Here is a 96,554-nt window from a genome sequence, read left to right as displayed (position 1 = left end):
GGCCTGGACGCGGGGCCTGGACGCGGGGCCTGGACGCGGGGCCTGGACGCGGGGCCTGGACGCGGGGCCTGGACGCGGGGCCTGGACGCGGGGCCTGGACGCGGGGCCTCGCCCCGTCCCCGCCGGCGGAGTCAGGTGTCGGCCAGTGGAGGGACGGCACGTCGCGGCGGCCAGCAGAAGAAAATTCCCTTCGAGTCCGCCGCTCAACTCTGACGGAAGCCTAGGGCGGGCGAACCGGGCACGGCGAGACAACACATATATTTGAATACAAGATCTTTACGGGAATTTGTATTAGGCTATAACGGATTTTGCAGGATCACAATCGTCGCGCAGCGTCGCCTCTGGTTGCGGTGAGATCGGGGAGGTCTCGGATGGACCACGCGGACGACGTCGTATCCGAGGCGGCGCTCGTCGCGGCGCTCGAAGCCTCGGGCGGCGTCGGCTTCTGGATGTGGGACATCCTCCGGGACGAGGCGCGGGCCGATCCGGTGAGCGCCCTGCTGTTCAACATCAGCCCGGCCCGGTCGCGGGTCGGGGTCAGCCTCGCGGAGCTCCTGAAGGCCGTCCATCCGGACGATCAGCCCCACATCTCGCAGGTCATTCTGGACTGCGTCCGGACCGGCGGCTCCTACACGGCGGAGTACCGCGTCTGCTCGCCGGAGGGGCGGCTGCGCTGGCTGTTCACCCGCGGGCACTTCTACCTGGACCAGGACGGGCGACCGACCACCGGACGGGGCGTGATCGTCGAGATCTCGGACAGCAAGGCGGCCGGCGCGGCTTTCGCGGAGCGCGACGGGGACACGATCGACGACGCCCTCAGCCGCACCGCCGACCTCTGCCTGTCGCTGCACAACACGGTCTCGGTGGTCGGCGACACCGCCCTCGTGGCGCTGACCGAGACGCTGCTCCTCGAGATCGGCAAGCGCCTCGCGGAGCGCCAGCGCGCCGAGCGCAGCGGCGGCCTGCACTGAGCGGGGCAGCTGCCGGAGGTCGCGGATCGTCCGCTCGATGCGCGCCGCCCCGGCTTCGTCGACCGGCACCGGCTGTCCGGTCTCGTCCGGCCCGTCCGGCCCGTCCGGGACCGGCGCCCCCCCGCCTGCGACCTTCCGACCGGAACTTGGCCGTGCGGCACCCGTGTTTGCCGGTTGAATGAGCCCCGCGCTCGCAACTGCTGAGAGGTGAACGCCATGACCATGGACGCCCGCGAGATCTACGTCACGGCCCTGAAGAACACCCATGCTGTGGAGATGCAGGCGCTGCAGATCATGGAGCGGCAGGTCGAGCGCCTGGAGCGCTATCCCGAGATGGAGCAGGCCCTGCGCCGCCACATCGAGGAGACGCACGGGCAGCGCCACCGGCTGGAAGAGGCGCTCCAGAGCCTGGGCGACAGCCCCTCGACCCTCAAGGAGGGCTTCCTGGGCTTCGTCGGCAACATGATGGCGCTGGGTCACACGCCGGCCCAGGACGAGATCCTGAAGAACACCTACGCCAACCACGCCTTCGAGAATTTCGAGATCGCCGCCTACGAGTCGCTGCTCACCATCGGCGACGCCGCCGGCCAGCAGGGCCACCGGACGGCGTTCGAGCAGTCCCTCAAGGAGGAGCAGGCCATGGCGGAGGCGGTGCGCAAGCTGATCCGCCCGACCACCGAGCGCTACCTCTCCCTGACGGTATCCGGCGCCAAGGCCGACCGCTGAGGTCCCGTCGTCCCCGCCCCGAGACCGGGCGGGGACGGCCTCCCGTACCACCTTCGCCCGCTACCCGAGCCACGCTGACCCGGTCTGATCGCGCGCCCATGGACATCGGAAGCCGCCCATCGACGGACAGTCCCCGGCCGGAGCCGGAAACCGCCGGCGGGGCCCTGGGGAGGGGGTGCGTCCACCTCTGCGTGGACATGCAGCGCATGTTCGCCGAGCCCACCGACTGGCAGACCCCGTGGATGAACCGCGTCCTGCCCCATGTCTGCCGCCTCGCGGCGGCGCATCCGGAGCGGACCGTCTTCACCCGCTTCATCCCGGCCGCCCGGCCGGGCGAGGGCCGCGGGACCTGGGCGACCTACTCGCGGCGCTGGGCCGGCATGACCCGGGAGCGCCTCGACCCGGGCCTGATCGACCTCGTCCCGGACCTCGCCCGACTGGCTCCGCCCGCCGAGATCGTCGACAAGACCGTCTACTCGCCCTGGCTGGAGACGGGCCTCGACGCGCGCCTGCGCGCGCGGGGGGTCGACACGCTGATCGTCACAGGCGCCGAGACCGACGTCTGCGTGCTGGCCGCCGTGCTCGGCGGGGTCGATCTCGGCTACCGGATCGTGCTGGCCACCGACGGCCTGTGCAGTTCCTGCGACGAGGCGCACGACGCCCTCCTGCTGATGTACCGGATGCGCTACGGCCACCAGGTCGAGACGATGACGACCGCCGAGATCCTCGACCGCTGGCACTGAGCCGGCCGCGCGCCCTCCCGCCGCGCCCGAGCATCCGATCTGTAATGGCCAAGCTCAAGGCGAGTTCTCGGCCCGGCTCCGCCGGCCACCCCGGCTCACGAACACTCGATCCGTGCGGCCGCGCACGCGAAAAACAGTCGCGGCGCATGAACCGGTGGCCGGTGAGACCGTTATGTTCCTGAACAGGGTTCCGGAGGAAAGGTTATGGCCAAGCACGAGATCCTCGGCTACTTCGAGCACCGCCGCGACGGGGCCTGGGTCTGCGTCCGTCCCTTCACCCTGACCACGCGGGACGCGAGCGTCGACATCCGCCAGGGCATGCGCTTCGACTACGGCAAGCGCGTCGGGGGCGTCGATCTGGCCGAGTACCTCGAGCGCCTGGGTTCGCAGTTCGGCTCCTGAGGCGCGGTCACGCGCGAGCCGCAGATCGCAGACCCTTCGACGCGGCGCCGGGCGTGACCCCTGCGCCGCGCTTCGTCGTTCCGGGCGCCGCTCAGGCGCCGCCCCACTGCATCGTCAGGCCGCCATCGACCACCAGGGTGTGGCCGGTGACGTAGGCGGCGTCCTCCGAGGCGAGGTAGAGGATCGCCCGGGCGATCTCCTCGGGCTGGCCGGCCCGGTGCCACGGGATCCGCTCCAGGGACGCGTCGAGAACCTCCGGCTTCTCGAACCGGTCGGCGGTCATCGGCGTCTCGATCAGGCCCGGGGCGACGTTGTTGACGTTGATCCGATCCTCCGCGAGTTCGCGCGACAGGGACCGGCAGAGGGAGCCGAGCCCGGCCTTCGACATGCCGTAGGGGGCGCTCTCCGGCGTGGGCAGGTGCTGGGCCACGGAGGAGACGAACACGATCTTCCCGTTGCCGCCCTGGGCCCGGCGCATCCGGATGAAGGGGCGGGCGCAGAACAGCGGCCCCATGAGGTTCACCCGCAGGATCCGCTCCAGCACCGCGTCGTCCATCTCGGCGACCGGCATCCCGCTCATGGCCTGCCCGGCATTGGCCACGAGGATGTCGAGGGTGCCGAACTCGCTGCCGATGCGGTCGAAGGCCGCCGTGACCGCCGCCGGGTCGCCGACGTCGAGCTGGAGCACCAGCGCCCGCCGGCCCGCGGCCTCCACCCGCGCGGCGGTCTCGCGGATGCCCTCCGCGTCGCTGTGATAGGTGATGGCCACGTCGGCGCCCGCGCGGGCGAGCAGTTCCGCGGTCGCCTGCCCGATGCCGGAATCGGCCCCGGTGACCAGGGCGCGGGTGTCGGTGAAGCGCATCGCGGATCTCTCGCTGACGCCGCCGTCGCGGCGGGATGCCTGGGCAATGGGCGCCGCCCGGGCCGGTTCCGGGCGCGCGCAGCCGCCGCAGGGGAACCCGATCCGGGTTCGCGTCTTTGACGCCCCGCCGCCGCATGGCCTAGTGAGGTCGCATGTCCCTCGAAGATACGACCCGCTCGCTCGCGGAGGAGTGCGCGCCCGACACGCGGAGCCGCATCCTCGCGACGGCGGGCACGTATTTCCGCGAGATCGGCTACCAGAAGACGACCGTGGCCGACATCGCCCGGACGCTGAAGATGAGCCCGGCCAACGTCTACCGCTTCTTCGAGTCGAAGAAGGCGATCAACGAGGCGGTGCTGGAGCGGCTGATCGGCGAGAGCGAGGCGGTGATCCTCGGCATCGCCGACCGGCCGGGCCTCGACGCCACCGCGCGCCTCGCGGCGGCGATCGAGGCCCTGCATCGCGACTCCACCCGGCGCTGCGAGACGTTTCCCCGCCTGCACGAGATGATCGAGGCGGCGATGGCGGAGAGCTGGGACGTCTGCCGCCACCACGTCGCCCGGATCACCGCCGGGTTCGAGCGGATCATCCGCGACGGGGTGGCGCGGGGCGAGTTCGAGGCGGCCGATCCCGCCGAGGCGGCCGCCTGCGTCCACGTCGCCATCGCCCGCTACACCCACCCGCTGCTGGTGGGCTGCTCCACCCTCCAGCCGGTGCCGCCCATGGCGGCGATGACGGCGTTCCTGCTGCGGAGCCTCGCGCCGCGCGGGTCGCTCCCGTAGCGCGCCGCCTACTCGGAGGCCGGTCCCGCCTCCGGCGCCGGCTCGGAGGCGCTGGGCTGCGGCCCGTCATAGCCCTCGATCACCAGGATCTCGGCCTCGACGCCGCCGCGCTGCTTGGCCTTGGCGGCCTGGTAGAGGTCGGAGTTCCAGCAGGCGAGGGCGTCGGCGTAGCTCGGGAACTCGATCACCACGTTGCGGGACCGGGCCGGGCCCATCACCGCCTCGTGGGCGCCGCCGCGCACGAGGAACCGGCCGCCGAACTTGGCGAAGGCCGCGCCGTTGGCCGCCACGTAGTCCTTGTAGGCCTCCGCGTCGCGGACATCGACCCGCGCGATCCAGTAGCCCTTGGTCATGCTGCGTCTCCTGCCCTGCGGAGCGAAGTGGGACCGCTCCGCCCGAAGGCAATCCCGCTCGGATCAGGCGAGGTCCGCCACGATCGCCCGCGCCACCGCGCGGGGGTCGGCGGCGCCGGTGATCGGGCGGCCGACCACCACGTGGTCGATCCCGGCCCGGCGGGCGTCGCCCGGCGTCATGACCCGCTTCTGGTCGCCGGCCGCGGCGCCCGCCGGGCGGATGCCCGGGGTGACGATCAGCCGGTCCGGACCGACGACGCGCCGGACCGCGCCCGCCTCGGCGGCCGAGCAGACGAGGCCGTCGATGCCGATCTCGGCCGCCTGCGCGGCGCGCTTGGCGACGAGCTCCGCCACCGGCAGGCCGTAGCCGGCCTCCGCGGCGTCGGCGTCGTCGTAGGAGGTGAGCACCGTCACGGCGAGGATCCTGAGTCCCGCGCCCCGGCCGCGGACCGCCGCCCGCATGGTCTGCGGGTAGGCGTGGACGGTGAGGAAGGTGGCGCCGGAGCCCGAGGCCGAGCGCACGCCCTCCTCGACGGTGTTGCCGATGTCGTGGAGCTTCAGGTCGAGGAAGACCTTGAGCCCGCGGGCCGCCAGCCGCTCGGCCAGGGCGAGGCCGCCCGCGTATCCGAGCTGGTAGCCGATCTTGTAGAAGGTCGCGGCGTCGCCGATCCGGTCGATCAGCGCCTCGGCGGCCTGCACGCTCGGCAGGTCGAGGGCCACGATCAGGCGGTCGCGGGGGTCGGCAATCTCGGTCATCGGCGCGTCCTTCGGGGGTCGCGGCACGGATCACGCGCCGGCGATGCCTGTCAATGCGGGCGGGTCCGGGCGACGCCGTCCCCGACCCGCCGTGCGCGCCCCGCCTCGCGCGCCGTCCTTGCGAGCGCAGCGAAGCAATCCAGGGCGGCGCGCCGGTCTCGGATTTGATGTGTCGCTGGATTGCTTCGCTGCGCTCGCAAAGACGGGCGCGACCCTTCAGTCCCGAGGGATATGGGATGCGCATGTCGTCGCTGCCTGGACGAGGCCCCTCATCCTGCCATCACCCCGCCATCACCCGCGCCACCTCGGCGCGCAGCACCGGCAGCAGCTCTGCCTCGAACCAGGGCTCGCGCTTCAGCCAGCCGTTGTTGCGCCAGGACGGGTGGGGCAGGGGCAGGACCCGGGGGCGGCGCGGCTCGGCCAGGATCTCCCGCCAGCGCCGCACCGTCCCGGTGAGGCCGCCCTCCATCCGTCCGAGGTGCCAGCCCTGCGCGTACTGGCCGATCACCAGGATCAGCTCCAGGTCCGGCAGGCCGGAGAAGAGTTCCGCCCGCCAGCGCTCGGCGCATTCCCGGCGGGGCGGCCGATCGCCGCCCTTGGCGTCGAGGCCGGGGAAGCACGACCCCATCGGCACGATGGCCACCCGGGCGGGATCGTAGAACCGCGCCGCGTCGAGGCCGAGCCAGGCGCGCAGCCGCACGCCCGACGGGTCGGTGAAGGGCTGCCCGGTGCGGTGGGCGCGGGTGCCGGGGGCTTGGCTGGCGATGCAGAGGCGGGCCGTGGCCGAGCCCTGGACGATCGGCCGGGGCTCCTGGGGCAGGGGCGGCCCGTAGCGCGGCGTGTCGCGGCAGAGGCGGCAGGCGCGCAGGCGCGCGGCGGTGTCGTCGAAGGCGGGCATGGCCCGGAGATGGCGTCGCGGCGCCTGAAAAAGAAACGGCGCGGTGTCGCGCCGCGCCGTCGTCAGTCGGGTCTCTTGCCTTGGGGGGAAGGCCCACCCTTCCTACGCCGATCCGGGCCGGCGGAACGTGCGTTTCCTCACGCGCCCTTCACGCCGGAGAGGTCAAGCGGCAGCGAGCGCAGGCGCCGGCCGGTCGCGGCGAAGACCGCGTTGGCGATCGACGGCCCGAGTACGGGCACGCCCGGCTCACCGATCCCGGTGGGCGCCGCCTGGCTCGGCACGATGTGCACCTCCACCTTCGGCATCTCGCTCATCCGGGTCGGCTCGTAGGCGTCGAAATTGTGCTCCTGCACCTGCCCGTCCTTGAGGGTGATGCGGTTGCGCAGCACCGCCGACAGGGCGAAGCCGACCGCGCCCTCGACCTGCGCGCGGATCACGTCCGGGTTGACCGGAACGCCGACATCCACCGCCGCCACGATCCGGTTGACGCGGATCGCGGCGTCGTGCGCCGTGACGTCGGCCACCATGGCGACGTAGGAGCCGAAGGATTCGTGGACCGCCACTCCGAGGCCGCGGCCCTGGTCCTGCGGCTTGGCGCTCCAGCCGGCCTTCTCGGCGGCGAGCTTGAGCACGCCGGACAGCCGCGGCGCCTGGGTGAGGAGGGAGAGCCGGTAGGCGACCGGATCGACGTTGGCGGCGTGGGCCAGCTCGTCGATCATCACCTCCATCACGTGGGCCGTGTGGGTGTGGCCGACCGAGCGCCACCACAGGACCGGCACGCCCTCGCGGCCGTTATGGACGCCGAACCGGTAGGCCGGCAGCGCGTAGGCGGTGTCGGAGGCGCCCTCTACGGTGGTGGCGTCGATGCCGTTCTTGACGATCATCGCCTCGAAGGGCGAGCCGATCATGATCGACTTGCCGACCATCACGTGGTCCCAGCCGACCACCGTGCCCTTGCCGTCGATACCGGCCCGGACCCTGTGCAGCACGGTCGGGCGGTAATAGCCGCCGGCCATGTCGTCCTCGCGGGTCCAGACGAGGTGGAGCGGGGCCTTCTCGCCGGACGCCTTGAAGACGGTGGCGGCTTCCGCGAGGTAGTCGGCGGTGGGCGTCGCCCGGCGCCCGAACGAGCCGCCGGCCCAGTTGCTGTGCAGCCGGACCCGGTCGGCCGTCACGCCGAGGATCGCCGCCATGGTGGCCTGCTCGACGGTCTGGAACTGGAAGCCCGCGTAGACGTCGTAGCCGCCGTCGGACCCCTTCTCGATCGTGGCGTTCAGGGGCTCCATCGCCGCGTGGGCGAGGTAGGGGAAGGTGAACTCGGCCTCGACGACCTTGGCGGCGCCCTTGAGCGCCGCCTGCGGGTCGCCGCGCTCGGAGGCCGTCAGGCCGGGACCCTTGGCGCGCTCGCGGTACTCGGCCAGGATCGCGTCGGACGAGCGGGTCTCGGCGGTGCTGTCGTCCCAGGCGACGGTCAGCGCCTCGCGGCCCTTCATGGCCGACCACGTGTCGCGGGCGATCACCGCCACGCCGGTCGGCACCTGCACCACGTCGAGGACGCCCGCGACCTTCCGGGCGGCCGCGGCGTCGAAGCTCTTCACGGTGGCGCCGAAGCGCGGGGCCCGGGCGACGAGGGCCGTGACCTGGTTCGGGCGGCGGATGTCGAGGGAGTAGACCGCCGTGCCGTTCGTCTTGGCGACGGAATCGAGGCGCGGCACCGTCTGGCCGATCAGCGTCCACTCGCTCGGGTCCTTGAGCCGCGGCTCGGAGGGCACCGGCAGCGAGGCGGCCGAGGCCGCGAGCTCCCCGAACCGGGCCTGCCGGCCGGACGGGGCGTGGCGCACGAGACTGTCGGCGACCGTGATCTCGGAGACCGGCACCTTCCAGCGGAAGGCGGCCTCGGCCATCAGCATCTCGCGGGCGGCCGCGCCCGCCTTGCGCAGCTGGAACCAGGAATTGGCCACCGCGGTCGAGCCGCCGGTGCCCTGGATCGGGCCCATCAGGGTGTTGTTGTAGAGCGCCGCGTCCGCGGGCGCGAACTCGGTGCGGACGTGTCGCCAGTCGGCGCCGAGCTCGTCGGCCAGGATCGTGGCGAGCCCGGTCGTGTTCCCCTGGCCCATGTCGAGGTGCTTGATCACCACCGTGACGGTGTCGTCCGCGCCGATCCGCACGAAGGCGTTGGGCTGCGCCTTCACGTCGGCGAGGTTCGGGCCGGGCGCGGCGCGGGCGGGTTTCGGGTCGAGCCGGAACGCGACCACGAGGGCGCCGGCGCCCGCGAGCAGGCCGCGGCGGCTCGGACGGACGGGGAGGGGGTTCGGTCGACGGGCGTTCAGCATGGCGGCGAGGCTCCGGTCGGGACCGCGGGGGAGGGCGGGAAGGTGGGCGCCGGGACGGATCAGGCGAGGCTGCGCGCGGCTTCGTGAATCGCCGCGCGGATGCGCTGATAGGTGCCGCAGCGGCAGATGTTGCCGTCCATGGCGCCGTCGATGTCGGCGTCGGTGGGCTTGGCGTTGCCCGAGAGCAGGCCGATCGCCGACATGATCTGGCCGGACTGGCAGTAGCCGCACTGGACCACGTCGAGCTTGCGCCAGGCCGCCTGGACGGCCTCGGCCACCCGGCCCGACACGCCCTCGATGGTCGTCACCTGCGCCGCGCCGACATCGCCCAGCCGCGTCTGGCAGGCCCGGACCGGCTGGCCGTCGAGGTGGACCGTGCAGGCGCCGCACTGCGCGATGCCGCAGCCGTACTTGGTGCCGGTGGCGTCGAGCCGGTCGCGCAGCACCCAGAGCAGGGGCATGTCGGGATCGGCGTCGATCGCGTGCGCGACGCCGTTGACGGTGAGATTCGGCATGGTCGGCGACCCTCTCTCGACGCGCGTGTCCGGGCGCCCCGGATCGCGGCGTGCGACCGCGCTCGGGCCGGCGGGCCTCCACCCGAGACTAGCGGGCGCGGGCCCCGACACGATGTGCGGCACCGCACGTCGATCCGGCGGCACGACAGTCTCGATACAGCCCGCGATGCTTAAGATTGCAGGGATGTCGGCAGCCGCTTCTTAACATATCCGCCCCATCCTCACGGAGTGCTTCCCCGCCACCGCCGCCCGTCCGCGCATTCGAGCCGAGTTTGAAGACGCGCATGTCCGATCTCACCGTCGAGATGGTCCAGCGCGGTCGCGGCCCCTCGACGGAGGAGGCGGCGCGCCGCCGCGGGGTCGCCCGGGAAATCCGTTCGGCCCGGGAGAAGCTGACCTCGCGGACCGGCCTCGAACGGGCCTTCGACTACGAGCTGCTGCGCCACTACGCCCAGTACCGGGTCGGCGCGGGCATCCCGCTGGTGGGGTTCGCGGCGGTGCTGGCCGCGGCGTCGACCTTCTGGATCGCGCCGCCGGTGGCGGCGATCTGGGCGCTCGGCGTGGTCCTGATGATCTCGCTCAACACGACGTTGAGCCGGCGCTTCCTCCGCGCCGACCCGGCGACGATCCCGCTCGCCCGCTGGCGCCGCCGCTTCCTGGTCGGCGAGGTGCTGCAGAGCCTGTCGTGGGCCGCGATGATCGGGCTCGGAACCACCGGCGGCTGGACCTTCGCGCTGTTCGGCCTCGTCATCGCCTCCGCGGTCACCACCATGCTGGCCGCGACGGTGCCGCTCGCCGCCGTCGCCGCCCTGGTGCCGCTGGCCCTCGCCACCGCCTCGCTCGCGGCCTTCTCCCGCGGGATGGACCTGCTGATGCTGGTGGTCATGGCCGGCGGCGCGCAGGTCTTCTTCCTCGGCCTGTCCCGCCGCCTCTACACCTCGACGGTGGGCGCCCTGCGCTCCCGCGCCGAGAAGGACGCGGTGTTCGGCGAGCTGGAGCAGGCCAAGGCCAATTCGGACGAGGCCCGCCGCCGGGCCGAGGAGGCCAACCTCGCCAAGTCGCGCTTCCTCGCCACGATGAGCCACGAGCTGCGCACGCCGCTCAACGCCATCCTGGGCTTCTCGGAGGTGATGAAGAACGAGGTGTTCGGCACCCATACGGCGCCGTCCTACCGCGAGTACTCGCACGACATCCACGACAGCGGGATGCACCTCCTGAACCTGATCAACGAGATCCTCGACCTGTCGCGGATCGAGGCGGGGCGCTACGAGCTGAACGAGGAGCCGGTGCAGCTCGCCCACGTGGTCGAGGAGTGCCGCCACATGATGGGCCTGCGGGCCAAGGCGAAGAACCAGACCTTCCACGACCTCGTCGACGGCTCGCTGCCGCGGCTCTGGGCCGACGAGCGGGCTCTGCGCCAGATCGTCCTGAACCTCCTGTCGAACGCCGTGAAGTTCACGCCCCCGGGCGGCGAGATCTGGCTGAAGGTCGGCTGGACCGCCTCGGGCGGGCAGTACGTCTCGGTGAAGGACAGCGGCCCGGGCATCCCCGAGGACGAGCTCGGCACGGTCCTGTCCTCGTTCGGGCGCGGCTCGCTCGCGATCAAGACCGCCGAGCAGGGCTCCGGCCTCGGCCTTCCGATCGTGAAGGGCCTCGTGGAGCTGCACGGCGGGCAGTTCCAGCTGTCCTCCAAGCCCCGCGAGGGCACCGAGGTGGTGGTGACCCTGCCGGCCGCCCGGGTCATGGACACGCTGCCGCCGGTCGAGGTCGAGCCGGACTTCGTGGGCCCCGTGCGCGGCCCCCTCAACCGCGCCGCCTGAGCGGCCCGTCGGGCCGCGCGCCCCGGCTCAGCCGAGCCCGCCGAGGGCGCAGACCCGCGCCCACTCGGCCTCGGTCACCGGCTGCACCGACAGCCGGGAATTGTTGACCAGCACCATGTCGGCGAGCGCCGCGTCGGCCTTGATCGCCTCGAGCGTGACCGGGCTCGGCAGCGCCCGCACGGCCCTGACGTCGACCATGCCGAAGCGGCCGGTCTCGTCGGTGTGGTCGGGATAGTAGGCGCGGATCACCGCCACGATGCCCACCACCGCCTTGCCCTCGTTCGAGTGGTAGAAGAAGCCCTCCTCGCCGACCTGCATGGCCATCAGCTGCTTCTTGGCGAGGTGGTTGCGCACGCCGTTCCAGTGCGTGCCGGCCTCCCCGGCCGCGACCTGCTGATCCCACGACCAGGTCGCGGGCTCGGATTTGAACAGCCAGTACGCCATCGCTGAAGTCCCAGTAGACCGCCCGGCCGGGCGGCGCGCCCCGCCATAGCCCAGCTTCGCCTACCGGGAACAGGCCGGTCCGGCCCCGGCCGCGCGCGGGACCGGCGGTCAAGCAGAACCCGCGTAGAACGCCGCAGCTCTGCTAGCGCAAGCCTTGGGCAAATATTAAATTCTGCATGCAAATAGCCGTATAGCGCGTCACGCACCAATCGCCGGTTGCATACATGATCTCAGTCATCGGTTGCTTTATCGGTGAACACAACCTGTGGCTGGTAGGCCTCGCGGCCCTGGTCTGCGCGCTGGCGAGCGGCACCGCGATCGAGCTCCTCACCCATGCCGGCCGGACCGGCGGCCGCGGCCGCTACGTCTGGGTCGCGGTGGCCGCCGCCGCCGGGGGATCGGGGATCTGGGCGACGCATTTCCTGGCGATGCTCGCCTTCGAGCCCGGGCTGCCGTCGGGCTACGGCGTCGGGCTGACGCTCCTCTCCTACGTGGACGCCGTCGCGATCACCGGGCTCGGCTTCGCCCTGGCCGTCTCCGGCCGGGCGGTCCAGGCGGGCCTCGGCGGCGCCGTGGTCGGCGGCGGCATCGCGACGATGCACTACACCGGCATGGCCGCCTATCAGGTGGCGGGGCACCTCGCCTGGACCCCCGCGCTGGTCGTGGTCTCGGTCGGCCTCGGGGCGGGGCTCGGCGCCGCCGCCCTGGTGGTCGGCCTGTCGGCCACCACGTTCCGGGGCCGGTACGGCGGCGCCGCGCTGCTGATCCTGGCGATCTGCGGCCACCACTTCGCCGGCATGGGCGCGGTGACCCTCCATCCCGACCCCACCGTGGCGATCCCCTCGGGCGCGCTCCGGAGCGGGTGGCTCGCCGCGGCCGTGGCGGTGGCGAGCTGCCTGATCCTGCTGCTCGCCGGCGCCGCCCTCGTGGTCGACCTGCGCGAGCGCCGCCGCGCCGATCTCGAGCGCGAGCGCCTGCGCAGCCTGGCCAACGCGGCCGTGGAGGGCCTCGTCGTCTGCCGCGGCGGCGAGATCGTCAGCGCCAACGAGGCCTTCGCCCGGCTCGCGGGCCTGGAGGCGGCCCTCCTGACGGGCCGGAGCCTCAGCGCCTACCTGCCGGACCTCGTGCCCGGCTCAGGGACGGCCGACCAGCCCCTGGAGACCGAACTCGTCCCGGCGGCGGGCGCCCCCATTCCCGTCGAGGTGATCATGCGCCCGGTCGCCGAGTACGGGCGCCTGCCGCACCACGCCGTGGCGGTGCGCGACCTGCGCGCGCGGCGCCGGGCCGAGAGCGAGATCCACTACCTCGCCCACCACGACGCGCTCACCGGCCTCGCCAACCGCACGAGCTTCCACGCCCGGCTCGAGCGCGCGATGCGCGCCGCGGACGCCCAGGGCGGCCGGCTCGCGGTGCTGTGCCTGGACCTCGACCGCTTCAAGGAGGTCAACGACCTGTTCGGGCACGCCGCCGGCGACGCGATGCTGCGCGACCTCGCGCTGCGGGTCGGCGGTCTCCTCGATGCCGAGCAGCTGATGGCGCGGCTCGGCGGTGACGAGTTCGCCATCCTGACGCCGCAGGCGGAGGGACAGGCGGAGGGACAGGCGGAGCGGCTGGCCGAGCGGATCCTCGCCACCCTGGCGGCGGTACCGGCCGCCTCCGGCCCGGTGATCGCCACCAGCATCGGCATCGCGGTCTATCCCGACGACGCCGCGGACCTGCGCGCGCTCCTGAGCCACGCCGACGCCGCCCTCTACCGGGCCAAGAGCGAGGGGCGCGGCACCTGCCGGCGCTACGACGCCAGCATGGGCGCCGAGATCCGCGACAGGCGCCAGCTCGAGCACGACCTCCGCCACGCGGTGGCGCGGGGCGAGCTGGAGCTCGTCTACCAGCCGCAGAGCCAGATCGAGTCCGGCACGGTCACGGGCTTCGAGGCGCTGCTGCGCTGGCACCATCCGGCCAGGGGCGGCATCTCGCCGGCCGTGTTCATCCCGATCGCCGAGGAGACCGGGGCGATCCTCGAGATCGGCGCCTGGGTGCTGCGGGAGGCCTGCCGGGCGGCGGCCGGCTGGCCGAACCCGCTGGCGATCGCCGTCAACGTCTCGGCGGTGCAGCTCCACAACCCGCACTTCGTCCCGTTCGTCCACGGGACCCTGTACGAATCCGGATTGCGGGCGGAGCGCCTGGAGATCGAGATCACCGAGACCGCGCTGATCCGGGATCCGGCCCGGGCGCTCCTCACCCTGCGCCAGCTCAAGGCCCTCGGCGTGCGGATCGCCATGGACGATTTCGGCACCGGCTACTCGTCGCTGTCGAACCTGCGCGCCTTCCCGTTCGACCGGATCAAGATCGACGGCTCGTTCATCAGGGCGGTCCACAGCAACCCGCAGGGGGCCGCGATCGTGCGCTCCGTCCTGGGGCTGGGGCGCGGCCTCGGGCTCGCCGTGGTGGCGGAGGGCGTGGAGACCGCCGAGGAGCTGTCCTTCCTGGCCGGCGAGCAGTGCCACCTCGCCCAGGGCTACCTGCTGGGTCGGCCGGCGCCGATCGCGCGCTTCGCGGCCCACACCCACGGCCACGGACAAGGACAAGGCCACGCTGTGCCGGCGGCCTCGGTGGCGTGACGCGGGTTGCGGGCCGGGGCCGGCGCTCAGTCGGTCTCCCCGCGCAGCGGACGGGCCAGCAGGCCGGCGATCACGTCGTCGACGCTGGCGGTGCCCGCCACGATGGCGGCGACGGCCGCCGCCACCGGCATCTCGATGCCCCTGGCGGCGGCCAGCCCGGCCAGCGCCGCGGCCGTGGACGCCCCCTCGGCGAGCTTGCCGCCCGCGGCCTCGGCCGGGCTCGCCCCGGCGCCGAGGCGCTGGCCGAAGGCGAAGTTGCGCGATTGCGGCGAGGAGGCGGTGAGCACGAGGTCGCCGAGGCCGGAGAGCCCCATCAGCGTCTCGGGCCGGCCCCCGAAGGTGCGGGCGAAGCGCATCAGCTCGGCGAAGGCCCGGGCGATCAGCGCCGCCCGGGCGCTCTCGCCGAGCCCGCGCCCGGCCACGATCCCGCAGGCGATGGCGAGCACGTTCTTGCCGGCGCCGCCGATCTCGACGCCGCGCACGTCGTCGGTGTGGTAGAGGCGGAAGCTCGGTCCCGACAGCAGCGCGCTCAGGGCGGCGGCGCGGCCGGCATCGGCCGCCGCCAGGGTCACGGCCGTGGGCAGGCCGCGGGCGACGTCGATCGCGAAGCTCGGGCCGGACAGGACCGCCACGGGCGTTCCCGGCGGCAGGACCTGCTCGGCCACCGCGCTGAGGAAGCTGTCGCTGCCGCGCTCGATCCCCTTGGCGCAGAGGATGACCGGCCCGGCCGTCGCCAGGGGTCCGCGCAGGGATTCCAGCACGCCGCGCACGGTCTGGGCGGGCACGACCAGGAGCGTCGCCCGGGCACGGGCGAGGTCGGCGGCCTCGCCCGTCGCCCGGATCGCCGGGTGGAGCGGCACGCCCGGCAGGTAGCGCGGGTTCTCCCGCTGGGCCTGCAGGGCGGCGGCGGCCCCCGCGTCGCGCAGCCAGAGGGTGACGGGATGGCCGGCCCCGGCGGCGGCGTTGGCCAGCGCCGTGCCCCAGGCCCCGCCGCCGACGACGTTGATCGGGGTCTCGGCGCTCATGCCGCTTCCTCCCTGTCGGCGCAGTCCAGCCGGTAGAGCACGTGGTCGCGCAGCGGCCCCTCCGGCACCGCCGGATGCGGGAATGTCCCCGCCACGCGCATGCCGAGACGCTCCATCACGGCGCGGGAGCGGCCGTTGCCGGCCGCCGTGAAGGCCACGACGCTGCGGATCCCGCAGCGCTCCGCGAGGTCGGCGCGGGCGAGCCGCGCGGCGCGCGTGGCGAGGCCGCGGCCCCAGGAGTCGCGCGCGAGGCGCCAGGCCAGCTCGACCGTCGAACCGGGCCGGTCGCCACCCGGGAAGGGCAGGGGCCGCAGGATCCGCATCGCGCCGGCGAAGCCGACGAACCGGCCCGCGTGTTCCAGGGCCCAGGGGCCGAACCCGTCCGCCACGAAGCGGCGGTCGAGGAGGCCGGCCTCGGCCTCGCTCTCCGTCGCGGTCCGGGTCCGGGGACAGTGGGCCATCACCGCCGGATCGGCGTTGAGCGCCGCGAACGGCGCCGCGTCCTCCGGGCGCCAGCGGCGCAGGGTCAGGTCGCCGTCGCGGAGAGCCGCGGGCACCGGCGCGAGGGCGATCTTGCCGCGCCACGCGAGCGAGCGGCGGTTGAGGAGGGCGAGATCCGCGCGACCCGCGAGCACCGCCTCGCCGAGCGCGATCGCCAGCTCCAGCTGCGCGAGGGGCATGGTGGCGTGGGCGGGCGGGCGGACATGGTCGCGCCAGGCGCCGCCGCAGGCGTGGTCCAGGAGGATGCGGGCGAAGCAATGGTCGAGCCGCACCGGCCAGCCCGGCCGGGCGGCCCCGGGCAGGCGGCGCTCCACCAGGTCCCGCCAGTGGGCGCGCCGGTCCGCCGCGCTCATCCGGCCGGGACCGCCGCGCGGGCCGGGGCGGCCGCCAGCGGCCAGCGGGGCCGCGCCGGGGCGGTGAGGTCGTCCACCAGCCCGAGGCGCAGGCGCTCCAGCCCGGCCCAGGCGATCATCGCGCCGTTGTCGCCGCAGAGGGGCAGGGGCGGGGCCACGAAGCTCAGGCCCGCCTCGCCCGCGAGGGACGCCAGCGCCCGCCGGACGGCGCCGTTGGCCGCCACGCCCCCCGCCGCCACCAGGGCGGTCGGGCGTCCGGCGACGTCCGAGAAGGCGCGCAGGGCGACCCGGGCGCGGTCCACCACCACGTCGACCACGGCGGCCTGGAAGCTCGCGCAGAGATCGGCGACGTCGCGCTCGGCCAGCGGGGCGATCCGCTCGGCCTCGATCCGCACGGCGGTCTTGAGGCCCGAGAGGGAGAAGTCGGCCTCGCGGCGGCCGAGCATCGGCCGGGGCAGGGCGAAGCGCTCGGGATCGCCGGCCTCGGCCACGCGCTCGACCTCGGGGCCGCCGGGATAGCCGAGGCCCAGGAGCTTGGCGACCTTGTCGAAGGCCTCGCCGATGGCGTCGTCGACGGTGGAGCCGAGGCGCACGTAGTCGCCGACGCCGCGCACGGCGACGAGCTGGGTGTGGCCGCCCGAGACCAGGAGCAGCAGGTAGGGGAAGGCGATGCCGTCGGTGAGCCGCGCCGTGAGGGCGTGGGCCTCCAGGTGGTTGACGGCGAGCAGGGGCTTGCGGGTCACGAGCGCCAGGGTCTTGGCGGTGACGAGGCCGACCAGCACGCCGCCGATCAGCCCGGGCCCGGCCGCCACCGCGATGCCGTCGAGGTCCCGGAAGCCGGTCCCGGCCCGGTCGAGGGCGCGGGCGATCAGCCGGTCGAGCACCTCGACATGGGCGCGGGCGGCGATCTCCGGCACGACGCCGCCGTAGGCCGCGTGCTCGGCGATCTGACTGAGCACCTCGTTGGCGCGGATCTGAGCGCCACCCTCCTCGTCGACCGACACCACCGCGGCGGCGGTCTCATCGCAGGTGGTCTCGATGCCGAGCACGGTCTTCTGCACGCGCGGAACTCCTTGGTCCGGGCTCATCCTATCCGGCGGCGGCGGCGGCGCGAAGGCGGCCGGCCCCCGCCCGGGCCCGGAGCGTGGTGAATGCGCGCCGCCCTTCGTCCAGGAGGGCGGCGCGCGAGCCGTCGTCAGTCGACGGCGACCATGACGTCGGAGGCCTTGATCACCGCGTAGGCGGGACCGCCGGCGACGAGCTTGAGGGCCTCGACGGCCTCGTTGGTGATCGAGGCGGTGACCACCTGGCCGGGGCTGATCTCGATCCTCACGTGGGAGGTGGTCGCCCCCTTCTCCACCGAGACGACCGTACCCTTGAGAACGTTGCGCGCGCTGATCTTCATGGTCTGCTGCCAATCTCCATGAGCGGCACCGGAACGGGCCGCGGGGCGGCCCCGGGCCGGTCTCCTACAGCATGGCGGAGCCCGGCGCGACCGCCTCAGCGCGGATCGGCCCCGGGCGCGCCGGGCTCGTCCTCGGGGACCGGCGCGGCGCCCCAGGCGGCGAGCGCGGCGTTGAGGTCTTCGAGGACGAAGTGCCGGGCGCTGTCCCGGTCGTAGCCTTCCGCGAGGAGTTCGTCGTAATCCGTGAAGACGTGGCGCGCGTAGGCCACGAGGGCGAGGCGGGCCGCCGTCTCGGGGGCGGCCCGGCGCAGGCCGGGGCTCGCCAGCGCCCGGTCGAGGGCGGCCTCCGCCTCGAAGTCCGGCAGGCGCGGCGCGAGGCGGGCCAGGGCCGCGGCGACGGCCTCCCGGCGGTTCAGGGGCGGACCGGCGCTCACCGGGGACCTGCCGTCGGCATGATTTTAAAGGTGTGATCGGGTAGGATCGCCGCCAGATGAGGCGGGGCCGGCACAGGATCCTCCGCCGGGGAGATCACGTCCATGGCAATTCTTCGTCCCGCGCTGCTTCTCGGCCTCCTGCTCGGGGCGCCGCCGGCGCTGGCCCAGAGCCCGGCTCCGGGCGCGGGCCCAGGCCCCGCCGCCCCGGCCGGCCCCATCGTGGGCGGCCGCCGGGTGACCCCCATGAGCCAGACCAAGCCGACAGGCAACGCCGCGGCCACCGGACTGCCGCAGCCCGTGAGCCAGGCCGAGATGATCAAGGCTCAGAAGGCCGCCGAGGCCCGCTCGAAGGCCTGGGACAGCAAGATGCGGCACACGATGGGCTCGATCTGCCACGGCTGCTGAGGCCCGCGCCCCGTCCCGGGTGCCGGAGGCCGGCCTTCGGGACTGAGGTATCGAAACGCGAAGGGGCCGCCCGAACGGGCAGCCCCTCCATCGGTCGCCGGGGCGACAGGATCAGCGGGAGTAGAACTCGATGACGAGGTTCGGCTCCATCTGCACCGGGTAGGGCACCTCGGACAGGCTGGGGATGCGGGTGACGCGGGCGGTCATCTTGGCGTGGTCGGCCTCGATGTAGTCCGGCACGTCGCGCTCGGAGAGCTGGGTCGCCACGATGACGATCTCGAGCTGGCGGGACGACTCCTTGACCTCGATGAGGTCGCCGGCCTTCACCTGATAGCTCGGGATGTTGACGCGGACGCCGTTGACCTTGACGTGGCCGTGGTTGACGAACTGGCGCGCGGCGAACGGGGTCGCGACGAACTTCGCCCGGTAGACCACGGCGTCGAGGCGGCGCTCGAGCAGGCCGACGAGGTTCTCGCCGGAATCGCCGCGCAGGCGGATCGCCTCGGCGTAGTAGCGGCGGAACTGCTTCTCGGTGATGTTGCCGTAGTAGCCCTTGAGCTTCTGCTTGGCGCGCAGCTGCGTGCCGAAGTCGCTCATCTTGCCCTTGCGGCGCTGGCCGTGCTGGCCGGGGCCGTACTCGCGGCGGTTGACGGGGCTCTTCGGGCGGCCCCAGATGTTCTGGCCCATGCGGCGGTCGAGCTTGTGCTTCGCCTGAATCCGCTTCGACATATCTTCCGCGTCCTCTCGTGACGAGAATGAGGAACGCGCCCTCCTTTTCCCGGCCCTTCGCGGTCCGGGACGACAGGGCGGGAGGATCCCGCCCACGGGTGCGCGTGAAAACGCGACGGGGCCCCGTGCGGAGCCCCATCGACGGGCGGGTCTTTAGGGGACGGACGCGCCGCGGTCAACCGTGAGAGGTCAGATGAACGAGTCAGTCGCGCTCCGGCGCGGTGCGCCCGCGGACGCGGACGCGATCCGGGCGCTGGTGGAGGCGGCCTACACGAAGTGGATCCCGGTGATCGGCCGCCTGCCGATCCCCATGCGGGCGGACTACGCGCAGGCTCTGCGGGACCACCGCTTCGACCTGCTGGTGGCCGGCCCGGATCTCGCCGGCCTGATCGAGACGCGGACCGAGGCCGATCACCTTCTGGTCGTCAACGTCGCGGTGCATCCGGCCTTCCAGGGCCGGGGCTTCGGCAGCCGGCTGATGGGACGCGCCGACGCGGTCGCGGGCGAGGCCGGGCTGACGCGACTGCGCCTCTACACCAACAAGAAGTACACGGCGAACCTGCGCCTCTACGGGGCACTCGGCTACCGGGTGGAGCGGGAGGAGCTCTACGACGGACCGGGCCGGACCCGCGACGACGACGTCACCGTGCACATGGTGAAGGACCTGGTTTGAGGAATCGGCGCCGGCCCTGCCGCCATCGCGCGCGCAGCGAAGCGACCCGGAGTCGCGCGCCGCCGTCGAGCGTGGCGCCTCTGGGTCGCTTCGCTCCCCGCGCAGAGACGGGACGTCTCCCGGCTCCCCTCAGGTCACCACGCTCGGCTCAGGCCTTCCGGTGCGCGGCGCGATCTCGGCGATCGCGCGGGCTGCGGCGGCCACCGGGGCCAGCACCTCGGCCACGGCCAAGTCGAGCCGGTCCGGCGCGTTCTCGTAGCGCTCCAGGTAGACCCGCAGCGTCGCCCCGGCGGTTCCGGTGCCCGAGAGCCGGAACACCGCCCGCGCGTCCTCGGCGAAGCCGATCCGGATGCCCTGGCGCTCGGTGAGCGAGCCGTCGACCGGGTCGCGGTAGGCGAACTCGTCGGCCGTCGACACCGTGAGGTCGCCGATCCGCGTGCCCGGCAGCCCGGCGAGCTTCTCGCGGAGCGCGTCCATCAGGCCGTTGGCGGCGTCGGAATCGACCTCCTCGTAATCGTGGCGGGCGTAGTAGTCGCGCCCGTAGGCGCGCCAATGCGCCCGCACCAGCGCGTCGGCGCGCTCGCCGGTGGCGGCCAGGATGTTGAGCCAGAGCAGCACCGCCCAGAGCCCGTCCTTCTCGCGCACGTGATTCGAGCCGGTGCCGGCGCTCTCCTCGCCGCACAGGGTGATGAGGCCCGCATCCAGCAGGTTTCCGAAGAATTTCCAGCCGGTGGGTGTCTCGTAGGCCTCGATGCCGAGGGCGGCGGCGACCCGGTCGGCGGCGCGGCTGGTGGGCATGGACCGCGCGACACCGGCGAGCCCGCCGGCGTAGCCCGGCGCCCGGTGGGCGTGGGCGGCGAGCAGGGCGAGGCTGTCGCTCGGCGTCACGAACAGGCCCGGCGCCACGATCATGTTGCGGTCGCCGTCGCCGTCCGAGGCCGCGCCGAAATCCGGCGCGGCCGGGCCCTGCATCAGGTCGAACAGGTCGTGGCAGTGGACCGGGTTCGGGTCCGGATGGTGGCCGCCGAAATCCTCCTTCGGCACGGCGTTGACCACCGTGCCGGCGGGGGCGCCGAGCATCCCTTCGAGGATCGCCGTCGCGTACGGCCCCGTCACCGCGCTCATGGCGTCGAAGCGCATGCGGAAGCCGGAGGCGAACAGCCGCGACACCGCGTCGAAGTCGATCAGCGTGCGCATCAGCTCGGCGTAGTCGGCCACCGGGTCGATCACCGTGACCGTCATGGCGCCGAGGCGGGTGTCGCCGAGCGTGTCGAGGTCGAGGTCCGGGGCCTCGACGACGCGGTACTCGGTCAGCGCCTTGGCCCGCGCGAAGATCGCGTCGGTGACGGTTTCCGGCGCCGGGCCGCCGTTGGCGGCGTTGAACTTGATGCCGAAATCGCCCTCCGGGCCGCCCGGGTTGTGGCTCGCCGAGAGGACGATGCCGCCGAGCGCCTTGGCCTTCCGGATCACGCAGGAGGCGGCCGGCGTCGAGAGAAGGCCGCCCTGCCCGACCAGGACCCGGCCGAAGCCGTTTCCGGCGGCCAGCCGCAGCGTCTTCTGCACCACCTCGCGGTTGAGGAACCGGCCGTCCCCGCCGAGCACCAGGGTGGCGCCCGCCCTGTCGGGCAGGGTGTCGAAGATCGCCTGGACGAAGTTCTCGACGTAGTTCGGCTGCCGGAACACCGGCACCTTCTTGCGCAGGCCGGAGGTGCCCGGCTTCTGGTCGGGGAAGGGCGTAGTGGCGACGGTGGTCGGAGTCGTCATAAGCGGGCGTCTCCCGGGATCCTGCGCCTCAATGCCCGCCCGGAGGCGCGGCGTCACCAGCCCCGGCGACAGGGGCGGGCTTTTATCACGCGGTTTCGCCGGATCGGGCGACGGAACCCGCCGCCTGTCCGCCGCCGGCCGCCCCGGAGCGTTGCGCCCGCCGGCACCCGCCGGTTCAATCGCCCGAGCCGCCGGACAAGGCGGACCAGAGGAAACCATGGCGGACAGACCGATGCGGACAGATCCGAACGGGGCACGACCGGGCCGGGGCCTGGCCCGGCGCGAGCTGGTCGGGGCGCTCGCCGCCGGGGCGGCGGTCGCGGCCGCGGCGGCCCCTGCCGTCGCGGCTCCCGCGGCCCGGCTGGCCACGGAAGAGTTCCGCCTGCCCTGGAGCGAGCCGGGCGTCGACATCTACGTGCGCAACAAGCGCCCGGCCGGCACCGACACGTTCCCGGGCGACCGGATCCTGCTCTACGTGCACGGCTCGACCTACCCGTCCTCTACGGCCTTCGACCTGCCGCTCGGCGGGATGTCGGCCATGGACTACCTCGCGGGCCTCGGCTTCGACGTCTACTGCGTGGACCTGCCGGGCTACGGCCTGTCGGGGCGCCCGGCCGCCATGGACGCGCCGCCGGACGACAACCCGCCGCTGATGCGCACGCCCGACGCCGCCAAGGTGGTGGGGCAGGTCGTCGACTTCATCAAGAAGCGGCGCGGCGTCGAGAAGATCGACCTGATGGGCTGGTCCTGGGGGACCTCCACCATGGGGCTCTACACCAGCACCCACAACGACAGCGTCAACCGCCTCGTCCTCTACGCGCCGCAATGGCTCGCGCGCACGCCGGGCCTGATCGGCGGCGGCGGCAAGGTGGGGGCCTACCGCACCGTCAGCCGGGACAGCGCCCGGGCCCGCTGGCTGACCGGGGTGCCCGAGGACAAGAAGGCCGACCTGATCCCGGCGGGCTGGTTCGACCAGTGGGCCGACGCGACCTTCGCGACCGACGCGGCCGGCGCGAAGCGGTCGCCGCCGGTCCTGCGCGCGCCGAACGGCACGGTCGCCGACAAGGACGCCTACTGGGCGGCCGGCAAGCCGCTCTACGACCCGGGCGAGATCCGCGTGCCGGTGCTGATCATCCACGCCGAGTGGGACGCGGACCTGCCGAGCTACCAGGCGCAGGAATACTTCACCAAGCTCACCCACGCCCCGTACAAGCGCTTCGTCGAGCTGGGGGAGGGCACCCACACGGTGATGATGGAGAAGAACCGCATGCAGTTCCTCCACGCCGTCGGGGCGTTCCTCACGGAGGCGGACCCGCAGGCGCTGAACTGAGGCGCCTCGGCATTGAGGTCCGCGGCGGCCAGCCCGGCCGCCGCGGGAGGCTCGCCCTACTCCGCCGCCTGCCGGGCCGCGTAGCCCAGCCGCTCGTTCAGCGCGCGGATCAGCTTGGCGGCCGCCTCGGCGATCACCGTGCCGGGCGGGAAGATCGCCGCCGCGCCCGCCGCCGTCAGCGCCTCGTAGTCGCCCGGCGGGATGACGCCGCCGATGGCGATCATCACGTCGTCGCGGCCCTGCTCGGTGAGCGCCGCCTTCAGCTCCGGCACCAGCGTCAGGTGGCCGGCCGCCAGCGACGAGACGCCGACGATGTGGACGTCGTTCTCCACCGCCTGCCGGGCGGCCTCCGCCGGCGTGGCGAAGAGCGGCCCGATATCCACGTCGAAGCCGAGATCCGCGAAGGCCGAGGCGATCACCTTCTGGCCGCGGTCGTGCCCGTCCTGGCCCATCTTGGCGACCAGGATGCGCGGCCGGCGGCCGTCGTTCTCCTCGAACGCCTCGACCAGCGCCCGGACTTCCTCGACCACAGGCGACATGCCCCCCACCTCGCGCTTGTAGACGCCGGAGATCGAGCGGATCTCGGCGCGGTGCCGGCCCCAGGCCTTCTCCAGGGCCTCGGAAATCTCGCCCACCGTCGCCTTGGCGCGGGCCGCGTCGACGGCGAGTTCGAGCAGGTTGCCGGTGCCGTCGGCGGCCTTCGTGAGCGCGTCGAGCCGGTCCGCGACCGTCGCCTCGTCGCGCTCGGCGCGCAGGCGCTTGAGCTTGTCGATCTGGAGCCGGCGGACGTTGCCGTTGTCCACCCGCAGCAGCTCGATCGCCATCTCGTCGTCGGCCCGGAACTTGTTCACGCCCACGATGGTCTGGCGGCCGGAATCGATCCGGGCCTGGGCCCGGGCCGCGGCCTCCTCGATGCGCAGCTTCGGGATGCCGGCCTCGATCGCCTTGGCCATGCCGCCGAGCCCGTCGACCTCGCGGATGTGCTCCCACGCCCGGGCGACCATGTCGGCGGTGAGCTTCTCCACGTAGTAGGAGCCGCCCCAGGGATCGACGATCCGGGTGGTGCCGCTCTCCTGCTGGAGGAACAGCTGGGTGTTGCGGGCGATCCGGGCCGAGAAGTCGGTGGGGAGCGCCAGCGCCTCGTCCAGCGCGTTGGTGTGGAGCGACTGCGTGCCGCCCTGCGTCGCCGCCATCGCCTCGATGTTGGTGCGGGTGACGTTGTTGAACACGTCCTGTGCGGTGAGCGACCAGCCCGACGTCTGCGAGTGGGTGCGCAGGGCGAGCGACTTCTCCGACTTCGGATCGAACCCCTTCACGAGCTTCGCCCAGATCAGGCGCGCGGCCCGCATCTTGGCGACCTCCATGAAGAAGTTGGTCGAGATCGCCCAGAAGAACGACAGGCGCGGGGCGAACTGGTCGATGGTCAGCCCGGCCGCCAGCCCCGCCTTGATGTACTCGACGCCGTCGGCGAGCGTGTAGGCGAGCTCCAGGTCGTTCGTGGCGCCGGCCTCCTGCATGTGGTAGCCGGAGATCGAGATCGAGTTGAATTTCGGCATGTTCTTCGACGTGTAGGCGAAGATATCGGAGATGATCCGCATCGATCCCTTGGGGGGATAGATGTAGGTGTTGCGGACCATGAACTCCTTGAGGATGTCGTTCTGGATCGTGCCCGCGAGCTTCTGCGGCGGCACGCCCTGCTCCTCGGCGGCGACGATGTAGAGGGCGAGGATCGGCAGCACGGCGCCGTTCATCGTCATCGACACGGTCATCTCGTCCAGCGGGATGCCGGAGAACAGCGTGCGCATGTCGTAGATCGAGTCGATCGCCACGCCCGCCATGCCGACATCGCCCGAGACACGGGGATGGTCGGAATCGTAGCCGCGGTGGGTGGCGAGGTCGAAGGCCACCGACAGGCCCTTCTGCCCGGCCGCGAGGTTGCGGCGGTAGAAGGCGTTCGAATCCTCGGCCGTGGAGAAGCCGGCATACTGCCGGATCGTCCAGGGCTGGGTGACGTACATGGTCGGGTAGGGGCCGCGCAGGAACGGTGCGATCCCCGGATAGGTGTCGAGGAACTCGATGCCCTCCCGGTCCTCCGGCCCGTAGCGGCCCTTCACCGGGATGCCCTCCGGCGTCATCCAGGGCTCGCCGAGCGCCGGGGCCGACACCGCGAGCGATTCGCCTGAGAACGGGACTTCGGCGAAGTTCGGGATGCGGGAGGTCATGGCGTTGACTCGTTGTGGCGTTTGTCACGCCATTATAGGGACCCGCTCGGAGCGGGCTACTCCCCTATCGGTCAAGCCTCGCGCAGAGGCCGCGCGGCGCCGGCGCCCCAGCAGGCCTCAGCGGGCCTCGGCGTCCCGGTCCCCCGGGCCGCGCCGCAGCAGGTAGATCACGGCGCCGGCGAGCATCAGCGCCATCCCGTACCACGTGATCGCGTAGACGAGGTGGTTGTTGGGGAAGGCGATCACCGTCAGGCCGCCCACCGGCAGGCCGCCCGGATTGGATGTCGCGTCCGCGTCCACGAAGTAGGGGGCGACGTCGGTCAGGTCCCGGGCGGCGGCGATCGCCGCCACGTCGCGGGAATACCAGCGGCCGTCCTTCGGATCGTTGGAGCGCAGGAACGCCCCCCCGGGCTCGGTCAGCCGCAGGAGGCCGGTCACCGCGGTCTCGCCCGCGACCTGCCCGGCCGCCCGGGTCGCCGGGTCCCGACGGTCGCCGGGCACGAAGCCGCGATTGACCAGCACGACGGTCCCGTCCGGCCGCCGCAAGGGCGTCAGCACCCAGAAGCCGCCGCCCAGCTCGGTGACGGCCTGAACCAGGGTCTCGCGATCGTGCAGGAAGGTGCCGGAGAGCCGGACATGCCGGTAGGCGTCGTCGGGGCCGACGTGCGGCCACGCGGCGGCGCCGGGCGCCGGCACGGGCGGCGCGTGGACCCGGGCATCGACCCGGGCGATCAGGTCGAGCTTCCAGGCCCGCCGCTCCACCTGCCAGGTCCCGAGCCCCAGCAGCACCAGGAAGACGAGGCCCGCGCCGGCGCCGAACACGGCGCGCCGCAGCAACGAGAGCGGGGCCGGGGAGGGGCCCGGATCGGACCCCCCTCCCGACCCCGCGGGTCTCGAAACCGAACGCGCGCTCAGCGGGCGTTCTTCATGACGTCGTGGGCATCCATCGGCATCATGTTGTGGTTGAGGTGGTACATGACCCACACCGAGCCGGCGAGCATGATCACCACCAGCGTGATGGTGAAGATCAGCGCCATGAAGGTCCAGCCGCCCTCCGACTTCGTGCTCATGTGCAGGAAGTAGATGACGTGCACGACCATCTGGACGCCGCCGAGCGCCAGGATCACCAGGGTGGTGACGAGGCTGTTGTCGAGCACGTTGCCCATCACCAGCCAGAACGGGATCACCGTCAGGATCACCGACAGGACGAAGCCCGTCATGTAGCTCTGGAAGGTGCCGTGCCCGCCCTCGCTGTGGGCGTCGTGGTGGCCGTGCCCGGCGGCGGCGTTGTGAACGTCGGCGCTCATTCGAGCACTCCCATCAGGTAGACGACGGTGAAGACGCCGATCCAGATCAGGTCGAGGAAGTGCCAGAACATCGACAGGCACATCAGCCGGCGCTTGTTCTCGACGATCAGGCCGCGCTTGCTGACCTGCACCATCAGCACGACGAGCCACAGGATGCCCATCGAGACGTGCAGGCCGTGCGTCCCGACCAGGGTGTAGAACGAGGACAGGAACGCGCTGCGCCAGGGCGGCGCGCCCTCGTGGAACAGGTGGACGAACTCCCGGATCTCCAGGGCCACGAAGGCGACGCCGAACAGGCCGGTGATGGCGAGCCAGATCTGCGTCTGCTTCACCCGGTCCCGGTCCATCTCCAGCATGGCGAAGCCGTAGGTGATGGACGAGAACAGCAGCATGGCGGTGTTCACCGCGATGCCCGGCAGGTCGAACAGCTCCTTCGGGGTGGGGCCGGCCGCGTAGCTGCGCCCGAGCACCCCGTAGGTCGCGAACAGGGTCGCGAAGATGAGGCAGTCGCTCATCAGGTAGAGCCAGAACCCGAGCATGGTCGAGCCCTCGGAATGATGGCCCTCCTCGTCGGTCTGGTAGAAGACCGGCGCCGCGGCGCCGGGGGGTGCAGTCTCCGCGTGCATCATCGGATCACGCCATCTCCAGTTCGCGCGTCCGCTGACCTTCCGTCCGACTGACGACGTCGGCGGGAATGTAGTAGTCGCGATTGTAATTAAAGGTGTGGGCGATCGCCACGACGAAGATCGCCACGAAGCTGAGGATCGCCAGCCACCAGACGTACCAGACCATGGCGATGCCGAAGGTGAAGTTCAGCGCCGCCAGGATCGCGCCGGCCGCGGTGTTCTTGGGCATGTGGATCGGCCGGTAGCCCTTGAGCGGGCGGTCGAAGCCGCGGTTCTTCATGTCCCACCACGCGTCGGAATCGTGGACCACCGGCGTGAAGGCGAAGTTGTAGTCCGGCGGCGGCGAGGAGGTGGACCATTCCAGCGTCCGGCCGCCCCACGGGTCGCCGCTGAGGTCGCGCAGCTTGTCGCGGTTCCGGATCGAGACCACGAACATGATGATCTGCGAGGCGATGCCGCAGGCGATCAGCGCCGCGCCGAAGGCCGCGATCACGAACCAGATCTGCAGCGACGGGTCGTCGAAGTGCTGCATGCGCCGGGTCACGCCCATCAGGCCGAGCACGTAGAGCGGCATGAAGGCGACGTAGAACCCGGTCACCCAGAACACGAGGGCCATCTTCCCCCAGAACTCGTCGAGCTTGAAGCCGAAGGCCTTGGGGAACCAGAAGGTCACGCCGGCGAACATGCCGAACAGCACGCCGCCGATGATCACGTTGTGGAAGTGCGCGATCAGGAACAGCGAGTTGTGCAGGACGAAGTCCGCCGGGGGCACAGCGAGCAGGACGCCGGTCATGCCGCCGATCACGAAGGTGACGATGAACGCCACCACCCACAGCATCGGCACCTCGAACCGGATCCGGCCACGGTACATCGTGAACATCCAGTTGAAGATCTTCGCGCCCGTCGGGATCGAGATGATCATGGTCGTGATCCCGAAGAACGAGTTCACGTCCGCGCCCGAGCCCATCGTGAAGAAGTGGTGCAGCCACACGAGGTAGGCGAGGATGGTGATCACCACCAGCGCGTAGACCATCGAGGTGTAGCCGAACAGGCGCTTGCCGCAGAAGGTCGAGGTGATCTCCGAGAATACGCCGAAGGCCGGCAGGATCAGGATGTAGACCTCCGGGTGACCCCAGATCCAGATCAGGTTGAAGTACAGCATGGCGTTGCCGCCGAGGTCGTTCGTGAAGAAGTGCGTGCCGACGTAGCGGTCGAGCGACAGCATCGCGAGAACGGCCGTGAGGATCGGGAAGGCGGCCACGATCAGGATGTTGGTGCACAGCGACGACCAGACGAAGATCGGCAGCTTCATCATGGTCATGCCGGGCGCCCGCATCTTCACGATGGTGGCGATCAGGTTGATCCCTGAGAGCAGCGTCCCGATGCCGGCGATCTGCAGGGCCCAGATGTAGTAGTCGACGCCGACGCCGGGGCTCATCGCCGCCCCCGAGAGGGGCGGGTAGGCCAGCCAGGTGGCGCGGGAGAACTCGCCGACGAAGAGCGAGACCATCACCAGCATGCCGCCGGCGACCGTCATCCAGAAGCTGAAGTTGTTCAGGAACGGGAAGGCGACGTCGCGGGCGCCGATCTGCAGCGGCACGGCGAAGTTCATGAGCCCCGTGACGAACGGCATCGCCACGAAGAAGATCATGATCATGCCGTGGGCGGTGAAGATCTGGTCGTAGTGGTGCGGCGGCAGGAAGCCCTGCTGGTCGCCGAACGCGACCGCCTGCTGCGAGCGCATCAGGATCGCGTCGGCGAAGCCGCGCAGCAGCATGATGCCCGCGAAGATGCAGTACATGATGCCGATCTTCTTGTGGTCGATCGACGTGATCCAGTCACGCCACATCGGCCCCCAGAAGCGGTAGTAGGTGATGACGCCGAGCACGGTGAGGCCGACGACGGCCACGCCGGCGAACGTCCCCTGCAGGATCGGCTCGTGATAGGGGATCTGCTCGATCGTGAATCGCCCGACGAGCAGCTGCTGTAGGTCCAGGTTTGCGAACATGGGATCGGCCCGTTCAGTGGGTTCGACGGCGACCGCCGGTTGTGTGTGTGGAGTCCGCTGTCAGCACGCGCGGCCTCACTGGTTCAGCTGCTTCGGGGCGATCTGGATGCCCCCGCTCCGACCCCCGCCGGAGCCCTGGCCCGTGGCGTCGGGCGGCGTCGTCTGGCCCCGGACGTCCGGGTTGCCCATGTCGGGCCGCGGCTGCATGCCCTGCGGCTGCGTCTGGCCGTGCGGCGCGGTCCCGGAGGCCGGCGCCGTCGCGCCCGGCCCCTCGACGCCGCGCTCGGCGAGCCGGTTGTCGTACCGGAGACGCGCGTAGTTCTCCGCGGCCTCCGCGCCGGTGGCGCCGCCCTGCGCGTCGATCTTCGCCATCTCGCCGACGCACATCTGGTCGGGCCGGGGGCACATGCCGATGATCCGGTCGTACAGGCCCTTCATGTAGGACTTGTAGAACCGCGCCGGCTCTGCCTCGCTCGGCTCCTCCAGCTTCAGGTAGGCCTCCTGGGTCAGCTCGCCGCCCTCGGCCTTGGCCTTGGCGATCCACTGGTCGAACTTGTCGGTGGTCAGGCCGTGGAACTTGAAGAACATGTTGGAGAAGCCGGCGCCGCTGTAATGCGCCGAGCGGCCCTCGTAGGCGCCCTCGCGGTTGATCACCGCGTGGAGCTGGGTCTGCATGCCCGGCATCGCGTAGACCATGCCGGCGAGTGTGGGCACGTAGAACGTGTTCATCACGTCGGTGGCGGTGATCTTGAAGCGGATCGGCCGGTCCACCGGCGCGGCCAGCTCGTTGACCGTGGCGATCCCGTATTGCGGGTAGAGGAAGAGCCACTTCCAATCCATGGCCACGGCCTCGACCTCGAGCGGCACCGTCCCGGCCGGGACGTCGCGCTTCGGGTCGATCTTGCTGAGCGGCCGGAACGGATCGAGGGTGTGGGTCCCGATCCACGTGAGGGCGCCCAGGGCGATGATGATCATCAGCGGCGCCGTCCAGATCAGCACCTCGAGCTGCGTCGAGTGGTGCCATTCGGGATCGTAGACCGCGTCCTGGTTGCTGGCGCGGTAGCGCCACGCGAAGATCAGCGTGAAGGCGATCACCGGGACGATGATCAGGAGCATCAGCCCGGTCGCCGCCAGCACGAGGTTGCGCTGCTGCTCGGCGACGTAGCCAGCCGGGTGCAGGACCACGAAGTTGCAGCCGCCGAGCAGGGTCAGGAGCGGCAGGGCGAGGAGCGGCAGGAGGCGCCGAGCGCGACCGCCTCGGCGGGTCGCGGTGTCGGTCCTGTCCGGTCGATGGATCGTGGATGTCACAGCACGCGTCTCGTCATCCCAGGCCGCTGCCGCGGCACTTCTGCCATGCCGCTGCCGCGGCGCTTCTGCCGTGCCGCGCGAGGCGGCGTTCCAGTCAGCTCACGGGCGGGCCGGGCGGCCTGCGCCGCCGGCCGCCGACTCACATCTGGCGCAGTTCCGACCGGTCGGTGAACAGGGCCACGAGGCTGCAGACCGCGCCGGAGAGGAGGTAGACGCCGATCATCGCCAGGCCGTAGCGCTGCGACAGGAACAGGGCCACCAGGGGCGCGAAACCGGCCCCGATCAGCCACGCGAAGTCGGAGGTCAGCGCCGCGCCGGTGTAGCGGTAGCGGTTGCCGAGGCGGGCGCTCACCGCTCCCGCGGTCTGGCCGTAGGCGAGGCCGAGCAGCATGAAGCCGATCGTGACGTAGATGGTCTGGCCGATGGCGCTCTCGCCGAACAGGAGCGGCGCGATGATGCTGCCGACGGCGAAGAAGCCGATCAGCGAGCTGCTCATGATCAGGCAGTTGCGGCGGCCGATCTGGTCGGCGATCAGCCCCGAGGCCGCCACCGCGCCGGCGCACACGATCGCGCCGGAGAACTGCACGATCAGGAACTCGCCCGGCGAGCGGGTCGTGCTGTTCAGCGCGAGCCACGCGATCGGGAAGATCGTCACGAGGTGGAACAGCGCGAAGGCGGCGAGCGGCACGAAGGCGCCGCGGACCACGTCGCCGGCGTGGTGGCGGAACAGCTCCAGAGCCGGGACCGGGCGCAGCCGGTCGAGGTCCATCATCCGGGCGAACTCGTCGGTGGCGACGAGGCGCAGCCGGGCGAACAGCGCGACCACGTTGATGGTGAAGGCGCAGTAGAACGGGAAGCGCCAGCCCCAGTCGATGAAATCGGCCTCGTCGAGATTGACGATGAAGAACGCGAACAGGGCGCTCGCCACCATGAAGCCCAAAGGCGCGCCGAGCTGCGGGATCATCGCGTACCAGCCGCGGCGCTCCCGCGGGGCGTTCATGGCGAGCAGCGAGGCGAGGCCGTCCCAGGCGCCGCCGAGGGCGAGGCCCTGCAGGATCCGCAGGCCGGCCAGGATGTAGACCGCCGAGATGCCGATGCTGTCGTAGCGCGGCAGGAAGCTCACCGCCGCCGTCGACCCGCCGAGCAGGAACAGGGCCGTGGTCAGCTTGACGCTGCGGCCGTGGCGCCGGTCGATCGCCATGAACAGCACGGTGCCGAGCGGCCGGGCGATGAAGGCGAGGGCGAAGATCGAGAAGGCGTAGAGGGTGCCCTTCAGCGGGTCGACGAAGGGGAAATACACCTTCGGGAAGACCAGCACGCAGGCGATGCCGAACACGAAGAAGTCGAAGTATTCGGACGCGCGTCCGATCACCACGCCGATAGCGATCTCGTTGGGGTGGACCTTGTGGTCTCCCATCGCCTGCTGGGCGTCGCGCTCCAGGCCCGCGACCGTAGGGGTGTTCGCACTCATCTCTGATTGTCGCCCTCGCCGCGCGCCCGTGGGGACGCCTTGGCCGGAACTGCCTCTTGCGGCATGTCCAGAGGTACCGCAACCGGCTCCGGACGCAAGTTTACCCACTGACGCATGCATAGCACCGCGCGGTCGCGACCACCCGTGTCGCCACCGGGTGAGGACCGCTCACACGCGGTAATGGGCGGAATTCCGTGACAGGTTGATGTTGTAATAGGGGTCGGCACGCAGCTCCGGGCCCCAGCGGTCGAGCATGGTCAGCACCTCGCCCTCGAAGCGCTTCTGCTTCTCCGGCGTGTCCTCGGCCCCGCGGCTCTTCGACTCGTGATGAATCAATTTCGCGAAGGGCGTCCAGACGATCCGGTAGCCGGCCCGGCGGATCTTCAGGCAGAGGTCGACGTCGTTGAAGGCGACCTTCAGGGCCTGCGCGTCGAAGCCGCCGACCTCCGCGAACACGTCCGCCCGCATGGCCAGGCACGCGCCGGTGACCGCCGAGACCTCGTGGGCGATGACCATGCGGCAGAAATAGCCCGGATCCGCGTCCGCGACGCCGAGATGGCTGTGGCCGGCCACGCCCCCGATCCCGAGGACGATGCCGCCGTGTTGGATCGTGTGGTCCGGGTAGAGGAGCTTGGCCCCGACGGCCCCGATCTCCGGCCGCACGGCGTGGCGGACCAGCTCGGCCAGCCAGCCGGGCTCGAGCACCTCGATGTCGTTGTTGAGGAACAGGAGCACCGCGCCGGTGGCCGCGGCGGCGCCGCGATTCGACAGATCCGAGAAATTGAACGCCCCCGGCACCGGCACGACGCGCACCCGCGGATCGTCCCGGTAGCGGGCGAACAGGGCGGCGGTCTCGGGCTCGCGGCTGTCGTTGTCGACGATGATCACCTCGATGTCGGGGTAGTCGGTCGCGCCGAGCAGCCCGTCGAGGGTCACCGACAGGATCTCGGCCCGGTCGCGGGTCGGGATGATCGCGGAGACCCGCGGCGGCGAAGCCGGCAGCGGCCGGATCAGGCGGTTGAAGCCGCCGGGACCGCGCTCCGCGCGGCCGCCCCAGGGCGCCACGACCTCCTCCAGGGCGCGCAGGCGCGCGGCCTCCGCCCGGGCGAGCGCCCGGTCCGAGAAGGTCCCGGAGCCCTGCGCGGCGCGCCAGTGATAGAGCACCCGCGGGATGTGGCGGATGCGGGCGGGGTCGAGCCCGTCGGTCAGCCGCAGCAGCAGGTCGTGGTCCTGACTGCCCTCGAAGCCGGGGCGCAGGCCGCCGACGGCGCGCAGCGCCTCGGTGCGCACGACCGTGAGGTGGTTGATGTAGTTCTGGGCGTAGAGCAGCTCGCGGTCGAAGCAGGACTTGAAGTGCGGGTCGAATCGCCGGCCGCGCCCGTCGATCTTGTCCTCGTCGCTGTAGATCAGCACGAGGCCCGGGTCGCGGCGCAGCGCCCGGGCGACCTCGTAGAGGGCGTCCTCGGTGAGCGCGTCGTCGTGGTCCATGAAGGCGCAGACCGCCCCCCGGGCCATGCCCAGCGCGTCGTTGGTCGCCCGGGCGATGTGGCCGTTCTCCGTCCGGGCGAGGACGCGGATGCGCGGGTCGGCCTCGGCCGCCCGGCTCAGGATCCGCGGGATCTCGGGGCGCGTGGAGGCGTCGTCCACGGCGCACAGTTCCCAGTGGGGGTAGAGCTGCGCGCGCAGCGAGGCCAGGGCGGCGCGCAGCACCTTCGGGTCCGGATCGTGGACCGGCATCAGCACGGAGATCAGGGGCGGATCGGTCCAGGCGGCGATCTCGGCGGCGATCCCGTCTCGCTCCGCGCGGCGCAGGGTGTGGGTCCCGAGCCAGGCCTCGTAGCCGCTCACGCGCCGGTGGCGCAGCGCCCGGCCGAGGAAGCCCCGCGCGCGCACCTTCTTGCCGAGGATCCGCCAGGTGAAGGCCTGCACGGTCAGGCCGGGATCGCGCAGGAGCCCGCGGGCGGCCAGGACCGGCCGGGCGAGGCGGCGCACGGCGATCCGGCGCAGCCGGACCGGGACGCGCCCGGCCGGGTCGGCGACGCGCAGCTCGACGACGTCCTCGGGCAGGCAGCCGATCCACGCGAAGGCGCCGCCGCCCCGGGCCTCCTGCGGCAGCAGCGTGCCCGCCCGTCCGTCGGGACCGACGAAGCTGATGTCGGGGAGGGTGTCGCGGGCCTCGGCCGGGTCGTTGGACAGGATGATCTCGACCCAGCGGCCCGCGAGATCCGGCAGCGCGACGCGCAACCCGTCGGAGCCCGCCCGCGCCGGGAGGGCGCGCCGCTTGCCCCAGAGCCCCGTGACCTGCGCCGTCGGGAGGCGGAATTCGGGCACCGCCGGCCCGGTCGAACGCACCATCAACTCCAGCTCTTGTCGACCGAGGCCTTCACGGCATCCGACATGGCCACGTCGAACACGATCATGTCCTCGACCGCCTTGACGCTCTTCAGGCGCTCGGCCAGCGCCAGCGTCTCGGCCGGCACCGGCGGCAGCGCCGGGATCGGCGCGCCGATCCCGAGGCGGTCGAACAGCGTCGACGCGAAGGCGGGGAACCGGGTCTTGTGGCCGACGATCCCGACCCGGGCGAGAATCTCGATCGCCGCGATCGAGTTGCCCGGATGCAGCCGGTCGTCCGGCATGCGGGTCCCGAGCTGGCGGGTCAGGGGGTTGTAGAGCAGCCGGTAGGCGGGCTCGGGCAGCATCCGGAAGAAGCGCTTGAGGCTCTTCACGTCGGAGAAGTCGTACCCGTCCGCGAAGGCGGCGGCCTCGGCCAGCGGCCCCAGGCGCCAGCTGCGCGCCGGATCGGCCGCATCCGCGGCCCGGGCCTTCAGCCAGCGCATCCGGGCCGCCATCTCGATCTGCGGTTCCTGGAGCAGGATGGCCGTGACCATCAGGTCCGGCGTCATGAAGTTCTCGTAGCGCGGGATGGTCACGGCGCCCGACAGGAAGGCCGACGGGGCGGCCGGGCCGGCCAGGACGCAGCTCAGGATCTCGTCCGGCAGCTTGTGGATGCCGAAGTAGCAGTGCTGGAAATACGGGAAGAGCGCCGTCTGGAGGACGGTCTCGGGCTCGATGCCGGTGTTGATCAGCATGGTCCGCAGCCGGATCTGACCCTCGACCGGCATGCGGCGGTAGACCAGCACGTTGGTGTCGGCATCGTAGAGTTCGAGCCGCGGGATCTCGGACAGGCCCGGCACCTCGGCCTCGCTGACCACGAAGGTGCATTGCCCGGTGGCGTGCCAGCCGTTGCGCTTGAACGCCTCGTCGATGACGCTGGCCGGGACCTCGGCCACGCGTCGGCCGTCGACCGCGACCACGACCCGGCTGATGGCGAGGGGATTGTCCGGCACGATCCAGCCGCGGATCGAGTCGCCCTGATCGTGGTCGATGAAGTAGCGCATGTCCTGAAGCGTGAGGCGGCGGCATGCCGGCGCCGAGTGTCCGCCATGTGTCGCGGCGCGGCCGGATGCCGAGCGGCAGGGCCATAGCGCATTTTCCCGTCGGCGTGCACCATGGCGCGTTCGGCCCGGAGACGGATCCCGGCGGGTTGCCCCCGCCGGCTCGTTCTCCCCGTCTCTAAGCCATTGACGCAGAATGCGCTATCCGCGCGCGGCGCGGGGCGATCGGGTCGGCGCGCGCCGCGGCCGGACCATTGAGGGACGCGACCGATCGGCCTGGTCACGCAGGTTCCGCTTGCGCCCTCGCCGGGCAGCCGCTATAGGCCCCGCCCACCGGAGCCCGAACGGCGCCGGCCCGGACGCGCAGCTCGGCGGGAGAGCACTACCTTGACACGGTAGTCGGCACTCTCATAAGTTACTGAGCAGTCTGGACTATTTCGATGGCTTGCAGGTTCGTCGAACCTGATCGCGGTCGATACGGAGACGTAGCACAGCGGTAGTGCATTCCCTTGACATGGGAAAGGTCACAGGTTCGATCCCTGTCGTCTCCACCATTCGACGCCGTGACTCCCGGCCCGTCTCCAGATTGAACGCCCCAGACTGACGTCACGGCAGGATTGCCCACCGAGAGGGGTTCTCCGAACCCGTCGCGGCCTCCGGCATCGCGCCTGCCCGCTCCTCCCTCACGGCGTCGCTCGTGCCTCCTCTCGCGTGGCGAGACGGCGAGGCTCGAGCAGAACCGATACCCGCCCCGTCGGCGGGACCGGGATCCTACGGGATCGCGGCGCGGGCGAGGGCCGCGCGGCGCAGCCGACAGGCGGCCTCCGTGACACGGCGCGAGCGGTCCCGTCCCGCGTCCGGCCGCGCGCGGTCGCAGGTCTTCGCGACCGCGTCCAGCACGGCCGAGGCCGCCGCCATGAGGGCCAGCGTCGTCGCCGAACCGACCGAGACCAGGAAGAAGATCGTTGCGATGACTTGCGGAGCGGTCATGACGCACCTCCTCGGGTGCTTCGCGGTGATGCGGGAGACTTATGGCCGGTGCGGCGGGAACAGCGTGCGGCCGAGCACGGGCCGCGTCGCGTCGGGCGCACCGCCCGCGGGCTCCGGACGGGGGGAGAACCTCAGCTCGATCGTCCGGCCCTCGCGCGCGACGACCTCGCAGGCCTGGTTCAGCAGCAGGGCGATCGAGACGAGCCGGACGGCCTGCGGTGGCACCGCCTCCGGCTGGACCTCGATCCGCGCCCCGGATGTCCTGAGCTCCCAGATCAGGCAGTCACAGCATTCCTGCGGGTGCCCGAAGAAGATCTGTCCGGTCTTGAAGGCCGGCCTCCAGGCCTCTTCCATGCGGTTCCCGGCCATCGCGATCTCCTGCAGAACAACCATTTCAGCCCGTACCGATGAGCTGAATACGCGGTCATTCCGGGCGCGAATTCCGTATCAAACAGCACATCCGGCGAGCGCGCCGGCAATCCTGCCGCCGGCTTCGATCCGGCGATCCGGGGCCCGGCGCGAGGCCCGCCCGGCCGTGGCCGCCGCGCGCGGATCGGCCGCCGTCATTAATTGTCCAATACCCGATCGCCCGTCGTTTAATCCTTCGTTAACCATTCTAAACAGCTTAGTCGGATCAGAATCGCGTACACAGGGAGCAGGGGATCCGTGAGCGAGCTGCAGAGGCTTCTGAGCGATCCTCGGTTCCGGCCCGCAGACAAGGCCAAGCGCGGCGCCGCGTCCGAACCCGACCTCGGCAACGTCCTGCGCGCCGTCGCGTCGCTGCACGCGCGGGCCGAGTCCCCGACACCGCCGGCCGCGCCGCGGGACTGGGACGCGCTGATCCACCGGGTGCAGACCGCCGCCCGCCAAGCGCGCGTGATCGAGGCCCAGGCGCGCGAGCGGGAGGCGCGGATCGAGCAGGTGCTGGATCAGGTCCGCGAGGAGGTCCACGCCTCCAACGAGCGCGCCCGGATGGCCGAGATGCAGGCGCGCGAGGCCCAGCTGCGCGCCGAGGCGCAGGTCGTCGCCGCCGAGGAGCGCGCCAAGGCGGCGGAGGCCCGCGCCCGCGCCGCCGAGGATCGGGCCCGGCAGGCCGAGGACTGGCTGGACCGTGTCCAACAGGCGATCCTGTCCGAGTTCTCGGACCTCACCGAGCAGGCCGCGGCATGAGCGCCGCCCGCGCGTGGGCCGAGCCGACGGCGCCCCATCCCCTGTCCGACCCGGCCCTGCCGCGCGACGGCCACGCCGACCCGATCGACCGGGTCGTGGCGCTGTTCTCCGGCGCCGCGGCCGCATCCCCCGCGCCCGCCTCCCCGGCGGCCGAGGACGACTGGTCGACCTCCCTGACCGCCGTGCGCGGCGCCGCGGCGCGGGTCCGCGCCCTGCAGGCGAGCGCCCGCGACTCCGTCCGGGAGGCTCAGAGTTCCGTGCGGGCGGCCGAGACGGCGCTCCGCGCGGCCGAGGAGCGGGCCCGCCACGCCGAGGCGCTCCTGCAGGCGGCGCTCGCCCGGGCCGAGCGGGCCGAGGCGCAGGCCCGTGCGTCGGACGAGCGGGCCGAACGGGCGGAGGCCCAGCGGGCCGAGGCGCGGGCGTGGCTGCGCCGGATGCACGAGTGCATGGTCAACGAGTTCGGCGCCCTGTCCGGAGCGGCGGATCAGCCCTGAGCCGGCGCGCGCCGGCCCCGGTCGCCCGGACATCCGGCCGGGATCGCGCGGACCCGCGATGCGTCGGCCTCGGCCGAGCGTCCGACGCCACCATGACGCGCGATGGCCGCCGCGACGCGGGCCGGCCGCGCAGATCTCCTCCGGGGTCCCGCAATTACGAGCACTCGCCTTAAGTCGTCGAAAACAATTCTCAGGATATGGAATTCTGATCTCGTCGCCTCGACACCGTCCGCCTGGCAGGATCGCCGTGACCCTCAGCCTCGTCCTCAGCACGTCCCTTCCGCTCCTCACCGGGGCGGTGGCCCTGCTGTGGGCGGGCTTCGTCGCTCCGGAGCGGGGGGAGCGTCCGGACGTGCCCGGCGCCCGCGACCTGCGCACGTGGTGAGCGCCGGATCCCGGTTCCGGCCGTGAGGCGCCCGCCGAACCGGCCCTCCGGAGGCGGAGAGACCCCGAGAGGCCCCGCGCCCCGTCCCGGGCCGCTTCCGGGGACGGCACCCGGCGCGCTATGACGCGCCGGACGCCCTCGCGGCGAGGGCCGGCTCACGGAGGCTTCCCATGGATCTCGGCTTGAGCGGACGCCGGGCGCTCGTCTGCGCGGCGAGCAAGGGACTGGGCAAGGGCTGCGCCCTGGCGCTCGCCCGGGAGGGCGTCGCGGTGACGATCACGGCCCGCACCGCGGAGACGCTGGAGCGGACCGCGGACGAGATCCGCGCCGCGACGGGCGTCACCGTCACCGCCGTCGCGGGCGACATCGCCACCGAGGCCGGCCGGGCCGCCGCGCTCGCCGCCTGCCCCGAGCCCGACATCCTGGTCAACAATGCCGGCGGCCCGCCCCCCGGCGATTTCCGCGAGTGGGACCGCGACGCCTGGATCCGGGCGCTCGACGCCAACATGCTGGCGCCGATCGCGCTCATCAAGGCGACGGTCGACGGGATGATCGACCGCGGGTTCGGCCGGATCGTCAACATCACCTCCGGCGCCGTGAAGGCGCCGATCGAGCATCTCGGCCTGTCGAACGGCGCCCGCTCGGGGCTGACGGGCTTCGTGGCCGGCCTGGCGCGCAAGACCGTGCGGCACGGCGTGACGATCAACAACCTGCTGCCCGGCCCCTTCGACACCGACCGGATCCGCGGCAACGCCGCCGCGGGGGCCGCCAAGGCCGGCACCTCCGTGGAGGCGTTCCTGGAGGCGCGGGCCCGCGACAACCCCGCCGGCCGCTTCGGCCACCCCGACGAGTTCGGCGCCGCCTGCGCGTTCCTGTGCAGCCAGCAGGCGGGCTTCATCACCGGGCAGAACCTGCTGATGGATGGCGGCGCCTATCCCGGCACGTTCTGACGCGGACCGGCCCGACCGGCCCTCCGCTTGCAGGGCCGGATCAGATCATGCGGTGAGGACCATGAGCGTACGCGAGACCCTCGAGGCCCGGCTGGCCCGGATCGCCGCGGGGGACCCGGCGGTCTTCACCCGCCTCTACCCGGAGCAGGCCCGCGCGGCGGCGGACGCCGCCGATGCGCGCCGTCGGGACGGGATCTCCCTCGGCCCCCTCGACGGCGCGATGGTCTCGATCAAGGACCTGTTCGACGTGGCGGGCGAGACGACGCGCGCCGGCTCGATCCTCTTGGCCGACGCGGCGCCGGCGCGGTCCGACGCCCCGGTGGTCGCCCGCCTGCGCCGCGCCGGCGCGGTGATCCTGGGCAAGACCAACATGTCCGAGTTCGCCTTCTCGGGGCTCGGCCTCAACCCGCATTACGGCACCCCCGGCAACGCCGCCGATCCGGCGCGCATCCCGGGGGGCTCGTCCTCCGGCGCCGGGGTCTCGGTGGGGCAGGGGACGAGCGACATCGCGATCGGGTCCGACACGGGCGGCTCCGTTCGGATCCCGGCCTCGCTGAACGGCGTCGTCGGCTTCAAGCCGACCGCGAGCCGCGTGCCGCTGGAGGGGGCGTTCCCGCTGTCCTACGCCCTCGATTCCCTGGGGCCGCTCGCCCGGACGGTCGCGGATTGCGCGGCCGCCGACGCCGTGATGGCGGGCGAGGAGCCCGCGCCGCTGGAGGCGCTCGCCGTCGCCGGCCTGCGCATCGGCGTGCCGCGGGGCCTGCTGTTCACCGAGACGGAGGCGCCGGTCGCCGAGGCCTTCGAGCGGGTGCTGTCCCGCCTGTCCCGGGCCGGCGCCCGGATCGCCGATCACCCGATCGACGACCACCTCGCCGCCATGGACGCGGCGCTCCCGGACGGCTCCCTCGCGGCGATCGAGGCCGCGGCGATCCACGCCGACTGGCTGGACAGCGCGGCCGGCCGCTACGACCCGCGGGTGCATCGCCGCATCGTGGCCGGCCGGAATGCGACGGCCGCGGGCTACATCCGGACGATGCGCCGGCGGGCCGCGCTGATCGCCGCCTTCGACCGGCACCTCGCCCCGCTCGACGTGCTGGCGCTCCCGGCGACCGCCGCGACGGCGCCGCTCACCGCCCCGCTGGCGGCGGACGACGCGGCCTTCCTGGCGGCCAATCGCCTGATGCTGCGCAACACCGCCTTCGGCAACTTCTTCGATCTCACCGGCCTGTCCCTGCCGATGCCGGGCCTGCCCCGGCCGGCGGGCCTGATGCTGCTGGCCCGGCACGGACAGGACCGCCGGCTCCTGGCGATCGGGGCCGGGATCGAGGCCGGGATCGAGGCCGCGCTGGCGGGGTGAGCGCCCCGCGCGGCCCGGGCCCGCTCAGCGGATCTGGCGGGACAGCGCCACGCCGAGGCGCTCCGCGCCGATCTTCGGCTGGCCGCCGGCCACGAAGACGACGAGATCCTTGCCCGGATTGACGACGACCACGCTGTTGAAGCCGTCGGTCCCCCCGACCTTCAGGAAGACCGGCCGCTGGCCCGCGTCCGGGTCGCCGATCTCCTCGATCCAGGCCATGCCCTGCCGGAAGGTCTGTCCCTCCGGCTGGTAGAGCGGCGTCATCGCCTCGCGCAGCGCCCGGGTGAGCGCTGGCGGCACGGGCGCGCCGTTCACCGCCTCGTGCCCGAGCGCTGCCTCGCCGAAGGCGAGCATGTCGGTGGCGGTCGAGCGGAGCGCTCCCGCGGCGTACCACGCGAAGACCGGCCAGGGCATGACCGGCTGGCCCTCCATCCCGTAGCCCTGCGCGAGACGCGCGCGGTCGGCCGGCTTCACGGTGACCGCCGTGCTGGTCATCCCGAGCGGCCCGGTGATCCGCTCGTGCACGAGGCTCTCCCACGGCGCGCCGAGACGTTCGGAGAGAACGTAGCCGAGCAGGCCGATGCCGGCATTCGAGTACCGGTAGGGGGCGGGCAGGGCGCAGCCGCCCGCCTCGGATCCCTCCGGGCTCCAGCGCGACACCCAGGCCAGGAACGCTTCCGGCGGGTAGGTCCGGACGCTGCGCTCCGCCAGGGCACGCGGCAGGTCGCCCGGCAGCGTCGGCATCCCCGAGGTGAAGTCGGCGAGCTGCAGCGGCGTGATCTGGGCCGTGCAGGGCCGGAGTCGCAGGTTCGGCAACAGCTCCTGCAGCGGCGTGTCGGGACGCAGGCGGCCCGCATCGACGGCCTCGGCGAACAGTGCGGTCGTGAACACCTTGGTGATCGAGCCGATCTCCACGATCGTGTCGGACCGGTAGGGCGCGCCGCCGGCCCCGTTGAACCCGAAGTAGCTGCGCCGCCCCCGGTGGCTCACGCCCACGATCAGGCCCGGGATCGCCCCGCGCGCGACCCAGGCGCCGGCCAAGCGCTCGACGACCGGCCGCAGCGCGTCCACCTCCGCGCCGGCCGCGAGGTCGGCCGGGCGCCCGGCCCCCTCACCGAAGCCGTCCTGCGCGCCGCCGGGACCGGCGGCGAGCGCGAGGACGAGGGCAGCGAGGCCGGCCGTCACGATGGGTCGAGACCGTCCGCCGGCCCGACGATCCGTGCTGTTCATGGTCCTCCTCCCGATCCGTCACCGGCGCGCCGGGTGCGTCAGATTGGAACGGATGCATTGACGAACACTGAATACAGAACGGAAATCGCGCGGCTCATAAATGATGATGCGTAGTTGATACAGGTATTGACTGAATGCGGGCCATTGACATTAATCTTGGCTCGCAAGCAGCATGATGCACGATCCGGACGCGGACAGCGCGCCGGTCGCGGGAGGATCACGCCGTGCATTTCATGCGGATGATGGGGCTCGTGGCCCTTGTGTTGAGCGGCCTGGGCTTGGCGGGCCCGGCGTCGGCGGCCCCGCTCTCACCGGCGCCGCTGGCCGGCGACGCGAGCGGGCTGACCCGGGTCGGCTACTGGTGCGGGCCCGGATTCCACCTCAACCCGTGGGGCCGGTGCGTCCCGAACGCCCGCCGGTTCTACGGCCCGGGCCCGGCCTTCTACGGAGCCCGCTACTACGGAGGCCGGCGCTTCTACCGGACCTACAACTATCGCTGGCACCGCAATTACCGCTGGCATCGCAACTATCGCTGGCACCGCAACTATCATTGGCATCGCAGCTACCACTGGCGTCGCCGCTGACGAACGCGCCGGCGGCGCTCCGGACGGTCTCGCCCGGAGCGCCGCCGGCCCCACATACCGCTTCCCAGATCCGCGGCCGGCCGAACAGCGGCCACCGCGGCGCCGTATTCGGAGACCTGTGACGATGCGCCTCCCGCTGATTGCCTTCGCGACCGCGATTGCCCTGACCACGGGGGCGGCGGCGCAATCCGTGCCGGAGCCACCCATCCAGAGCCCGCAGGACGCCGCCTGCCGCGAGCAGGCGCGGGCCCAGATCTTCAGCTACCCCAACCCGAACAACCTCAGCCTCTACGACCTCGGTTCGCAGATCTGGCACCTGTGCATGGCGTCCTATCACGGCCGCGGCCCCAACCCCGGCCGCACCGATCAGCGCTTCTAGGCAGCGCTTCCAGGCAGCGCTTCCAGGACGGCCCCGGGCCGCGGTCGCGGCCGCCGGGATGGCCTCTCGAGACAGCTCAGCGGAACCGATCATGACGAGCAAGCTCCGCGGCACCGGGCAGCACGGCCACGCACCGCCCGTCGCGCCCGATGCGGGCCGGCGCGCGTTCCTCGGGGCCGCGGCGCTCGGCGTGGCGCTGTCGACGGGCGCGCGCCCCGCGTCGGCGACCACCGCCGCGCCGGCCACGGCCGCGGACGAGACCTTCATGCGGGCGGCCATCGCCGAGGCGCGCCGCGCCGACTTCCCGTTCGGCGCCGTCATCGTCGCGGAGGGCGAGATCCGCGCCCGGGGCCTGAATCTCGGGAAGCAGCAGCGCGATCCCACGGCGCACGGCGAGATGGTGGCGATCCGCCGCTTCCTCGCGGAGCACGGGCCGGAGGCGCTGCGGGGGACGACCCTCTACACGTCCGGCGAACCCTGCGCGATGTGCATGGGCGCGATCGTCTGGTGCGGGATCTCGCGCGTCGTCTTCGCCGCCTCGCTGCAGCAGCTCGCCACGAAGATCGACCAGATCATGATCACCTGCACGGAGGTCGCGGACCGGTCGCCGTTCCGCCCGATCGCGATCACGGGCGGCGTCCTGGCGGAGGAGGCGCTCGCGCTCTTTCCGCCCGGCGACCGCCCGTCCAAGTAAGGGACTGGAAGACGGCTCGGGCGACCGCCCGCGCGGCCCGGCAATCCGGTGGGACGCGGCCGTCGCTCCCCCGGAGGTCCCGCCGCATCCCACCGGATTGCCGGGCCGCCCGCCCTGGTGCACCCTGCCGGCGATTCCCGGACCTCGCCCCGAGCCCCCGCCTCGGGCGCCCGGGGATCGCGGGACCGCCTGCGCCGGGCGGCGATCCCGGAGGGCCGACAGGGCCGACCGGCAGGGAGCCGTCGCATGAGCGCAGCCACACCGTCGACCGTCGCGGACCGGGATACGGACCCCGCCGATCGCGCCGCGATCCGCGCGATGCGCGTCGACCTCGCGGCCGCCTACCGGCTGATCCATCGGCTGGGCCTCGACGACAGCATCTACACCCACATCTCGGCGCGGCTGCTGGGCGCCGGGCACCGGTTCCTGATCAACCCCTACGGGATGCGCTTCGAGGAGGTGTCGCCGGAGAACCTCGTCACCGTCGACATCGACGGGAAGGTGCTCGAGGATCCGATGGGGCTCGGCATCAACCCGGCCGGGTTCACGATCCACAGCGCCATCCACGCCGCGCGCCACGACGCGATCTGCGTGCTGCACACCCACACGGTCGCGGGCGTGGCGGTCTCCTGCCAGGAGGAGGGGCTCCTACCCCTGAACCAGTGGTCGATGCAGTTCACGGGGCGCGTCGCCTACCACGCCTACGAGGGCATCGCCCTCGACCTCGACGAGCGGGAGCGGCTGGTGGCCGATCTCGGCGACAAGCCCGTGATGGTGCTGCGCAATCACGGCCTGCTGACCTGCGGCCGCACGGTCGGCGAGGCGTTCCGGCTGATGCACAACATGGAGCGCTCGTGCCGGGCGCAGCTGGCGATCCAGGCGGCGGGCGCGCCGGTGATCCGGCCCTCCTCCGCCGTCGCCACCAAGACCGCCGGGCAGTACGCCGCCGGCTACGACCGCGTCGTGGTCCAGGGGGCGCCCGACAACGAGTGGGCGGCGTTCAAGCGGATGCTGGCGCGGACGGATCCGGATTTCTTCGCGAACGGCTGAGGGCGGCACGGCCGCCGGCTGAGCCGTTCGGTCGATGCGCCGCTCTCCGTCATCGCGAGCGCGGCGAAGCGACCCAGGGCAGCGCGACGTCCGACCTCGTCACGCCGACCGGACTGCTTCGCTCCACCCGCAACGACGGCGGTGCCGCGATCGGCGACGGCGTGAGACGTCGAGCGGGCGTCTCCCGCTCAGCAGGAGCGAGACGCCGCAGCACGGGCCTCACCCGTCTGCCCAGGCCCCGCTCGACCGGTAGGTCTGCTTGAGGAACGCGATGAAGGCCCGCGTCTTGGCCGGCACGAAGGCCCGGCTCGGGTAGACCGCGAAGATGCCGGCCGAGGCCGCCGCCGCGTAGGCCGGCAGCACCACCTCCAGCAGGCCGTCGCGCAGCTCCGCGTGCACGTCCCAGGTGGAGCGCAGCGCGATCCCGAGGCCGCCGATCACGGCCTCGCGCACCACCTCGTTGGAATGGGTGCGCAGCGGCCCCGAGGCGCCGACCGTGCAGGGGCCCTCCGGCCCGACCAGCCGCCAGGGATTCTGGTTCTCAGTGGCGAGGCAGACATGGCCGCGCAGGTCGTCGAGGCTCCGCGGCCGCCCGGCCGCGTCGAGGTAGCTCGGCCGCGCGCAGAGGACGCGCTGCACCGGCGCGAGGCGCACCGCCGTCAGTCCGGAACTCTCCAGCGCGCCGACCCGGATCGCGAGGTCGTAGCCGCGCTCGACGATCGACTCGAAATCGTCGCTCAGCTCCAAGTTGAGCACGATGCCGGGATGGAGGGCGAAGAAGGCCCGCAGGTGCGGGACGATGTGCAGGCGCCCGAAGGAGCTCGGCGCCGTGACCCGGAGCGTCCCCCGCGCCCGCGTCGCCGTCTGCGACACGAGGCTCTCGGCCTCCGCGATGGCGTCGACGATCGGCGCGATCCGCTCGAAGAAGGCCGCCCCGACATCCGTGGGCGCCACCCGCCGCGTGGTGCGATGCAGCAGGCGCACGGCGAGCCGTTCTTCCAGCCTTTTCAGCCGCTTCGACACCACCGCGACCGACAGGCCGAGCTCCGAGCCGGCCTGGGTGAGGCTGCCGGTGCGGACCACCCGGGCGAAGATCTCCAAGTCGCTCTGGTCGTGCATTGTCAACGCTGCGGAAAAAATCAAATCCGTTTTGCCGCCTTTCTCGCGGATGCCAAGCGATCTATCGAGGAAACATCAAAAATTTTTCACGGCGCGTTCGATTTTTTCTGACGCGCGTCGCCACGCATCCCCGAGGATCGCCATGTCGAAGCTCGTCGTCGCCGAGGATCTCCGCACCTTCGTCTCCGAGGAAGCGCTGCCCGGGACCGGTCTCTCGGCCGACCAGTTCTGGTCGGGCTTCGCCGCGATCGTCCGCGATCTCGCACCGCACAACCGGACGCTGCTCGACCGGCGCGACGGCCTCCAGGCCGACATCGATGCCTGGCACCGCGACCATCGCGGAGCGCCGCACGACCCGGCGGCCTACGCGGCCTACCTGACGCGGATCGGCTACCTGCAGCCGGAGCCCGAGACCGTGCAGGTGACCACCGAGAACGTGGACGCGGAGATCGCCGCCATCGCCGGGCCGCAGCTCGTGGTGCCGATCTCCAACGCCCGCTACGCGCTGAACGCCGCCAATGCCCGCTGGGGCAGCCTCTACGACGCCCTCTACGGCACCGACGCGATCCCGCAGGACGGCGAGCTCGCGCCCGGCGCCGGGTTCAACCCGGCCCGCGGCGCCGCGGTGGTGGCCAGGACCAAGGCGTTCCTCGACGCGACCGCGCCGCTCAGCGTCGGCTCCTGGGCGGATGCCGTGGGCTTCTCGGTGACGGACGGCCGCCTCGCCGCCGATCTCGGCGCCGGCCGCAGCGCCGGCCTGACCGGATCGTCCGCCTTCGCGGGCTACACCGGCGACGCCGCGGCGCCGACCGCGCTCCTGCTGCGCCACAACGGCCTGCACATCGAGGTCGTCATCGACCGCGCGAGCCCGATCGGCCGCACCGACCCGGCCGGCATCGCCGACGTGGTGCTGGAGGCCGCCCTCTCGACCATCATGGACATGGAGGATTCGGTGGCGGCCGTGGACTCGGCCGACAAGGTCGCGGTCTACCGGAGCTGGCTCGGCCTGATGCGCGGTGATCTGACCGCCACCCTGTCCAAGGGCGGCCGCACGGTCGAGCGGCGGCTCGCCGAGGACCGGACCTTCACGGCCCCCGACGGCGGGCGCCTGACCCTGCCGGGACGGTCGCTGATGCTGGTCCGGCATGTCGGCCACCACATGTACACCGACGCCGTGACCCTCGACGGCGCCGAGATCCCGGAGACGATCCTCGACGCGGCCGTCACCGCGCTGATCGCCCTGCACGACCTGAAGGGCACCGGTCCGCTCCGCAACAGCCGGACCGGCTCGGTCTACATGGTCAAGCCCAAGCTGCACGGTCCCGACGAGGTCGCCTTCGCGGTGGCGCTGTTCGGGCGGGTCGAGGCGCTGGTCGGCCTCGCGCCGCGGACGCTCAAGATCGGCGTCATGGACGAGGAGCGGCGCACGACGCTCAACCTCAAGGCGGCGATCGCCGCGGCGTCGGACCGGCTGTTCTTCATCAACACCGGCTTCCTCGACCGGACCGGCGACGAGATCCACACCTCGCTGGAGGCCGGCCCCGTGGTCCGCAAGGACGCCATGAAGGCGACCGCCTGGATCAAGGCCTACGAGGACGGCAACGTCGATGCCGGCCTCGCCTGCGGCCTGCCCGGCCACGCGCAGATCGGCAAGGGCATGTGGGCCGCCCCCGACCGGATGGCGGCGATGCTCGACGCCAAGGGCGCCCACCCGGAGGCGGGCGCCAACACCGCCTGGGTGCCGTCGCCGACCGCCGCGACGCTCCACGCGCTCCACTACCATCAGGTGGATGTCCGCGCCCGCCAGGCGGCGCTCGCCGGCCGGGCGCCCGCGACCCGCGCCGCCATGCTGACCCTGCCCCTCGCCGAGGGCGCGTTCGCACCGGAGGCGGTGCGGGAGGAGCTCGACAACAATTGCCAGGGGATCCTGGGCTACGTGGTCCGCTGGGTCGACCAGGGCGTCGGCTGCTCCAAGGTGCCGGACATCCACGAGGTCGGGCTGATGGAGGACCGCGCCACCCTGCGGATCTCCAGCCAGCACATCGCCAACTGGCTGCGCCACGGGATCGTGGATCGCGACGAGGTCGCCGCGGCCCTGCGGCGCATGGCCGAGGTCGTCGATCGCCAGAACGCCGGCGACCCGGCCTACCGGCCGATGGCCCCGGGCTTCGACGGGCCGGCCTTCCGCGCCGCCGAGGCCCTGGTCTTCGAGGGCGCCGGCCAGCCGAACGGCTACACCGAGTTCGTGCTGCACCGGTTCCGCCGGGAGGCGAAGCGCCTGGACGCCCGCGTTCGGGCGGCCTGAGGCCGCTCCCGGATCCCGGACGCGCAGCGCCCCGAGACCGCCCCAAGACTGCCCCAAGACCGCCCCGGGCCCGCCGACGGCCTGCGCGGCCTGAAACGCCGCGCCGCGGATCTGCCAGGGTCCGCGGCCTCTGCCGGTCGGGACGGGCCGACCGGTCAACGCCGCTGCCACGCCTCGGCCACGCCGTGCCGGTCAGCGGCGCTTGCGCGTCATCACGTAGACCAGCAGGTTCGCCACCGCCCGGTAGAATTCCGCCGGGATCGCCTGGTTGACCTCGACATGGTCGTACATCGCCCGGGTGAGCGCCTTGTCGACGACGACCTCGATCCGGTGCTTCTCGGCGATCTCGCGGATGCGGAGGGCGATCAGGTCCGCGCCCTTGGCCAGAACCGTCGGGGCGTCGTTCTCGCTCTGGTCGTAGCGCAGCGCGATCGCGTAGTGCGTCGGGTTCGCCAGGATCATGGTGGCGCGGGGCACCGCCGCCATCATCTGCTTGCGCAGCCGGTCCTGCGCCAGCGAGCGCATCTTCGCCTTCACGAGCGGGTCGCCCTCGAGCTGCTTGAACTCGTCCTTCACCTCCTGCCGCGACATCCGCAGGTCGCGCTGCCAGCGCACGCGGGTCCAGACCAGGTCGCCGGCGACCAGCGCGATCGTCGCGACGCTCACGGCCGAGACGAGGCGCACCGAGAGGGTCAGCAGGAATTCAGGCAACCCGACTGGATCCACGAACATGACATTGACGATCTCGTGGCGATCCGCGTGCAGGACCATGTAGGACATGCCGCCGATCGCGAAGAACTTGAACAGATTTTTCCCGAACTCGACGAACCCCTGCAGACTGAAGAGCCGATTCCAGCCGGCGACGGGGGAGATGCGGGACCATTTCGGCTGGATCCGATCGAACACCACGCGCGGCGCGTTCTGGAAGATCGAGGCGGCGATGCCGGCCACGAGCAGGATGACCAGGACCGGCAGCAGGAAGCGGCCCATCTCCAGGGCGAGGGCGTGGACGAGGCGCATCGCGTCGTGGCTCGTCTCCACGCTGAAGTTGCGCGGCTGCTCCAAGATCAGCGCGAGCCTCTGCACCAGCGGCAGCCCCTGATCCCGCGCCACGAAGACCAGGAAGATCAGCAGTCCCAGGATGGAGGCGAAGACGGGCGCTTCCCGCGAGAACGGCGTGTTTCCTTCCGCGATCGCGTCGCTGATCTTCTTCTCGCTCGCCGCCTCGGTCTTGCTCTCCCTGTCCTCAGACATCGCGGCGCCCCGAACTCGGGCCGCCGACGGCACCGCCCCGGTCGGCCCGGCGGGACGCGTCCGCCGGAGCGGCGCCCCGGAGCCGTCCCCGACCGGGGACGGTGCTAGCGGAAGTAGGTCTCATCCGAGTCGGCCGGGGTGAGTTCGATCTCGCCGCGCGACGCCATCTCGAGCGCCTGGTCGGTGATCGCGCGGCGCGCGTCGAGCACGTCCCGCTGGGCGGCGGGCTCGCCTCCCTCCAGCTCGTGCTCGACGAGGCGCCGGGCGCGGGCGGTCAGCGCGCTGAGCACGACGTTCCGCAACGGCCCGTTCGTGCCCTTCAGGGCGAGGATGACCTTCTCGTGCGGGACCTGATCGAAGAGCGTCGTCCGCGCCCGCGGCGTCATGTGGATGATGTCGTCGAAGGTGAAGAGCAGGCTCTTCAGGATCTCGGCCGATTTCGGGCGCGTCTGCGTGAGGTTGTCCAGGACCTCCTCCATGCTCTGGCGCTCCATCTTGTTGACGATGTCGGCCATGCGCGAGTGGGTATCCGCCGCGGCATTGCGCGCCAGGTTGATCATGAAGTCCTCGTGGATGGTCTGCTCGATCATCTTCATGGTCGCGTCGACGATCGGCTTGAACGTCAGCATCCGCCGCATGACGCCGTTGCGCAGCGGCGCCGGCAATTGCGCCATCACCTTGGCGGCGCAGGCCGGCTTGACCTTGGACAGCACGAGCGCCGCGGTCTGAGGGTGCTCCTTGATCAGGTAGCCCGCCAGGGCGGTCTCGGACCCGTTGGAGATGCGGTCCCAGATCGAGCGCTCTCCCCCGCCGAGCACGTCGGCCATGATGTCGGCGATCTGCTCGGGGGGAAGCACGCCCTCGAGCAGCTTCTCCATCTCGCGGGCGGTGCCGATCAGGTTCGCGCCGTCGGCGAAGAACGCCGCCAGCTGCTCGACGATGACCTCGAGCTGCGGCCTCGGCACGGGCCCGAGCTGCGAGACCGCGCGGGTGATCTGCTTCAGCTCACCGGTGTCGAAGTACTTGACCAGTCGGCTCGCCGAGCCCTTGTTCATCGCGATGAGGACGGCCGCGACTTCCTCGGCGGGCGTGAGAACCTTCCGACCAACCTTGGTCATGGAGCCTGCGGCCATGGTGATCCGCCCCGTCAGCCGTTGGCGTCGGCCGCGGCGGGGCCGACGATCTCGGTCAGGGAGACGCCGAAGCGCGAGTTGTCGTCCTCGACGACGACGACCTCGCCGCGGGCGATGACGCGGCCGTTGACCACGACGTCGACCGGCTCGCCGACGCGGTGATCCAGGGGTACGATCGCGCCGCGTCCCAGCTTCATCAGGTTGGAGACCGGCATCGTCGCGGAGCCGAGGACCACCTGCATCAGGACCGGGATCCGCAGGATCGAGTCGAGGTTCCGGCCGCTGCCCAGCCGCTCGTCATGCACCCGCTGGCCTTCGGCCTGCGCCTCGATCCGCGTGAACAGGCTCTCGCTGTGACCGCCTCCCTGTCCGGACTCGCTATTCGGTTGTTCTGAGGGGGATGACATCAGGCGCTCCTCGGGGAAGGGAAAGGCCCACCGCGCGGGATCGCCGGGTCCGGCGATCGCGGGGGGCAACGGGTGTCGCGCCGCCGACGGAAGGCGTCAGGCGCTCGTGAGGCGGCTTCCGACCGCGGCCTCCGACGGGGCGGCCGCGTGCGCGGGGGCCGTCAGCCGGTCCCGCTCCGCCCGCAACTCGGCCAGGGCCGCCTTGGCGAGCTCGATCTCGCGGCCGAGGTCCTCGAGGACGACGCGGCCGTCCTGGGCGAAGGACTGGACGGCGTTGCTCGCGCCGACCAGGGCCGAGGCGCTCCAGTCGACCATGTCCCGGTACTGCGCGTGATAGCGGTCCAGCCGCTTCAGCCGCATGTACATCGGAACGAGGCAGGCGGTCGTCGCGACGAGAGCGGCGAACAACAGGGCTTCAGCGAGCGAGAACATCATCGATAAACTCCTGGTCCTGATCGATGAAGTGGTCCACGCGCAGGACGATGGCGCCATCCTCCTGCCCGACATCGCACCAGAACAGCTCGCGGTCGTTCCCGACGAGCTTGACGCGGCTCCGCGGCGTGGCCCGCAGTTCCAGCACCTGCCCGACCGCGAGACCGGCGATCTCGCTCAGCGTGAGAGGCTTCTCCTCTAGGATCGCCTTCAGGGTGACAGGGGTCTTCTGCACCTCGCCGGCGATCTGCCGGGTCCACCGGGAATCCCTGGCCGAGGTCTCACCCACCAGGATCCGCGCCAGGCTCTGGCGCATCGGGTTGAGGACGGATTGCGGGATGACGATGAACATCTCGCCGCCGCGGTTGAGCGCCTGGAGGAGGAATTTCGCCGCGACCGCCTGGTTGTTGCGGCGTCCGATCACCGCGAAGTCCATCCGCAGCTCGGTCCGCTCGAGCTTGAACGGCGTGTCCGCCACCAGCGCGAAGGCGGACTGCATCGCCCGGCCGATCTGGTCGAACAGGCGCTGGGCGATCCGCATCTCGATGTTGGAGAAGGATCGCTCCTCGTCGAGGGGCGGCTCGGACCCGTCGGATCCGAGCAGGACCTCGACCATCGTGAAGATGAAGTCGCGGTCGAACCCGACCAGGATGTGACTGTCCCATTCCGGCGCCTGGAAGATGCCGGCGATCGCGTTCGACTCGTAGGGTTCGAGAATGTCGCCGAAGCGCTGGCTCTCGACGTTGCTCAGCGAGAAGTAGACCGGGGAGGCGGCGAAATGCCGGAGCTGATCCGCGCAGAAGGTCGCGACCCTGTCGAGGATCACGTGCAGCATCGGCAGCCGCTCGAGGGACAGGCCCGCCGCATCCAGCAGCCGGTCCCGGATGTCGTTGACGACTTGTTGCCGGTCCATCGTCACGCCGCCTCGCGCAGGACGGTCTCGCCGCGGGGCGAGGCCGTCATCGTCGCGTCCTCGACCTCGTCGATGGTCGGCCGGTTGGCGGAGGTGATCGCCTTGCGCCCGTACTCGACCGCGATCTGCGGCAGGGCCCCGTTCATGTAGGCCAGCAGGGTCTGCTTCACGATGATGTAGAGCCGCGCCTGCGACTCGCGGGTCGCCTTGATCTTGTTGGCGATCGGCGCGACCACCGTGTACGAGACGAAGATGCCCGTGAACGTGCCGACCAGCGCCGCGCCGATCAGGCTTCCCAGGAGCGCGGGCGACTGATCGAGCGCGCCCATCGCCTTCACGATCCCCAGGATCGCCGCGACGATGCCGAGGGCGGGCAGGCCGTCCGCCATGATCATCAGCGCGTTGTACACCTTCAGCTTGTCGCGCCGGTGCGTGGCGATCTCCTCCTCCATCAGCGCCTCGACGTCGTAGGGGCGCGCGTTGCCGATGATGATGAGGCGGACGTAGTCGCAGATGAACAGGGTCAGCGCCGGGTCCCGTGCGGCCCGCGGATAGGCCTTGAAGATCTCGGACTCGCCGGGACGCTCCAGGTGGTTCTCGACCTCGTTGCGGGGCTTCGAGCGCACCTCCCGCGTCAGCGCGAAGAGCAGGCCGAGAAGCTCCAGGTAATCCTCCCGCTTGGGAACCCGCGCGAGAACCGCGTCCTTCAGCGCGCTGCCGGTGTCCAGCACCACGCCGGCCGGGTTGGCGACGACGAAGGCGCCGATCGCGGCCCCGCCGACGATGATGAACTCGAAGGGCTGCCACACCACGGTCAGGTGGCCGCCGATGGCCCAGAAGCCGCCGCCCACGCTGGCCGCGGCGATCAGTAAGCCGATGATTACACCCACGCGGCGCCTCGACGTCGTAACGATTGATCCGTCAGGCCGTAGACCGCCATGCTTGCGCAGGGCTGGAGCCGCGGGGACGTCCCGCCGGGTCGCGGGCCAGATGCCGGCCCGGCAAGGCTCGGACAAGCTCCGAGAGCCATAACCGGACGCCCGGATTTCCAAGATCCCGACCCGCTTCGCCCCGCCTCGTCGGGGACGGCCGGGAGCCCCGCCGAAGGGTTCGCGCAGGGTCGGGCGCGCTGAGGGTCGCCGACATGACATCGACCTACACGGATTACCAGATCATCGCCCGGGATGTCCCGAAAGTACTGAGCAGAAAAGCCACGGAAGCGCAGGTCGCGCGGGACCTGAAATACTTCACCGACCATATCGGCGGGATCAAGACGGTCGACGACTTCCTCGGCAACACCCGCCTCTTCGACTTCGCCATGCAGGCCTTCGGGCTGGCCGACATGGCCTACGCGAAGGGATTCATGAGGAAGATCCTCGCCGGCGAGCCCGATGCGAACGGGCAGCTCCTGGTCGACCGCATCCAGGACGAGCGGTTCCGCGCCTTCGCCAAGGCGTTCGATTTCCGCACCCTCGGCGCGGAGACCACGCAGCGCTCCGAAGCCAGCACGGCCGTCGTGGACGCGTACGTCCGGCAGAAGCTCGAGAGCGACGCCGGCGATCAGGACGAGGGCGTCCGGCTCGCCCTCTACTTCAAGCGGCAGGCGGGAACCATCATGTCGGCCTACGGGATCCTGGCCGACAAGGCGCTGGGGGTGGTCGTCCGCACGACCCTCGGCTTGGCGGACGAGACGGCCAGGGGCAGCCTCGACGCGCAGGCCGCTCTCATCACCAGCAAGGTCGATCTCGCGAGCTTTCGGGATCCCGACAAACTCGATCGCTTCATCAAGCGCTTCACGCTCAGGTGGGACATGAAGAACAACGCGACGTCGGCGCCGCTCCTGTCCCTGTTCGGCGGAGCCGACGGCGGCTTCGACACCGGTGTCCTGCTCAAGCTGCAATCCATCCGGCTCGGGGGCCACTGACATGCAGTCGTCGCTCTACGTCACGCTGTCCGCCCAGATGGCGCTCGAGCAGCGCCTGAACACGGTGGCCGCCAACGTCGCCAATCTCGGGACGGCCGGCTACCGGGCGGAAGAGGTGAAGTTCGAGACGATCCTGTCCCAGGCGGGCCAGCGCGACGTCGCCTTCGCGACCCCGGGCGAGACGTTCCTGTCGCGCAAGGCCGGCCCGCTGATCAAGACGGATTCCCCGCTCGATGTCGGCCTTCAGGGCGACGGCTGGCTGGCCGTGCGGGGGCCGCGGGGCACGGTCTACACGCGGGACGGCCGCATGCAGGTCACGGCGGCCGGCGACCTTCAGGATCTCAACGGGCGCGCGATCCTGGATCCCGGCGGGTCGCCGCTGACCGTCGACCCGGAAGGGCCGCCGCTCACGATCGGCCAGGACGGGATCGTCTCCCAGGGCGCCAACCAGATCGGGGCGCTCGGCGTGTTCCGGCTGGACCCCGCCGCGCGCCTCACGCGCGTCGCCGGCGGCGCGGTGGCGTCCGACAGCCCGGGCCGACCGATCCTCGACTTCAACCAGCGCGACGAGACGACGGTCCGGGTCCAGCAGGGCTTCCAGGAGGGCGCCAACGTCAATCCGGTCATGGAGATGTCGCGGCTCATCGAGATCACGCGCACCTTCCAGAGCGCGGCGGCCGCGGTGGCGGAATCGGAATCGTCGCTGCAGGACGCCATCCGTGGCCTCGGCCCGACCACGTGAGCCGCTCCCGCTCCGGCCCCCGGGAAACAGCATGAACGCCCTCGACCGCGTCGCCGACATGCTGGGGCGTCGGGACGATCACCCCCTCATCCGGATCGGCGGGTCGGTCAGGGAAATCGGCGCGGGCCATTGCCGGATCCGCGTCGCCGTACCGCTCCTGAGACTCGGCGACCGCATGCGGATCGAGGCCGAGGGTCGGCAGATCGAGGGCGAGGTTGTTCGGATCGACGAGGACGGCGTGATCCTCAAGCCGTTCGAGGGCCGGATCGAGGCCGGCCTGGGATCGCCGGCCTACCGGGTGCCGACCTCCGGACCTCGTCCCTGCGAGGCGTGGAAGGACCGGGTCGTCAACGCCCTCGGGACGCCGATCGACGGGAAGGGCGACCTGCCGACGGGCCCGCGGGCGATGCCGCTGGACGCGGACCCGCCGCCCGCGATGGCGCGGTCGCGGGTGGACAGCCCCCTCCGGACCGGCGTGCGGGCGATGGACCTGTTCACGCCGCTCTGCGCGGCCCAGCGGATCGGCATCTTCGCCGGCTCGGGGGTCGGAAAGACGACGCTGCTCTCCATGCTCGCCCGCTGCTCCGGGTTCGACGCCGTGGTGGTCGCCCTGGTGGGCGAGCGCGGACGCGAGGTGCGGGAATTTCTCGAGGGCCCGATGCGGGAGAGCCGGTCGCGCGCGGTCGTCGTCGTCGCCACGGGCGACGAGAGCCCGATGATGCGTCGGCAGGCCCCGAAGCTCGCCTTCGCGGTCGCGGAATCTTTCCGGGACCAGGGCCAGTCCGTGCTGCTCGTGCTCGATTCGGTGACGCGCTTCGCCCATGCCGCCCGCGAGGTGGCGCTGGCCGCCGGCGAGCCGCCCGTGGCGCGGGGCTACCCGCCGAGCGTGTTCGGCGATCTGCCGCGGCTACTCGAGCGGGCCGGCCCCGGCCGGGACGGGGGCGGGGCGATCACCGGGCTCTTCTCGGTGCTGGTCGACGGGGACGACCACAACGATCCCGTGGCGGACAGCATCCGCGGAACCCTCGACGGCCACATCGTCCTCGACCGGGCCATCGCCGACCAGGGCCGCTACCCGGCGATCGACGTGCTCGGCTCGATCTCCCGGCTCGCCGACCGCGTGTGGACCGAGCAGCAGCGCCAACTCGTGCGCATGCTCAAGAATCTGATCGCGCGCTACGAGGATTCCCGGGATCTGCGCCTGATGGGCGGCTACCATGTCGGGGCCGACCCCGAGCTGGATCAGGCGGTCGCCCTGGTCCCGAAGATCTACGGCGCCCTGCGGCAGGAGCCGACCGATCCGGAGAGCCTCGACGCCTTCCTGGATCTCGCGACTGCGCTGCGGAGCTGATCGGGAGCCGGGCTCCGGACGACCGCGGCGGGCCGGAATCCGGTGCCGAAAGCTTCGGGCAAGCGAGCCCTGCTCTGAGTAACGCGACGGTTTCGGATGAGAGGATCCTCGCCATGGGCCTGTATGGTGTGCTGCACGCCGGCGTCTCCGGCATGAACGCGCAGTCCAACAGACTGGGAACAGTTGCCGACAACATCCAGAATCAGAACACGACCGGGTACAAGCGCGCGTCGACGGAATTCTCCTCGCTCCTGATCGATCCCAGCCCCGGATCGTACGATGCGGGATCCGTCGACACGGTGGTCCGGCACAGGATCAGCGAAGAGGGTACCGGGACCGCGACGAACTCGCCGACGGATCTCACCATCAAGGGCAACGGGTTCTTCGTGGTGAAGGACGGTTCCGGACGATCCTATCTGACCCGGGCCGGGAACTTCGTGGTCGACGGGCAGACGGGCGACCTCGTCAACGCCGCCGGCATGCGCCTCCAGGGCTACAGCCTGGCGAATGGCCAGCCGAGCGTGTCGCTGAACAGCTTCGACGGGATGACGAACGTCAACGTGGCGAAGCTGGCGATGAAGACGAGCCCGTCCACGGCCGGCACGCTCGAAGGCAACCTCTACAGCGACACCCCGAACGCGACCACCCCGCCGGGCTACTCGCTGAAGAGTTCGATCACGACCTACGACAATCTCGGCCATCCCTTCAAAGCCGATCTCTACTTTGCCAAGACGGCCAACAATACGTGGCAGGTCTCCGCCTACGATGCCAGCCTGCCGGGGAACTACCCCAGTACGCCGCTCGGGGGGCCGACGACGCTGACCTTCGACGCGTTCGGCCAGATCGTGGGCGCGCCGAAGCTGAACTTCACCGTCCCGAACGGCCAGCCCTTCACCCTCGACCTGTCGCCGCTGTCGCAGGTGGCGGACGTCGCGAAAGTCAGCGACATCAAAGCCCGGTCCGTCAACGGAAACGCGGCCAGCGCGGTCGAGGGCGCCGACATTGACACGGACGGCACGGTCTACGCGATCTACAGGGACGGGTCGCGGCGCGCGGCCTTCCGGATCCCGGTGGCGAGCGTCGGAAGTCCGGACAATCTGACTCCCCGCGCCGGCAACGTCTTCGATCCCAACCCCGAATCGGGGCCGGCGCAGATCGGCTTCGCCAATGTCGGCGGCCGCGGCTACATCCAGTCGAAGATGCTCGAGAACTCGACCGTCGATCTCGGCAACGAGCTGGCGACGATGATCGAGGCGCAGACGACTTACGGCGCCAACTCGAAAGTCTTCCAGACCGGCTCGGAGATGCTCGAGCTCCTCGTCAATCTGAAGCGCTGAAGCCGGACTAGGGGACGATCGAGATGGGCCTCTCCGTTGCACTCAACGCCGCGCGCGGCGCCCTGCAGGCGAACGCGACCCAGACGGACGTGGTCTCGCGCAACGTCGCGGGCGCCTACGATCCATCCTACTCGCGAAAGATCACGTCGCTGGTCACGACGGACGGCCCGATCCGGGTCGTCATCAACCGTGCCAGCAGCACGGCCCTGTTCGACCGGATGATGGGCAGCACCGCGGAACTCGCCGGCTATCAGGCGGTTCTGGACGGCCTCACGAGCCTGGAGGACACGGTCGGCGACACGGATGCGGGCCGATCCATCGCCGCGAAGGTGGGCGCCCTGAACATCGCCCTGGGCGATGCCGCCGGCGAGCCCAACGATATCAATCTGGCGAAGGCCGCTGTGGCGGCCGCCAGAGACTTGGCGCGCTCCCTGAACCAGGCGAGCGGCAAGATCCAGGCGGTGCGCCTGAATGCCGATCACGAGATTCAGAATTCCGTCACGACCATCAACGACCTGCTCCGGAAGTTCGACGCCGCCAACAGTGCCGTCGTCCTCGGGACCGTGCGGGGCGAGGATATCAGCGACGCCCTGGACAATCGCGACAAGGTCCTCGCGCAGCTCTCGCAGGAGATCGGCATCAGCACGATCGTCCGCGAGAACAACGACATGGCGATCTATGCCGATAACGGGTCGCCCCTCTTCGAGCGCGGCCCCCGGACCGTCGCGTTCGAGCCGACACCGGCCTTCGTCCCGGGAACGGCCGGCAAGGCGGTCTTCATCGACGGCGTGAGGGTGACCGGTCCCGGCTCCGTCATGCCCCTGCAGACCGGGCGCGTCGTGGGCCAGATGACCGTCCGCGACGACCTCACGGTCACGTACCAGAAGCAGCTGGACGCGATCGCCGGCGGATTGATCGCCGCCTTGGCGGAGATCGACAGGACGTCGGCGAGCGGCACCCCGCTGGCGGGGCTGCTCACCTATCCCGGGGGGCCCGCCCTTCCCGCCGCGGGAACGGTGGGACTGGCCGGCACGATCCGCATCAACCCGGCCGCCGATCCCGAGCAGGGCGGCAACCCGTTCACCCTGCGCGACGGCGGCATGAACGCGGGCCCGCAATACGCCTACAACACCACGAGCGCGGCGGCCTTCGCCGAGCACCTGAAGGCTCTCCGCGGCGCCCTGGGCGCGGAGCGGACGTTCCTGCCGGATTCGGAACTGCCGCAGGCGGCCACGCTGCAGGTGGCCGCGGAGAGCTCCGCGAGCTGGCTCGAGGCCACGCGGCAGCGCGCGTCGAAGCAGGTGGACCGGGAATCCGCGCTCCTGGACAGCGCGTCGACGGCGCTCTCGAACGCCACCGGCGTGAATCGCGACGACGAGGTGGCGATGATGCTCCAGCTCGAGAAGTCGTACGCGGCGTCCGCGAAGCTGATCGCGACGGTCAACGCGATGCTTCAATCCCTTCTCGATGCCGTGAGATAAGCCATGAAGACCAGCTACATCTCAACTGCGACGCTCTGGAACTCGCCCCGCTCGCATTCTGCGCGGTTGCAGGCCGAGATCGCGAAGGCCAACGTCGAGATGGACAGCGGTGGCCGGTTCGCCGATGTCGGCCTGGAACTCGGCCACAAGACCGGCATCGATCTCGACCTCCGCCAAGCGGTCGACGACCTGAAGGCCCAGCAGCACCGCAACAAGCTGACCACCCTGCGGCTCACGGCGACGCAGGAAGCGCTCAATCAGATCCGCGCGGACGGCGAGTCCTTCCTGGCGCTGGTCGCACCCGGGAAGCCGTTCGCCAGCAGCGGCGCCGAACTCGCTCAGGGCGCCGCGGCGCGGCTCTCCGCCCTGACCGGGCATCTCAACACGTCGGTGGCGGGGCAGGCCCTGTTCGCCGGTATCAACACCGATCACCGTCCGATCGCGGACTCGCAGACCGGCCTGCCTCCGGCCGCGAAGCTGGCGTTCGACACCGCGTTCCAGACCGCCTTCGGCTTCTTGCCGGGGACGTCGCCGGACGCCCTCACCATCACCGCCGCGCAGATGCAGGCCTTCCTCGGCGGTCCCGCCGCCGCCCTGTTCGCCGACCCCCAGTGGGGCGCAACGTGGTCGTCCGCCTCCAACATCAACATCCGCAGCGAGCTCGGCGGCACCGAGACGGCGGAGACTTCCGTGAACGCCAATGCCCAAGCCGTCCGGCAGCTCGCTCAGCTGTACACGATCGGGTCCCAAATCGGCCTCTCCAGCCTCGCGCCCGAGACCCAGTCCGCCGTCATCGACAACCTGCGCAACCTGGCCGGCGTCGCGACCTTCGGCCTGACGCAGATCCAGGCCGATCTCGGCACCATCCAGGCGAGGATGAAAGGCATCGACTCCCAGCTCGATGCCAAGATCAAGGGCCTGACGCTGGGCTACCAGTCGTTCGAGGAAGTCGATCCCGTCGAACTGAAGACACGCCAGACAAATCTGCAGACCCAGCTCCAGATATCCTACAGCCTCACCAACGAGCTCCGGAAGATGAACCTGATCGATTACGTCTGATACGCGGATAAGGCGCGCACGTACCCGTCATTCCCGGGTGCGTCGGCGCATCTCGGTTCATGGCAGGAAACAGAGGGCTAGGTCGGCAATGTACGGGGCGTCTTACGCGGAAGCCTACCGCGAAACCATGGGTGATTCCCCGACCATCGGCCGCGAGCGCGAGCGCGAGGCGTTCGATCGCGCGATCGACCTGATGAAGCGGGCAGACGCTGCAGAGGCCTCGGCGGAACTGCGCTGGGAGGCCACGAGCTTCCTGCAGCGCCTCTGGAGCATGCTCATCGACGATCTCGCCAACCCCGCGAACAGCCTCCCTCCGCAGTTGCGCGCGGACCTGATCTCCATCGGTCTCTGGAACATGAGCCGGAGCGACCAGATCCTCCGCGGCGACGCGTCGGGCTTCGAGCCCCTGATCTACGTCAACACCCTGATCCGCGATGGTCTCCGATGAGCCGCTCCATCAATCTCAGCCTGCGGGGCCGCGAGCGCATCTTCATCAACGGCGCCGTCCTGAGGGTCGACCGCAAGGTCACGATCGAGTTGCTCAACGACGCCACGTTCCTGCTCGAGGCCCACGTCTTGCAGGCGGAGCAGGCGACGACACCGATCCGCCAGCTCTACTTCATCGCGCAGGCCATGCTGATCGATCCGCGCAACGCGGACCGCGTCCGTCAGGCCTACGACAGGGTCGACAGCGCGATTCTCGATCAGGCCCGCGACGACGATGTCGTGACCGGACTGGCAGCGGCGCGAACCTTCCTCGACACGGGCCGACCCTTCGAGGTGCTGCGGATCCTGCGCGGCCTGTTCGAGCCCGACCCTTCGCGAGTCCCTGATCGGGCGGCCGCCCTCGCGCATCGCGTCGCGTGAGGGCGGCCCGGAACGCATCCCGCACGGAGAGCAACCATGTCCCTGCCCATTGCCAGCACCACGAATCCGGACGCGTCGACGAAGGCAGCGGCCCGCACGACAGCCGCGCCGGCCGCCAAGACGGCGACGCTCAACTACGACAATTTCCTGAAGCTTCTGCTCGCGCAGATGAAGAACCAGAATCCGACCGACCCGATGAAATCGACGGATTACATGGCTCAGCTGGCGACGTTCTCGCAGGTCGAGCAGAGCGTCAACATGAACAGCAAGCTCGACGCGCTGCTCACCTCCTCGACCCTGTCGCAGGCAAGCGGCCTCGTGGGCCACACCGTCGTCTCGGCCGACCGGACACTGGCCGGCACCGTCGTGTCGGTGGAGGTGGCCAGCGACGGCCTGCTGGCGCATCTCGATAATGGCAAAGACGTCCGCTATGAGCCGGGTATGACGGTTTACTAGCCGGCTCTCCCCACCGCGGCGGCCCGGTCGAGCGAGCCGCACGCCGGAACGCGGCGCGCGGCCCGACGCGCGGCTGGCGTCATCGACGGTCGCACATCGTCGACACGGCTCCGGGACGGATCGGCGCACGGCCCGCCTCGGAGAGACGAGGTTTGCTTCCCGTCCGCGCCGTCGCGTCGTGCATCGGTCCCTACAACGGGCGGACACGAATGACAGTGTCCGCGGTCGCCGCGCGACGAGCGCCACCGCCGCTGCGGCCTTCCCTCCGGTGAGGGCGGGATCGCTCGCGCGCCGCCGGCAGCCCCGCTCCGACGGGCGTGCGGCCTCCTTGTGACCGCCGATCCCGGCACACGAATCATCGCCCTCCTTCGATCGGCCCCATGAACGAGATCGACGCCCTCGAGCTGGTCCGCTCCGCTATCTGGACCATCATCGTCGCCTCCGGGCCGGCCGTCGGGGCGGCCATGGTGGTGGGCATCCTGATCGCCCTGTTCCAGGCACTCACCCAGATCCAGGAAGTCACCCTGACCTTCGTCCCGAAGATCGTGGTGGTCCTGATCGTGATGATCGTGACCGGCTCCTTCGTGGGCGGCCAGATCTACGCCTTCACCGAGACGGTCTACGGCCGGATCGTCTCAGGGTTCTGAGCGGCCACCCGGTCGCGCGCGGCGGTCCACGAACCGAGCCGCTGGAGCCCGACGGCCGGCGCCCGTCGCGGGCGCAATCCAGGCGCAAGCTTGGTGATCCAGAAGCACGGGCGATACGGAGAGGGGTGAGAGCGTGGCAGCGGCCGTACAAGCGCTCGCGCCGGAGGGCAGAGTCCGGCGGGATGTCTGGTTCGCGGTCGGGATCATCGCGATCCTCGCGGTCCTGTTCCTGCCTGTCCCGGCGGTGCTGATCGACATCGGACTGGCGCTGTCCATCGCGCTGTCCGTGCTGATCCTGATGGTGGCGCTCTGGATCCAGAAGCCGCTCGAGTTCTCGTCGTTCCCGACGATCCTGCTGATCGCGACCCTGCTGCGCCTGGCGCTGGGGATCGCGACGACCCGGCTGATCCTGTCGAACGGGGACGCGGGCATCGACGCCGCCGGCCACGTCATCCAGGGCTTCTCGCAGTTCGTCATGAGCGGCGACTTCGTGATCGGCTTGGTGGTCTTCGCCATCCTGATCACCGTGAACTTCCTGGTGATCACCAAGGGCGCGACCCGCATCGCCGAGGTCGGGGCCCGCTTCACCCTGGACGCGATCCCGGGCAAGCAGATGGCGATCGACGCGGATCTCTCGGCCGGCCTCGTCGACGACAAGGAGGCGCAGCGGCGGCGGCGCGAGCTCGAGGAGGAGAGCGCGTTCTTCGGCTCCATGGACGGCGCCTCGAAGTTCGTGCGCGGCGAGGCGATCGCGAGCCTCATCGTCATCGCGGTCAACATCTTCGGCGGCATCATCATCGGCGTCACCCGCCACGGCCTGCCGCTGGCCAAGGCGGCCGACGTCTTCACCAAGCTCTCGGTGGGCGACGGCCTCGTCTCGCAGATCCCCGCGCTGATCGTGTCGCTCGCCGCGGGCCTGCTGGTCTCCAAGGGTGGGACCCGCGGCACGGCCGAGCAGGCGGTCCTGGGGCAGCTCGGCGCCTATCCGCGGGCGCTGTTCGTGGCCGCCGGGCTGATGCTGGTCTTCGCGATCCTGCCCGGGATGCCGTTCGTGCCCTTCGCGGTCCTGAGCGTCCTGATGGGCACGATCGCCTACCTGATCCCCCGACGCCTCGCCGAGGTGCAGTCGAAGGCCGATGCCGAGACGCGGGCGAAGGAGCGGCAGCTCCTCCTGGAGCGCCAGGACAGCGAGGCCGTGAAGGAATCGCTGAAGACCGCCGAGATCGAGCTTCGCCTCGGCAAGCATCTGGCGGTGCAGATGCAGCCCGCGCAGCAGGAACTCGCCCACCGGGTCGGCCGGATGCGGCGGAAATTCGCCCAGCAATACGGATTCGTGGTTCCGGAGATCAAGCTCGTCGAGTCGGCCACCGTCCCGAGCAAGAGCTACGAGATCGCGATCCACGGGACCGTCATCGCCGCGCAGCAGGTCCGCCCCGGCGAGATGATGATCGTCGTGGGCGACGGGCCGCTCCCCACCGTGACCGGCGAGGAGGTCCGCGAGCCGGCCTTCGGCATGCGCGCCGTGTGGGTGCCGGACGCCTACGCCCCGGAGGCCCGGCGCGAGGGTTTCAGCCCGATCGACTGGCACGCCGTCATGCTGACCCATGTCAGCGAGGTGATCCGCAACAACCTGCCGCAGCTCCTCTCCTACAAGGATATGCGGATGCTCATCGACCGCCTGGATGCCGAGTACAAGCGTCTGGTCGACGAGATCTGCCCGTCACAGATCTCGTATTCGGGCCTGCAGGCCGTGCTCAAGCTGCTGCTCGCCGAGCGGGTCTCGATCCGGAACCTGCACCTGATCATCGAGGCCGTCGCCGAGATCGTCCCCCACGCGCGGCGGGCGGAGCAGATCGCCGAGCATGTCCGCCTGCGGATCGCGCAGCAGATCTGCGGCGATCTCGCCGAGAACGGGGTCCTCCACGTCCTGCGGCTCGGCAGCCGCTGGGATCTGACCTTCCATCAGGGCCTCAAGCGGGATGCCAAGGGCGACGTGGTCGAGGTGGATATCGACCCGCGCCTGATCGAGCAGTTCGGCGTCGAGGCCTCGGAGGCGATCCGCGCCCACATGAAGACGGCGCACCGATTCGCCCTCGTCACCGCGCCGGAGGTCCGCAGCTACGTGCGGATGATCATCGAGCGGCTGTTCCCGACGGTCGCGGTGCTCTCGCACGTGGAGATCGCGCGCGGGGTCGAGATCAAGTCGCTCGGCACGATCTCCTGACAGCCGATGAGCCCCGACACGATCCTGGGCGTCTTCGTCATCTTCTGCCGTGTCGGCGGCTGCCTTCTGGTCGCCCCGGGACTCTCCAGCGCGCGGGTGGCGCCGCGCATCCGCCTGTTCATCGCCCTGACCGTGACCCTCGCGGTGGCGCCGCTGCTGCTGCCGAAGTTCGGCGCAGGGCTGCGCGACGCCGCGCCGGCCGACACCCTGTGGTGGATCGGATGCGAGACGCTCACGGGCCTCGCGATCGGCTTCTTCGGCCGGTCCTTCTATTTCGCCCTCGAGACGATGGCGAGCGGCGTGGCGATGATGATCGGCCTCGGGGGCATTCCGGGGAATCCGGTGGCCGATACCGAGGCCGCCTCCCTCGCCGGGTCGCTGATCATGATGGCCGCGACGATCCTGGTCTTCACCCTGGATCTGCACTGGGAACTCTTCCGCGGGCTGATCGCCTCGTACGACCGGATCCCGCCCGGAAATCCCTTCGGATCGCGGCTCATGCTGGCCGGCTTGGTCGATCGGACCGGGGCGGCCTTCGCCATGGCGCTGCGCGTGACGAGCCCGTTCATCATCTATTCCGTGATCGTGAATCTCGCCCTCGGCCTCGCCAACAAGCTCACGCCGCAGATCCCGGTCTTCTTCATCGCCACACCCTTCATCCTCTTCGGCGGCCTGCTGCTGCTGCTGTTCCTCTCGGGCGACCTGCTCGGGCAGTTCATCCTCGACTACGAACACTGGCTCAGACGAGGCTGACATGCAGACACGGCTCCGCCGGGCGAGGCGCCTCGTCCGCCTGCAGGATCGGATGCACAGGCTCGCCGAGCGGGAACTGGCCGTCGCGGAGCACCGGGTTCGAGCGGCCGACACGGCCCAGGAAGACCTGATCCGCGCGTTGAACGAGGCCTCGAACTTCCACGAGCCGATCCGGGCCACCGCGGTGGGTCGCCTGAAGGCCCTGGCGGTGGCGGCCCAGGATCTGCGCGCGGAGCGGGACGCCTCCGCGCAGCAGCTTCGCGAACGCGCCACCCAGCACAGGCGCACGGCGCTGTGGGTCGAGCGCCTCGAGTCCGCGCACCGGCTCCACGCGGAGCGGCGGGACTGGGCCGAGCGGCTCGACCGGCTCACCGCGCCGGAGGCAAGCTTCCGACCAGCCACGCCGGTTAGCTTGGCGGACGAACCCAGTCCCCGCGCAACCGCGACGAGTTCGGCCGCGTCCGAACATCGAATCCGTCGCGGTGCCGCCACACCGGATACGAGCGCGCCGTGAGCGTCCAGCCCCCCTCGGATATCGTCCTCGACGTCGCGCGCGCCGCCGATCCGACCCGCTACCAGTCCGCCGTCACCAAGCTGACGCAGGCGACGCCCGGAACCTTCGCGGATGCCCTAGGGGCTGCCCGGGGCCCCGGTGTGGGAATCCCGATCGCGCCGCAGCCGAGCGCCGACACCGTGCTGACACGCTTCCGGACGGCCGCGACGCTTCCCGCTCCGCGGGCGAAGGGCAGTCCCGCCGAGCAATTCGAGGCCTTCGTCCTGCAGAGCTTCGTCGAATCCATGCTGCCTCAAGGTGCTTCTGCCGTCTTCGGCAAAGGCAATGCCGGGTCGATCTGGAAGTCGATGCTGGCCGAGCAGCTCGGCGCTCAGCTCGCGAGGGCCGGCGGGATCGGCATCGCCCGGATGATCGATGCCGCGCATCCCCAGGCGGCCGGAGCGCCCGCCGCCACGCGGAAACCGGTTGCCTAGGCCGGTCCCTCCGGCCCGTTCAAGGACAGGATCATGCTGCTGTCGTCTCTCAACCGCCTCGAGGCCACGATCGACGCCGAGACCACCGCGCTCACGGTGCACGATCTGCGGGACCAGGATGAGTTCAACCGCCGCAAGAGCCAGAGCCTGGTGGAGTTCGCGCGCCTCGGTCGGGCCGTCGACGCGGCGAATCTCAGTGCCGCGGAGATCGACGGCCTGGAACGCGTCCGCGCCAAGCTCCGGCGCAATCACGAGCTCCTGGGCATCCACCTGCGCGCCATGCAGGAAGTGTCGGAAATCGTGGCGACGATGATCCGGAGCGCCGAATCCGACGGCACCTACTCCGCCGCCCTGCGCTACCAGGAGTGACCGCGGGTGACCCGTATCGTCTTCACCGGTCTCTGGATCTGCGCGATCACGGTCCTGTCCAGCTTCGCGGTCATTGCCTGGATGCCGGACCTGCCGAAGCCGAAGGCCGAGGAGTACCTCGAGGGCTTGACCTATCAGAAGCTGCGTCCCCTCAACATCCCGATCATCGCCGACGGCTCGGTCCAGGGCTACATCCTCGCCACGATCATCTTCACGGCCGAGGCGCAGCTGATCAAAGGTGCGGGCGTGACGCCGGCACCGTTCGTGATGGACGAGTCCTTCCGTCAGATCTACGAGGACAAGGATCTCGATTTTCGCAACCTCAAGAAATACAATATCAACAGACGCCTGGACGAGATCAAGCGCCGGGTCAACGAGCGCCTGGGCTCCGAGGTCGTGAAGGACGTGATGGTCGAGAACTTCAATTTCGTGACCAAGAAGGATATTCGCAGCTAGGCCGCCTTCCGACGGCACGGACACTCCGCCGGCAGCCCCGCGCGCGCGGCCCTGCCGACACGGAGCGCGGCGCGACGCGCACGTCTCACCGGCCTCCGGCCGCGCGCGGAAGTGCCGTCCGGGCCGCGGACGGCACGCCCAGGCATTCGAGGGTCGACGCGGGGCTTCGGCAGCGCTGGGCTTCGGATCGCCGTGACCGGTCGAGCGCGCGCTGGCCCCCGAGGCGCGCCGGATCTTCGTCGAACGACCGCGCTCAGGAGCCTCGCCACGAGCCCCGCTCCGGGAGCATCCAGGCGCGGCAGGACTCCCGGAGGGCTCGCAAGTCCGGGATTTCCCCAGCGACGGCCCGCGAACCCGGACATCGGGACAGACGCGCGCCGCGCACCCGACTCACGACGCGCGAGCGCGCCGGAACGCCGGACCCTCGACCGTCGTCGTGAGCCGGTCGAGGCTGCCCGCGGAGGCGGCGATCAGCAGGCCACCTTCGACGGTCCCCGTGCCCGACAGGCCGTAGCGGAGGACGGCGCCGCCCCGCGCCCCGTCTACCGATCGCGAAGCGCGGTTGTGGCGGCTCACGGCGAGATCATCGAAGCGGCCGATGAGCGGGCAGGGCAGGATGTGCAGCCGCCGCCCGCCGGACAGGCCGAACACCCGGCACGACGCGTCGAGGGCGACCGTCACCGCGGGATCGAGATGCAGGAAGCCTTCGACCGCGAGGGGGCGCTCCTCCGTCAGGAACCGGTCGAACACGGCGATGCCGGAGAGGTCCTCCAGCAGCACGAAGGTCCGGACGTGTCGATAGTCGGGCCCGTGCACGCTGGTCTCGACACGGTAGGCGGTGGCGTCACCCAGGCGGAGGGCCTCGTGAGCGCGGCCCGCGCCGGCCCCCGGCTCTCGACCGTCCGGGAGCGCGACGTTGTGCGCCCGTGCCGTCGCCGCGTGCAGGCCCTCGCCCTCGGTAATCCAGCGCAGGCCGCCGGTGGCGAAGGTGAAGGCGGTGCAGTCCCGGTGATCCTGCGGGTCGACCTGAGCGGAGAAATCCGCCGTGAAGGCGGCCCAGCCCGCGCCGTCGTCCGGCCGGCGCACGATGAGGGTCCCGGGACGGCTCGCACCGGCGGCGGCGCCCCCTCCGCCGGCGGCCTGTCCCGGCACGGGGAGGGCCATCCCGGGCCGCGCATGCGCGGCTGCCAGCCGCTCCAGCCAGCGGTATCGGTCCGCGTGGTCGGGCGTGGCGTCGAACGGGGGCAGGCCCCCGTCCGGCTCGAACAGGGCGATCATCCCGGCCCAGGCCGCCGGCAGACGCTGGTCGAGGCGTTCGGCGAGCGGCGCCAGCTCCGGCCGGTCACCCAGGACGGGTACGAGGATCAGGGCCAGCGTGAGGAGCTCGAGGCTGCGGTGATAGGACGGCTCCGCGACGCCGCCGCCGGGATCGATCATCGTCTCGAAGCCGCTCCGCAGGGCGAGCGCCGCGAGATGCGTCCAGTGCCGCGACATCGGGAAGGCGGGGAGCGCGAGTCCGGCCGCCAGCAGGGCGGCCGCGACCTGGAGCTCCAGAAGAGACCCCGCCACCGTGCCCTGCGCGAGGATCTCGGCCAGGGCCGCGGCGTGCCGCACGACCTCGCCGCCCAGGATCTCGACGGCGACCTCGCGCGCCTCGCCCGGGTCCCGCGCCGCGGCCTCGAGCAGGCCCAGCATCGCCTCCAGACGCAGCGCCGCGCAGGCGGGGTGCAGGCTCAGCATATCGGCCGGCTGACCCCAGGGATTCGCCCGGGACCAAGAGAGGGCGGCCGCGACCGCGCGGTCCCGGATACCGCGCTCCGGACTCTCCGCGGCGGCCCAGGTCCATGCCAGGGACTGGAACGCCAGGCGCCAGGCCTGCGACCGGAACGGGTCGGCCGCCCAGTCCGGCGCCTCCGGCAGCCTCCAGGCGGGCCGGGTCGCGAGACGGATCGCGCCCTCTGCCCAGACATAGGCGTCGGGCCCGTCCCGCAGGCGCGCGAAGCTGCGCAGCGGCGACGGCCGCTCGGCCAGGCGGTCGAGATCCAGGAAAGGCCGGATCAATCCCGCACGGGCGCCGTCGCCCGGGAGAGCGAGGCGATCGAGCAGCCGCGCCAGGACTGCCTCGACCCCCGGATCGGCGTCGTCCGTCAGATTCGCGAGGCGCAGGTCGTCGTCGAGGAGCACGTCCGGCGCGGCGGCCAGCGCGAGGTCCGCGCCGCCCTCCCAGGTCGCGAAGCCGATATCGAGCGTCGCGGCCTCCGGAGGCGGGCAGACCTTCACGGTGAACCGGTAGGCTTGCCGATGGACCGGGATGTCGAGGAAGGCCGGGACCGACAGCGTGGCCAAGGTGTCGGGGTAGGGGGGCGGTATCGGATCGCCGCCGGCGTCGCGGAAGCGGATCTGGGCCAGCGCCCCCTCGGACGGGCCCTGCGCGACGACCTGCCCCCTGAACACCAGCGCGCGTCCCGGAACGAGGCCGTGCCGGAACCAGACAGGTTCAGGGCCGAGGCCGATCCGACCGTCCTGGAAGAGGCGGCCCTGCGGCGGCCCCGCGGCCGTGTCACGCGCGGCGGGCGCCCGGCGGCCGGCCGGCCGGATCTCGGGATCGACGACCCGGAACGGCCGGGTGTTGCGCCAGCTCCTGATGAGGATCGCCACCTCAACCGCGGGAGCCGGTAGGTAGAATCGCAGCCGCACGGGGAGGCTGCGCGCATCCGCGCCGCCTCCCGCCGAGCGCGGGCCGGCCAGCCAGGCGCCGTGCGCGTCCATCGATGTCCGAATCAGCCCCGGCACGCGCGCGAAATCGATCTCGGACCGGTCCCCTGTCAGGAACGCGACGCCGATCGCCGCGAAATCCCGGGCCTCGAGCGCGCCCTCGACGCTGTCGCAGACGACGTATGCGTTGAACTCATACCACTCGCCCGATGACAGGCCGTCGAACGCGTAGACGGCCCGTGACCAGCGATTCTTGTGGCCGACGATCTGATCCGCGTCGCGCAGGTTCGCGGAGGCCGCGACGTGCCGCACCGCGGCCGGTTTGAAGACAGAACGATCGCTCATCTGACCTGAGGAGATCTCGCAACATCCGAGCGAAACACGATCGTGTCGCTCATCCCGGGTGATCCTGATTTCGCACGAGCATCGACGCTGACCGTCCGAAATTTGAGAACAATGTCCGTAAAATCGATCGTAATTCCGCGCCAGTCTCGAAAATTTGCGCCATCACATCAAATTTAATGCGGCAGGCGGCGTGAAATCCGGACTGTTGACCTGATCTCATGCTTGCGCCATGGGATGGAAGCCAGGCAAACAACTTCGTTCCAGATCATATAGCATATCTGGAGCACCACTAATCCCAACGGAGTCTTGTGGCAATGTACGTCATTGTCGATGAGCGGCCGATTGTAACCGATGGATACGTGGCCAATTTCAATAGAGAAGGCATAACATCGGTCGGATTGCTGGCGGATGATTTCGAGGACTGGCTGCAGACGGCTCCCACGACCGATCTCGAGGCTGTCCAGGGCTTCCTGCTCGGCGATTGCGCGCAGCGATCGGACCTGCCGGAGCTGATCCAGAAGCGGTCGCGCGCGCCGATCATCGCGATGATCGAGACGCGCTGCCTGAGCGAGACCCTGAACCTGTTCGGGGCCGGTATCGACGACGTCGTCCGGAAGCCCGTCCACGTCCGGGAGATCCTCGCGCGAACCGAGGCGGTGTGGCGCCGCTCGCAGCGCGAGACCGCGAAGGATCTGACGGTGGTCGACCGGTCCGCACGGCTGAAAGTGTACTTCGACGGGCGCGACCCCGACATCGACGGGGAGAAGATGACGCTGCCCCGCCGCGAACGTCAGATCCTCGAGTTCCTGGTCCGCAACCGCGGGCGACGGATGACGAAGGAGCAGGTGTTCAACGCAGTCTACGGTGCGTTCACGAGCGACGTGGACGAGAGCGTGATCGAGGGGCACATCAGCAAGCTGCGCAAGAAGCTCCGCCAGAAGCTGAGCTTCGATCCGATCGAGGTCCGGCGCTACCTCGGCTACGCCTTCGTGAACTGAGCGGCCGCGCAGGCCGGTGCCGATACGGACGCGGCGCCCGGCAGCGCGGCCGCGTCCGGGCCGGAAGCCGCGTCACCGGCGGCGCTCACGGGCCGCGCTCTTGGGCCGCGCTCTCGGGCGGCACGACGGGCCCGCGAGCCCTCCTTCGACCGGGATCACCCACCGCAAGCTTCGGACAAGACAGGACGCGCAAAGATCCGCCGGCAGGAAATCGTCCCGCCGGAAACGGCGACGAGATCGACGCACGGCGCGGCGAGATGCTCCCGAGGCCCGGATCGTTCCTGCCGACGACTTTGCCTAGCCGGGAAACCGACGGATCATGAGTCCAATCTTCCTGTTCAATCTCGCGTCCCGGCAGTTGCAGCACCTGACTGCGCGGCAGGCGGTGATCTCGGGCAACATCGCGAACGCCAACACACCGGGGTACCGCGCGCGCGACCTGGCGCCGTTCCGGGACGTGCTGAACAAGACCGCGCTGACGATGGCGGCCACGCGGGCCGGGCACCTGGAGCTCGACGGGCCCGGCGCGCGGCCGGCGCGGGCGAGCGCCTCGGGCGGATGGGATGTCGTCCATTCCGGCAACTCGGTCAGCCTCGAGGAACAGCTGATGAAGTCCGGCGAGGTGAGCCGCGATCAGGCGCTCAACGGCAGCGTGGTCAAGGCGTTCAACCGCATGCTGGCCCTGAGCACGAAGGCCGGCCAGTGATCGATCCCCTGGCCGCCTCCTCGCGGATCGCGGGCTCCGGCATGGAGGCGCAATCCGAGCGCCTGCGGGTCATCGCGGAGAACATCGCGAACGCGCAGTCGACGGGACAGACCGCCGGCTCGGATCCCTATACCCGCAAGACCATCACGTTCCGCACGGCCCTCGACCGCGCCTCCGGGACCGCGGCCGTCGCGGTCCGCCAGATCGGCGCGGACACGGCGCCGTTCCGGGTCGCGTACGATCCCGGGAACCCGGCCGCGGACGCCGACGGCAACGTCAAGCTGCCGAACGTGAACATGCTGATCGAGATGGCCGACATGCGGGAGGCCAACCGCTCGTACGAGGCCAACCTGCAGATGATCAAGCAGACCCGCGCGATGGTCGCCAGCATCATCGAACTCCTGAGGCCGTGATGATCCAGTCCCTCGCCGCCCTCGCAAGCACGTCCGACACGAACACCGTGTTCGGCGCGTCGGAATTCGGCCTGGCCATGCCGGGGATCCGGCAGACGTCGCCCGCGGCCGCGGCTTCCAATTTCGGCGATCTCCTGACGCAGATCGCCGGACAGATGCGCGACACGGTGAAGACCGGCGAGGCGGCGGCGATCTCCGGGATCCAGGGCAAGGCGTCGACCCAGGCCGTGGTCGAGGCGGTGATGTCGGCCGAGCAGAGCCTCCAGACCGCGGTCGCCATCCGCGACAAGGTCGTCGCCGCCTACCTGGAAATCGTCCGCATGGCGATCTGAGGCGACCCCCGCGTCACCGGCGAAGCCCCGGCCTCCGGGGCGACGCGCCGGCACGTCCCAACCCGATCCCATCCCCTCCGGCGCAAAGACCCGATCATGAGAGCGCTCGCCATCGCGGCCACGGGCATGAATGCCCAGCAACTGAACGTCGAAGTCATCGCCAACAACATCTCGAACCTGAACACGACGGCGTTCAAGGCGGCCCGCGCGGAATTCAAGGACCTGATCTACCAGGCCGAGCGCCCCGCGGGCGTGCCGATCCAGGCGGGCGAGTCGGCCATTCCGGAGGGCGCGATGCTCGGGCTCGGCGTGCGCAACACGGCGATCCGGAACCTGCACCGGCAGGGCCCGCTGAACAACACGACGAATCCGCTGGACCTCGCGATCAACGGCCGCGGCTGGTTCCAGGTGACGATGCCCAACGGCGAGATCAACTACACGCGCGCCGGCTCCTTCAACAAGAACGCCGACGGACGCCTCGTCACGGCCGAAGGCTACAGCGTCGATCCGGCGATCATCATTCCGCAGAACGCGATCGACGTGGTGATCAACGAGACCGGCCAGGTGATGGTCAAGGTCGACGGGCAGCAGCTGCCGCAGACGATCGGCCAGCTGCAGCTCGCCAACTTCACCAACGATGCCGGTCTCGAGCCCCTGGGCAACGGCCTCTACCGGGAGACCGCGGCCTCGGGCCTCCCGGTGACCGGCTTCGCCGCCGACCCGGGCTTCGGCAAGATCCACCAGGGCTATCTCGAGACGTCGAACGTCGACCCGGTCCGGGAGATCACGAACCTGATCTCGGCCCAGCGGGCCTTCGAGATGAACTCGAAGGTGATCCAGGCCGCGGACGAGATGGCCGGCACGATCTCGAAGGGCATCCGATAAGATCATGACCCGAGTTGATCGCCCCGGGAGGATCGCGGCGCGGAGGGTGCGGGCGCTCGGCGCGGCCGGCCTGGCGGCGCGCGCGGCGGCCGCCCTCGCGACCGTCACGGCAACCGCCACGGCAGCCGCCCTGACGGCCGGGCCCGCCGTCGCGGGGGAGCAGATGCTGCCGGTGCCGGTCGCGACGATCTACGCGGGCGACGTCATCAAGCCGACGATGCTGCGCGAGCAGGCGTTTCCGGAGAACTACCGGCCGCGCCTGCCCGTGGCCGACACGGCGGCCCGCGCGGTCGGCCGCATCGCGCGGCGGACGCTCCTGCCGGGCGAGACGATCCCGTCGATCGCCCTGGAGGAAGCGAAGCTCGTGACCCGCGGCGCGCCGGCCGTGATCGTCTTCGAGGAGCACGGCGTCACGATCTCGACCGTGGGCACGGCCCTGGCGAACGCGGCCGTGAACGAGGCGGTGAACGTGCGGAACGCCGCCACCGGGCGGGTCGTCCAGGGCATCGTCCAGCCGGACGGCCGCGTGCGGACGGGACAGCCGTGATGCGCCCGCTGATCCTCCTGCTCCTCGCCGGCCTCGCGCTCTGGCCGGCGGCCGCGTCGGCGACGCGCATCAAGGACATCGCCACGCTGCAGGGCGTGCGCGACAACCAGATCGTCGGCTACGGGCTCGTCACGGGCCTGCAGAGCACCGGCGACACCCTGCGCAACGCGCAGTTCACGGAACAGTCGCTGCAATCGATGCTCGATCGCCTCGGCATCAACGTGCGCGACCAGCGGCTGCGGACCCGCAACGTGGCGGCCGTGATGGTGACGGCCAACCTGCCGGCCTATGTCGAGCCGGGGTCGCGCGTCGACGTCTCCGTGAACTCCATGGGCGACGCGACCTCCCTGCGCGGCGGCACGCTGCTGATGACGCCGCTCTCGGGCGGCGACGGGCAGATCTACGCGGTCGCCCAGGGGGCGCTCGTCGTCTCCGGCTTCAGCGTCACCGGGCAGGCGGAATCGCTGGTCTCGGGCGTGGCGACGGCCGCCCGGATCCCCAACGGGGCCCTGGTGGAGCGCGCGGTCGCCGGCACGTTCAGCGAATTGCCCGGCATGGCGCTCGAGCTGAAGAACCCGGACTTCCACACCGCCGTCCTGATCTCGGACGCGATCAACGCCTACACGCTCCAGAAATACGGGCGGCGCGCGGCGAGCCCGCGCGACTACCGCACGGTGGTCCTGTCCCGCCCCGGCCACGTGGGCCGGACCCGGTTCATGGCCGAGATCGGCGAGTTGCAGGTCCAGCCCGACATCCCCGCGAAGGTGGTGATCGATCAGCGGACCGGGACCGTGGTCATCGGCCGGAACGTCCAGGTCTCCACCGTGGCGGTCAGCCACGGCGACCTGACGGTGCGCATCACCGAGACGCCGCAGGTCTCCCAGCCCGCCCCGTTCTCCGACGGGCAGACCACCGTCGTGCCCCGGACCGACATCGAGGCCGGCGAGCGGACGGCGCGCCTCGCCATCGTGGCGGGCCCCGATCTGCAGACCCTGATCCGCGGCCTGAACAATGTCGGGATGAAGCCGACGGACGTCATCGCCATCCTCCAGGCGGTGAAGACGGCCGGCGCCCTCCAGGCAGAGCTGGTGATCCAATGATCCGTCCGGTCCGCAAGCAACGCTCCGCTGCCGGCGGCTGGCGCGGCCCGCGCGGCCTCGCCCTCGCGGCGGCGGCCGTCCTGGTCGCGTCCCCGGTCTCGGCGCAGCCGAAGCCGGCGGAGCCGGCCAGGGCGGAGGATGGCCGCCCGGCCTCGTACTGTGCCGGCATCGCCGATGCCGCGGCCGACGCCCGCTTCACGTGGCAGAAGGAGACGCTGACCGCGCTCGCCAAGGACGTCGAGGTGCGGATCGGTCAGCTGGAGGCCAAGCGCGCGGAATACGAGGCGTGGCTGAAGCGCCGGCAGGCCTTCCTCGCCAAGGCGGACGAGAGCGTCACGGCCATCTACGCGAGGATGCGGCCCGAGGCCGCCTCGCAGCAGCTGACCGCCATGGACAGCGAGGCCGCCGCCGCGATCCTGACGCGCCTCGACGCCCGCATCGCCAGCGCCATCCTGAACGAGATGGAGCCCGGCCGGGCCGCGCGCCTCGCCAACGTCATCACCAACACGCCCCCGAAGACGCTGGTCCTTCCCCGGCCCGACGACGCCTCCCGGGCGCCGCCCGAGCCGTCCTCGGACGACGGCGGGCGCCGCGCGCAGGACAACGGGAAATCAGGATGAAGCGGCTGGCTGCCATCGCGGCGCTCACGACCCTCGGGGCCTGCGCGACCCCCGTACAGGAGATCGGCCGGGCGCCGGCCCTGAGTCCCGTCGGCCTCGGCATCGATCCGAACCACGACGCCGTGCCGCCGCTCGCCGTCGCGTCGCAGGCGCAGGGCTACCACTCGACCTGGGCCCAGCAGAGCGCGGACCTGTTCCAGGACCCGCGCGCCAAGAACGTCGGCGACGTGCTGACCGTGCTCATCGCGATGAACGACAAGGCCCAGTTCGACAACGCCACCGACCGGTCGCGCGACTCGCGGGCCAAGACGAGCGTCGACCTCCAGTTCGACCTGTTCGGCCTCACCCCGGAATCGAAGAACCACTACGAGGTCAACGGCAACTCGTCGACCAAGGGGCAGGGCACCATCGACCGCAAGGAGCAGCTGCGGCTCTCCGTGGCCGCCGTCGTCACGCACGTCTTCCCGAACGGCAACATGCTGATCAGCGGCTCGCAGGAGGTGCGGGTCAACTTCGAGGTCCGCGTCCTCAACATCGCCGGCATCGTCCGGCCGCGCGACATCTCGCGCCGGAACACGATCGACTACGACAAGATCGCCGAGGCGCGGGTCTCCTACGGCGGTCGCGGGCGGCTCATGGAGGTGCAGCAGCCCGCCGTCGCTCAGCAGGTCTACGACCTGGTCTCTCCGTTCTGATCCGGACACGCACCATGGCCTCCGACACCGTCACGCGCCGCGCGCGGCTCCGCTGGCTGCTGCTCCTCACGCTGCTCACGGTCCTGGCGGTCGGCGTCGGGGGGGCGAGCGGTCTCCACATGATCGCGCGGGTCGAGAAGGCCCTCGACGAGCGGCGAAAGGCCCAGGACGAGCAGGTGCGGCCGGTGACGGCCTACGCCGAGAACGAGACCCTGACGAGTCTCGGCACGGTGGTGACCAACCTCGCGGGCCCCGGCGACGTCTGGGTCCGGCTCGAATCCTCCGTGATCGTCAGGAACGGGACCTTCGCCAATCCCCAGGCCGTGGTCGCGGAGATCCGGCAGGACATCATGGGCTATCTGCGCACGCTCTCGGTCGCGCAGATCGAGGGCCCGAGCGGCCTGAGCCATCTGCGGGAGGATCTCACGGAGCGCGTGCAGATCCGGAGCAACGGCCAGATCCGCGCCCTCTTCATCGAAACGCTCGTCGTCCAGTAGGGCGCCCGGTCGGCTGCCCGCGCGCGTGGCCGACGCATATCAGGATCGGTCACACGCCATGCTGCGTCGCGTCTCTCTGGCGAGCCCGCTGCTCCTCGTCGCCACGGCCGCAACCGCCCAGGGCTTCAGCCTCGACCAGGTGCTGCCCCCGGGCAACGACTCGGTCAGCGGACGCATGATCCAGATCATCGCGCTGATGACGGTGCTGTCGATCGCGCCGGGCCTGCTCGTCATGGTGACGAGCTTCACCCGATTTGTCGTCGCGCTCTCGTTCCTGCGCTCGGGCCTCGGTCTCCAGAGCGCGCCGGCGAATCTCGTGCTCATCAGCCTGTCGCTGTTCATGACATTCTACGTCATGGGGCCGACCTTCGACCGCGCGTGGCAGGACGGCGTCCGCCCGCTCACCGAGAACCGGATCACCGAGGAGGAGGCCTTCGCCAAGGTGACCGCGCCGTTCCGCGACTTCATGCTGGCCCATGTCCGCCCCAAGGATCTCGACACCTTCGCGGAGATCGCCGCCGCCAACCTGTCCAAGGCGCCGGATGGCGGCCGGACGGACCTCAGGATCCTGATCCCGGCCTTCATGATCTCGGAGCTGCGCCGGGGCTTCGAGATCGGCTTCCTGATCGCGCTGCCCTTCCTGGTCATCGACATGGTCATCGCCGTGCTGGTCATGTCCATGGGCATGATGATGCTGCCGCCGACCGTGATTTCGCTACCGTTCAAGATCCTCTTTTTTGTCTTAATCGACGGCTGGAACATGCTCGTCAGCGGTCTTGTGAAATCGTATTTCTAGCGATCCGAATATCTCCACAGAGAGATCCGGCAAGAAACGTCTCCGCCATCGATTTTTCGGAGTTGACTTCCGTCGTTCGCTGCCCCATCTACGCTTCGACTGCGGCGCGAACAGTCAATCCGGAAGCGAGATTGTCCTTCGGCGCAGGATCGATAACAGGTTGAGGTCTTGAGCCGGATCGGCGACCTCGAAGGCATGATGCCGCCCTGTTATGCCGGTGAAAGTCCGGCATGTCCCGTTCGTATTTTCCTCTCTCAGGGACATCCCATGTCGAGCCTGTTCACCAACAACGCCGCGATGACGGCGCAGCTGACGCTGAAGCTCATCGGCCAGAACCTGGACAAGACCAACGACGTCATCTCGACGGGTCTGAAGATCAACGGTGCCTCCGACAACGCCGCCTACTGGGCCATCGCCACGCAGATCCGCCAGGACAACGCCTCGCTCGGCGCCGTGAAGGACTCGATCGGCCAGGGCCTGGGCGTCGTCAACATCACCTACCAGGCCCTCAACACGATGGTCGGCGAGCTAGCCGAGGTGAAGCGGAAGCTGACCACGGCCTCCGGCGTCGGCGTCGACCGCATGCTGATCCAGAACGACCTCAACGCGACGATCTCGCGGTTCCGCGCCTACGCGGCCGACGCGTCGCAGGCCGGCGAGAGCTGGCTGTCGGTCGATTCCAGCCAGCCGACCTACGCGGCGATCCGGAAGGTCGTCTCGGGCTTCACCCGCGTCCTGGGCAAGCCCACCCTGACGACCACCGATGTCGATACGGCTCAGCTCAAGCTGTACGACGTCCGGACCACCGCGGGCACCAACGGCACCAGCGCCAACGTGGGGTCGGTCCAGACCACCTACGACACCGCCAAGGCGTCCTACGACGCGGCCCTCGCCGCCTACAACAGCAGCGGCAAGGACACCGCCGCTGTCACGGCCTACACCGCGGCCAAGGCTTCCTTCGACACGGCCACCACGACCTACAACAACGCGAGGAACACGGCGAACGCTGCGGCCCGAGTGGGCAATGACGGCAAGGGCGGCATCCTGAACAAGGATTACGGCGTCCTCGGCGCGGACAACAACGGCTTCCTCAAGGCCTACACGCTCAACTTCGACACGATGGACATCTCGACGGTCCTGCCGAACGACCTGTCGAAGGTGAACGCCTACGTCGCCATGGTCGAGCGCATCTCCACGGCCCTGACCGCGGTGGCGTCCAACCTCGGCTCGCTCAAGGCCCAGATGCAGTCGTTCCTGAACTACACCGACACCCTGTCGAAGGCCAACGACACCTCGATCGGCATCCTGGTCGACGGCAACATGGAAGAGGAGTCGACGAAGCTGAAGGCTTTGCAGGTCCAGCAGCAGCTCGGGATCCAGTCGCTCACGATCGCCAACCAGAACACGCAGCAGATCCTGAGCCTGTTCCGCAACTGATCCGGGTCCCCTGATCGTCCTCAAGGTCCGTCTATCGGGCTGACGGGGCCGCGCATCTTCGGGTGCGCGGCCCTTTTATTTTCCGCCCCTCACAGGAGACCACCTTCGCGCAAGGTTGATCCGCCATGCGGGAGCGGAGCCACTGCGGTGGATATCGAGTCCTGCTGATGCCCGGTCGCGAACATCTCCAGAAGCTCTGGAGCAACATCCTGGACCTCGGCCCCCGGCGCCTCATCGCCCTCGGGCTGGTGGGCCTGACCGTGTTCCTGGCGGTCGGCCTGGGCGCCTACTACCTGAGCCGGCCGCTGCGCGAGACGCTCTATTCCGGCCTCAGCCGCGACGACGTGAGCCGCATGGGCGCCGCGCTCAAGGATGCCGGCATCCCCTTCGATATCAGCGCGGACGGGACGTCGGTCCTGGTCAGCTACGGGCAGACGGCCCAGGCGCGCATGCTCCTGGCCGAGAAGGGCCTGCCGCAGAGCGGCAAGGCGGGCTACGAGCTGTTCAACGACCTGGGCTCCCTGGGCCTGACCTCGTTCATGCAGGACATCACGCGGGTCCGCGCCCTGGAGGGCGAGATCGCCCGCACGATCCAGACCCTCAAGAGCGTCAAGGCGGCCCGGGTCCACATCGTCATGCCCGATCCCGGCTCGTTCCGCCGGGAGCAGCAGCCCGCCTCGGCCTCGGTGGTGGTGCGCACGGAACCGGCCAACGATGCCACGGTCGCCCCCGCGATCCGCCAGCTGGTCGCGGCCGCCATTCCCGGGATGAAGCCCGACAAGGTGACGGTGCTCAACACCGACGGGACGGTGCTGCTCGCCGGAGACGATGCCACGACGGCGCCGGCCGGGCGCCTGACGAATCTGGAGCAGAGCGTCAACCGGGAGATCCAGGACAACATCCGCCGGACGCTCACGCCCTATCTCGGACCGAACAACTTCGAGGTCAGCGTCGTCGCCCGCCTGAACACCGACAAGACCAAGACCGACGAGACGATCTTCAACCCGGACCAGAAGGTCGAGCGCTCGCTGCGGACGATCAAGGAATCGGACAGCTCGCAGAACCGGGCCCCGCAGAAGCCCACCACCGCGCAGCAGAACCTGCCCGATCAGCGCGTCAGGTCCGAGGGCGCCGAGAACTCGAGCGCGGAGAGTCAGCGCCGGGAGGAACTGACCAACTTCGAGATCTCGTCGAAGACGGTCCAGACCGTCAGCGACGGCTACTCGATCAAGACCCTGTCGGTTGCCGTGCTGGTCAACCGGTCCCGCCTCGAGGCGCTCGCCGGCGGCGCGAAGGACGGGACCGCGCCGCCCCTCGATCCGCAGGTCGCCGAGATCGAGCAGCTGGTGACCTCGGCGGCCGGCGTGAACAGGGCGCGGGGCGACCAGCTCAAGGTCGCGGCGGTGAGCTTCATCGACGAGGGTCAGCCCCTCGCGCCGGCGCCGGCGCTCGGGTTCACCGACGTACTGATGCGGCAATCCGGGACCCTGATCAACGCGGCCACGATCCTGATCGTCGGGTGCCTGCTCATCTGGTTCGGCCTGCGGCCGGCCGTCAACGCCATCCTGGCCCGCCCGGCCGAGACCGGAACCGAACTCGCCCTGGCCACAGCGGATTCCGGGATCGGGCCGGACGGCGCGTCGGCGGAGCCGGGCGGGCTCACCCCGGAGCCCAGCCTCATCGAGGACCTGACGGAGCACATGGCGCGCTCGCCGATCCGCAAGCTGGAGCAACTGGTCGAACTCGACGAGGAACAGGTCGCCAACATCCTGAAGCAGTGGCTGACCCGTGAGGAGGCCGCGCGATGAATGACGCACCTCCGGCCTGGGCCGTCTTCTCGGGGACGAGCCGGCGCTCCTCGTCCACGCTCTCGGCCCTGGCCACCAAGCGCCTGGAACCGGCCGCCCCCGCCCAGCCGGCGCCGCCGGATCTCGACGCGATCGCGGCGGCGGCGCGGGACGAGGGGCGCCGGGAAGGGGAGGCCCTGGCCGCGCGCGCCGCGCAGGCCGCGCTGGCGGCCGAGCGGGAGGCCGCGGCGGCGGCGCTGGCCGAGACGCGGAGAAGCTGGGTCGCCGCGGAGGCGGCCGTCCTGGCCAGCGCCCTCACCGAGCAGATCCAGGCCGCGGAGGCGCGCCTCGCCGACAGCCTGGCACGGGTGCTCCGGCCGTTCCTGACGGAAGCGCTGCGGCAGGACGCGGTTCGCGAGGTGCGCGCGCTGCTCACGTCCCTGGCGGCGGACGACCGGGCGGGGACCGTCACGATCGCCGGCCCCGCGGACCTCACGGAGGCGCTCGCGCGGCACCTCGACCTGCCGCCCGGCCGGCTCACCGTCGTCGGCGACGGCCGCCCCGATCTCCGCATCCAGATGAACGGAACCCTGATCGAGACGCGGCTCCAGGCCTGGGGCGAGCGCCTCGCCGCGCTGGTCGAGGATCTCTGAGCATGGCCAACAACCCGCCCGAGATCATCATCGTCCGGCGAGCCTCCGACGAGGATGACGGGCACCACGGCGGTGTCTGGAAGATCGCGTTCGCCGATTTCATGACGACCCTGATGGCGCTCTTCCTGGTCCTGTGGCTGATCAAGGCCACGAACGACGAGACGAAGACCAGCATCGCGAACTACTTCAACCCGATCAGTCTCTCGGAGCCCCTGCCGCTCCGGAAGGGCGTGAACGATCCCCAGCCGGCCGCGAACGATCCGAAGGCCGGCAGCCAGGCAGGTGAGCCGGGGAGGACCGCGGACGGGCGCGACGCGGGTACGGCCCTGCCGCCGGGATCGGTGCCCCGGGAACGGGAGCTGTTCCAGGACCCCTATTCCGTGCTGGCCAAGCTCGCGGCGGAGGTCGAGCCCGGCAAGCCGCAGAGCGCCGCGATCGGCGATCTCGGCGCGGCGGGACGGCGCGGCGGGGACGCGGCGCGCGATCCGTTCGACCCGCTGTACTGGGCGGTGGACGTCCTCGCACCCGCGAAGGCGGAGCGACCCGCGCCGGACGGGATCACCCCACCACCGCGCCAGGCAAAGCCCGACGCGCGCGGCGCCGAGGCCGCGGGCCGGGAGGGCGACGCGACGCCGGCGGGACCGACGTCCGCGGATGCCGGACCGCCGTCGGGCAAGGCCGCGGAGGCCCGGGCCGCCGGGGCGTCGGTGAGCGGTCAGCCCCCGGCCGCCGCGCAGAGCCCGGCGAGCGAGGCGACGCTGAAGGCGGAGATCGCCGAGATCTTCCCGCCCCCGGCCCCCGGCACGCCCGGCCCCCGCGTCGAGGTGCAGGGGACGCCCGAGGGACTCCTGATCAACGTCACGGACGATCTCAACTTCAGCATGTTCGCGGTGGGCTCGGCCGAACCCCGGCCGGAGATGGTCCGCGCGATGGAGCGCCTCGCCAAGGCACTCGCCGCGCGGCCGGGCCGGATCGTCGTCCGCGGCCACACCGACAGCCGCCCCTTCCGCTCGGAGGTCTACGACAATTGGCGCCTCTCCACCGCGCGCGCCCACATGGCGGCGTACATGCTCACCCGGGCCGGGATCGACGAAGCGCGGATCTGGCGCGTCGAGGGCGCCGCGGACCGGACGCCGCGCAACGCCGCGGATCCGAATGCTCCGGAGAACCGGCGGATCGAGATTCTCCTGCAGGGATCTCCAGGATGAAGGTGTCCCGGACCGGGCGGATCGTGGCGGCCGCCCTCGGCCTGCTCATCGCGGGGAGGGCCGCCCCCGTCGCCGCGGAACCGGCGGGCGGCCCTCCCGCCGCCCCGGCCGCCGAGCCGCAGGCGCCGACGGGCGATCCGGTGCAGTGGGTGCGCACGCTCCAGTTGCTGCAGGATCGGGTCGCCGCCGGCTCCCGGGCCGCCCACGAGAGCCAGCCGCTGCTGATCGCCCGGATCAACGCGGATCTCCTGGCCGCCCCGCCCGAGATCTGGGGCCGCCGGAGCAATCTCCGGGCCGCGATCACCTTCGCCCTCAGCGGCGGCGGTCCTTCCGTCCTGCGCCGGCTGACGGCTCAGGACGGCCTCGGCGAGCCCGAAGCGACGCTCGCGCGCGGGGCGCTCGCCTATGTCGAGGGGCGGGAGGCCGAGGCGCGGCGCCTGCTCCAGGACGTCGACACGACGGAGCTGCCGCCGACGCTCGCGGGCGCCATCGGCCTGACGCAGGCGTCGCTCGCCGTGCCCGACCAGCCGATCCGGGCGATCGCCCTGCTCGACCGCGTCCGGGTGCTGCTGCCGGGCACGCTGACCGAGGAGGGCGCCCTGCGCCGCGAGATCTTCACCCTCGGTCAGATCGGCGACCTGAAGACATTCGAGGCGCTGGCGATCCAGTACCTGCGCCGCTTCCCGCACTCGATCTACGCGGGCAACTTCCGGCAGCGACTGGCCTATCAGCTGACGCAGTTCGATATCGGCCACGACGCGGAGCGCTTCGCGACCCTCAACAGGATCCTGGACGAGCTCGGTCCCGAGAGCCGGCGCGACCTGTATCTCGTGGTCGCCCAGACGGCGATCCAGGCGGGTCAGACGGCCGCGGCGCTCCGCGCCAGCGAGAAGGCCCTCGCGCTGTGCGCGCCCGGAAGCGCGGAGGCGACCCGGGGCCAGCTCTACCGGGCTGCCGCCGAGATCGTGAGCCTGGCGACGTTCCAGTCCGGGTCGCGGACGCTGAGATCGCTCGACAGGGCCAAACTCACGGCCCGCGACCTGCCCCTCCTCGAGACGGCCCTGTCGACCGCCGAGGCGATCGGACGCGGGCTCGCCGGCCGGCCCGGCCTGCCGGAGGCCGACACCGCCGCGAAGCCGGCGCGGGCGGCGCCGGATCCCACCGACGGGCCCGCGAGCCTGATCCCGAAGGCGCAGGCCACGATCGACCGGATCGATCTGATGCTCAGCAAGGCGACCCCGTGAACACGATCTCCACCGCGGTCCAGAAACCCGTCCCCAAACCCGATCGGGATGTGGCACCGCCGCATCCGGCGGGCGACCTTCAGGCGCTGCCGGATCCTGCGGTGCGGGGCGCCTTCGACCTATTCCTGCGCGCGGTCTCAGGGGGAACTCCCGCCGCCCGACCCGAGACCGACGGGGGTGAGATGGACGAACCGGGGGGCGCGACCGGGGAGGATCGGCGGCCCGAAGCCGACGCATCGCCCGCGCCGCCGCCGTCACCGGGCGATCCCGGCAGCGCCGCCGCGGCGCTCGCCGAGATCCTGAGCGCGGCCGTCCTGTCGGCCCGTCCGGAAATGCCCGCGGGACACGGAACCGGCGCTCCGGGACCGGCCCCATCCGCCGCATCCCCGGCGGGCCCCGACGCGGCCCAGGAGACCAGCCTCGTGGGAAATCTCGAGGCGGCCCGCGCGGACGCGTCGCCGCGCGCCGGGCCGAGCCCGGGCACCCTGCTGCAGGGCGGCCCCCCGCAGGTCGAGGTTCTCGACCGGGCGGTTCACTTCAAGCCCGTCCTGCCCGAGGCGGCCCGCCACGCCCTCCCGGCCGCCGCAGCGGCAACGTCCCCGTTGCCGGCCGTCCCGAACGCGGCGGACGCTCAGCCTCGACCCGTCCGCCCCGGACCAGTGGCTCCGGCCGTCGCCGGGCCCGATCCTGCTCCGATCGCGCCGGCCGCCCAGATCGCCGCCCAGATTGCCGCGCAAGTCGCCACCCAGATCGCCGGGACGGTCGCCGGGAAGGTGAACGCAGCGCCGCCGAAGGCGACGGTCGCCCTCGCGACCGATCCCGAGCCTCGAGCCGGCGATGCGTCGGCCCGCGCCGATGCGTCGGCCCGCACCGCGACGGGGATCGATGGGCCGGGGGGGCTCACGGCACGCGAGGACAACCGTCCCCGCTCCGGCATCGCCGGACTCCTCCTCGCCCCCACCGGCCGGCAGGGGCCGCCGGGCGTCCCCATCCCGGGTCCCAGCAACGGATCCGGGACCGAGCCGGCCCGACTCGCCGCCGTCCTGCCGACGATCGCGGCGGCCATCACGGGGGAGATCGAGCGCGCGACCGCGGCCGGACCGGAGCGTCGCGTCGGCGCCGATCCGACGATCCCCGCGGCTCAGGACGGGCCGCTCCGGGTGCTCAAGATCCAGCTCCAGCCGGAGAGCCTCGGGATCGTCACGGTGGAATTGCGGCTCGTCGACGGTCAGCTCGAGACCCATCTGCGCGCCGCGCGTCCTGAGACGGCGGCGATGCTGCAGCGGGATTCGGCGATCCTCACCGAAATTCTCAAGCACGCGCATTACCGGCCCGAGATCATTGTCGAGCCGGTTCGCCCCGGCGACGCCGGGTTCTCCGCGGGCGGATCACCGTCCCAGGGCCAATCCGGGCTCACCGACGGCGGCGCCCGGCCGGGTCACGGCGGGGACGGACAGCGGCAGGCAGACCAGCGCGCGGCGCAGCGGCCGACGATCGGCAGGCGCGACGGGGAGCGGACAGATGAGACGGTACGTCCTCGCGACGGCGGCGTTTATCTGTAGCGCCGCCCCGGTCGCCGGGACCGTGTGCGAGGCCGAGATGAGCCGTGCCGCGGCCCGTTACGGCGTGCCCCTCGGCGTGCTCTACGCGGTCGGCCTCACGGAGACGGGTAAGCGCGGCTCGCTCCAGCCCTACGCCATGAACATCGAAGGGGCGGCCTATTTCGCGACCGGGCCCCAGGACGTGCTAGCCCACTTCGCCGCGGCGCGCCGCCGGGGCGCGCGCCTGATCGATCTCGGCTGCATGCAGATCAACCACCACTATCACGGCGAAAAGTTCGCCTCGGTCGAGGCCATGATCGACCCGCGCGCGAACGTGGACTACGCGACGCAATTTCTCCGGGATCTGAAGCGGCGGGAGGGCAGCTGGACGATGGCCGTGGCGCGCTATCATGCCGGCCCGCACAACAACGCGGCGCAGAAGATCTACATCTGCCGGGTCGTGGCCAACATGGTCGCCACGGGCTTCGGCCAGTGGACGCCGGCCGCGGCGCATTTCTGCCGGTGATCGTCCCGGCCGGGGCGGAAGAATGCGGACCGGGCCCGGTCAGGGAACCAACCGAAGGACCGGGCCCTTTCGGCAGAGGCCCCGTCACCGGCCCGGAGGAGCCGCATGACCGACGCCCCAGACCCGCCGGAAGGACCGCCCGGGAAAACGGCGCTGCTGGTGGTCCTCACCCTCACGGCCGTTGCCGCCGCCGCGTACGTCCTGATCCACATGGACTAGGTTGCCCGGCGACGCCCCTACAGGGTCCGACAATTCCCGTAGCTGACCTTGACGTCGTTGCGCTCCTCGGGATTGAGCTGCGCCTCGACGAAGTTCATCTTGTTGAGGTCGATCAGAAGGAAGTAGACGCCGTTCTGACACTTGATCGCGTTGCGCGGCGTGCGCTCGTTCAGCCGCGGTGAGGCCGTCTGGCACTCGTAATAGTCGGAGCGCCCGGCCGAGATCACGGTCAGCAGGCCGCCGCTGGAGACCAGCGAGAATGTCCGGGCCTTCTGGGATTGCGGTTTGGCGCCTTCGGGTGCGGCGACATCGAGACTGGTCGACGCCTCCACCGTACACGTCATCGGACGGCGCAGCTGGGGGACCGCGGGCGTGATGCTCAGCAGGAGGAGCGCACCAGCGAGCGCTACCCGTTCGGCGATCATCGGCGAGGGATCCGTGATTCGTGGGTAGTTTCTACCCAGAAGCTAGACCGTTATCCATCCTTGTAAATGCCGCCTGCTCGGATCCATGGGCCGATCAACAGATTTGCCGCCCGCTCCATTGCATCGCGCCAAGGATTACGGGCCAGACCGGTTCTTCCGCCGGGACCCGATCCGACCGGAATGCCGGCGAAGCGCGCTCTAATCCTCCAGGGCGTCCGGATTGTCGTTGGCGGCCGGATCGGGATCGCGCCGCGCCGCGATCTCCGTACCGATCTCCATGAGCAGCAATCGGGACAGGAGCTGCATCGTCGCCGTGCCGTGCGCGGCCACGAGTTGATGGGCCAGGATCGTCGCCTCCACCATGCGGTCAAAACCGTCGTCGTCGGACATGGCGGTGCAGTAACCTGGTTGAATGCCGAGCATACAACTTAAAGGTAAGGATCCGGTTCGACCGCCCGCGCAGAAACAGGATTTCCCATGATCCCGACCGTCCAGGCCGACGCGCTCCTGGGGAGACTGGCCGAGGCCCTGGGGAGCCCGGTCGAGATCTTCTTCGCCGAATGCGCGCCGGCGACCGGGCGCACATCCGGGGACGCGTCGCCGGATTGCGACGCGCTGCCGACGCTGGAGCTGCTCCGTCTGTGGGAATCGCTGCGGGAGCCGGTGCGCCGGGAGCGGGTGCTGGTCGCCGCCCGGCAGGAGGCCCGAACCCTGCGGGCGAGCCGCGCCGAGGACGCGGCGGCCGGCTGACCGGAGCTCACCGCGCGCAGATCCGGGACGCGGCTGTCGGATCGAGCCGTCTCGATCAGGGGCCCGCGGCGGGCGGCGCGGGTACGGCCGCGAAGGTCAGGGCCGTCGCGGGCAGGGCGGGCGTGGCCGGCCTGTCCTGCTGAGCCGGCTTCTCCGGCTTCTCCAGCTTGGCCGTTCGCCTGTCGCGCTTCTCGTAGAAGGCGTTGCCGCCGGCGACGGCCACGTAGTGCATGTTCGTGTAGGGGAAGCGGTGGCCCGCGGTGTGGAAGAACATCGCCTTCCCGACCTTCGGGTGCCGCTCGCCGGCCAGGACGGCGTCGGCGGCGTCGGCGACCTTCTGCAGGTCCTTCTCCTGCATCGGCTTGGTGAGGACGCCCGGCGCGAACTGGCCCGGCTGCCCGACCACCGCGCAGATGCCGCCCGGGAAGATCGCGTTCTCGAGCCGGTTCATCACGACCGTGCCGACGGCGACCAGCCCGTCGCTGTCGCTCCTGTTCGACTCGAAGTACATGGCGCGGCCCAGACAATCGCGCTCGGCGTCGCTGACGACCATCGGCGGCTTGCGGTCGGGGATCGATCCCGTCGTGAGCACCGGCGACGCGGTGTTGCAGGCCCCCAGGCCGCCGGCCGCCGCCAGAACGATCAGTGCAGGACCGACCTTCGTCCTCTCGCTACCCCGCATGCATCCGCGCTCCGTGCTCCTCCAGCCTGACCAGCCGGGCGGTGTTCCGCTCCGACCGGACGAAGGCCAAGCTTGACGGCACGTTCGCGGCGAGGATGTGGCGAGGCTGTCCCGTTTCGGGACCGGACCGGGAGCCTCAGTGCTGGCCCTGACCCGCGGCCAGGACGGTCACGCCCAGGGCGATCACCCCGATGCCCACCAGCATCGTCGGGTTGAGCGCCTCGCCGTACAGCCACGCGCCGCCGAGCGCCGCGCCGATCATGCCGATCCCCGACCAGATCGCGTAGACCACGCCGATCGGCAGCATGTCCATGCTGGTCGACATCAGCCACAGGGCGGTGCCGTAACCGAGCGCCACGATCACCGTCGGCCCCGGGCGGGTGAGGCCGTCGGCGGCCTTCAGCGCCAGGGTGGCGGTCACCTCCGCGCCGATGGCGAGCCCGAGGATCAGGTACGGATTCATGGCACGGCGGACTTTCGGGCTGCGCGGGCTGGGTGAGTCGGGCGGTCGAGGCGTGTAGAACCAGGTTCGAATCGGACGCCCGCGCGGACGGGGCGGCGCTGGGCCGGCCCGGATCCGCGTCGAAACGGCCGCGGGACGTCGGCGGCCGCCGGACACAAGGCCACAGATCCGTGAACATTTCCGAACCGGCGGCTCGCCGCTTCGCGGGCGACGGACCGGCCCGGCGCCGGGGCCGATTGGGGCTTTCGTTAAGGCCTGCTGATCATGGTGACCGCGCGCCGTCCCGCCCCGGGGCCGGCCGCGCGACAGCGACGATCCAGAGCGACACAGATCCAGCATGACCGCGTCCTTGGCGATCCCGGATTCTCCGGCCCGCGCGCGCCGGGGCCGCCGCTGGGGCGCGATCGCCGCGGCGGGCGGCGCCGCGATCGCGGGCTGCGCCTGGACCGCGGCCGCGCTGATCAACGTCCCCGATCCCGTCACCCTGACGGCGCTCGCGGTCATCGAGCCGTCGTCGGTGGGCACGTGGTTCCCGAGCCGGATCGTCCAGGCCCCGGCCCGGGCGAGCGACCTGCCGGCGCGGCCGCGCCCGATCCTCGACCGCGTCCCCTGGAAGGGGAAGACGGTCCCGCTGATGACGGTGCTGGAGGCGACCCACACCAACGCGTTCCTGGTGCTGCAGGACGGTGTCCTGATCCACGAGTGGCAGCGCGCAGGCACCGGACCGGAGACGCTGTTCCCCTCGTGGTCGGTGGCGAAGTCCATCGTCTCGCTGCTGGTCGGCGCCGCGGTGGCGCGGGGTCAGCTCGCCGAGACCGACCGGGTCTCCACCCTCCTGCCCGAGTTGCGGAACGGCGCGGTCTTCGGCCAGATCACCGTGCGCAACCTCCTCGACATGGCGAGCGGCATCGCCGTGCCGGAGAACTACGACCCCCGGCATCCCCTGACCGGCACCGCCGGCATGTACCTGACGCGCGATCTCACGGCCTTCGTGCGCGACAACGCCCACCTGGCGTTCAAGCCCGGCACCAAGGGCCGCTACCGCAGCATCGACACCGAGCTGCTCGGCCTGATCCTCGCCCGGGTCGAGGGCAAGCCGCTGGCTGACATCCTCTCGGAGCGGATCTGGAAGCCGATGGGCGCCCAGGCCGACGCCACCTGGAACCTCGACCGGCCCGGCGGCATCGAGAAGGCGTTCTGCTGCATCAACGCGACGGCCCGCGACTTCGCCCGCCTCGGCCTTCTGGTGGCCGACCAGGGCCGGTCGGGCGATCACCGCATCATCCCGGGCCGCTGGATCGAGCGGATCATGACGCCGGCCCGGCGCGACGTCGACGGCTGGCAGTACTCGGCCCAGTGGTGGCACGCCCCGGGCGGCGAGGACGACGACATCTCGGCGATCGGCGTCTACGGCCAGTACATCTACGTGAACCGCGCGACCGGCACGGTGATCGTGAAGCTCAGCGACCACGGCGCCGAGCAGGACGAGGTCGACACGCTGGCGGTGATGCAGGCCATCGCGGGCGACCTCGCTGCCGGCCGCCCCGCCGCCCGCAAGGACCCCTGAGCGGGCGACCGCGGTCCCGAGTCCCGATCGGGCCGGGATCGGGCCGGGATCAGGCTTCTGTCGGGCCAGCTCCCGGCACGGAGGGCTGCCGGGCGATCGGGCTCAGGGGCGCGAGGTCCCGCGCCCGCCAGTTGCGCAGGAGCCGCCAGCCGACCCGCTTCCAGGCGATCGACGGCACCGGCGAGGCCGGATCCACGAGGGCGCTCAGCGCCCGCGTGTAATCGAGCACGAGGCCCGGGGTCCAGGTCATGGACCGCGCCCCGTTGCGCAGGAAGGCCGCCGCCCAGAACTCCGGCGTGGTCAGCGCCGCCGCGAGCCGCCGCCAGGGATGCCCGCCGCGGCTGAACGCGCCCTCCACGGCGATGTCCAGCGCCCGCGCCACCGTGGTGGAGCAGTTGCGGCTGATGAAGTTGTAGGTGGTGTCGCGGCTGTACTGCGCCCAGAACGCCCGCAGCCGGGCGGCGTCGATGCCGTTCAGCGTCACCGCCACCGTCGCGGGGCACCAGTCCGCCACCTCCGCGGCGTGCGAGGGCAGGAAGCGCCCGGGCACGTCGTTCTCCGGGCCCGCGCGCAGGCTCGAGCGCAGGTTGGCGGGGGAGCGGTCGATCTCCACCGCGGGGTAGTGGCTGACGTAGAGGTCGTCGCCCTGCTGCAGGGCCGCGTGGCCGGTGGAGAAGCGCCCGGCCTTGTCGACGGAGGCGACGTAGCGCCGGATCAGCCGCTGGCCGGCGGGGGTGGTCGCCTGCCCGGTGGGCGTCCAGACATAGACCGTCAGGCTGCCGGGCTCGTCGCCGCCGACCGACACGACCGACACGGCCGGCTCGGCGGTGCCCAAGCGCCGGGTGCGCAGCCCGACCAGCGCGAGGTTGGCGCCGTTCAGGATCAGGAACATGCCGATGCAGTAGCCGACCGTGCCGGCGTACCAGGTCGGCCAGGGCTGGAGATGGAACAGGCCGAAGGCGATGCTGAGGCCGCCGAGGGCGACCGACATCCGCCAGCCAGCGAATTTCAGCAGGCCGGCGATCGTGATCCGGACGAGGCCGTCGACCACGAAGGCGACGCCGAAGATCATGGCGAGCAGGAAGGTGCTGTGCTTCGTGGCCATCATGATCAGCACGGCCATGACCGACAGCAGCGCGCCCTTGGCGAGGCGCAGGCGGCGCGCGGCGCCGATCGCGGACGCGCCGACGAGGAGGGAACTCACGCCCTCGGCCAGGAGGATCAGGCCGAACCACCGGTCCGGGACGTGGAGCGCACCGTCGAGGGAATCGATCACCACCAGGAGGCCGAGCGACGACCACAGCAGGCCGGTGGCGGCGATGAGGTGCCAGTGACGGCGGACCGCGGCCCGGCCGACGAGCAGCATCCAGAGGGGCGCCATCCGGCCGCCGACCGCGTCCGCGGCGCCCGGTCCGGGCGCTTCGAGCGCGGAGAGCGCGCGCGGGATAGTGGTCGCACAGGGTCCGGACATAGGGGTCGCCCTCGATAGCGCGCGTCGACGGGCCTCTCGCACGGATGCCGCCGTGCCGTCACGGCCGGAACGAGGCTCCCGACGCGCGAGCGTTTCGCGACGCGCCCGGCGCGCACGATCCACGCCTTGCCTGAGAACTTTGTTAATCGCGGCCCGGTCGCGGCGCCAGCGCCCGCGGAGAGGCCGTGGAGAAGCGCCACGGCCCCCGGGATCCCGTCGCGCGCCGCCCGACCGATGGTCAGCAGGGACGCGGGCCGCGGTCCGATCGACCCGTAACCGGGGCGGCATCCGCGATCCGTCCCTGTCTCCGCCGCTGATTCGCGCCCCTGCAGCCCGTCATCGCGCGGCCGTTCGCAGTCATCGCGGACAGCCTCACGGACCGGAGGCCGAAACTGCGCACTGTTTGCGAGACGCCGCAGGCCTGGCAACCTCATGTTGCCTCGCAAGAACAGAAAATGTTCAAAGAACATCCTAAGATAAAGTATAGACAAAATAGACAGTTTTTGTATAGTTACGCGCCAATCTTGGCACACTCGAAGCAATTCGGCGCATGCTTGGGCGGTAAAATCTGATCCTAGCCTCAGCTTTATCGATGCGCCGGTTTTCATGCCTCGAATTTCGGTACTGGGGGATTCATGAACACCATCGATCTGAACGAAAAGACCTCGGACCTGAACACAGACCTGATCAAGTGCACGGCATCACTGGTCGCGGCCTACGTGTCTCGGAATGCGGTGGGCGTGGGCGACCTGCCGGTTCTGATCGACCAGGTGCACACGGCCATATCGGTGCTGCAGGGCGGCGGCTCGGGATCTGGTCCCGGCTGGACCGGCCCGACGGCGGCGCAGATCGAGGCTTCGATCCAGCAGGACGGCCTGATCAGCTTCATCGACGGCCGGTCCTACAAGACCCTGAAGCGTCACCTCACGGCGCACGGCCTCACGCCGGAGCGTTACCGGGCGAAGTACGGCCTGCCGGCCGACTACCCGATGGTGGCCCCGGGCTACGCCGCCAAGCGCTCGGAGATCGCCAAGGCGATCCAGCTCGGACACAAGGCGGCCTGAGGCGGCCAGGCCCGCACCGCCCTGGATCGGCGGCCCCGTCCGGGCCGCCGCGGGACACGGGCGCGGGAATGCCTGACGGCGGATCGCCCGATCCGCCCGTCCCGGTCTCCGCGCTGGGGTCGGGGGGCCCCCGGGGGGCCAGCGCGGAGACCGACCCCGATGACCCGGTGGGGCGGGGCAGGGCAGATCCCGCGAGCGCCCGTCGGCCGCGCGGGCCGCTCAGACCCGGGCGACCGCCAGGGTCCCGTCATCGATGGGGACGAACCGGACGCCCGCCCGGCGCAGCGCCTCGACCGCGTGCAGGCGGGACCGGCTTCCCCGATGCTCGCTGTCCTCTTCCAGACGCCGCACGGTGGAATGCGACAGGCCGCTCGCCTGAGCGAGCTCCATCATCGACCAGTCGAGGAGCGCCCGCGCGGCCCGCAGGTGGTGGCCGCTCACGGAATGCTCCAGCCCCTCGTGCAGGCCGCCGGGGGGCGGGGCGTGGTTGCGGACGGGGTATTTGAGCCCGCAGCGCCCCAGATAGGTCCCGTCCGGATCCCAGACGGGCATCGTGAGGATCCGGAAGTGCCAGAGCTCGCCGTTGGCGAGGCGCTCGTGGGCGCCCCCCTGGAAGAACGCCCGCCGCTCGATCTGCTCCAGGGCCGCTGCCCGGAAGCCCGCGCGCTCCTCGGGAACGATCAGGATATACGGCTCGGCGCAGATCTCCTCTAGCGGGAGCCCGTGGACCTGGGCGACGGCGAACGGGATGTCCCGGACGCGGTCGAGCCCCATCGAGAAGGTCGTGATGTGCTCCGTGAGGTAGAGCGCGCTCTGCCGGCGGCGCTCTTCCTGCCGCAGGCGCGCCAGCTGTTCGCGGTCGCTCACGTCGAGCGCCGTGCCGCTGAGGGCGACGGGCCGCCCCTCCGCCGAGACGCGCACCTCCATCGTCAGCGAGAGCGTGCGCACCGTGCCGTTCGTCCGGATCACCCGGACGATGACCTCGCGGGGCACGTGCCCCTGCCGGATGTCCGCCAGCGCCGGCATGAGAGGCCGGTCCTCGGGATGGATCAGGCTCAGCAACAGGTCGTAGCGCGCCTTCGCGGCGTTCGGAACGAGCCCGAGCAGCCGGTAGAACCCGGGCGACCAGACCTGCTCCTCGCCCGCGAAGATCCAGCTCCAGGCCCCACTCACGCCCCGACTTTCCGTGAGAGTCAGGAACTCTCCCGACGAGAAAGTCAGAGCGCTTAAAGCAGTATGGAACATCTCAGCACCGTTCGAACCGTATCACCGTTCCCGCCGTTCGGCCACGAGAATTTTTTCGGCACAACACTTCACCATTCATCCGGAATTTCTTCAGATCCGGCACGTATCTCCATCGAGATGGCGCCCGCGATCGACAAACATCTTGCATCGACATTCCAGCCCGAGGCGGTTTGTTCCCGATCGAACGGATTCGTTCCTGCCGCGCTGTGAACGGAGGTTTCCGGGATCCCCGACCGCATCCCGCCCCTCAGTGCGTTCGGCACACACCGTCACGACAGCAACGCGACCGGATCTCGCTCGACAATGACCCCTGTCGCGAAGGAGCTTCTCTGACCTTCGGTGTTTAAGAATGGTGATTTTCCGCTCCGGCATTGAATCGAACTTCAGAAAAGCGCGACGTCGAGGTTATATGACGATTCATGCACGCATATTGCAGATTTTATTGTGAATTCTATTGATTGTATATGATTCATAATCGGTCATAGTGCGAATATTACAATACGTTTGCCAAATTATCGATATGCACATCCCACGAAATCGAGCGACTGGCGCGCTGATCTTTGGATCGTCGAGGCTCCTCAGACGGGCGCGCGACGGGGCCACGCGAGCGCGGCCGGCGCGGCGAGGTCGGGACCGGGACCGGTGGCGATTGACAGGCCGGGCCGTACAATGCGGGGACACGGGGTCGCGCACCGGGAGGAACCGCATGAGGGTCGCCTGCATCGGCGAGTGCATGGTCGAACTGTCCGAACGCCCGGACGGGAATCTGGTCCGGGGCTTCGGCGGCGACACGCTGAACACCGCGCTCTACCTCGCGCGCCTCGGCGTCGCGGTGGACTACGTGACCGCGCTGGGCGACGACATCTGGAGCGACGAGATGGCGGCGGCCTGGGGCCGCGAGGGCATCGGCCTCGACCGGGTCCGGCGCCTGCAGGGCCGGATGCCGGGCCTCTACATCATCCGCACGGATGCCGACGGCGAGCGCAGCTTCCACTACTGGCGCGACCGGGCCGCCGCCCGGGACCTCTTCACCGAGCCGGGCGCCGCCGAGACGGAGGCGGAGCTGGAGCGCTACGACCTCGTCTACCTGTCCGGCATCAGCCTCTCGCTCTACGGCGAGACCGGGCGCGCCGCCCTGTTCGAGACGCTGTCGCGCCTGCGGGAGCGGGGCGGGCAGGTCGCCTTCGACACCAATTACCGTCCCCGCGGCTGGCCCGACCGGGACGAGGCCTGGGCGGCCTTCCGCGCGGCCCTGGACCTGGCCGACGTGATCTTCGCCTCGGCCGAGGATCTGGACTGGCTGTTCGGCGCGGCGGGCGAGGACGAGGTGCTGCGCCACCGCGGCCGGGCCGAGATCGTGCTCAAGACCTCGGACGGATCCGGCCCCGTCGCCCGGGTGCTGCACGGCCGGGCCGACACCGCCGTGCCGGCCGGGCGCGCCGCGCGGGTCGTCGACACGACGGCGGCGGGCGACAGTTTCGCGGCGGGCTACCTCGCGGCGCGCATCGCCGGGCTGGCACCGGAAGCCGCCGCCGCCGAGGCGCACCGCCTGGCCGGGGCGGTGATCGGGCATCGCGGCGCCGTGATTCCCCGGGACGCGATGCCGGTCCCCGCCGCCCGACCGCCGGGTGCGGACGCCTGAGGGAGGCGGGGCCGCCCTTGAGGCGGACAAGCGCAACCGCTACCTCTCTGCCAGCGGGGGACGGCCCCGCAGCGTCATCGCCGCGCGTGGTGCGGCCGAGAGGGCACCCGTGGCGCCGATTCCCCCGCCGATCCAGGTTCCCGAGCCCGACGCCGCGGCGGGCGGCGGCACCCCGAAGACGCGGGTCAGCGCGCGCGGCCGGCTGCGCACCTATTTCCTCACCGGCATCATCGTCGCCGGCCCGCTCGCCATCACGGCCTACATCACGTGGTGGTTCATCGCGCTGATCGATTCGTTCGTGAAGCCGCTGGTCCCGGCGAGCTACCTGCCGGACCACTACCTGCCGTTCTCGATCCCGGGCCTCGGCCTCGTGATCGCGTTCCTGGCGGTGACCCTGCTGGGCTTCCTCACGGCGAACCTCGTCGGACGCTCGGTGATCGAGTTCGGCGAGGTCCTGCTGGCGCGGACCCCCGTGATCTCCGGCCTCTACAAGGGCCTGCGGCAGATCTTCGAGACGCTGTTCTCGGCCAACGGCACCTCGTTCCGCACGGTGGGGCTCGTGGAGTTCCCCGTGAAGGGCACGTGGTCGGTGGTGTTCCTGTCCGCCCCGGCGGCCCACGAGGTCGAGGGGGCGCTGCGGGCCCGGGGGGCGCCGGCGGACGACCTCGTCGGCGTCTTCCTGCCCTGCGCGCCCAACCCGACCACGGGCTTCTTCTTCTACCTGCCGCGCGCGGAGGTGGTGGAGCTCGCCATCAGCGTCGACGACGCCGCCAAGCTGGTGATGTCGGCCGGGGTGATCCAGCCGGAGGACCCGCAGGGCCGCCTCAACGCCATGGCGGCCACCCTGCGGACGGCCCAGCAGGCCGGCGGACCGCTGCCCCGCCGGGAGCCGCAGGACGCGTGATGCGGCGCCCGGTCGCCGGCTTCGTCGCCGTCTCGGCGGCCTGAGCCACCCCGTCTCGCGCCACGGTGCAGGACGTCCCGCTGCCCTGGGTCGCTGCGCTGCGCTCGCGATGACGGCAGCGTCGACCGGAACCGTCGAAGCGGGGACGACCTCCGGTCCGCTCAAGGGGCCTTCCCGAGGCGCCGGCGCGCGATCCAGGCCTCCTGCGCGCCGAGCTCACCGCTACTCGGCTTGCGGGAGACCGTGGGATTGGCGGCCATCGTCCACGAGAAAGGCCGCCCCGCGCGCGCGGGACGGCCCTGAAATGATCAGACTGCTATCGGCTCAGCGCTGCAGCGAGGCGGTCTGCGGCGCGATGGTCGGCGGCGTCGCCTGCGCGACCGTCACGGCGCTGCGGGG

101 protein-coding genes and 1 tRNA gene (1 of these 102 cut by a window edge) are annotated in these 96,554 nt (G+C 71.1%); 61 read left to right on the top strand and 41 right to left on the bottom strand.

Annotation, left to right across the window (positions count from 1 at the left end; translation table 11 throughout):
* Positions 1-371 precede the first annotated feature (371 nt).
* From ACQKQD_RS21620 to ACQKQD_RS21605, 4 genes are all read left to right on the top strand, one after another.
* Complete coding sequence (locus ACQKQD_RS21620; protein WP_020093209.1) at positions 372-971, top strand: PAS domain-containing protein; 600 nt, start codon at positions 372-374, stop codon at positions 969-971.
* 216 nt (positions 972-1,187) lie between these two features.
* Complete coding sequence (locus ACQKQD_RS21615; protein WP_091677612.1) at positions 1,188-1,697, top strand: ferritin-like domain-containing protein; 510 nt, start codon at positions 1,188-1,190, stop codon at positions 1,695-1,697.
* 98 nt (positions 1,698-1,795) lie between these two features.
* Positions 1,796-2,440, top strand: coding sequence for a cysteine hydrolase family protein (locus ACQKQD_RS21610; RefSeq protein WP_082557760.1), 645 nt, complete (start codon positions 1,796-1,798; stop codon positions 2,438-2,440).
* A gap of 204 nt (positions 2,441-2,644) precedes the next feature.
* Complete coding sequence (locus ACQKQD_RS21605) at positions 2,645-2,842, top strand: hypothetical protein (protein ID WP_012318739.1); 198 nt, start codon at positions 2,645-2,647, stop codon at positions 2,840-2,842.
* 91 nt (positions 2,843-2,933) lie between these two features.
* Here ACQKQD_RS21605 and ACQKQD_RS21600 read toward each other — a convergent pair whose 3' ends face one another.
* A complete protein-coding gene (locus ACQKQD_RS21600) occupies positions 2,934-3,704 on the bottom strand; it encodes an SDR family NAD(P)-dependent oxidoreductase (RefSeq protein WP_427509514.1) in 771 nt (256 codons plus the stop codon).
* A 152-nt stretch (positions 3,705-3,856) separates the two neighbouring features.
* Between ACQKQD_RS21600 and ACQKQD_RS21595 the strand changes: the two genes are divergently transcribed.
* Positions 3,857-4,486 (top strand): TetR/AcrR family transcriptional regulator, encoded by a 630-nt coding sequence (locus ACQKQD_RS21595; RefSeq protein ID WP_020093213.1) that lies wholly within the window; start codon positions 3,857-3,859, stop codon positions 4,484-4,486.
* A gap of 8 nt (positions 4,487-4,494) precedes the next feature.
* On the opposite strand, the gene ACQKQD_RS21590 is transcribed toward ACQKQD_RS21595, so the two are convergent.
* The 5 genes from ACQKQD_RS21590 to ACQKQD_RS21570 form a co-directional block, all read right to left on the bottom strand.
* Positions 4,495-4,839, bottom strand: a complete 345-nt coding sequence (locus ACQKQD_RS21590) for a DUF1330 domain-containing protein (protein ID WP_020093214.1) — start codon at positions 4,837-4,839, stop codon at positions 4,495-4,497.
* Between the two features lie 63 nt (positions 4,840-4,902).
* The gene (gene pyrF / locus ACQKQD_RS21585; protein ID WP_056523322.1) at positions 4,903-5,595 is read right to left on the bottom strand and encodes an orotidine-5'-phosphate decarboxylase; all 693 of its coding nucleotides are present in this window, start codon (positions 5,593-5,595) and stop codon (positions 4,903-4,905) included.
* A gap of 280 nt (positions 5,596-5,875) precedes the next feature.
* Positions 5,876-6,493, bottom strand: a complete 618-nt coding sequence (locus tag ACQKQD_RS21580; RefSeq protein ID WP_056523320.1) for a uracil-DNA glycosylase family protein — start codon at positions 6,491-6,493, stop codon at positions 5,876-5,878.
* Positions 6,494-6,630: 137 nt separating this feature from the next.
* Entirely contained in the window at positions 6,631-8,826 is a 2,196-nt protein-coding gene (locus tag ACQKQD_RS21575; RefSeq protein WP_427509513.1) for a molybdopterin cofactor-binding domain-containing protein, read from the bottom strand.
* A gap of 59 nt (positions 8,827-8,885) precedes the next feature.
* Entirely contained in the window at positions 8,886-9,341 is a 456-nt protein-coding gene (locus ACQKQD_RS21570) for a (2Fe-2S)-binding protein (protein ID WP_020093218.1), read from the bottom strand.
* 284 nt (positions 9,342-9,625) lie between these two features.
* Here ACQKQD_RS21570 and ACQKQD_RS21565 point away from each other — a divergent pair, with 284 nt between their 5' ends.
* Positions 9,626-11,161 (top strand): sensor histidine kinase, encoded by a 1,536-nt coding sequence (locus ACQKQD_RS21565; RefSeq protein WP_020093219.1) that lies wholly within the window; start codon positions 9,626-9,628, stop codon positions 11,159-11,161.
* Positions 11,162-11,188: 27 nt separating this feature from the next.
* On the opposite strand, the gene ACQKQD_RS21560 is transcribed toward ACQKQD_RS21565, so the two are convergent.
* Positions 11,189-11,605: an EVE domain-containing protein gene (locus ACQKQD_RS21560; protein WP_020093220.1), complete on the bottom strand. Its 417-nt coding sequence runs from the start codon at positions 11,603-11,605 to the stop codon at positions 11,189-11,191.
* Between the two features lie 224 nt (positions 11,606-11,829).
* On the opposite strand from ACQKQD_RS21560, the gene ACQKQD_RS21555 reads away from it, so the two are divergent.
* Positions 11,830-14,223, top strand: coding sequence for a bifunctional diguanylate cyclase/phosphodiesterase (locus ACQKQD_RS21555; RefSeq protein ID WP_427509512.1), 2,394 nt, complete (start codon positions 11,830-11,832; stop codon positions 14,221-14,223).
* 26 nt (positions 14,224-14,249) lie between these two features.
* Here ACQKQD_RS21555 and ACQKQD_RS21550 read toward each other — a convergent pair whose 3' ends face one another.
* The 5 genes from ACQKQD_RS21550 to ACQKQD_RS21530 all read right to left on the bottom strand — a co-directional run bounded on the left by ACQKQD_RS21550 (position 14,250) and on the right by ACQKQD_RS21530 (position 17,941).
* On the bottom strand, positions 14,250-15,248 hold the full coding sequence (locus ACQKQD_RS21550; protein ID WP_427509511.1) for an NAD(P)H-dependent glycerol-3-phosphate dehydrogenase: 999 nt from the start codon (positions 15,246-15,248) through the stop codon (positions 14,250-14,252).
* The gene (locus ACQKQD_RS21545) at positions 15,245-16,102 is read right to left on the bottom strand and encodes a GNAT family N-acetyltransferase (RefSeq protein WP_091677597.1); all 858 of its coding nucleotides are present in this window, start codon (positions 16,100-16,102) and stop codon (positions 15,245-15,247) included. Before ACQKQD_RS21545 ends, ACQKQD_RS21550 begins: the two co-directional genes overlap by 4 nt.
* On the bottom strand, positions 16,099-17,190 hold the full coding sequence (gene tsaD, locus ACQKQD_RS21540) for a tRNA (adenosine(37)-N6)-threonylcarbamoyltransferase complex transferase subunit TsaD (RefSeq protein ID WP_042670840.1): 1,092 nt from the start codon (positions 17,188-17,190) through the stop codon (positions 16,099-16,101). Before tsaD ends, ACQKQD_RS21545 begins: the two co-directional genes overlap by 4 nt.
* A 107-nt stretch (positions 17,191-17,297) precedes the next feature.
* Complete coding sequence (locus ACQKQD_RS21535; RefSeq protein ID WP_020093225.1) at positions 17,298-17,507, bottom strand: TOBE domain-containing protein; 210 nt, start codon at positions 17,505-17,507, stop codon at positions 17,298-17,300.
* A gap of 95 nt (positions 17,508-17,602) precedes the next feature.
* The gene (locus ACQKQD_RS21530; protein WP_042670839.1) at positions 17,603-17,941 is read right to left on the bottom strand and encodes a DUF2293 domain-containing protein; all 339 of its coding nucleotides are present in this window, start codon (positions 17,939-17,941) and stop codon (positions 17,603-17,605) included.
* A gap of 102 nt (positions 17,942-18,043) precedes the next feature.
* Between ACQKQD_RS21530 and ACQKQD_RS21525 the strand changes: the two genes are divergently transcribed.
* Complete coding sequence (locus ACQKQD_RS21525) at positions 18,044-18,346, top strand: hypothetical protein (protein WP_427509510.1); 303 nt, start codon at positions 18,044-18,046, stop codon at positions 18,344-18,346.
* Between the two features lie 111 nt (positions 18,347-18,457).
* Here the strand turns inward: ACQKQD_RS21525 and rpsD are convergent, their stop codons facing one another.
* Positions 18,458-19,075: a 30S ribosomal protein S4 gene (gene rpsD, locus ACQKQD_RS21520; RefSeq protein ID WP_010686187.1), complete on the bottom strand. Its 618-nt coding sequence runs from the start codon at positions 19,073-19,075 to the stop codon at positions 18,458-18,460.
* A gap of 193 nt (positions 19,076-19,268) precedes the next feature.
* Here rpsD and ACQKQD_RS21515 point away from each other — a divergent pair, with 193 nt between their 5' ends.
* A complete protein-coding gene (locus ACQKQD_RS21515) occupies positions 19,269-19,748 on the top strand; it encodes a GNAT family N-acetyltransferase (protein WP_020093228.1) in 480 nt (159 codons plus the stop codon).
* A 129-nt stretch (positions 19,749-19,877) separates the two neighbouring features.
* On the opposite strand, the gene ACQKQD_RS21510 is transcribed toward ACQKQD_RS21515, so the two are convergent.
* Positions 19,878-21,512 carry an alpha-D-glucose phosphate-specific phosphoglucomutase gene (locus ACQKQD_RS21510; protein WP_091926352.1) on the bottom strand — a complete coding sequence of 545 codons (1,635 nt, stop codon included), beginning with the start codon at positions 21,510-21,512 and terminating at the stop codon, positions 19,878-19,880.
* A 217-nt stretch (positions 21,513-21,729) separates the two neighbouring features.
* Between ACQKQD_RS21510 and ACQKQD_RS21505 the strand changes: the two genes are divergently transcribed.
* Positions 21,730-22,842, top strand: coding sequence for an alpha/beta hydrolase (locus ACQKQD_RS21505; RefSeq protein WP_427509509.1), 1,113 nt, complete (start codon positions 21,730-21,732; stop codon positions 22,840-22,842).
* Between the two features lie 56 nt (positions 22,843-22,898).
* Here the strand turns inward: ACQKQD_RS21505 and scpA are convergent, their stop codons facing one another.
* From scpA to ACQKQD_RS21460, 9 genes are all read right to left on the bottom strand, one after another.
* Complete coding sequence (gene scpA, locus ACQKQD_RS21500) at positions 22,899-25,064, bottom strand: methylmalonyl-CoA mutase (protein ID WP_056523306.1); 2,166 nt, start codon at positions 25,062-25,064, stop codon at positions 22,899-22,901.
* A 117-nt stretch (positions 25,065-25,181) separates the two neighbouring features.
* Entirely contained in the window at positions 25,182-25,901 is a 720-nt protein-coding gene (locus tag ACQKQD_RS21495; RefSeq protein ID WP_427509508.1) for an SURF1 family protein, read from the bottom strand.
* Positions 25,902-25,975: 74 nt separating this feature from the next.
* Entirely contained in the window at positions 25,976-26,371 is a 396-nt protein-coding gene (cyoD, locus tag ACQKQD_RS21490; protein ID WP_020093233.1) for a cytochrome o ubiquinol oxidase subunit IV, read from the bottom strand.
* Entirely contained in the window at positions 26,368-27,000 is a 633-nt protein-coding gene (cyoC, locus tag ACQKQD_RS21485; protein ID WP_020093234.1) for a cytochrome o ubiquinol oxidase subunit III, read from the bottom strand. The genes cyoD and cyoC overlap by 4 nt, the downstream gene beginning before the upstream one ends.
* 4 nt (positions 27,001-27,004) lie before the next feature.
* Positions 27,005-29,005 (bottom strand): cytochrome o ubiquinol oxidase subunit I, encoded by a 2,001-nt coding sequence (cyoB, locus tag ACQKQD_RS21480; protein WP_020093235.1) that lies wholly within the window; start codon positions 29,003-29,005, stop codon positions 27,005-27,007.
* Between the two features lie 75 nt (positions 29,006-29,080).
* Positions 29,081-30,313: a ubiquinol oxidase subunit II gene (gene cyoA, locus ACQKQD_RS21475; protein WP_042670818.1), complete on the bottom strand. Its 1,233-nt coding sequence runs from the start codon at positions 30,311-30,313 to the stop codon at positions 29,081-29,083.
* Between the two features lie 139 nt (positions 30,314-30,452).
* A complete protein-coding gene (locus ACQKQD_RS21470; protein WP_020093237.1) occupies positions 30,453-31,784 on the bottom strand; it encodes an MFS transporter in 1,332 nt (443 codons plus the stop codon).
* Positions 31,785-31,952: 168 nt separating this feature from the next.
* Complete coding sequence (locus ACQKQD_RS21465) at positions 31,953-34,139, bottom strand: glycosyltransferase family 2 protein (protein ID WP_427509507.1); 2,187 nt, start codon at positions 34,137-34,139, stop codon at positions 31,953-31,955.
* Positions 34,139-35,182 (bottom strand): hypothetical protein, encoded by a 1,044-nt coding sequence (locus tag ACQKQD_RS21460; protein WP_091926348.1) that lies wholly within the window; start codon positions 35,180-35,182, stop codon positions 34,139-34,141. Before ACQKQD_RS21460 ends, ACQKQD_RS21465 begins: the two co-directional genes overlap by 1 nt.
* Before the next feature lie 476 nt (positions 35,183-35,658).
* On the opposite strand from ACQKQD_RS21460, the gene ACQKQD_RS21455 reads away from it, so the two are divergent.
* Positions 35,659-35,733: transfer RNA gene (locus tag ACQKQD_RS21455), tRNA-Val, on the top strand.
* Positions 35,734-35,950: 217 nt separating this feature from the next.
* Here the strand turns inward: ACQKQD_RS21455 and ACQKQD_RS21450 are convergent.
* Both ACQKQD_RS21450 and ACQKQD_RS21445 read right to left on the bottom strand, forming a co-directional pair.
* Positions 35,951-36,169, bottom strand: a complete 219-nt coding sequence (locus ACQKQD_RS21450; RefSeq protein WP_020093240.1) for a hypothetical protein — start codon at positions 36,167-36,169, stop codon at positions 35,951-35,953.
* Between the two features lie 39 nt (positions 36,170-36,208).
* Complete coding sequence (locus ACQKQD_RS21445) at positions 36,209-36,538, bottom strand: hypothetical protein (protein ID WP_020093241.1); 330 nt, start codon at positions 36,536-36,538, stop codon at positions 36,209-36,211.
* A 297-nt stretch (positions 36,539-36,835) separates the two neighbouring features.
* Between ACQKQD_RS21445 and ACQKQD_RS21440 the strand changes: the two genes are divergently transcribed.
* The 5 genes from ACQKQD_RS21440 (at position 36,836) to ACQKQD_RS21420 (ending at position 40,525) form a co-directional block, all read left to right on the top strand.
* The gene (locus ACQKQD_RS21440) at positions 36,836-37,339 is read left to right on the top strand and encodes a hypothetical protein (protein WP_020093242.1); all 504 of its coding nucleotides are present in this window, start codon (positions 36,836-36,838) and stop codon (positions 37,337-37,339) included.
* Positions 37,336-37,833: a hypothetical protein gene (locus ACQKQD_RS21435; RefSeq protein ID WP_056523291.1), complete on the top strand. Its 498-nt coding sequence runs from the start codon at positions 37,336-37,338 to the stop codon at positions 37,831-37,833. Before ACQKQD_RS21440 ends, ACQKQD_RS21435 begins: the two co-directional genes overlap by 4 nt.
* A 247-nt stretch (positions 37,834-38,080) precedes the next feature.
* Positions 38,081-38,218, top strand: coding sequence for a hypothetical protein (locus tag ACQKQD_RS21430; protein WP_427509506.1), 138 nt, complete (start codon positions 38,081-38,083; stop codon positions 38,216-38,218).
* Between the two features lie 170 nt (positions 38,219-38,388).
* Positions 38,389-39,168 carry an SDR family oxidoreductase gene (locus ACQKQD_RS21425; RefSeq protein ID WP_020093245.1) on the top strand — a complete coding sequence of 260 codons (780 nt, stop codon included), beginning with the start codon at positions 38,389-38,391 and terminating at the stop codon, positions 39,166-39,168.
* 61 nt (positions 39,169-39,229) lie between these two features.
* Positions 39,230-40,525 (top strand): amidase, encoded by a 1,296-nt coding sequence (locus ACQKQD_RS21420; RefSeq protein WP_427509505.1) that lies wholly within the window; start codon positions 39,230-39,232, stop codon positions 40,523-40,525.
* 24 nt (positions 40,526-40,549) lie between these two features.
* Here the strand turns inward: ACQKQD_RS21420 and ACQKQD_RS21415 are convergent, their stop codons facing one another.
* Positions 40,550-41,755 carry a serine hydrolase domain-containing protein gene (locus ACQKQD_RS21415; RefSeq protein WP_081636480.1) on the bottom strand — a complete coding sequence of 402 codons (1,206 nt, stop codon included), beginning with the start codon at positions 41,753-41,755 and terminating at the stop codon, positions 40,550-40,552.
* A 233-nt stretch (positions 41,756-41,988) separates the two neighbouring features.
* On the opposite strand from ACQKQD_RS21415, the gene ACQKQD_RS21410 reads away from it, so the two are divergent.
* From ACQKQD_RS21410 to ACQKQD_RS21395, 4 genes are all read left to right on the top strand, one after another.
* On the top strand, positions 41,989-42,339 hold the full coding sequence (locus ACQKQD_RS21410) for a GCG_CRPN prefix-to-repeats domain-containing protein (RefSeq protein WP_234082999.1): 351 nt from the start codon (positions 41,989-41,991) through the stop codon (positions 42,337-42,339).
* Between the two features lie 124 nt (positions 42,340-42,463).
* Positions 42,464-42,718 (top strand): hypothetical protein, encoded by a 255-nt coding sequence (locus ACQKQD_RS21405; protein ID WP_042670699.1) that lies wholly within the window; start codon positions 42,464-42,466, stop codon positions 42,716-42,718.
* Positions 42,719-42,809: 91 nt separating this feature from the next.
* Positions 42,810-43,412: a nucleoside deaminase gene (locus ACQKQD_RS21400; protein WP_020093250.1), complete on the top strand. Its 603-nt coding sequence runs from the start codon at positions 42,810-42,812 to the stop codon at positions 43,410-43,412.
* A gap of 246 nt (positions 43,413-43,658) precedes the next feature.
* Positions 43,659-44,462: a class II aldolase/adducin family protein gene (locus ACQKQD_RS21395; RefSeq protein ID WP_427509504.1), complete on the top strand. Its 804-nt coding sequence runs from the start codon at positions 43,659-43,661 to the stop codon at positions 44,460-44,462.
* Between the two features lie 219 nt (positions 44,463-44,681).
* On the opposite strand, the gene ACQKQD_RS21390 is transcribed toward ACQKQD_RS21395, so the two are convergent.
* Positions 44,682-45,581 (bottom strand): LysR family transcriptional regulator, encoded by a 900-nt coding sequence (locus ACQKQD_RS21390; protein ID WP_042670683.1) that lies wholly within the window; start codon positions 45,579-45,581, stop codon positions 44,682-44,684.
* Between the two features lie 142 nt (positions 45,582-45,723).
* Between ACQKQD_RS21390 and ACQKQD_RS21385 the strand changes: the two genes are divergently transcribed.
* The gene (locus ACQKQD_RS21385) at positions 45,724-47,886 is read left to right on the top strand and encodes a malate synthase G (protein ID WP_427509503.1); all 2,163 of its coding nucleotides are present in this window, start codon (positions 45,724-45,726) and stop codon (positions 47,884-47,886) included.
* A 192-nt stretch (positions 47,887-48,078) separates the two neighbouring features.
* On the opposite strand, the gene flhB is transcribed toward ACQKQD_RS21385, so the two are convergent.
* The 6 genes from flhB to motA all read right to left on the bottom strand — a co-directional run bounded on the left by flhB (position 48,079) and on the right by motA (position 52,915).
* Positions 48,079-49,140 (bottom strand): flagellar biosynthesis protein FlhB, encoded by a 1,062-nt coding sequence (gene flhB / locus ACQKQD_RS21380; RefSeq protein ID WP_091978276.1) that lies wholly within the window; start codon positions 49,138-49,140, stop codon positions 48,079-48,081.
* Between the two features lie 104 nt (positions 49,141-49,244).
* The gene (locus tag ACQKQD_RS21375) at positions 49,245-50,273 is read right to left on the bottom strand and encodes a flagellar motor switch protein FliG (protein WP_082557757.1); all 1,029 of its coding nucleotides are present in this window, start codon (positions 50,271-50,273) and stop codon (positions 49,245-49,247) included.
* A 14-nt stretch (positions 50,274-50,287) separates the two neighbouring features.
* Positions 50,288-50,680 carry a flagellar motor switch protein FliN gene (gene fliN, locus ACQKQD_RS21370; protein WP_427509502.1) on the bottom strand — a complete coding sequence of 131 codons (393 nt, stop codon included), beginning with the start codon at positions 50,678-50,680 and terminating at the stop codon, positions 50,288-50,290.
* 96 nt (positions 50,681-50,776) lie between these two features.
* Positions 50,777-51,115: a hypothetical protein gene (locus ACQKQD_RS21365; protein ID WP_244491819.1), complete on the bottom strand. Its 339-nt coding sequence runs from the start codon at positions 51,113-51,115 to the stop codon at positions 50,777-50,779.
* Positions 51,096-52,025 (bottom strand): flagellar motor switch protein FliM, encoded by a 930-nt coding sequence (locus ACQKQD_RS21360; protein WP_056523274.1) that lies wholly within the window; start codon positions 52,023-52,025, stop codon positions 51,096-51,098. The genes ACQKQD_RS21365 and ACQKQD_RS21360 overlap by 20 nt, the downstream gene beginning before the upstream one ends.
* Before the next feature lie 2 nt (positions 52,026-52,027).
* Positions 52,028-52,915, bottom strand: a complete 888-nt coding sequence (gene motA, locus ACQKQD_RS21355; RefSeq protein WP_427509501.1) for a flagellar motor stator protein MotA — start codon at positions 52,913-52,915, stop codon at positions 52,028-52,030.
* A 254-nt stretch (positions 52,916-53,169) separates the two neighbouring features.
* Between motA and ACQKQD_RS21350 the strand changes: the two genes are divergently transcribed.
* The 16 genes from ACQKQD_RS21350 (at position 53,170) to ACQKQD_RS21275 (ending at position 66,678) form a co-directional block, all read left to right on the top strand.
* Entirely contained in the window at positions 53,170-53,949 is a 780-nt protein-coding gene (locus tag ACQKQD_RS21350; RefSeq protein ID WP_427509500.1) for a DUF1217 domain-containing protein, read from the top strand.
* A gap of 1 nt (position 53,950) precedes the next feature.
* Positions 53,951-54,691, top strand: a complete 741-nt coding sequence (gene flgF, locus ACQKQD_RS21345; protein ID WP_056523268.1) for a flagellar basal-body rod protein FlgF — start codon at positions 53,951-53,953, stop codon at positions 54,689-54,691.
* Positions 54,692-54,722: 31 nt separating this feature from the next.
* Positions 54,723-56,042 carry a flagellar protein export ATPase FliI gene (fliI, locus tag ACQKQD_RS21340; protein WP_427509499.1) on the top strand — a complete coding sequence of 440 codons (1,320 nt, stop codon included), beginning with the start codon at positions 54,723-54,725 and terminating at the stop codon, positions 56,040-56,042.
* 113 nt (positions 56,043-56,155) lie between these two features.
* A complete protein-coding gene (locus ACQKQD_RS21335) occupies positions 56,156-57,379 on the top strand; it encodes a flagellar hook protein FlgE (RefSeq protein ID WP_427509498.1) in 1,224 nt (407 codons plus the stop codon).
* Positions 57,380-57,402: 23 nt separating this feature from the next.
* The gene (gene flgK / locus ACQKQD_RS21330) at positions 57,403-58,860 is read left to right on the top strand and encodes a flagellar hook-associated protein FlgK (RefSeq protein WP_427509497.1); all 1,458 of its coding nucleotides are present in this window, start codon (positions 57,403-57,405) and stop codon (positions 58,858-58,860) included.
* A 3-nt stretch (positions 58,861-58,863) separates the two neighbouring features.
* Positions 58,864-59,919 (top strand): flagellar hook-associated family protein, encoded by a 1,056-nt coding sequence (locus ACQKQD_RS21325; RefSeq protein ID WP_427509496.1) that lies wholly within the window; start codon positions 58,864-58,866, stop codon positions 59,917-59,919.
* Positions 59,920-60,007: 88 nt separating this feature from the next.
* Entirely contained in the window at positions 60,008-60,367 is a 360-nt protein-coding gene (gene flaF / locus ACQKQD_RS21320; protein WP_427509495.1) for a flagellar biosynthesis regulator FlaF, read from the top strand.
* Positions 60,364-60,786 carry a flagellar biosynthesis repressor FlbT gene (gene flbT / locus ACQKQD_RS21315; protein WP_427509494.1) on the top strand — a complete coding sequence of 141 codons (423 nt, stop codon included), beginning with the start codon at positions 60,364-60,366 and terminating at the stop codon, positions 60,784-60,786. Before flaF ends, flbT begins: the two co-directional genes overlap by 4 nt.
* 36 nt (positions 60,787-60,822) lie before the next feature.
* On the top strand, positions 60,823-61,242 hold the full coding sequence (gene flgD, locus ACQKQD_RS21310) for a flagellar hook assembly protein FlgD (protein WP_427509493.1): 420 nt from the start codon (positions 60,823-60,825) through the stop codon (positions 61,240-61,242).
* 380 nt (positions 61,243-61,622) lie between these two features.
* Positions 61,623-61,889 carry a flagellar biosynthesis protein FliQ gene (gene fliQ, locus ACQKQD_RS21305; RefSeq protein ID WP_427509492.1) on the top strand — a complete coding sequence of 89 codons (267 nt, stop codon included), beginning with the start codon at positions 61,623-61,625 and terminating at the stop codon, positions 61,887-61,889.
* 133 nt (positions 61,890-62,022) lie between these two features.
* Entirely contained in the window at positions 62,023-64,113 is a 2,091-nt protein-coding gene (flhA, locus tag ACQKQD_RS21300) for a flagellar biosynthesis protein FlhA (RefSeq protein ID WP_427509491.1), read from the top strand.
* A gap of 6 nt (positions 64,114-64,119) precedes the next feature.
* Positions 64,120-64,866, top strand: coding sequence for a flagellar biosynthesis protein FliR (gene fliR, locus ACQKQD_RS21295; RefSeq protein WP_427509490.1), 747 nt, complete (start codon positions 64,120-64,122; stop codon positions 64,864-64,866).
* A gap of 1 nt (position 64,867) precedes the next feature.
* Positions 64,868-65,380 (top strand): hypothetical protein, encoded by a 513-nt coding sequence (locus ACQKQD_RS21290; protein ID WP_427509489.1) that lies wholly within the window; start codon positions 64,868-64,870, stop codon positions 65,378-65,380.
* Entirely contained in the window at positions 65,377-65,853 is a 477-nt protein-coding gene (locus tag ACQKQD_RS21285; protein ID WP_427509488.1) for a rod-binding protein, read from the top strand. The genes ACQKQD_RS21290 and ACQKQD_RS21285 overlap by 4 nt, the downstream gene beginning before the upstream one ends.
* Positions 65,854-65,886: 33 nt before the next feature.
* The gene (locus ACQKQD_RS21280; protein WP_427509487.1) at positions 65,887-66,222 is read left to right on the top strand and encodes a flagellar protein FlgN; all 336 of its coding nucleotides are present in this window, start codon (positions 65,887-65,889) and stop codon (positions 66,220-66,222) included.
* Between the two features lie 6 nt (positions 66,223-66,228).
* A complete protein-coding gene (locus ACQKQD_RS21275; RefSeq protein WP_427509486.1) occupies positions 66,229-66,678 on the top strand; it encodes a hypothetical protein in 450 nt (149 codons plus the stop codon).
* A gap of 390 nt (positions 66,679-67,068) precedes the next feature.
* Here the strand turns inward: ACQKQD_RS21275 and ACQKQD_RS21270 are convergent, their stop codons facing one another.
* Positions 67,069-69,738, bottom strand: coding sequence for a heparinase II/III domain-containing protein (locus tag ACQKQD_RS21270; protein ID WP_427509485.1), 2,670 nt, complete (start codon positions 69,736-69,738; stop codon positions 67,069-67,071).
* 314 nt (positions 69,739-70,052) lie between these two features.
* Here ACQKQD_RS21270 and ACQKQD_RS21265 point away from each other — a divergent pair, with 314 nt between their 5' ends.
* The 18 genes from ACQKQD_RS21265 (at position 70,053) to ACQKQD_RS21180 (ending at position 85,723) form a co-directional block, all read left to right on the top strand.
* Positions 70,053-70,736 (top strand): response regulator transcription factor, encoded by a 684-nt coding sequence (locus tag ACQKQD_RS21265; RefSeq protein WP_427509484.1) that lies wholly within the window; start codon positions 70,053-70,055, stop codon positions 70,734-70,736.
* Between the two features lie 319 nt (positions 70,737-71,055).
* Positions 71,056-71,442, top strand: a complete 387-nt coding sequence (gene flgB, locus ACQKQD_RS21260) for a flagellar basal body rod protein FlgB (RefSeq protein ID WP_427509483.1) — start codon at positions 71,056-71,058, stop codon at positions 71,440-71,442.
* A complete protein-coding gene (flgC, locus tag ACQKQD_RS21255; RefSeq protein WP_427509482.1) occupies positions 71,439-71,855 on the top strand; it encodes a flagellar basal body rod protein FlgC in 417 nt (138 codons plus the stop codon). Before flgB ends, flgC begins: the two co-directional genes overlap by 4 nt.
* Positions 71,855-72,187: a flagellar hook-basal body complex protein FliE gene (locus ACQKQD_RS21250; protein ID WP_427509481.1), complete on the top strand. Its 333-nt coding sequence runs from the start codon at positions 71,855-71,857 to the stop codon at positions 72,185-72,187. Before flgC ends, ACQKQD_RS21250 begins: the two co-directional genes overlap by 1 nt.
* A gap of 96 nt (positions 72,188-72,283) precedes the next feature.
* Positions 72,284-73,072, top strand: a complete 789-nt coding sequence (gene flgG, locus ACQKQD_RS21245) for a flagellar basal-body rod protein FlgG (RefSeq protein ID WP_427509480.1) — start codon at positions 72,284-72,286, stop codon at positions 73,070-73,072.
* A gap of 4 nt (positions 73,073-73,076) precedes the next feature.
* Positions 73,077-73,619 carry a flagellar basal body P-ring formation chaperone FlgA gene (gene flgA / locus ACQKQD_RS21240; protein WP_427509479.1) on the top strand — a complete coding sequence of 181 codons (543 nt, stop codon included), beginning with the start codon at positions 73,077-73,079 and terminating at the stop codon, positions 73,617-73,619.
* On the top strand, positions 73,619-74,719 hold the full coding sequence (flgI, locus tag ACQKQD_RS21235; protein WP_427509478.1) for a flagellar basal body P-ring protein FlgI: 1,101 nt from the start codon (positions 73,619-73,621) through the stop codon (positions 74,717-74,719). Before flgA ends, flgI begins: the two co-directional genes overlap by 1 nt.
* Complete coding sequence (locus tag ACQKQD_RS21230) at positions 74,716-75,339, top strand: MotE family protein (RefSeq protein WP_427509477.1); 624 nt, start codon at positions 74,716-74,718, stop codon at positions 75,337-75,339. Before flgI ends, ACQKQD_RS21230 begins: the two co-directional genes overlap by 4 nt.
* On the top strand, positions 75,336-76,034 hold the full coding sequence (gene flgH, locus ACQKQD_RS21225) for a flagellar basal body L-ring protein FlgH (RefSeq protein WP_427509476.1): 699 nt from the start codon (positions 75,336-75,338) through the stop codon (positions 76,032-76,034). The genes ACQKQD_RS21230 and flgH overlap by 4 nt, the downstream gene beginning before the upstream one ends.
* 14 nt (positions 76,035-76,048) lie before the next feature.
* A complete protein-coding gene (locus tag ACQKQD_RS21220) occupies positions 76,049-76,531 on the top strand; it encodes a flagellar basal body-associated FliL family protein (RefSeq protein WP_427509475.1) in 483 nt (160 codons plus the stop codon).
* Between the two features lie 58 nt (positions 76,532-76,589).
* Entirely contained in the window at positions 76,590-77,327 is a 738-nt protein-coding gene (fliP, locus tag ACQKQD_RS21215) for a flagellar type III secretion system pore protein FliP (protein WP_427509474.1), read from the top strand.
* A 267-nt stretch (positions 77,328-77,594) separates the two neighbouring features.
* Complete coding sequence (locus tag ACQKQD_RS21210) at positions 77,595-78,764, top strand: flagellin (protein WP_427509473.1); 1,170 nt, start codon at positions 77,595-77,597, stop codon at positions 78,762-78,764.
* A 167-nt stretch (positions 78,765-78,931) separates the two neighbouring features.
* Complete coding sequence (gene fliF, locus ACQKQD_RS21205) at positions 78,932-80,572, top strand: flagellar basal-body MS-ring/collar protein FliF (protein WP_427509472.1); 1,641 nt, start codon at positions 78,932-78,934, stop codon at positions 80,570-80,572.
* The gene (locus ACQKQD_RS21200) at positions 80,569-81,204 is read left to right on the top strand and encodes a hypothetical protein (RefSeq protein ID WP_427509471.1); all 636 of its coding nucleotides are present in this window, start codon (positions 80,569-80,571) and stop codon (positions 81,202-81,204) included. Before fliF ends, ACQKQD_RS21200 begins: the two co-directional genes overlap by 4 nt.
* 2 nt (positions 81,205-81,206) lie before the next feature.
* Positions 81,207-82,412 (top strand): MotB family protein, encoded by a 1,206-nt coding sequence (locus ACQKQD_RS21195; RefSeq protein WP_427509470.1) that lies wholly within the window; start codon positions 81,207-81,209, stop codon positions 82,410-82,412.
* Positions 82,409-83,656, top strand: coding sequence for a chemotaxis protein (locus tag ACQKQD_RS21190; protein ID WP_427509469.1), 1,248 nt, complete (start codon positions 82,409-82,411; stop codon positions 83,654-83,656). Before ACQKQD_RS21195 ends, ACQKQD_RS21190 begins: the two co-directional genes overlap by 4 nt.
* Positions 83,657-84,078: 422 nt before the next feature.
* Positions 84,079-85,218 carry a flagellar hook-length control protein FliK gene (locus ACQKQD_RS21185; protein WP_427509468.1) on the top strand — a complete coding sequence of 380 codons (1,140 nt, stop codon included), beginning with the start codon at positions 84,079-84,081 and terminating at the stop codon, positions 85,216-85,218.
* Complete coding sequence (locus ACQKQD_RS21180; protein WP_132367638.1) at positions 85,178-85,723, top strand: transglycosylase SLT domain-containing protein; 546 nt, start codon at positions 85,178-85,180, stop codon at positions 85,721-85,723. The genes ACQKQD_RS21185 and ACQKQD_RS21180 overlap by 41 nt, the downstream gene beginning before the upstream one ends.
* Positions 85,724-85,959: 236 nt before the next feature.
* Here the strand turns inward: ACQKQD_RS21180 and ACQKQD_RS21175 are convergent, their stop codons facing one another.
* On the bottom strand, positions 85,960-86,367 hold the full coding sequence (locus ACQKQD_RS21175; RefSeq protein ID WP_042670689.1) for a hypothetical protein: 408 nt from the start codon (positions 86,365-86,367) through the stop codon (positions 85,960-85,962).
* 198 nt (positions 86,368-86,565) lie between these two features.
* A complete protein-coding gene (locus ACQKQD_RS21170) occupies positions 86,566-86,757 on the bottom strand; it encodes a hypothetical protein (RefSeq protein ID WP_091677546.1) in 192 nt (63 codons plus the stop codon).
* 87 nt (positions 86,758-86,844) lie between these two features.
* On the opposite strand from ACQKQD_RS21170, the gene ACQKQD_RS21165 reads away from it, so the two are divergent.
* A complete protein-coding gene (locus ACQKQD_RS21165) occupies positions 86,845-87,117 on the top strand; it encodes a hypothetical protein (protein ID WP_427509467.1) in 273 nt (90 codons plus the stop codon).
* A gap of 55 nt (positions 87,118-87,172) precedes the next feature.
* Here ACQKQD_RS21165 and ACQKQD_RS21160 read toward each other — a convergent pair whose 3' ends face one another.
* Both ACQKQD_RS21160 and ACQKQD_RS21155 read right to left on the bottom strand, forming a co-directional pair.
* Positions 87,173-87,799, bottom strand: coding sequence for a cell wall hydrolase (locus tag ACQKQD_RS21160; RefSeq protein ID WP_056523258.1), 627 nt, complete (start codon positions 87,797-87,799; stop codon positions 87,173-87,175).
* 136 nt (positions 87,800-87,935) lie between these two features.
* The gene (locus ACQKQD_RS21155; protein WP_020093265.1) at positions 87,936-88,262 is read right to left on the bottom strand and encodes a DMT family transporter; all 327 of its coding nucleotides are present in this window, start codon (positions 88,260-88,262) and stop codon (positions 87,936-87,938) included.
* Between the two features lie 337 nt (positions 88,263-88,599).
* Here ACQKQD_RS21155 and ACQKQD_RS21150 point away from each other — a divergent pair, with 337 nt between their 5' ends.
* Positions 88,600-89,829: a serine hydrolase domain-containing protein gene (locus ACQKQD_RS21150; protein ID WP_020093266.1), complete on the top strand. Its 1,230-nt coding sequence runs from the start codon at positions 88,600-88,602 to the stop codon at positions 89,827-89,829.
* A 49-nt stretch (positions 89,830-89,878) separates the two neighbouring features.
* Here the strand turns inward: ACQKQD_RS21150 and ACQKQD_RS21145 are convergent, their stop codons facing one another.
* Complete coding sequence (locus ACQKQD_RS21145) at positions 89,879-91,300, bottom strand: DUF4105 domain-containing protein (protein ID WP_427509466.1); 1,422 nt, start codon at positions 91,298-91,300, stop codon at positions 89,879-89,881.
* 635 nt (positions 91,301-91,935) lie between these two features.
* On the opposite strand from ACQKQD_RS21145, the gene ACQKQD_RS21140 reads away from it, so the two are divergent.
* Positions 91,936-92,364 (top strand): MucR family transcriptional regulator, encoded by a 429-nt coding sequence (locus tag ACQKQD_RS21140; RefSeq protein ID WP_020093268.1) that lies wholly within the window; start codon positions 91,936-91,938, stop codon positions 92,362-92,364.
* Positions 92,365-92,583: 219 nt separating this feature from the next.
* On the opposite strand, the gene ACQKQD_RS21135 is transcribed toward ACQKQD_RS21140, so the two are convergent.
* Positions 92,584-93,537 (bottom strand): PAS domain-containing protein, encoded by a 954-nt coding sequence (locus ACQKQD_RS21135; protein WP_244491817.1) that lies wholly within the window; start codon positions 93,535-93,537, stop codon positions 92,584-92,586.
* Between the two features lie 63 nt (positions 93,538-93,600).
* On the opposite strand from ACQKQD_RS21135, the gene ACQKQD_RS21130 reads away from it, so the two are divergent.
* The 3 genes from ACQKQD_RS21130 (at position 93,601) to ACQKQD_RS21120 (ending at position 96,155) form a co-directional block, all read left to right on the top strand.
* A complete protein-coding gene (locus ACQKQD_RS21130; RefSeq protein WP_128083362.1) occupies positions 93,601-93,819 on the top strand; it encodes a hypothetical protein in 219 nt (72 codons plus the stop codon).
* Between the two features lie 496 nt (positions 93,820-94,315).
* On the top strand, positions 94,316-95,251 hold the full coding sequence (locus ACQKQD_RS21125) for a sugar kinase (RefSeq protein WP_042672778.1): 936 nt from the start codon (positions 94,316-94,318) through the stop codon (positions 95,249-95,251).
* A 109-nt stretch (positions 95,252-95,360) separates the two neighbouring features.
* Positions 95,361-96,155, top strand: coding sequence for a DUF502 domain-containing protein (locus ACQKQD_RS21120; RefSeq protein WP_042672775.1), 795 nt, complete (start codon positions 95,361-95,363; stop codon positions 96,153-96,155).
* Positions 96,156-96,479: 324 nt separating this feature from the next.
* Here the strand turns inward: ACQKQD_RS21120 and ACQKQD_RS21115 are convergent, their stop codons facing one another.
* Positions 96,480-96,554 carry the 3' portion of a hypothetical protein gene (locus ACQKQD_RS21115; RefSeq protein ID WP_012318646.1) on the bottom strand. Its footprint extends 249 nt past the window's final position, so 75 of the gene's 324 nt are visible here — the last part of the coding sequence; its start codon lies beyond the right edge, outside the window; its stop codon occupies positions 96,480-96,482.

This window comes from Methylobacterium sp. NPDC080182, from assembly GCF_050281105.1.
In the GTDB taxonomy this organism is placed as follows: Bacteria; Pseudomonadota; Alphaproteobacteria; order Rhizobiales; family Beijerinckiaceae; genus Methylobacterium.
This window is presented reverse-complemented; position numbering and strand designations above follow the sequence as displayed.

Bases quoted from the DNA above. Each gene is read 5' to 3' on its own strand.
- ACQKQD_RS21620 (WP_020093209.1), top strand. From the start codon at position 372: ATGGACCACGCGGACGACGTCGTATCCGAGGCGGCGCTCGTCGCGGCG.
- ACQKQD_RS21615 (WP_091677612.1), top strand. From the start codon at position 1,188: ATGACCATGGACGCCCGCGAGATCTACGTCACGGCCCTGAAGAACACC.
- ACQKQD_RS21610 (WP_082557760.1), top strand. From the start codon at position 1,796: ATGGACATCGGAAGCCGCCCATCGACGGACAGTCCCCGGCCGGAGCCG.
- ACQKQD_RS21605 (WP_012318739.1), top strand. From the start codon at position 2,645: ATGGCCAAGCACGAGATCCTCGGCTACTTCGAGCACCGCCGCGACGGG.
- ACQKQD_RS21600 (WP_427509514.1), bottom strand. From the start codon at position 3,704: ATGCGCTTCACCGACACCCGCGCCCTGGTCACCGGGGCCGATTCCGGC.
- ACQKQD_RS21595 (WP_020093213.1), top strand. From the start codon at position 3,857: ATGTCCCTCGAAGATACGACCCGCTCGCTCGCGGAGGAGTGCGCGCCC.
- ACQKQD_RS21590 (WP_020093214.1), bottom strand. From the start codon at position 4,839: ATGACCAAGGGCTACTGGATCGCGCGGGTCGATGTCCGCGACGCGGAG.
- pyrF (WP_056523322.1), bottom strand. From the start codon at position 5,595: ATGACCGAGATTGCCGACCCCCGCGACCGCCTGATCGTGGCCCTCGAC.
- ACQKQD_RS21580 (WP_056523320.1), bottom strand. From the start codon at position 6,493: ATGCCCGCCTTCGACGACACCGCCGCGCGCCTGCGCGCCTGCCGCCTC.
- ACQKQD_RS21575 (WP_427509513.1), bottom strand. From the start codon at position 8,826: ATGCTGAACGCCCGTCGACCGAACCCCCTCCCCGTCCGTCCGAGCCGC.
- ACQKQD_RS21570 (WP_020093218.1), bottom strand. From the start codon at position 9,341: ATGCCGAATCTCACCGTCAACGGCGTCGCGCACGCGATCGACGCCGAT.
- ACQKQD_RS21565 (WP_020093219.1), top strand. From the start codon at position 9,626: ATGTCCGATCTCACCGTCGAGATGGTCCAGCGCGGTCGCGGCCCCTCG.
- ACQKQD_RS21560 (WP_020093220.1), bottom strand. From the start codon at position 11,605: ATGGCGTACTGGCTGTTCAAATCCGAGCCCGCGACCTGGTCGTGGGAT.
- ACQKQD_RS21555 (WP_427509512.1), top strand. From the start codon at position 11,830: ATGATCTCAGTCATCGGTTGCTTTATCGGTGAACACAACCTGTGGCTG.
- ACQKQD_RS21550 (WP_427509511.1), bottom strand. From the start codon at position 15,248: ATGAGCGCCGAGACCCCGATCAACGTCGTCGGCGGCGGGGCCTGGGGC.
- ACQKQD_RS21545 (WP_091677597.1), bottom strand. From the start codon at position 16,102: ATGAGCGCGGCGGACCGGCGCGCCCACTGGCGGGACCTGGTGGAGCGC.
- tsaD (WP_042670840.1), bottom strand. From the start codon at position 17,190: ATGAGCCCGGACCAAGGAGTTCCGCGCGTGCAGAAGACCGTGCTCGGC.
- ACQKQD_RS21535 (WP_020093225.1), bottom strand. From the start codon at position 17,507: ATGAAGATCAGCGCGCGCAACGTTCTCAAGGGTACGGTCGTCTCGGTG.
- ACQKQD_RS21525 (WP_427509510.1), top strand. From the start codon at position 18,044: ATGGCAATTCTTCGTCCCGCGCTGCTTCTCGGCCTCCTGCTCGGGGCG.
- rpsD (WP_010686187.1), bottom strand. From the start codon at position 19,075: ATGTCGAAGCGGATTCAGGCGAAGCACAAGCTCGACCGCCGCATGGGC.
- ACQKQD_RS21515 (WP_020093228.1), top strand. From the start codon at position 19,269: ATGAACGAGTCAGTCGCGCTCCGGCGCGGTGCGCCCGCGGACGCGGAC.
- ACQKQD_RS21510 (WP_091926352.1), bottom strand. From the start codon at position 21,512: ATGACGACTCCGACCACCGTCGCCACTACGCCCTTCCCCGACCAGAAG.
- ACQKQD_RS21505 (WP_427509509.1), top strand. From the start codon at position 21,730: ATGGCGGACAGACCGATGCGGACAGATCCGAACGGGGCACGACCGGGC.
- scpA (WP_056523306.1), bottom strand. From the start codon at position 25,064: ATGACCTCCCGCATCCCGAACTTCGCCGAAGTCCCGTTCTCAGGCGAA.
- cyoD (WP_020093233.1), bottom strand. From the start codon at position 26,371: ATGAGCGCCGACGTTCACAACGCCGCCGCCGGGCACGGCCACCACGAC.
- cyoC (WP_020093234.1), bottom strand. From the start codon at position 27,000: ATGATGCACGCGGAGACTGCACCCCCCGGCGCCGCGGCGCCGGTCTTC.
- cyoB (WP_020093235.1), bottom strand. From the start codon at position 29,005: ATGTTCGCAAACCTGGACCTACAGCAGCTGCTCGTCGGGCGATTCACG.
- ACQKQD_RS21470 (WP_020093237.1), bottom strand. From the start codon at position 31,784: ATGAGTGCGAACACCCCTACGGTCGCGGGCCTGGAGCGCGACGCCCAG.
- ACQKQD_RS21465 (WP_427509507.1), bottom strand. From the start codon at position 34,139: ATGGTGCGTTCGACCGGGCCGGCGGTGCCCGAATTCCGCCTCCCGACG.
- ACQKQD_RS21460 (WP_091926348.1), bottom strand. From the start codon at position 35,182: ATGCGCTACTTCATCGACCACGATCAGGGCGACTCGATCCGCGGCTGG.
- ACQKQD_RS21450 (WP_020093240.1), bottom strand. From the start codon at position 36,169: ATGACCGCTCCGCAAGTCATCGCAACGATCTTCTTCCTGGTCTCGGTC.
- ACQKQD_RS21445 (WP_020093241.1), bottom strand. From the start codon at position 36,538: ATGGCCGGGAACCGCATGGAAGAGGCCTGGAGGCCGGCCTTCAAGACC.
- ACQKQD_RS21435 (WP_056523291.1), top strand. From the start codon at position 37,336: ATGAGCGCCGCCCGCGCGTGGGCCGAGCCGACGGCGCCCCATCCCCTG.
- ACQKQD_RS21425 (WP_020093245.1), top strand. From the start codon at position 38,389: ATGGATCTCGGCTTGAGCGGACGCCGGGCGCTCGTCTGCGCGGCGAGC.
- ACQKQD_RS21420 (WP_427509505.1), top strand. From the start codon at position 39,230: ATGAGCGTACGCGAGACCCTCGAGGCCCGGCTGGCCCGGATCGCCGCG.
- ACQKQD_RS21415 (WP_081636480.1), bottom strand. From the start codon at position 41,755: ATGAACAGCACGGATCGTCGGGCCGGCGGACGGTCTCGACCCATCGTG.
- ACQKQD_RS21410 (WP_234082999.1), top strand. From the start codon at position 41,989: ATGCGGATGATGGGGCTCGTGGCCCTTGTGTTGAGCGGCCTGGGCTTG.
- ACQKQD_RS21405 (WP_042670699.1), top strand. From the start codon at position 42,464: ATGCGCCTCCCGCTGATTGCCTTCGCGACCGCGATTGCCCTGACCACG.
- ACQKQD_RS21400 (WP_020093250.1), top strand. From the start codon at position 42,810: ATGACGAGCAAGCTCCGCGGCACCGGGCAGCACGGCCACGCACCGCCC.
- ACQKQD_RS21395 (WP_427509504.1), top strand. From the start codon at position 43,659: ATGAGCGCAGCCACACCGTCGACCGTCGCGGACCGGGATACGGACCCC.
- ACQKQD_RS21390 (WP_042670683.1), bottom strand. From the start codon at position 45,581: ATGCACGACCAGAGCGACTTGGAGATCTTCGCCCGGGTGGTCCGCACC.
- ACQKQD_RS21385 (WP_427509503.1), top strand. From the start codon at position 45,724: ATGTCGAAGCTCGTCGTCGCCGAGGATCTCCGCACCTTCGTCTCCGAG.
- flhB (WP_091978276.1), bottom strand. From the start codon at position 49,140: ATGTCTGAGGACAGGGAGAGCAAGACCGAGGCGGCGAGCGAGAAGAAG.
- ACQKQD_RS21375 (WP_082557757.1), bottom strand. From the start codon at position 50,273: ATGGCCGCAGGCTCCATGACCAAGGTTGGTCGGAAGGTTCTCACGCCC.
- fliN (WP_427509502.1), bottom strand. From the start codon at position 50,680: ATGTCATCCCCCTCAGAACAACCGAATAGCGAGTCCGGACAGGGAGGC.
- ACQKQD_RS21365 (WP_244491819.1), bottom strand. From the start codon at position 51,115: ATGATGTTCTCGCTCGCTGAAGCCCTGTTGTTCGCCGCTCTCGTCGCG.
- ACQKQD_RS21360 (WP_056523274.1), bottom strand. From the start codon at position 52,025: ATGGACCGGCAACAAGTCGTCAACGACATCCGGGACCGGCTGCTGGAT.
- ACQKQD_RS21350 (WP_427509500.1), top strand. From the start codon at position 53,170: ATGACATCGACCTACACGGATTACCAGATCATCGCCCGGGATGTCCCG.
- flgF (WP_056523268.1), top strand. From the start codon at position 53,951: ATGCAGTCGTCGCTCTACGTCACGCTGTCCGCCCAGATGGCGCTCGAG.
- fliI (WP_427509499.1), top strand. From the start codon at position 54,723: ATGAACGCCCTCGACCGCGTCGCCGACATGCTGGGGCGTCGGGACGAT.
- ACQKQD_RS21335 (WP_427509498.1), top strand. From the start codon at position 56,156: ATGGGCCTGTATGGTGTGCTGCACGCCGGCGTCTCCGGCATGAACGCG.
- flgK (WP_427509497.1), top strand. From the start codon at position 57,403: ATGGGCCTCTCCGTTGCACTCAACGCCGCGCGCGGCGCCCTGCAGGCG.
- ACQKQD_RS21325 (WP_427509496.1), top strand. From the start codon at position 58,864: ATGAAGACCAGCTACATCTCAACTGCGACGCTCTGGAACTCGCCCCGC.
- flaF (WP_427509495.1), top strand. From the start codon at position 60,008: ATGTACGGGGCGTCTTACGCGGAAGCCTACCGCGAAACCATGGGTGAT.
- flbT (WP_427509494.1), top strand. From the start codon at position 60,364: ATGAGCCGCTCCATCAATCTCAGCCTGCGGGGCCGCGAGCGCATCTTC.
- flgD (WP_427509493.1), top strand. From the start codon at position 60,823: ATGTCCCTGCCCATTGCCAGCACCACGAATCCGGACGCGTCGACGAAG.
- fliQ (WP_427509492.1), top strand. From the start codon at position 61,623: ATGAACGAGATCGACGCCCTCGAGCTGGTCCGCTCCGCTATCTGGACC.
- fliR (WP_427509490.1), top strand. From the start codon at position 64,120: ATGAGCCCCGACACGATCCTGGGCGTCTTCGTCATCTTCTGCCGTGTC.
- ACQKQD_RS21290 (WP_427509489.1), top strand. From the start codon at position 64,868: ATGCAGACACGGCTCCGCCGGGCGAGGCGCCTCGTCCGCCTGCAGGAT.
- ACQKQD_RS21280 (WP_427509487.1), top strand. From the start codon at position 65,887: ATGCTGCTGTCGTCTCTCAACCGCCTCGAGGCCACGATCGACGCCGAG.
- ACQKQD_RS21270 (WP_427509485.1), bottom strand. From the start codon at position 69,738: ATGAGCGATCGTTCTGTCTTCAAACCGGCCGCGGTGCGGCACGTCGCG.
- ACQKQD_RS21265 (WP_427509484.1), top strand. From the start codon at position 70,053: ATGTACGTCATTGTCGATGAGCGGCCGATTGTAACCGATGGATACGTG.
- flgB (WP_427509483.1), top strand. From the start codon at position 71,056: ATGAGTCCAATCTTCCTGTTCAATCTCGCGTCCCGGCAGTTGCAGCAC.
- ACQKQD_RS21250 (WP_427509481.1), top strand. From the start codon at position 71,855: ATGATCCAGTCCCTCGCCGCCCTCGCAAGCACGTCCGACACGAACACC.
- flgG (WP_427509480.1), top strand. From the start codon at position 72,284: ATGAGAGCGCTCGCCATCGCGGCCACGGGCATGAATGCCCAGCAACTG.
- flgA (WP_427509479.1), top strand. From the start codon at position 73,077: ATGACCCGAGTTGATCGCCCCGGGAGGATCGCGGCGCGGAGGGTGCGG.
- flgI (WP_427509478.1), top strand. From the start codon at position 73,619: ATGCGCCCGCTGATCCTCCTGCTCCTCGCCGGCCTCGCGCTCTGGCCG.
- ACQKQD_RS21230 (WP_427509477.1), top strand. From the start codon at position 74,716: ATGATCCGTCCGGTCCGCAAGCAACGCTCCGCTGCCGGCGGCTGGCGC.
- flgH (WP_427509476.1), top strand. From the start codon at position 75,336: ATGAAGCGGCTGGCTGCCATCGCGGCGCTCACGACCCTCGGGGCCTGC.
- ACQKQD_RS21220 (WP_427509475.1), top strand. From the start codon at position 76,049: ATGGCCTCCGACACCGTCACGCGCCGCGCGCGGCTCCGCTGGCTGCTG.
- fliP (WP_427509474.1), top strand. From the start codon at position 76,590: ATGCTGCGTCGCGTCTCTCTGGCGAGCCCGCTGCTCCTCGTCGCCACG.
- ACQKQD_RS21210 (WP_427509473.1), top strand. From the start codon at position 77,595: ATGTCGAGCCTGTTCACCAACAACGCCGCGATGACGGCGCAGCTGACG.
- fliF (WP_427509472.1), top strand. From the start codon at position 78,932: ATGCCCGGTCGCGAACATCTCCAGAAGCTCTGGAGCAACATCCTGGAC.
- ACQKQD_RS21200 (WP_427509471.1), top strand. From the start codon at position 80,569: ATGAATGACGCACCTCCGGCCTGGGCCGTCTTCTCGGGGACGAGCCGG.
- ACQKQD_RS21195 (WP_427509470.1), top strand. From the start codon at position 81,207: ATGGCCAACAACCCGCCCGAGATCATCATCGTCCGGCGAGCCTCCGAC.
- ACQKQD_RS21190 (WP_427509469.1), top strand. From the start codon at position 82,409: ATGAAGGTGTCCCGGACCGGGCGGATCGTGGCGGCCGCCCTCGGCCTG.
- ACQKQD_RS21180 (WP_132367638.1), top strand. From the start codon at position 85,178: ATGAGACGGTACGTCCTCGCGACGGCGGCGTTTATCTGTAGCGCCGCC.
- ACQKQD_RS21175 (WP_042670689.1), bottom strand. From the start codon at position 86,367: ATGATCGCCGAACGGGTAGCGCTCGCTGGTGCGCTCCTCCTGCTGAGC.
- ACQKQD_RS21170 (WP_091677546.1), bottom strand. From the start codon at position 86,757: ATGTCCGACGACGACGGTTTTGACCGCATGGTGGAGGCGACGATCCTG.
- ACQKQD_RS21165 (WP_427509467.1), top strand. From the start codon at position 86,845: ATGATCCCGACCGTCCAGGCCGACGCGCTCCTGGGGAGACTGGCCGAG.
- ACQKQD_RS21160 (WP_056523258.1), bottom strand. From the start codon at position 87,799: ATGCGGGGTAGCGAGAGGACGAAGGTCGGTCCTGCACTGATCGTTCTG.
- ACQKQD_RS21155 (WP_020093265.1), bottom strand. From the start codon at position 88,262: ATGAATCCGTACCTGATCCTCGGGCTCGCCATCGGCGCGGAGGTGACC.
- ACQKQD_RS21150 (WP_020093266.1), top strand. From the start codon at position 88,600: ATGACCGCGTCCTTGGCGATCCCGGATTCTCCGGCCCGCGCGCGCCGG.
- ACQKQD_RS21145 (WP_427509466.1), bottom strand. From the start codon at position 91,300: ATGTCCGGACCCTGTGCGACCACTATCCCGCGCGCGCTCTCCGCGCTC.
- ACQKQD_RS21140 (WP_020093268.1), top strand. From the start codon at position 91,936: ATGAACACCATCGATCTGAACGAAAAGACCTCGGACCTGAACACAGAC.
- ACQKQD_RS21130 (WP_128083362.1), top strand. From the start codon at position 93,601: ATGGAACATCTCAGCACCGTTCGAACCGTATCACCGTTCCCGCCGTTC.
- ACQKQD_RS21125 (WP_042672778.1), top strand. From the start codon at position 94,316: ATGAGGGTCGCCTGCATCGGCGAGTGCATGGTCGAACTGTCCGAACGC.